This window comes from Fibrobacter sp. UWH6, assembly GCF_900142465.1.
Lineage (GTDB): Bacteria > Fibrobacterota > Fibrobacteria > Fibrobacterales > Fibrobacteraceae > Fibrobacter.
On sequence record NZ_FRAX01000013.1, the window covers coordinates 1 to 112947 of the forward strand.

Below are 112947 nucleotides of genomic sequence, written 5' to 3' on the forward strand. Positions count from 1 at the left end.
TTGCAATTTAGTTATCCTAGCTGGCTCCCATCTGGGGGCCTTTTTTGCATCCTTCAGATTCCGCTCGGATTATGCATTTGCAAATAGAATTCGGGGTTCCTCTTGCCTACATATTCCGGCTTAAATTCACCCACTTTCAAATCAATTGCCACCAAACATTTCAGTTGCCTATGGAAGAAAAGCATATCTACCCTGCTTGCTTTCCCGTTGAATTCCAGCTCATGCTGATTTCCAATAAAGGCAAAGCCCTTTCCAAGTTCCAAAAGGAACTGTCTAACCTTTTCAACAAGTTTTCGTTCCAGTTCCAACTCCATTACCGGCTCTGTAATTCCAAGGAAACCCAAGTTATAAGTGCTGCGAAATGCTTCGTTCGCAAATTCCGCCTGACCTTCGGGCAACGTGTCCTTGAAGTTGTTTTGAGGGCGGTTAAGAGCAGCACGTTCATACATTTGCATTTTCACGGCGTTTATCAGCAAATCACGCGTCCATCCCTTGGCAACGCACTCCGAGGCGTAAAAAAGGATTTGGTTGTCGTCATCTGTAGTCCGCATCAATTGCAAAATATGTCCCCATGGCAAAAGTGCAACAGCCTGTTGCACTTTTGAATTGCTTTTAGAAAAACGTTCGTAAAATTTTTTCATATTCCAAAGGTTTCTCGGGGCCACCCCCATATCCGGAAAATGTTCCTTTAAATCTACAGAAAGGCGGCGAACAACGGAATTTCCATGCTTACTATCGAGCTTGCGCTCATGTAGCATTTTCCCAATTTCCCAGTAAGCAGCATTTTCACCAACATTTAGTTGACGTGCAACATTTACACGAGCCTGTTTAATTACTGCAACAGCCTGTTGCAGAATTTCACCATATTCAGATTCTACCTGCAAAACAATCTTTTTTGTCATAATATTCTCCGTACGTTTAAACCACCATTTCCCCACGCCGGGAAAATGGTCGATAGCATTCTTTTTGATTATAAAGATGTTCCCTACATTGCGTAGAGATTGGAGGTTCTAGCCACATTGTTGGCGAGGGTCTTCCTCGGCGTTACCTGGCGCGATGCACATTTCGGCGATCTCACGCTCTTGAGCAGGCTGCGTCTCCTGCCAGCTATCCAACAACATCAACCAGATGGTTAATGAACCTTGCCGCGAATGCACGTACGGACTTTTGCAAGTCTATGTCGACTGTCGCAAGGAGTGATGAATCATGGAATAAATATAATTAAAGATTTTGACAGTAAAGTGTCAAAAACTTTCTTCGGGCGGCCCGGCGCAGAAAGCGCCGTCACGCTCTATTTTATGGGGCTATTACATAGCCCTCATAAAACGGAGCCTCCCCGCCTACCGCATACCAGTAATGCAAAAAAGGCGGATGAGTCTCCGCCCCAAGGGGCCACGATCGTTGCCGCGATGCGGGAAGAGAACGCAACAACATGGAAAATGAATTCTTTGAGAGAAAAAACACACCCCTTGCACAGGCAAAAAGTTTTGTGTATCTTTTAGGGTGAATGAGTAATCCCCATGCGTGGGGCAAGTAAAACTCTCTGCTTGACGTCGTCGCCTTAGTTCATGACCTGACGATCAACGTAGGGCACTTGATATTATGTCAAAAATGACATATATTTAATGAGTTCCAAACATAAACCTTTGGCATGGCTGATTGTTCAGCCAAAATCTCCACCATTGTCACAAAAGGCGAGAATTACAAGAAAACGAATAAAACTCCACAGGACGTGATAAATCTCTGCAAGAAGAGGCTTGCTGCATACGACGCAAAGTGAGGCTATATGAAAAGGCGAAAAAAGAAAGACTTGAAAAAAAAGGCTGGAAGGTCGGTGATATAGATGAAATTCTAGACCTAAACGAAGCTGAAATGGCCATTATCGAAATGAAAGTTGCACTTGCTAAGGCCCTGGTAGAAAAACGGAAGAAGAACGGTCTATCTCAAGAAGAAGTGGCAAGGATATCAGGAACAAGCCAATCGCGCTTGGCAAAAATGGAAAAAGCGAACGCCAGCGTCTCCCTAGAGCTGATGATACGTGTGCTGTTTTCAATGGGTTCCAGCAAGAAAGAACTCCTAAAAACCATGGCCGGATAGTATGTCGACAGTGTTGAAAAAAAGACCCACCGTGGTCCGCTCTTATCGCTAAGATCGCGTGGTGGGCTTGCAAACAGTTTTACGAGGCTTATTCCTTGGCTGATGAAATCCTAATGACGAGCAGCCAATTCAGCCTTTATTCCTCTTAAAGAAGATGATTTCGGCTCAATAAATTTTTTCGTATCAATATCAGGAATATTGCGGCCTTGTTTTTCCAGCGAGAAAGAGTCTAAACCCCGATCCTTCAACAACTCATTTAAATGAACATTCTTTCGTTGTGGCGCACCGTCATCTGGATTAATAAAAGTTTCGCCATCGGGATAAACAACGATTACATCCGAACCATTCTCCAAACAAAGTTTTGCTCCGTTCTCGTAGAATAGCTTTGTCAAGGCAAAACACCGATCAATATCATATTCAGCACTGATTATGAAACGAAAGGACCCCTCTAGTTTATTGGATTTAGGGCGTTCACAGATTTTACCATAATAATCCAACATCTTAACTAACACGTGCTTCCGATAAACTCGAAGTCTTCTTTCAAAACAGGCTGTTTTTACGGATTCAATACAATCATGCATTCCTGCTGCAGAATTGGCCTTTTTCTGCGTTTTTTCGAAACAGGCCTTGAACAGTCGCATGGTGGCCATGGCATCATCGCAGCTCTTATGCCATGTGAGATCAGAAACATCTACACCCATTTGAGATAGGGATCCTTCCAAGCTTGCAGAAATCCCCATATAAGTTTTTAAAAAACTACGAATATCAAAAGTTTCAAACCTTATTGAAGCAAGATCATATCGTTTACACGTGTTTAGCAGATAATCAATATCATGGGCTACAGCAAAGCCAACCACCAGGGCTTTGGGTGTCAAAAGGATTTTCTTAATAATTTCGTACTGCTTGGGGAAATTAGGCTGTCTTTTAAACTCATTCTTCGAATAACCCAACCTGCAGTCAGAATCTTCCCAAAAAAGTTTTTTATTGAATCCGGCCTCTGGATTAATCAAAATGTCCCTAGATTCCAACACATTGAACTTTAAGTCCGTAATGACATAACCAAAAGAACAAATGGCGCTATAATCGCGCGTGCGCTTGGCACATTCAATATCAAAGAAAACAAGTTTTTCAAGAGCCATGGGGAAAGAACCTAAACTGTACAAAAAATAGATATTGCGAATCGTTTGCAATTATTTCAAATAAAAAGCAACTCTTATATGAGAGTTACTTTTTATTATTCATTACAGAGGCGCTAGATCGTTGTCACTACTAAACCACGAGCAATGGAAACGAGTTTATCCAAAGATTGTTTAAGTTCTTCTTTGGTGAAAGGGATGTTATAATTATTTTCTGGATGATGTATGCAATTTCTAACATACGTCTGCAATGTCACAGGACAAGCAGGTTGAACATTACCCCTATAAATTCGAATCCAATTCTTATTTTTGATGCAACCTTTATTCTCTAACCACGCTTCAAAATTTTTCTCCTGTTCATATTTAGCATCCTCCGTCATTGCCTGCGCCTGCAGATATCCATAAAGTTCATTATGAAATTCCGTTGATATATCCCCAAAAGCGTTATAGTTCGCCTCATTCAAAGATGGTGTCGGAAGACAATTGGAAACAAAAGGAATAACATCTAAATTTCCCTCAACCTTCGCTATCATTCTTAAATTCGAAAAATCTAGGTTTTTGACAATTTCTGAACTATGCGTGGTAATTAGCACCTGAGTCCTTGATTCATTCGCAAGCTGTTTTAAAGCTTGTACAAGCATTACTTGATGCTCTTTGTGCTGAGACGTTTCTGGTTCTTCTATTGCATAGATAACATCAGTATAATGATTCTCAACTTTTCTTCGTTCCGCTTCAGCTCTGAAGAAATTAAGAAGAACTAACCTTTTAACCCCACTTCCTCGTTTATTAATAGAAATATCGTTATCTCCAGAAATAGACAATCCCTTATACACATCAGTCCATTTCAAACTATCTACAGATGGTATTTTAGGATGCAAGCTTTCAGAAATTTCTTCTGACATTTCTCTCAGTTTAGCCAACGTCAAATTTGCGACACTCTGTACTTTAGCACGGACTCTTTCGTCAATTTCAGCTAACGCATTTTGAATAGAAGGTTCTCTAAAAATTTCACGAATTGCAGCTTTTAATGGATCCTGAACTTCATCGTCACTGTCACTATTTTTTCTATCTGATTGGAACAAAGAGTATAAAGGCAAATAATCATGCAATCTGTCCCAGACACCCTTTATATCACCATCTTTAGACGAAACATCAATTGGAGTATATTGACATCTTAAATCATTTGCATAATAGGTCCAAATAGCGGCACGCATTTCCGCATTTATAGACTTATTGCATTCAATACCCAATTTTTCAATTATTTTCTTTAAACCCTCATTTTTTCGTTGTAATAAGTCACGGCATTCTGGATTACTTGGATGATTCGCATTTATAAAGACTTTGATTGAAGTCGCCTTTGAATCCCCATTCTTGAACACTTTCAATACATCTAAATTACCATCTTCGTCCAATAAATATTCTTCACTAAGTTTTGTTTCAAAGGTTCCGTCCAAAACAACTGTTTCCGGCAATTCAGTAAAGATCGCCCCTATTTTAACATCTGTATCGCCGTTTTGTAAATTTTCAACATTCACATCCGTTTTATCAATCTTTATCACGCCTTTGCCATCATTAAAAAATATGTCCAAGGCTTCCATAATTGTTGATTTACCAATGTCATTTTTACCAACAAGCGCTGTCAAATCTGAAACATCAATGGAGACCCTGTTTTTATAGCCTCGAAAATTTTCAATGTAGACAGTTTTCAACCTCATTTTAGTCTCCTTTTTTTACATATCCCAAACACCGGATCGTTCAATCCGTTTCAAAACAAATTCAGAAATTTTAATTGAATTTAAAATCCCCCAAAAATGTTTCCTAACTTGGGAGAAAAGATAACACTTTTTTATGTAATCCAACACAAATGGGGCGTAAACACTCGTAAAAAAGTGTAACTTTTAAGTGTATTTGATTATGTAGGTGAAAGGGTTGTAATGCGATTATCATACGATTTTAGCGGACTGTTTGATTGCTCTGCCGATAAGACACGTGATTTGCCGGAAGAATTCAAGGTAAAAGCCAAGAAATTCTTTTGGACTTTCGATAAGGTTTCCGTTTTTCCGGAATTGGAAATTCCTGTATTTTTCAATGACTTTTTTGAATACTTACAATCACCAGATGTCTTGCCGAGCCTAAAGCGTTACCAAAAGGTATTCGTCTTCCCATTTTATTATCAAAAATTCAAAGAGAAAGCTGCTGACGAAGTAAATCGCAGAAGCCTGTATATGGGTTTTGAAGGCTGCATTCCTGAGTTCAATACAGAACAAATGACGGATCGTCGCCGTAGAGAATATGTGCAGGAGTTTCGAAAAGGGGAATGGCCGGATATCAAAAATCCCCTAGACATTTTTGGCGACGCGGAGTCCGACAACATATTCAAAAGGATATTTCAGTTCATTTATGCAGCATCTGTTTTTATTCGGTATTGCGACGAATCTCGCATCGATTTTGACCTTCTTGGAAGCATCAGCTTTTCAAAGGATCCCGAGCAATCGTCCAATCGGTTCAAGAATGTACCATTTGCAGTGAATGAAGCAAACACTCCACTGATTATTGATTTTTTCTTCCCCATAATACAGGAAAAATCTTTTGACCATCTCGGAATAGATGCCCAGTTAAATTTATTATTTACTCGTAAGTTGGCAAGCAACTTTACGAAATGCGAGCGAAGCCATATTTTCCAAGAATGTATAGCAAAGGTGTTCTTGCCAGCCTGGAACCAGAAGAAGAAAATATTTCACGAGCGAAAGGGCTTTAAGACAAAACTATCTACGCTGTTTAAGGAACTATTATTTAGAGCACGTTTTTACGGAATAATTGCGACACCCTACATTGACTTGGTGGATGACGAGTCCTCTTATCCTGACGCAGTCATGGCAAAGCTGGAATTGTCCCATTTGAGCTACCGCAATAATTCCCTCCTCGATACAAATAAGTTCATCAAGAGATCTAGATCAACGTATTCCATGCGTTTAAAAGGAACTCCCCTAAAAAACGACCAGAATGATGAGGAAAAAAATATTTTGTCACTTGTAAAGATGCCCAAAATCTTACAATTTTTGAGCTACATCTCTGAGCAACGTTCCTTTATAGAAAATCAGATTTCATTAGAAAATGCAAATCGTGAGGAAGTGTATAATTTTTTGTATAACACCCTTACAGAAAATTTCCAAGACGTAAGGGAATTTCTGCAAACGAACAAGGCAAAGTTCACTAATATGAATTCGGAAAGATGGATGTTCCCTACGTTAATGGACAGACTCATGTATTTTAGATTCCTAACTTATGGTGATTTTGTAGAAGTATCAAAAATCAACCTGGATGTTCCGGAATTCATCAATTGGGCGCTAAAAAAGTAACGACCACAAAATCTTTGCTATTTTGTTAACGACCACAAAATTGGTTCTGATTTGAAACCCATCTTCCCTAGAAGATGGGGTTTTCTTAATCTACATTACTCCTTGCGCAAAGCTTTGGCAATTAAAACATACAACATGCTTTATAGGAGTAAAACATGCCTAACAAAACTCAAGCAAATCTCGACCATCATGCAAACCAGATGAATCCTAATAACCAAGCTTATCAGGACCGCATGAACAATCATTCCAATCAGTTGAATCCCAATAATTGGCGTTACCAGCCGCCTAAGGGAGGAAAGTAATATGAATCTCGAAAACGGACCTTCTACAACAGGCAAAAAATCAGGTGGCGGTCGCGGAAACAACCCGCCTGGTGGAGGTAAATAAAAAATCTCGCAGCATCCCTCAATGATGGGGCGGAGCCTTTCATAGGCTTCGTCCTATTTTACACAACCGTTTTACTTTATATCATTCACCACTTTCGGTGAATATTCATGGGTAATGTCATTACCCGGATATGCATTTATGGCATCTTGGTAATAGGATTTATTTCTTCCGGCAATAGTTCTTACATCTTCAATTTCAATCACATAATAAGACTGTGCAGAAAAATTGCTCTTTTCAATGCCGCATCCAGCAAGCTTTTCAGCAAGAGCACTTGCATTGCAAATCTGCAGTTTCCCAACTACGTTGCCAACAATAACGCCTTCGCCATCCGTGTAGCCGGCAAAGGTTTTGCAATTGATCAAATGCGGATGTACCGGATACACAAATCCGTTTCTTGTATGGTAGAAATAGAATATCATTTTAGAATAGCCGCGATGCAAAAACTCCACATAATCAGGTTTCAAGTAACCGACCATGGTTAATTGCTGTGCGGAGTAACCTGCCCTAACTTCAGCAACCTGCAACAAACTAGGAATTATGGCATCATAGCTATAGTCTTTTGACTTCTGAATTTCAGCCACACATAGTTCTAATTCAGTCTTACGATTTCTACCACCTACGTAAGATTTCCACAATTCATCTGGATTCACATAAGCCAAATGAATAGGCGGCAAACGATTCAAGCCCCATTCCATAAGGGGTTTCATATCCACCGTTCCAAAAGCCTTGATAAAGTCAGTTGTTTTCTTTGATGACTGCATCGGGAATAAAAATGCGTTAAACACATTTTGAATTCCATTCTTTATCAAATACTCAAGAAACGCCTTGTGATAAACAAACTGTTTTACAACATCTTGTACACCGGGATTATTTGAAAGAACTTTCTTTGTCCATTTAGGCAAATAGTATTTTCCATCAAGAATACAGAATGTATTATCCGAAGCCTTGCAAACAATATCGGGAATCAATGTTTCCTTGGAAATAGGATCTTCATTATCTTCAAATTTCCATTCAAGGCAATCGATATACTTTTTAAAGGACTCGTATTCGTTCTTAAACACTTCCCCGCATGCATATTCCCAGACGAGGTTCAGGGAATTCGTTCCCCAGAGGCTGAAGGAATCTTCCTGTTCGTCCGTTTTCTTTTCGGCCACATAAGTGTAGAGAGTCTTGAGAAGCATTTGCTTGCGAGTCACGAACTGCGAGGCAATTTCTCGTTCTAGACGATACTTGATGTAGTCTGTATCTCCAAAATCATTAAGAGCCGCTTCGGTCAACTGAACAAACGGAACATCATCAAACAATTCCGTCAAGCCAAGATCTTCTAGATACTTGGAACATTCCGTAACAATGCATTCATGGAGTCGCTTGAAATAGTCGAAATCATCCGTTTGGTTTGCAATCGTCTTCAGTTCCAAATAATACGGACGATTATTCTTGAGGTATGCAAAAGTTTCATTGATGGTTCTGTCCCAATCAATCTCGCCTTCGCCATTAGTCTCTATAACTTCCTGATAGTTGGTGTAAATTCCATTCTCGTAATAATCATGGAGAATATGGAGAACCAAGCCAAGCATATTGAAGGTGCTACGTTCCTCGCCATTATACAAATGGATGGACTGCACTTTATCATTATGCTTTTGGATTGCCTTAAGGACAGACCTTAATTCTTTTACTAACCCTGATTCATCCTTCGGATCGTCGGGAAAATTATCAATATACTTGGGGTAGCATTTCAGAACACAATTTTCTGTATAGACCACACCCACATAATTCATTACATAGGCGATATCGGAATTTTCAGAAATTTCTTCGGCAATGACTTCGCTTTCTTCAGTAAGTCGGTCCAGATCAAAATTTTTTCTATTAACAGCCTTAGCAACACCGGAACGCTTAAGAGCAAATATCACCTTCTTGCCAGAATCTATATCCAAGCCAAGAATATCCTTAAACTCCTCCAGGGAGTAGGGGTGCATTTCTCTGAAATAGGCTGATTTCGGTATCTTTGGCATATCAGTTTAATTCTAGGACTTTGCCTTCTTTTCAAAGATTTCCTTTTGCATTTCTATTTCGCGGGCAAGCACCTCTTTGGACGGCATGTAAGTCAAGTATTTGGCTGCGTACATTCTTTTGTTCGTGGCGAGCGTTGAAAATTTCGCTACGTCTGCATTCGTATCAGAGCAAAGGATTATGCCGATTGTAGGATTGTCCCCTTCGGTACGTTTGTAGGAGTCGTACAGTTTCAAGTACATATCCATTTGGCCCACATCCTCGTACGAAATTTTACGGGTCTTAAGATCCACAAGCACAAAGCACTTGAGCATATAGTTGTAGAAAACGAGATCGATATAATAGTCATCGTCTTCGGTGTGGATGTGTTGCTGACGATTTACAAGAGCGTAGCCCTTGCCCATTTCCATGAGAAATTTTTGCAGGTGGTTTAGAATGGCGTTTTCAAGAGTCGATTCCGTAAATGCGGCCTCCTGATTCAAGCCAAGAAACTCGACAATCATGGGGTTCTTGATAAACTGAGATTTTTCCTTTTGGTAATCCGCAGTAAGGGCTTTCATTTCTTTAATTACAGCGGCTTTCTTATTCTTAGGAGTCTGCACCAATCGATAATAATACTGCGAAGCGATATTGCGCTTCAAGGTGCGGTAATCCCATTGTTCCGACGCGGCTTCCTGCATGTACCACAGGCGGGCCTTTTCGTCGGCGACTCGCATTAAGTTCTCATAGTGCATCCAGGATAGCTGAGGAAGCATGGGGGATCCGTTATCCGACTCGTTAAAAAGGGCAACCAATGGTTGCCCTTTTGGGGCAAGTGTGTTCCTAAAATTCGCTGGTAAGGCGCGAAGAATCTGGAGACTTTTGAAATTAAGGTAAAATTTCCGAAAGCTTTTTATTGTCGCAACCGAAAATCCCTTCCCAAATTTTTCTGTCAACGACTCCGATGCCAACTGAATGACATGCTTGCCATACCCGGCGCGGGCATACATTCAAGCGCATCGCGGCGCTCATTTTCAATCTCATTCACTAAAGCCGAACTTTGGATGCTAACATTTTTTTTCAAAAATTGATGAATTTCAAAGATAAAACGACACGAAATTTTTTGAATCGACGAGTAAAAAAGAGAAACCGTGTCAGAACACTCGTGCAGAAAAGTGTAAATAAACTAATTTTTAAAAGGTTGAATCAGAATCACTAGTTCAATCTTTCAATCAGTATGTAATAGTACATTACTTATGGGAATGAAATTTACATTTAAAGATTGCCAAATTCCGAAAAATCAGGCAAAACAAGTGGTTTAATCCGAGACTGTTCCATAAAATCTTTTATAAAAAGACGTAATTTTTCATACGCAATAGGACTTCCCTCATCACGCAATAAAGATTCTTTTTTTTCTATTGTCAGCTCATCAGAAGAAAAATCAAAAACAGCATCAAGAATAACCTTTACAAAAACTTTATCATCTTTTGATTTTGCGTTAAACTCAACTTGAACACGTCCGTCTTTTACTTTATCATCTTTTGAGACAATGCTAGAAAAGGAAAGACTCAATTGCAATTCATTTTCGCCCTTGTCAATATTCTCTACATCTAAATGCAGACTATTGATTCGCCATTTTTTTAGCACAACGCCGCACATATGAGATCCTCCTTTTTATAGGATAGTTTTGTAGTCATCGTTGATTTCTCTTTACTTCGAATATTTTCCTTACGATAGTAAATAGAATACTCGACAATATCACTATCATTATTGAAACGAAAATTTTTTCTTTGAATTCTTTGGCATGTGGCGTTCAAAATAAATTGTGCATTCAAAATGTGTTTCACTTCAAAAGAATTGTTGAATTTTATTTGATGCAAAAATTTCTCCACCTCAGGATCAAGGGATCCATATATAGCCCCTTTCTTGGGCAAATTATCCTCTTCAAAACATTCAATTGACTCTGCAGTGCAAGCTTGATCAAATAAAATAACGTTTGCATTCCATTTTTTTGAAGCTTTTTTGAACAACGAATCCATAGATATTTCATTGTCCAACATTTGAATTAACGATTGTTTTTCAACTTTTGCAATGGAATATTGCAATTCATCAATGTCAGCACAATACGCCAAAAAGAACTCACCTATATCATTGTTACACACAAAAAGAACGGGTATTTCATAAAAGAACAATACCTGCTTTGGTGTCAGATGTTTTTCATCAATTATGAAGTTAGGGAAAATCATTTACAAACCTGAAATTTCTCTTTTATGTTTATACCATTATATAAAAAGCAATGAACGTGCCACGGATTTCCATTTTTATCACTTATTATTCCTTGTGAATCTTCTACAATTCCCTGTGCAATGTATTTACCCTTAGACGGTTTTGCAAAAAGACTTTCCAATTTCTCGCGGGAAACAGAAAAAGAACAACTGTATAATCCCATATCATCATTTTTAAAATTCTTTCGCCCGTTACTTGAACGAAAAAAATTTACTTGCGCGAGCAAGTCAGGTGGCATTTCAGCCTTTACAACATCCTCATTCCCCGCAGATTCTAATTTTTTAACCCAATGAAAAAGTTCTGCTTGAGACAGAAAGTCTGAATCATACAATTCAATGTTTCCGTCTTTAGGTTTACAACGAAGTCCCCTATATAACTGTTTTGGAGCAAACGCTTTTTGAGGATCAAAAGTGTCAAAACTAACAATTTTGTCTTGTAAGGCTTTCTTCAAGACGCTAGGAAATTTTTCAATCGCTTCATTGAGTTCTTGTTCATTCATTACGATAACAATATATCTAAATATTAAAACATAAACAATAGGCTTATCATCCGTATTATACCAAATTTTACCATATTTGCCTTACAAATCATGCTTTTGAAGGGAAAAATACTTTTCAGCATTTATGGATTGCCATAACTACAAGGGTTTTATTTATTGTACTCTTCCTCTCTTTTCAAGATTACGCAAGTCCTTTTCTGTCATCCATTCCTCTTTTACTCAAGATAGCTCTTTGCTATTGGTTTCTCTTCTAGACAAATCATTACGGCCGACCAAGTTCCTTTTCGCGTTTGCTTTCGTCCTGGAATTCACCTTCGTCGAAGATGTCTTTTGCATCGGTGAGGAACACTTCGCAATCGCCTTTGATTTCGTCGCGGATTTTGAAAAATTCCTTTTCGGTGGCGGAACTTTCCACAAAATCTTGTTCAAGCGCCAAAATCAGGTAATCGGCATCCGCCCTTTGGCGGAACATTTTGCCCTGCAGGGCGCGATAATACTTGTTTGCGAACCATTCAATTTTATTGGTGTATGGTGCGCACGATTGCGGCTCCCTGACCCAGAGAATCCAGAAATAAAAGCGCTTGTTCAACAGATCAATGAAATTCTTCCTGAACGTTTCGCGGGCGGTGCGCTTGAATTCTTCGCGCATGCCGGAGCTTTTGGCGGTGAATGCCTTGAGCACATACAAGAAGTTCACGTCGTAAACTTGCAGCAAAAGCGTGTCGCGGTCGAACAGGCGGTTCTCGAAATGACGGTTGCGGTGTTGCCACATGTCGGCATCGTCCTTGCGGATGGAATTTTCGACATCCGGAATATCGCACGGACTCCGGTCGGGGACTTCGCCGCGGACAAAGAAGTTCGGCGTCACGGAATAGCCTTCCGTGAGAGGGTCGCGGTAGCGGAACCCGTCATAATTCTCGGAATTCCCGCCCTTCGAGAAATCGAGCAAATCGTTGATGTTGTACTGGATGATATTCCTGGCGTAGGTGAACTGCTTGTACACCGATTCGCCCACAATATCGTTCTTGTCGCTGTAGTACTTGCTGTCGCCAATGAACCAAATCTTTTGCGCGTCGTCGGCAAAAATCAATTGACGGTCCTCGTAAAGATGGTCGACCTCCTTGCCGTCTTTTTGGCTCTTGAGATATTCCATATTTGCCGGGAGATCGTCGCCGACCAGTTTGTCGATCATCGCCTCGAAAACGTTGTTGTACTTGCTCGTGAGCAAATACTCGCTTTCGAAACTGCATGCGCTGAACTTGCCGCCCCATTCGAAGAACGCCTTCATGATGTTGTAGAGGCGCAGGAACTTGTCCGCAAAGTACTTGTGCTTGATGCGGCGCAGCTCCACCAAACCGCGGTGCCCGAGCAAACGCCGGAAATCGTTCACGCGCATGGGCGCATAGAATTCCGACCTCGGCATCCTGAAGCCGAAAACTTCGCCTATGTAGTTCATCGCCGAGAAATACAGCACAATCAGACGGTCGTCCAGATCGAAAACCTTCTTCTTGTTCACCAGCTCCATATAGACGGGAGTTTGCATCCCGGGCCCGCCAATCGCCAACCCCGCCCCCGAACCGGAATCCCCCTGCAGAATCGGCAGTTTGCGCATCGTGCGCCGCCAATCGATGCCCCCTCGCTTTATACGGGCGGCCCGGCACGACCGTGCCGTCGCGCTCTATTTCATGGGGCCGGATCCTTCGCTGCCTCGCCCCGCCCCTCATGAAACGGAGCCTTGCTCGAAGTAACCGCAGACAAAACCGCCCGCAAGTCTCCGCCCCAAGGCTTGCCGAAATACTGCCCGCCGAAAATGAAAACAACTACGATTACCTCTACCAGATAAAAAAGTTCGCGGAGCAGTGCGGACTGCTCTATTTTTTTCACTAAATGCGAAAATATTTCACTACTCTACCGACCAAAAGCATCCTATTATATTGACATCTTCTATTTTTTCATAGCATTTTTCATCTACAAATTTCTGGTGTTTGCAATCCCAATACTCTTTCCCACAAATTGAGCATGATGAAGACTTTGCATTAAACGCAATGACGGGGCAAATCCTATACCCTTGGACAATTTCAGAAGCGTCTTTAGACAATTCAATGAAAAGTTTGCCATCCTCATGGTTGATTTTGCATGAAGCGTATTGAATTGGTCTTCTATGCAATCTCATGTTGCCATTCAAACCTATTGGGCTGAGCTTATCGAAGGTATTTTCTGTTGCAATGTGCAGGTTGATATTCTTTTGCAATTCTTCGACAAAGTCCAGAAATTCTTCCTTTGTTTTTGGAAGCCTATTAATTTCCGCAATACAATCTATAACATCCTGGATTCCGCCTATAAAAGAAAGTTTTGCAATCCGTTTCAAAAAAGGCCAAGCCAACGTAAAAACAATATTCTTTTGGGAATAGTGTTCATTGTACAGTTTCAAAGTTGAACTCAAAGACTGGATAACTAAATGCACCTTCTTTTCAAAGTTTTCATTACTAGAAATTTTTATCGTCGGGATGTTTATATAGGAATCATTAATGTCCATTCGCATAACCGATTCTGGTATATGCAAATCCAATCCATTCTTTTTTGACTCCTTGACAAACTCAATAACATCGGAATCAACTACAGAATATTGATTTTCTCCATCGTTAAGGACATCAAACTCAGCAATAGAATCTGATTCAATGGTTCCGTCCACACAGGACAAAAAGGCTCTGACACCATACTCATTTTTATAAAGGCTGTTCGACAACCTTTCCCCATAAGCGACTTTTTTTACTTCATCATTTTTTTCAGGAAATTGCTTAACTCCGAAATACTCTGATATCAGTGGATTGCCCTGCATAAAGAGAACGCATAGCCTTTTCCAGTCTGAAACCGCAAGTTGCCCGTCTATTCTAAAAAGTTTAGTATATGGAATATTTTTATCCACTTTATCTAGGGACTGATCCAAACGTTTTACATATTCTTCCTCATTATACAATTTTATGGCTGCATCAAAATGCACAATTGCTTGCTTACCATGTTCGTATATTGAATGAATATAACGGAACCCATAATGTTCATCTGACACACCGACGGACGGCTGCGTTGTAATCTCTTCGCATTCAAACGTATGCGATTGATTATCGTAATACCACGAAAAATCTGTTGAATCTATCAAGCTATAGAGAGCTTCATCCTCGGATGATTTATGTCTGGCAACTCCTTTTTGTATTTTAGAGACATCACCATTAAATTTAGGCCCATACCAATATTCAAGTTCAATAGACCTTTTTACGCCATGTTTCCACCCTAACATGTTTTTATCAATCCGGATTTTTGCATTCCAATCAGGGTTATTGGATTGAATCAGCTCATTTAAAAAAAGGTTGCAGCAACTATTGTGTATCGAAAGTCTTTTGCGGAAAAATTGATGGGCGAGAACTGCGTAATCGCTGTTTTTTGAACAAAAGATACCATCACCGTTATAAGTAAAATCTGTCAATATATCAGAAATAGATATCAACCCATCCTTATCACATTTTTCAAATAGTTCAGGAAAGGCATTTACCGCAATATTTTCCTCTAAAGCGATACAACATTCCGCATACGTAATTTTAGGAGAATCGGCCCCAAGATTTTTTAAAGATTCAAGGAAAGGTTTTCTTGAATCTCGGGTCATTTCATCTACATATTCTTGAAGAGCAATTTTATGTTTTTGGCAAATCAACTTGGCTTCGTCATCATTTTCATAAGCATTGGACACGCCTATAAGCGAGCATATATTTTTCTCAAAATGCAATCCTAACAATTCGGCCCAACCTGCAGGGCGATGCATGTCATGCCCCAAGCACTGCGGCAAACCGGATGGACAGTCAATAAAAGAACTTGCCAACTCCCTTAAAGGAATTCTTTGCTTGTATTTATTGACGAGGTCTGTATTAAAGATACCGAGGAAGGATTTCATAAAAAAATTCCTATAGGACACCCATTTTTCTGTTTTACGTTTGTTGTTCTAGAGCAAAAAGAAATTTGATTATTTTTATAACAATACCTTTAAGCCTAGCTTTTAAAAAATATCTAGAAGAAATCGTGGGAAAACAAATATAATAAGTTATGAGGACTATATAAAATAGGTTTTATCCTCTATACTTTATCATTTCTGCGCCTTTCACATAAATCGGCGCACCTTTGATGTAGTCTTCTTTTGTACTTCGCTCTTCTATGAATTTGGCCACATCCAACTTTCCTAAGGAAACTTCTTCGTCAAAGACGTAGCAGAAATAACGGCCTTGCGGATTCGGATATTGAGCCAAGCGCATTCTAGCTTCATCCATAACAGCTGTGTGATGAACTCTAAATACTTGCGGTTCCTTTGCCACATCCTCAATGTCATACAAGACTACAAACGAAACTTTTCTTTCACGGGTTTGCGTAATCAACTGCGCACCTGCACGATTCTTGTCTAAGCGGACGTTGTACAGCAATGTTCCTTTGTCATTTTTTCCAAGAATCCAATCAAGATGCTCCTGATTCTTATAACAGCCGACAACAATGTTGGCATCCATGTAGTTTTCAAGCCAATGCTGCGTAAGGAATCGAGCAGCAGGAGCCACATGCAACTTGCGAGGAATCTTTTCCAAAACAGAACTTGGATCTACTCCAATAGAGCATTCCTTTACTTCAAAATTCTGCTTCAGCAAGTCAAGCAAGGCTTCATTTTCTTCACGGAATTTTTCATCACGGTCTAAGGCAACGGAGTAATAATCCTTATCCTTGAAAGGTGTAAATACCTTGCCCAAAACCATCTGGAAATTTTCGCGCAAATATTCATCTGCAACAACATCAGCATGAGCCGTCATTACATAGAACTGGAATTTGTCTTCCAGAACCTTCCGGATTTCCTTTCGGAACATTTCGCGAACTTTATTTTTCCATCCATCTTTTTGTGCAGGATTATTTCGACCGTAAAGTGCGATGATGAACAAGAAGTTGACATTGTAATGTGCAACAATTAAGGTATCGCGATCAAAAAGACGATTTTCAAACTGCTTGTTAACATAAGGTTCAACTTTAGCAGAGCTAATATCATCGACTTGTTTCAAATCATTCTGCTGCGCACTGATAAAGAAGTTCGGCACCACATTGTACCCTTCCGTAACATCATCGCGCAATTTCAAGAGTCCCTGAGCATCCCCCGAATTATTAAATAGGTCAAGATTCCACTGAATCAAATTCCGAGCATAGGTGAACTGCTTATAAACCGATTCCGCACCCAGAGGCGTTTTTTGCTTGTAGTACTTCGAGTCGCCAATGTAATAAACAGAGTCTTCTCGATCATCATTGGTCAAGTTCTTATAACGGAATAAATGGTCAACTCGTTTTCCGTCATCTTGATCCTTCAAACCACTTGGAATCTTGTCGCGAGGGTCGCCAATAAGTTCATCGATAATGGACTCAAAAACAATGTTAAAATTCGTAACCAGGAGATATTCCTGTTCCGTAGTTTCCACATTGATTTTTTTGCTCTGGTCAAAGAACGCATAGCAAAGTTCCCACAGGTACAGGGCCTTGTCGCTAAAATACTTGTACTTGATTTGACGCAAACGATTCAAACCAAATCCGTTCATGTATTGGCGGAACTTATTTCCTTTTATCAGTTCAAATCCCAATGTAATCTGCACGGGGAAACCATATTCCTCACGCATATAATTCAGGATCGAAAAGAAGATGATCAAAAGTTCTTCGTCAAAATTTATCTGGCGTTTTTTATTTACCACCTGAGTGTAAATGGGCGTACCATTTTGCACAATGGCGTCGTTTTTACTGATAGTCTTATTCCAGTTGATTTTATTGAAGCCAGAATGAATATTCTTTAAAATAAAGAAGAAGAACTGCTGATTGTCGCGATTAAACTTTTGGAGAGCAAGCAGAATATCCAGGAATGTATTGCTTTGGCGCAACCTCCCCTTGCTCATTTGCGAAACATACTGACGACGAACTATCGTATTTTCAACGGTATCGTTAAAAACAACAATCGCCCTATAAATCCAAACCGCCAGTTCATAAATGAAATCTCGCTCTTCTTGAGAAAGCAAATCGCCAGAACTTTCCAAATGGATTATATCTTCAGGCTTGCAATGTCCAAAGACCATCTCATTTGCATCGATGAGGACCTTTGGCAAAATAAACACGCAATCCTTTAAAGAAGGATTGTAGTAGTAGCCGACGTAATTTACGCTCACCTTATCCTTAACATCACGCAGCGTAGAAATTCCGTCAAGAATGTTCTTGACAGAATCCGCTGGGTACTGATATTCTTCGATAAGGATTCGCACTTACTCGTCTCTGATTATTTCCATTTCGAAATTCAAATCGCTTTGCAAGTTTTTAAACAACGAATTGCAGGCAACTACATTTACTCCAGTTTTTAAAATATAATAACCAGCATTTTGATAGACATACGCAGCGTCTCTAGGATCAATCTTACTCAGTAAAGGTTTATTATACCGATGTAATCCATGTTTTTTTACAACATCGATTACATTGTCAATTCCGCATTTTTGAGCAATGACATCTAGTGCAGCCGAGTACATGCCAAAATTGGTTTTATAGTCTTCTATTTTTAATTCTTGATCCCACAGCCTAATAAATTTCATTCGCTTTGTTGGACTCGGCGTATTTTCATCGTCAAAAGCGCCCTCGTCACCATCTATAGCGCTATCTTTTTTTTTGACACCCAAATTCTTCAGCAAAATATCAACAACGGTTTCGTTTACAGAACCATCCGTGTTGTAGAAACTCTGGAAAGACATCGCCTTTCCATCATTCTTAAACATGGCATCATCAAAACCGTAATCCTTGAACACATCGTTATAGATGTAGAATAGAACCTTGCTTACAAAACGGTCTGCAGAGATTACGGTGTTGTTCGCCTTGCAGAAATAGAAACCTAGTTTCTTATCTTCGCTGCTTGTTGTTGAGCCAATCTTTTCATTGACCTTTTCAAGGAAATCGCTCCAGCTATAAGCTGACCCGTTGACCTTAATGGACCAATTCTCTTTCTTGGTGTCAATGGGAATATACTTCCAATCCCAACGGCGCTTAAATGCAGAATCAATGGGGAACAGAGACTGGTCGCTGGTATTCATGGTTGCCCAGATATAAAGATTCTTTGGCAACAGCAAAACTTCGCCAGACTTTACCCGTTCTGCAATACTTTTACCATCCTCCGATTTTTCATATTCGCCTTGAATTAAACCATCGTCAATGTTCAAGTTTTTAAAAGTCTTTGACAAGAATTTTTTTAGATCGGAATCAGCGATAATCGGGTAATCCGAGAAACCAAAATCATTTCGATCCAAAAGCTGGAACAGGTCTCCGAAAATCTGGGCACAGTTACCACGATTGATTTCTTCTACAATCAAAAACTGCGGCTTATTTTCGGCAAGCAAAGTCCAAGCATTTACATAAGCCTTCAAGAAAGCCTGGTCCACAAACTCATAAACAATCTTGGATTCAATAACCGGATTGCCATTTTCAACTACAACATGGCCAGAAACATCACGCAAAGGCACGTCGATTGTAGTCGGCTTGTAAGCCCCAACAAAAGTAGAGTAGTCACTATCTGGATGGAATGTTGTACGAACAACGCTCTGGCCTGCAGTCTGTTTCTTTATTTCATGAGACTTACCAGTGCCAGGGGCACCGAAGAAGATTATTTGTTGTGTCGCGTTTAAATTTCTTTCGGACTCACAAGACATATGTTCAGTCATAAACATATTTTTCGCTCTTATAAACATAAGGTATGTAGAAAGAGCATTCGAATATTGTTTATTTCCAGCTGAGTCGTATCGGAGAAATAAATCCTGAGTTTGCAACTGAGAAATGAGAGATTCAACATCACTCACATTATCATAATCAAGAATTGATAGATCTGTTGAATTTTTCAATAAATTTAAACACTCATTTATTCGATTAAAATCAGCATAGTTATTAACACTTTTGGGACTTTTTGTACATTTTTCTATAAATTTTTTGTATAAATCAAGTTTCTCTTTTCTCAAATCCATAATTCAAAGAGCCCATTTTTTATCACTAAATATTGTTGACGATTCATTTGTTGCCATGTGAACCAAAGTCTATTTAAGACTTTTCGTAATATCATTAAAAATACCGCTATATTTTTGCAAATTTTTTCTAATACCGGTTATCTTTTCTCGATCAAACTCCACATAAGGATCTTTTTTTGTCTTTAAGATTTCCTTTCCGTTTTTTTCTTCACTAACACAATGAGCTAAATCATTTCGAACATTAACAACATCTTCTAAAAAATCCTCATAGAAGTTATTTTTTCGGGGAGAATATTCAAAATTAACTTCATCTATAATAAGCTTAATTGTTCTCGCTTTTTGCGAGGAATCCATGCGGGGAATAATACTGTCAAAGCTTTCGTTTCTCCAACTATGAACGCAATCCTTATTACATCCATCTTTTTTCAAACGTTTTTTCAAAGATTCTTCCGAATTTTTCACAATATGATCGTTAAAAGATAATCTTTTTTCTTCAGACTCAAATTCTATATAATACTTCGCTACTATATTCTCCATTTTCTCATCGAGTTCGCTAACTTCTGACATTACTAAGCCACGAAGGTTGCTCAAATCATTCAGTTTTTCAACAGTCAAATCAATAATAGATATCATACTTGTTTTGAGTTGTTCATATGATGTGTCAGAAATCAACTTTAAAAATGTAATTCTGTTCAAACCTGATTTTGGAAGATCTAGCCCCTTTTGTGCGGAATAAAATAAAATTTCTGTATTTACACTTTTGCTTCGAATGTTTTTTATAAAATCTTCACCATTTTTTTCATCAATATTATAATCTGAAAAAATCACATCAAATTTCTTTTCAGAAATCTTATTTATAGCATCATCAACGCTCTCGCAAAAATCTAAGCAAGGATCAAAGAAGATGCTTTTAACATACTCCCTGATGTCATTATCAATTCCTAGTTCTTCGTATTCTTCTTTACGGTCATCAACCCAGAGTATATTATACTTCAAACCCATTACTTTTTCTCCCTCTTAAATCCAAAAGTAAATTCGACGCCTTTTTTCAAATTTTCTACTTGAATTTCCACGCCCATTTTTTTACAAATTTCGTGAATATGAAACAAACCTAAGCCACCCCCACCTGTTGTAGAAAATCGGTATTCAAAAATTTTTGACATGATGTCTTCTGGGATACCCTTTCCGTCATCCGCAAATGTCAAATTTATAAGGTCTTCATTTTCTATCCATTTTATTGCAATATTTTTTGCTCCTGCCTTTCGTGAATTATCCAAAAGACTATCCAACACAACAATAAAATCAATTGGAGCAAACTGCATTTCATAAGAAAGTGCCGTCTGTTTCACGCAAATTTGCATATCATCGTTTGCCAATGCATAAACATTCTCCATATACTCATTTACAAATGCAACGATATCCTTCGTTATTTTTTTTGACATTAAATCAAACTTTGCCTTACTAACAAAGTTCGATAGCGTTGAAATTTTTGTATTCTCAAATATTATTCTTTGAACAAATTTTACCACGCTCTCCAGATTTTCAGCATTAACAGCATCCAGAGCCTTCAGCGCAAGGGCATGAATAAAACTCGATGTATGAGTAATATGGTGCTGCAAAGCACTCAATTGCTTCACATCCTTATTTACATCGGAGGATAAGAAAAGATTTTCTGTTGTGACACGATCATAGTGACCTTGAAGTTCTTGCTTTTCTGATTCAGCTTTTTGCTGTAGTGATTTTGCAACATTCGCTTCATATTTAGCTTCATCTCGTTCCGATGAAGCTTTTTGAGCCCGGATTTCAGCTTCTTCTGCTCTACGTACTGCAGCGTCTTTTTCTTTCTGCATTTCCGCAAGCTGTCTTTTTGCATCCTCTACGGAAGCCATCAACGAGCTATCATTTGTCTGCTCAGCTATTCGTTCCAAATCACTAATCACTTGCGGATTAGCATTATCAAATAAAGTTGGCTGCGAAAAAATATTCGCAAGATCTCTATTGTAATATAGGACCTGAATATTTTTATCGCTTATCAAAGTTTTAACTAATTGAACGAAATCAATCTTACTGCCCAAGCTAGAATTAATCACATAATCTGCAGAATCTTGATCCTTATCCTTGCCAAGGACCTCTCTATTCTTTTGAACTTCCAAAACATTCTTAAAATATTGCCTTTTTAAGAATCCTTCTCCCCAAAGAACGCCAACAACATATCGTTCTAAACGATGATGAACAATCTCAAAAAAACGATATAGTTGCAAAGTCGTTTCAGACTGAATCAGCCCTCCATCTCGACTAGAAACTTCCTTAAACTCATCAATTAGATCCGTTACGACATCAACTCTACCAAATAAATCACGTGTTCCTAGAAAACGGTTATACCCCTGCTGAGCACGATAATCCAACTTCCAACTATCATCACCCGGATTACCAAATGGCAAAATTCTAAAACCATTTCGGAACAAAAATACAGATCCATAATTGACGGGCTGAACGCCCATCTGAGTAGAAAACGCTTGTTTCGCAGCCTTATTTAAAAAATAGAGGTTTATTCTTACATTCTCTAATTTTCCAAAGCTGTTTTTTTCGCGAATTCGATATATTTCAGTGCCTCTGTCCACAATTGAAGTTTCAACAAAATCCTTATTCAAGGCCACATCAATTCGCGTAGTCTTCAAGTTGATAACTTGAGCGATACTATTTTTTATAACACCATTTACGATCTTTGAATCTAAAGATCCTTTTCTTTGTTCATCGAGATCACGTTTCTTTTCTGACTCGCATTTTATCTCAATATTAAAACTGATTTTTTCAGAAAAAGGGTTTATAAGTTTTTCGAGAGATCGCTTCAACTCTAATATAGTTTCTCGGCTCCATGCGTCTCTCAAATTTGTTATTTCAAGAATCGTGCCAGATTTTTGTTTTTTTGAAGAAAACAAGTCATCGTTTAAAACTTCATGATTTACATTAATACTGATGAATTCCTTTTTTTGGTCTTCTTCAAAATCAGACCAATTAACAGCAAGGTGCTCAACAGAATTTTGTACTTTCGTTTTTGTAAATAAATCTAACTTTGCGCCTAAGCGATCGCAAGAAAAACGGCCAACTCCTTTCGCGCCAGCATAATGGCGATTTATCCTATCTCGATACGATTTCTTTTTTTCTTCTTCAATATCTTCAGTGCCATCTTTTTTTGCAGAATAAGCAAGAAACAACCATTTGTTTTTTAAATCGTCAATAGACATTCCCTTACCATCATCGCTAATGGTAATTTTATCCGGTTCAAAGTCAATAACGACCTTCGAGGCGAAGGCATCGTAAGAATTTTTGACCAACTCAAATATGGCGATATTGTTGTTTCGTATTAAATCTTGACCAACAAGATTTTTTAGAGCAGAGCTAACTTTAAACTGAACCTTATCCATTTTGTAAAACCTCCATTACGGCTTTACCAACTTGTTCGGCGAACAACGGGGGTACGGCATTTCCGACCTGAGTATAACGAGGAACTTCTTTTTTTCTCAACTTGCCACCAGATGTATACTTCCCCTTAAATTCAAACCAATCGGGAAAACTTTGAATTCGTGCTTGTTCTCTTACTGTCAATATGCGGGGTTCTTTGTAATGAACCAATTCATCGGGAATAGATGTAATTGTTGGCGCTTGGGCGTTTGCGTCTAAAACAGTAACACCTCGTCTCTTTAAATTTTCAACGTAACCATCTGAAGGAATAATTCTTTTCCCCGCAGGAGCTTTCGCCAATAGATCTTCATGCAGCTTCACAATTGTTTTGGAATGGTTCACGAAACGATGACTATCAACAGCAGTTGATAAATCACTCAAGGATTTTCTCATCAATCTTTGATAACCGGACTCAGCCTTCCCGTATAAACCAGCCTTAAAATTTTTCGAATCTGGCGAGAGGCATTCTCCGTTCTTTTTTTCGAGATCGCTCAAAGCTTCCCTAATAGTCGTCTTCATACCTATGCCATGTTCCGTACAAAACGAAGCTCTGTTTTGTCTTAGTCTTTGAAAAACTAATTCTGGATCTTTATCTCGCATTGCAATTAAAATAAAACGCTTGCGTTTTTGAGGCACCCCAAATTCAGAAACATCTACTACATAAGAAGCTACTTTATATTCAAGTTCTTCCAACTTTTCTACGACATAGGTGGAATACTTTTTTATAGATCCTCGATTACCTTTAAAGTTCACAGTGAATCCATGAACGTTTTCTAAGATTAACGCTTTTGGCTTTACATACTCAATAAATTCCAAATATGACTTAACCAGCTTATTACGTTCATCTTTCGTATCTCGTTTCCCCGCTAACGAAAATCCCTGGCACGGTGGACCTCCTGCAACCAAGTCCACAGAACCTTGAAGAGCCTCTAAATCATCCTTATTCTTTTTTAGGACCTCTTTAATATCGTGCGAACAAACATCTAGCCATTCCGGCCAATTAAAATGATTTTGCGAATCAATCAAATTGTATTTCAATGTTGAAAAAGCATCTCGATTTTTCTCAATAGCAAACAACCCCTGCCAGCCAGCATTTTGCAAACCGACAGATAGGCCACCACATCCTGCAAAAATATCAATGTAACGCACTATTGAGCCATTCCCTTTTCAACGATACAAAAAAACAATTACAGCAAGCGTACAACTCACCAAGATGTAATATAGAATTATTCCGTTTTTTATTTCAAAAAAAACACTAAAACACACTTTTTTCCCCTCTCTATACCCCTCTGTCCTCCTTAACGCCTTTCAATACCCTTCTATACCTTTCCGTCCCGATTTGTCCCCAAAAAGTATCTTGCCACTCCTCAAGGATTTCACAATATTAAGTTGTATAAAATTCAAAAAGGAGGAAATATGTTTTTTGACCCAACTGTTCTTGCGCCAATCGCAACAATTCTCGCATCTATCGCGACTTTGGCCGTCCCGCTCTATATTGGTATATCGCAAAACAAACTGCAAAAGCGGATGCACAACAGAGACTGCATGCTGGTGCGTCAAGAAAAATTGCTGGAGATATACAATGTCTTTGCGTCGTGTCTAAACAAGTTGAACATCAATGCCGTGCTGCAAAAAATGAAAATGGGACAGCCAGAAAATCTCCCCGTCATCATGCTGGACCACGCGGACAAACTTTACAGATCGCTAGATGAAGCTCGCCTATTATTTGACGATGAAAAGTTACTCCAGGTTCTAGAAAACATAGCTCACAAATACAGTCGCTTGGTAAATGAATACATCGACTTAATTGCTGTGAGTCAATCTAAATATGCGGAGAACCTCCAGAAAGTCTGCGAAAAATTTCCAGGTTTTCAGCCCCTGCCGCTCAGTAACATTCTAAATAACAAAGAGGTTGCTGACTATTTCAACGAGCTAAATACAACGGAGCAATCCGCACGATGGGAAAAGGAGATAGAAGCCTTCCAAAAAGAAGATCTTTCCTTCGAAAATTTTGACATCTATTTCAAGAAGCATATCATTACTGCGGAGTTGTAAAATCCATTTCGACAAGATTCTGCAGGATTCCAAAACAGTTGTTAAATTTTGCAGAAAGTGATATATGTGTACGATTCTTTTGTCAATCAAACCCGAGTATTCCAATAGGATTCTTGCAGGAACCAAGAAGTTTGAGTTCCGTCGCCAGGTGGCAAAGCGCCATGTGGATCAAATTCTGATTTATTCCACATTTCCCGAAATGAAGGTTGTGGCCTCCGTCGCGGTGCTTGGGGTACTCAAGGAGACTCCATCCAAGCTTTGGCAAAAGACCAAGGAATTCTCTGGAATATCCCACGAAAAGTATTCAGCATATTTTTCGCAGAAGGAATTTGCTTACGCGTATCAGCTGGGCGAAGTAAAAAAATTCAAGAGAGCCAAGGATCTTTCTGAATACGGAATCACTGCAGCACCACAGTCGTTCGTATACATTGATACGTAGGGGCCGGGGAACTCCCATGCGTCATACCGCTTCTATGGTGAGGAAGCGCCGACATTTGCAAAAAAGGACCCGCGTGGGGTCCTTATGTTCTATTTCTGCATTTCAGCTAGCTTCGCCTTGAGTTCGGCAATCTCGCGTTCTTGCTTTTCGATGGTTTCGTCCTTTGCGGCGATAATCTTCTGGTTTCGCTCGCGCTCTTTTTCGCGTTCATCTTCCCTGGCGAGCTGGATTTCCTGTTCCCATGTCATGTAACGCTCCTGCGTCTGGTTGTCGGTCTGGTACCACTTTACCTTGGTGTCGATTTCCTCGGTCTCCGTGGAGTCAGCAGTGTTGGTTGCGAAATACTTCAGGTACGGCTTGAGGGGATGCTCGTCCGGAAGTTTCTTATACTCGTTAAAGATATAAAAATTCTTGAAGGTGCGGTCGTTCAAAGCGACATCTTTATTCTCCACCGCGAAATTCTGGAAACTGTAGATGGGCTGGTCCTTCCCAAAGATGTCATCTGGGCAGATGAAAAGCACGTACTGGTCTTTGAGACTCTTGTACATGGTGCCCCTGTGCAGCTCGTGAGTGTCGCGAATGGACTGGTAGTAGCGGGCGCGCTTGGGAAGTTCCTTTGTGTCCTTCACCTGCATCTCCAAATCAAAAGAACGGATGGTCTTGCCTTTCTCGTCGATCTGCTGGGTGAACACGTCGTAGCGGACGCTCTTGTTGAAGACGCCCACCTGTTCCGTCTTTTCCTGCTCGGGCTCCTTCAGGTCGTAGATCTTGATGCCGAGGGCGGCCTCGATGAAGGGCTTGGCGATTTCCTTGTGGCTCATGACCAGCGGGAACACGAAACTGTTGGTGATGGTGAATTTTGAGATGCCTCCGGCTCCAGTGCCAAAGTCCTCCGAAGTCTTGCTTTCGCTCATGAAAAGTTCCTGTACATCCGGCGACGCGGCCGGTTCGCGGGTAGGACTGTTTCTACCTGCTTATATACACGCAGCAAACTTCCCTTTTGCACAAGAAATCTTTGTAAAAATTACTTTTCCCATTCTAGCACTGGATATCCGTCATTCATTTTTGAATCATACACAAAGTCATCGCCAAGGAGTTCTGCAAATTCCTGGGACTTCATTTCTTCTTCAGTCTTGGGGGTGGCAACACCACCGCCATTGTTCAGGCCGAAGGGTTCCTGGTCGCCCTGCTTTAAGTAATAGTAGTCAGCCATGGTGGTATTGTAGTTGTAGCCAATCATCAGGCCCACCAGAGAATCGCCATCAACCTTGCCGGTAGAATATGCGGAGCTGATTACACCTTCAGAATTAGAACCGAATACACCGCCGACACGCAGCGTTCCAGAAATATCACCCGTATTATACAATGATGTTGTAGAGGACGAAATCAAGCTGCCCACAATTCCTGCAACGAACTCAATACCTTCTACTGAAGCTAGATTTGCTGCACGAATAATTTTTATTTGGTTACCCGACCCAATTATTCCCCCAACACTTTTTTCACCAACAATATTTCCACCATTCTTTGCAGACTCCAATGTTGTTATTACACTATTTCCAGATATGTTTGGACTTGCATAACCAGCCACTCCAAAAATGCCGCCAACATTATTAACGCCCACAACTTCAGCATAATTTTCTGCATACTTACAAGTCAACAAATAAGAACTCACATAAGTATATCCCGCACGACCCGAAATTCCGCCGACTATATTTCGGCCTTCAACACTACCATAATTGTACAGGGAATCGATATAAGCGCAATGCGAATTTCCCATTACCCCACCAACTTCATCCCGTCCCTTCACTTCACCATGATTCTTAGAATTTTTGACATACACAGTCTTAGACGGTGCACACTTTGCTAAACCAGCAATTCCACCTACATAGTCGGAAGTACTCGTAACAGAAGCATAGTTTTCAACCTTAGATACTGATCCAGAAACTGCACCAACGATTGCAGCTGTATAATTTCCACCCTGAACCCAAGAATTTTCAACAATAAAATTTTGAATTGTCCCACTGGAATTTCCAAACAATCCGTTGTGTGTACTGGTGGTGTTAATGAACATTCCACTCACGGAATGACCATCTCCATCGAAGTTTCCGGTAAAGGCGACATTGGAATTACCAATGGGGGTCCACTTGTGCAACTTGGTGGAATCAGCCACCAAGGCGCCATTTTCGTCAATGACGTCGCCTTCATTCAAGATGATGTCGGCCCCCAGCTTGAAATACTTGCCGTCGTAATCCTTATCCTTCGCGCCTACAATAAATGAGAGGTGGGCCAGCTGTTCAGCGGTAAGGATCATATAGGGGCTGAGTTTCGTGCCGGTGCCGCATGCGAATTTCTTGGCGGTGGTTCCATCCCAGGGATTACCTGTTTCGCCCACGCATTCATTGTCAATGCCGCCGGACTCGCTGCCGGATCCTTCACCCTTCACGGAACTACTGGAATTTTTCGTTTTGCTGCTAGAAGAAAACTCATCATCGTCGTCCTCCGTGGCGGGGACTGTACTAGAGGAACAAGCTCCCAGAAGGGAACAGCCAAAAATCGCAGACACAAAAAGCGGCAAACAACGCATAAAATTCTCCTTTCAATGAGAAAATAATCTTTTATTTGTGCCTACGGGAAGATGTAACCAAAAGGGAGTCGCAAAAGTGAGGGAAAACACTTTAAGAAGAGCGAAGCGAGTACAGCCGGGCACGGGTGACAACTTGACGCGCGACGATATTGCCGACGGCTACACGGATTACGTCATCTGGAACAGGCTCGCGCCGGAGTGTCTGGATATCGACGGGGACCTGCCCATGGGATGTATCGACAGCGGGATGATTTTGCTGAAGGAAGATTCTTTCGATGTCCTGGGAATGGTGATGCGCTACGCCTACGGGGAGAACGCCCCAGGCGCCATCCCGCTTCTATGGTGAGGATGCGTCGCCAATTGCAAAAAAGGACCCACAAGGGTCCTTTCGTTCTATTTCTGCATTTCAGCGAGCTTCGCCTTGAGTTCGGCAATCTCGCGTTCTTGCTTTTCGATGGTTTCGTCCTTTTCGGCCAGGGCATTGTCCTTTTCGGCGATTTTCGCATCTTTTGCCTTGCTTGCTGACTCCATCCTGCGAACCTTGCGTTCAAGGGCACGGTATGCGTCTCCGGCGCTCACAAAGCCAAGCCTTTGTCCGATACTCTGGAATGCCATTTTCAGATCCTCCAACGCCTTGCGGCTGACATACTCATCCAAATATAACTCAATCTTGCTGACAAGGCAAACGAAAGGACCCCCGCGGGGTCCTTGTGGTTATTTGCTCATTTCTGCCAGCTTTGCCTGAAGAGCGGCGATCAGCGCGTCCTTCTCAGCGAGGGCATTGTCCTTCTCGGCCAGGGCATTGTCCTTCTCGGCGAGGGCGTTGTCCTTCTCGACCAGTTTGGCATCCTTCGCCTTGCTTGCCGACTCCATCCTGCGAACCTTGCGTTCAAGAGCGCGTCGTTCGTCGCCTGCACTCACAAAGCCAAGCCTTTGTCCAATACTCTTGAAAGCCATCTTCAGTTCCTCCAATGCCTTGCGGCTGACATACTCATCCAAATATAACTCAATCTTACTTACAAGGCAAGCGCTTTCGCTGCTGGGTAACGTCCGCAACTTTTTCTCCATTTCAGGCAGCAACGACTCGTACTTTATCATGTCGAAGGCGTACTTCATGGTGATGGCACCAATGGCCGCCTCAGCGTTGCTGTGAGCCAGGCAAAGGTCGTCGTCAATTTCCGCCAGGTTCACAAAGGCGAACTCGAAATGCGGAATGCGGCCGTTGTACATGGCATGGATGTTTTTGTATTGCTCTTGTCAATCCGCTTCGCCCCGCTCGCCAACTTCGTCGAAGGCCTCGGGGATTTCCTCCAATGTGTCCAGGTCCACTTCTGCAAGGATATCGGCCAGGTTCCGGTTTGTCTTTGACGCAATCTCAAAAAGCGCCTTCGTGTTCACAGGTTTCGAGTAGACGTATTTCAGGAATCCGTCATGTTTCCGTTTGTTCATGTATTGTTCTTTTTATTCCGGCGACGCGGCCGGTTCGCAGGTAGAACGGTTCCTACCTACTTATATACACGCAGCAAACGTCTCTCTTGCACAAGAAATCTTTGTAAAAATTACTTTTCCCCTCTCGCGGGGAATTCCTGGATCCAATCGCAGCTTCGCCTCCATTTGCAAAAAAAAGACCCTTTCGGGTCCTAATGGCAAGAGCGTCCCGTTTTTAAGATCGTTGCTAAGATTCCGAAACAAGTTCGGAATGACGTTTCGCTACATTCGAAAAGACTTGACTTTCCTCTTGCATTTCTCGACAAATTAAGTTATCTTTGGCCTCGTTTTTTGGCATAGGGTTTTCGAGGTTCATCATGAGATTTCTTGCAGTTACGCTTGCAGGGGTGCTTTTTGCCTGTAGCGAAAATGTTTCTTCTTTCGAGGTCGGTTTTACAAGGGGCGAGCCCCTAGCCCAAACGGCAGCGGTCAGCTTTCCGGCAGACAAGTATACAGAGGCCTACTCCGGAATACTAACAAATTCTCTTACCCCCCCCCCCCCATTTGTGCACTAGTTGTTCCGAAGGTTCGGAATATTGGCTGAACGACTCGGCAATCTCCAAAGACGAATACCTGGCCAGAGTCCAGGATTACGAACAGCGCGACCTTTCCCGCAGCACCTATACCCAGCCGATCGTCGACAGGCCCCCAATGGAGTACCCCTACGATGGCTGGACCTATCGCTTTTCTTACGGTTCCACAATTCCATTTAGCGATTCCCGCTACACGTCCATCACTACCATAAATTCCCAGAACGGAATGGACCAGATTCCGGAATCATCCCTTAGGGGGAACGGGGTCAGTGTTTATTGGATGGGCGAAGCACTCCCCCTGCCTTCTGGTTCGCCCAACGTGGTCCAGCCGGACTACAGGAATTACAGGCGCTTGCCAGAAGATATTTTAAGCTCCACGCGTCAGGTTCAGCTGATCGGGGTCTTGGCGCCAAACGTCTGCATTACGGGAATCGACTTTATTTTCAATTACGTCAATGGCCATCAGCCGATCCTACCCAATAATCCGATGGTCAACGATATCCGTAGCGGTTGCGGCAGCTACTATCTCGGTGCCCACGTTTTCAACGATACCAGCAATCACAATATCGGCTATAATGCCGAAGCCGCCGTTCTCGACGACTACATATACAATACTAGAGTCATAATGCTTGCGTCTAACGGAGAACTATACGGAACACGGTTCCATCCTAATTCGGCGGGGAGCAGCCACAACGCCATTTCTGTGGCGGGCATCAGCACCCAGACTTTGTTGCTGGCAAGTATCGCCACCATGCCCCAGGTAGTAAATGCCGACAAGATCTTTTTGCCTTCGGAATCCCAGATTGTTGTCAAGAGGCATCTGACGGTGGCCAGCGAATATACCACCTACATGGTCGACGACCCTATTACGGGGAGCATGCGTTCGGCGGCGGCAACGGCCTATACGGCGGGCATGCTGGCCAACTTGCTTTCGGACCATCCCTTTTACCGCTGGCACCCCGAGGTCGTAAAGGCCCTGATGTTGACCACCAACGTTTCAAATGGAGGCACTCCCGATTACGTGGCCATGACCCACAACAATGTTTCGCGCTACTGGGTCGGGGGCAACGGCGACCATTTCGTAAAGGCAGATTCCGCCAACGTCGAAGAGATTTACGTACCCGATGCCGGGCCGGTTCGCGAAGGGGCCACCTGGCGCATGGCCATCGCCTGGCTCACCCGTGGCGATTATCCCCTTAGCCACGAATCGCTACAGCAAGAGATGAGCCTGAGCGTAAACGTGCTGAATGCCCGGGGCGAAATTCTGGAATCCTACACCGCCGACAAAGAAGGCCAGGGGCACCAGGTTCTAAACTTCAAGATTCCCGCCGGAGCCACCCGCGTCGAGTACGCCATCCGCCGAACCCAAAACAAAGGCGGCCGCACCCTGCTAGGCTTCAACCTGCATATAGAATAAAAAAAAGGAGGTTGCACCTTGGCGGGGCAACCTCCATCTCCTTTTAGGTTAGATGTTAGTTATATAGGCTTCCTGAACGGGGTCTTCCTTTTTTACCGAAGGTCCGATGGGTAATCTTGTCTAGGGCAGTCAGGAACTTGTCACACTGCATGTCGAAATTCAGTCCTGATTGCAAATCCGCATTCCCTGTCAGCACCAAAAAGAGTTTTGTACACTCCTGGCGTAATTCCGCCTTGGTGCCGTATCCGGCTCTGTCGTGGCGCTTCTGAGCAATTTCATAGGCGGCCATGAAACCTTCTACAAAGACCTCTACACGTTCTAGGCGCTGCTTGATGTCGCTAGATTCATAGACTTCGGCATTGTTAGGGTCCTCCCCCAAAGTCTTGACATCAAGGATTCTTCTCTTGACTACCACGGTCGCTTCTGCAGGCACCAAATCTTCGATTACGATCCCATCCTGGATTACGCTACACACCCGTTGCGCAAAGGCAGCCCATTCCTCGTTTGTATTGTTCTGCAGGGCCCCTACGTATCTTGCGAAGTTTCTGTATAGTCCGAGCTGATTGTCAAAAAGTTCGCCCAAGGTCAGGATAGCGGCAGCGCTCCGTTCGTTGTCAATCACAATTTCCAGGTTCGCGACCCTGGCCCTGTAATTGCGGAGCAGCCTTCCAAAAGCTTCCCGCTTAATACAGGAACTGGCTTCCAGGACTTCCTTGTGGAACTTCAAGAATTCATCATCACTCATCTTTTGGGGTCTAAAGAAACTCATGCTAGTCATTCTTTGTTTTTTCTCCTTTTCAAGAGGTTGTTACGCCACCTCGGTCATCACGTCAGACACAACTTCCGTTGTACTTTCAGCAGCCTGTTCTGCAGTCTGATTGGCATTCTGTTCGCCCTTCTGGGCATTGGTCTTGCCACGATACAGATAGCGGATTTCATTTACAGCAGCAGACACATAGCTAACGAATCCCGTACAAGAAACATCTGCCTTGACCGTAGCAATATATTCCGCCAAATGGAAGGTTCTGTAGAACTGGACCATACATTCTTCACGCAGATCCTTGTTTTTCAGGGGGACACGATTTGCGCGTTCAACACGGCAGTCATTTCTAAGGTCAGAATAATTTGTCTGGATTTCTGTAAGAGTATTCACCCACAGTTCCAATTCACTACCGGCATAAATGGCGGCGTATTCTTCCTTAGCGACCACATCTTTCACATGATCCAGAGACTTTTTGACCATGCTAGAAATGGCGTCGCGATTGACCGCAGCCGTATAACCGAAGCTCTTGACCAACTTCCAGATTTCGTTACCTAAAGCACGCTGGGTTTCGTTGGGGTGAACAGTCAGCACCTTCACATAGTTACGAAAACCACGGAACTGAACAGTACGTTCTACACCCGAAACAGATGCATCATGCTTCGCCATGATTTCAGAAACATTACGAGTGTAATCAACGAACTTCTGAACTGCGATTTCGTAGCTTGCCACCTGAGCAACCATTTCTTTAAGAGTGATACCCGAAGCAGAATTGATCACATTCCTATGGAAAGCGATGAAGTTATTGTCATTAAGTTTGCTTGCATTAATGATATTGTTATTAGACATATTAATTTATCCTTTTTAAGTTGTCTTGTTTATGTTATCAAAATAATCATTCATTTATTCTGACAACGGCCATAAGATACAAAAGTAGAACACCCAAAAACGGGCCCCTCAAAAAAAATTTTTCCTTCATTTTTTTCCATGAAAACATGGGTTGGGTGTATGAACGGGCCATTTTGGTGTATGAACGGCCCGATTTGGCGTATGAACGAGCACTTTTTTAAAAATCAACTTTTTATCAACAGGATGTCAACACAAGACGTAAAGTTGTCAAAATGGCGAAATTTGCTCAAAAACGCCATTTCCATATATTCCAACTTGGAATATATGCCTTCTCCAAAAACCCTCAAAATTGACCATTTTTGCATCCAAAATGCACTTGATCCGATAAATTGCCCTCGAAAATTTCTTTTAAACCGCTTTATATCCTGCGAATTCGCATCAAAATATCTTTTAATTTCCATCGGCACGATCGATAGCGCATCAAAATATCTTTTGATTGACTTTGTATCCGACAAAAGCGAATTAAAAGTTCTTTTAATCCGCTTTGCATCCGTCAAAAGGGCTTTAAAAGTTCCTTTAACCGGCATCTGCCCAATAAAAACCGCTTGAAAAGTTCTTTTGACCTGCCCTGCATCCGACAAAAGCGGGTTAAAAGTTCTTTCAACCGGCATCTGCATGATAAATACCGCTTGAAAAGTTCTTTTGATCTGCGTTGCATCCTGCGAATCCGCATCAAAATATCTTTTAATCCCCATCGGTACGATAAATAGCATTCCAAAAGTTCTTTTTAAGCGCCTTGCATCGGATCAATCGAATTTCAGCAGAAATCATCACCAGCTTAGCAACAGACACGATTTGACATGTAATTTTTCTACATTGCCATAGCTTTTGATGAAAAATTGTGCGAGGGTTTTCTCAGAAAGAAATTATCGGATTCCTTGTTTTTTTCCTATTCCCCTCAAAATCCATATTCACCAGAAACATAAAAATCAACTTTCAGAAAAGAGGTTTTTTATGGAAAAGTTCATCGTTTCTTGGTTTGTAACCTAGCGAGGCAAAGAAGTGCTTCTTTAAAAGCTGATTTTGTGAAGTATCTCATATAATCTCTATATCTACACTAAAAAAAAGCATTTTCCACCCTATGTAATTCTTTACATTTTGTGTTTTTGATTTCTGCACTTTTTATAAAAAACATGAAGTTTTCTATTGCCAAATCATAGGGTTTGAGCTACTTTATGAAGGTAATTTAATAAGTCTAATTCGAGTCGAGACGCCAGTCAAAACTGCAGCCGGCCGCATCCTACAAGGAGGCCGCCATGGCCCAAAAAAGTTTTAGTGTTCTAGATCTCAGAATTTCAAGTCTCCGCTCCGCCTACGAAAAGGGCGAAACATCGCCGCGAGAAGTTGTCCAAAAATTGCGCGACGCCATGGAGGCGGCCCCCAAGGAAATCTGGATTGCAAAGACCAGCAGGGAACAGCTGGAAAAATATCTAACCGCATTGGAAAGTGTCGCCGGCAGCGGCAACGGTTTCAAGATTCCTGCAGATAAGCCTTTGTTCGGTATTCCCTTTGCCATCAAGGATAACATCGACTGCGAAGGCATGGAAAGTACTTCGGCCTGCCCCGCCTACGCCTATATGCCCAAGAAGTCCGCGTTCGTGGCGGAACGTTTGATCGAGGCGGGAGCTATTCCCATGGGCAAGACCAACATGGATCAGTTTGCCACGGGGCTTGTGGGCGTGCGTTCCCCTTACGGATGCATTCCCAACAGGTATGCGCCGGAATATGTTTCGGGCGGAAGCAGCAGCGGTTCTGCCGCCGCATTGGCCTACGGTCTTTGCAGTTTTTCGCTGGGTACAGATACGGCAGGCTCTGGACGAGTTCCCGCCGCATTCAACAAGCTTGTGGGAGTAAAGCCTACCCGCGGCTTGCTTAGCACCAGCGGCGTGATTCCCGCTTGCCGCAGTCTGGATTGCGTCAGCATTTTTGCATTGGATAACAGCGACGCCCGCTATGTATTGAACATCGCCGGGGCCGAAGATAGCGAAGACGCCTACTCACGAGTGGCCCCCTGGAACGAGGCTGCCGTGAATGCAAAGGGGGCTGCCGTGAACGCAAGGGGGGCTGCGCCGAGGCTCCCCGAAAATTGGACTTTCGGTGTTCCCGAAGAAAGCGAGCTGAACTTCTTTGGGAATGAGGGTTACAAGGCGGCCTTCTACCGCGCCGTCGAGGCATTCGAAAAGGCTGGCGGTACCAAGGTGACGATTCATTTTACCCCCTTCCTGGAAGCAGCCCGCCTGCTTTATGAAGGCCCCTGGGTTTTCGAACGCTACGATGCCGTGGGCAAGTTCATCGAGGAACATCCCGATGAAATCTTCCCCGTTACCAAGCAGATCATTAGCCCCAAGGTAACGCCCCACCCCTCCGAAGTTTTCGCCGGGTTCCACGCCTTGCAAGCCAAGAAGAAAATCGCCGACCGTGAATTCGCCAAGGTAGATGTTCTGCTTACGCCTACGGCCGGCACCATCTACAAGACAGCCGAAGTGAACGCCGACCCCATCAAGCTGAACAGTAACTTGGGTTATTATACCAACTACATGAACTTGCTGGATTATTCTGCATTGGCTATCCCCGCAGGCGTGGCCGACAGCACCGACCCCAACGCACCCAAGCTCCCCTTTGGCGTAACCATCGTAGGCCACGCTTTTGATGATTTCAAGTTGCTGGATGTCGCCGAAAAGGTAACGCCCTTCCTTAGCGAAAAGATTCCTCTGGCGGTGTGCGGAGCCCACCTGAAGGGTGAACCTTTGCATTATCAATTGGAAACCGCAGACTTTTTAGGTGCTGCAGAGACTGCTGCCGAATACAAGATGTACGCCTTCAAGGATGGCACCATCCAGAAGCCTGCCATGATCGCCGGCAACAGCAGCTTCTATGTGGAGCTTTACGCCCTTACTCCCGAAGAATTCGGCAAGTTCGTCGCCGCCATCCCAGCCCCTCTCGGCATCGGAAAGATCAAGCTTTCTGACGGCCGCATGGTCCCCGGATTTATCGGCGACGGAAGCATCTCGGTAATGGCCTTCGAAGGAACCGCCACCGACATCTCCGAATACGGCGACTGGCGCAAGTACGTTCATAAATAAGAACTTTATTCATCTCTACAAAAAAAACTGCACCGTTACGGCGCAGTTTTTTTTTGCAATAATATGCCAAACAGAATTATTTGTCCGCGAGCATTTCCAACATTTTTTTAGCTTCCTCTATTTTATCTTCAGAAACCCCAAGAGAACGCATAACTTGAATGACATCTGCATGACCTTTTTCTAACCCTTGTTCAATGCCTTGCTCAATGCCTTTTTTCAAGCCTTCATTGATGGCATCGTCAATGCAGCAATCGATATCATATTGAGTCATCATAGAAAAAGCCTGCCTTTCAAGAATCTCTTTTGGAGTCCTGCGGATGCGCAGCCGTTCATAAGCGTCGCGGATGGCGGATGAGAATGCTTAGAATATAAAAACATATAGTTTAACAGGCAATACCCCAAACATTGAACTTGGCACCCACTTCATAAATAAGAACTTTAAACCTCTCTATAAAAAAACTGCACCGTTACGGCGCAGTTTTTTGTTATTATATTGAGAGTATGGTGAATATTCCTGAAACATTGCTGCAGCAGATAATTCAATTTGCAAAGGTATGCAAGTTGAATCGTGTTGTGTTGTTTGGATCTCGAGCCCGAGGCTCTCATAGAGATCGTAGCGATGTGGATTTGGCCGTTTTCGGAAAGAATGTCGCTGAATTTCAGTTTATGCTCGAAGATGAAGCAGATTCCCTTTTATCATTCGACGTTGTTGACATGGGAACCGTTGTCTCTCAGAAACTGAAGCAGAATATAGAGCGAGAAGGAGTTTGCCTTTATGCAGAAGTTTGAAAATAGAAAACAACGAAGAGAATAAGCTTTAGTTTATAACAAAAACCCGTCTCGGCTTTCACCGGGGCGGGCTTCTTGTTATGTGGAGTTCAAAGGGAGTCCCCGACGGAGTCGGGGATTTTTGTTAGTTAGCTTTTACAGCGAAGAGGCATTGGCCGGAGCGGATTTCGCCGCCTTGCTTGCCAAAGACCTGAGTGATGACGCCGTCTTCGTCGGCAACCACCGGGATTTCGGTCTTCATACTTTCGAGGATGGCAAGGGTGTCGCCGGCCTTGAACTTGGCACCCACTTCAGAAACCACCAGTTTCCAGAGGGAGCCTGCCACAGGGCTGTACACGCCTTCTTCGCCATCGGCCAAGGTGACTTCTGCCGCGGGGGCGGCATCGGCACTGTGACTTTCGAAAGTAAACTGACCATTTGCAATCCAACGCTGTTTTTCTTCTTCAAAGGCGTTCTTGCGCTTGGTTTCAAAAGCTTCGATAGAAGTAGCGTTATCGGCCAGGAACTTTTCGTATTCGGTGATGTCGAAGGAACTTTCCACAATCTTCACGTGGAACTTTCCGGCGATAAAGTCCTTACGCATCTGCAGGAGTTCATCGGCGCCCACTTCATAATACTTGACCACGTCAAAGAAGCGGAGCAGATAAGGCAAGGTGAAGTCGCTGGTTTTCTTGAAGCGGTTCCACATCTGCACGGTGCGACCGACGAACTGGTAGCCACCAGGGCCTTCCATGCCGTAGACGCACATGTATGCGCCACCGATACCTACCGCGTTTTCCGGAGTCCAGGTACGGGCCGGATTGTACTTAGTGGTGACCAGGCGATGGCGAGGATCCAGTGGAGTTGCCACAGGGGCGCCCAGGTAAACGTCGCCAAGGCCCATGACCAAGTAGTCTGCGTTCAGCACAATGTCCTTCACATCGGATATGGCATCCAGACCGTTGACGCGGCGGATAAATTCGATATTGTTGGGGCAGCACCAAGGAGCACCCGGACGAACGGTAGTGACGTACTTTTCAATAGCCACGCGAGTTTGTGGATCGTCCCAAGAAAGTGGCAAGTAAACCGTACGGGTGGGAACCTTGGTGACCTTATTCTTCTTCAAGTGTTCTGCAAGGTCTGCCAACTTCTTGAGCATTTCTCCCTGACGGATCTTTGCAATATCGTAATGGATCTGGATAGAGCGAATACCCGGAGTAACGTCAATCACTACATCGGCCAGCTGTTCCTTGACAGCGAGCATCCAGGCGTGTGCGGTAAAGCGGAGGCGAAGGTCGATAATGGCGGGGCCAAATTCCACCAGCACATAGTTGTCGCCATCGGCACGAACAACGATGTGTTCCATTTCGCTTTCCTTGTGGAATTCCGCAATAATGGGCGTTACCACGGGAGCGGCAACGAGAGCAGGAATTGCAGCGGATGCAATAGCCACGTTAGCGAGATTTGCTTCACGAGCCAGGCGAATTTCTTCGGCCTTTTCTGCAGTCAGCGGGATAAACTTTACATGGTCACCGCTACGGAGCTGACCCATCTTCCAGAGTTCAGAAGATACGATGGTGACGGGGCAAGCAAAGCCACCGAGACTGGGACCATCCACACCCAGGATAATGGGCATGTCACCGGTAAAGTCTACGGTACCTACAGCGTAGGCGTTGTCGTGCAGGTTAGACGGATGAAGGCCAGCTTCACCACCATCGGGGCGAGCCCACTTCGGCTGAGGTCCAACGAGACGGATACCGGTTCTAGAGGAGTTGTAATGGACTTCCCAGTTGGCGGCAAAGAATTCGTCGATGTCTTCCTGAGTCAAATAGTCGGGTGCGCCATGGGGACCATACATCACGCCGATTTCCCACTGGGTGGTAATCTGCGGGAGAGCTGCTTCTGCGGGAACCACAGGTTCCGTTGCAATGGCGTTACCGATGTGGAGGATATCGCCTGCGGCAAGGGCACGACCGCCGTGGCCGCCGAAACCGCCCAAGGTAAAGGTAGACTTGCTTCCCAGATAATCGGGAACATCGATACCACCGCGAATGGCCAAGTAGGCACGCTGACCCATCTTGGTTATGCCGAACTTCAGAACGTCGCCATCATGAACTTCCACAGGAGTGTTCTTGGGGCATGCGGCACCATTCAGCTTTGCAGGAAAATCACCGCCCACCCATGCGATTACGGTATCGGTATGGAAAGCGAGAGAGCATCCGGAAAGAGTCATTTCGATGCCGGCAGCGTCTTCGGCGTTACCCACAATCTTGTTGGCCAGGCGGAAGCTGTAGTTATCCATAGGACCGCTAGGAGGAATACCTACATCCCACAGTTTCAAACGACCCGGATAATCCTGGACCGTAGTCTGGAGGCCCGGAGCCAGAACTTCGAAAATCTTGTTTTCGTACTTGTAATCGTTCAGAATCCAGGTGGAAACCTTACCGCTAATAAAGTCGTCCATTTCAAGGACATCCTGAAGGAGCTTGATGTTGGTTTCAAAACCACAAAGCTTGACCTGTTTCAAAACTTCACGAGCCTTGGCGATGTTATCGTCACGGTCAACGCCCGCAACAATTACCTTTGCCAGCAGAGGATCGTAGAAGGCGCTGACCTCGGTACCGCGGGAAACCCAAGTATCTACGCGGATGCCTTCCGGGAAGGAAACTTCCGTAAGGAGGCCGCTGGAAGGGCGATAGTTCTTGCCCGGATCTTCGGCGTAAACGCGGAATTCCATGGCATGGCCCTTGGGAGTAAACTTTGCGCCAATTTCGAAGGGGCGAATTCCTGCAGCCTGCTCAATCATCCAGCGAACAAGATCCACGCCAAATACGGTTTCGGTGACGCCATGTTCCACCTGCAAGCGAGTGTTTACTTCCAGGAAGTAGAATTTGTCATCCTTGGCGTCGTAAATAAATTCTACGGTACCTGCGGAACGGTACTGCACACCTTGTACCAGGCGGAGGGCGGAAGCATGCAAAGCTTCGCGGGTCTTTTCAGGAAGGCAGGGCGCCGGAGTTTCTTCTACAACCTTCTGGTTACGACGCTGTACAGAACAGTCGCGTTCACCGAGAATGACGGCATTACCTTCGCCATCACCGAACACCTGGACTTCTACGTGGCGACCACGTTCCACATACTTTTCGACGAAGAGTCCCGCATTCTTGAAGTTGTTTTCGCTAAGGCGCTTGATGCGGTCGTAGCTTTCACGAAGTTCTTCTTCGCTGCGGCAGATGGACATGCCAATGCCGCCACCGCCTGCAGTACTTTTCAACATTACAGGATAGCCGATCTTGGCTGCACCGGCTGCGGCTTCGTCAACGCTGTTCAAAAGACCTGTGCCCGGAACCAGAGGCACTCCAAATTCTTCAGCAAGTTCCTTACTGCGGTGCTTTAGACCGAATTCAATCAGCTGCTTGGGAGTGGGGCCAATAAAGGCGATGCCATTTTCTTCCAAGGTCTTTGCAAATTCAGCATTTTCACTTAAGAAGCCATAACCCGGATGCACCGCTTCGGCACCGGTCTGCTTGATGGCGGCAAGAATTGCATCCACATTCAGGTAGCTATCCTTAGCGGCGGCAGGTCCCACGCGAACGGCTTCATCAGCCATCAAGACGTGAGCGGCAGTTTCGTCGGGATCGGAATAAACCGCAACAGACTTGACGCCCATTTCCTTAAGAGAACGAATCACACGGCAAGCAATTTCGCCACGGTTCGCAATCAATACTTTCTTAAACATTTTTAGTTCCTTTTTATCCACACAACAATTTTTTGGTTTGAGGACGGCCTACGGCCTTTTAGGTATCAGGCCGCGCTTTCGCGCTCTCAGGTCATATTATTCAACCTCTAGGTGGCAAAGCCACCGACCTCATACCTCAAGCGAAGCGTTCCTCACGCCTTACTTCCCTGCCATGATGTTTAGTAGCCGGGAAAGAGCGCCATTGGGATTTTCCAGTTCCGTAAGGATTGAAAAATGGTCATGGCCATCTAGCAGGGAATAGCTTCCCGGTATACGTTCCGCAGCTCGAAGAGCCGCAAATTCAAGACTCTGACGGCGCAGTTCCGGAAGTTCCTTGCTTCCAGAAACAACGATTACAGGTTTTCTCACAAGGGGGGCGCGAGCAGGACTCAGGCGAAGAATCTCTTCGGCAGTCAACTGCAATTTTTTATTCAGGTAGCTCTTGGAAATAGGCTCCAAATCATATATGCCGCTAATGGCCAAGGCTCCCTGCACACCCGTTTCGTCGAGAACAGAAGTGCAAAGGTGACCGCCGGCAGACCAGCCAGACACATAAATACGATCAGCATCAAAGCCCAGTTCGTCGGCACGGCTGCGTAGAACCTTTATGGCCAAACGGATTTCGTAGACGATTCCCGTCAAGGGCATTTCGGGAGCCAAAGTGTAGCCTATGTTCGCTACGTTAAATCCGTTGGCCAAAGGGCCCTGTGCAAGAAAGCGGAAAGTTTCCTTGCAACGCATCTGCCAATAGCCACCATGAATAAAGACAAACAGGGGGGCCTTTCGATTACCACAGCTAAAAAAGTCGAACTTGTTCCGAGGGTGAACATCGTAGGTCATGTCTAGGGAAGAAGCGAATCTTCTGGCCAAGGCATCGCTACGCAGGTCGAACCCCTTCAGCTGAATGGCGCTATCGGCAACGGCATTGGTATTGTCGTAACCGGCGTCCAACTCGGCCTGGGTAAATCCACGGTAAACAAGTTCACTCATTTTACACCCTACTTGTCAAACACCACCATGCGAATGGGAGTGGGGTTGTAATCGTTACAGGGGTTGTTCAGCTGGGAGCAATCCGAAAGCAAGAACAGGATATCCATATCCACGCGCATTTCGATGTACTTGCCCGGGCCAGAAATGCCGTCGGCAAATTCAAGGCGGCCAGCATCATCCAGAATCACCTTGGTAAAGAAATTCAGGTTGCAAGTCTGATCGCGCTTACTCATGCCAAAGTTTTCCAGCGTACGCACGAAGGTGTCGCGGCAACTATGCATATAGCGGGTCTTGTCCGTATAGCGAACGCAGTTGCCTTCTGCAGAGCATCCACTGCCAAGAGTATCGTGCTCGCCGCAGGTATCCGCAATCACCGTCAGCATGGGGTTGTTGCGGTTGCTGCGAATCACCGTACCCAATTCAATCATGGTGTTGGCCTGGGCGGTAATGGTGTTGTTGGCATTATAGCGTTCAGTCTTGTCGTGCTGATTATAAATCTGCACGTCGCCAGACTGGTTTCCGCAAACGTCGATCATGCGAAGAATCTGTCCCTTCTTCAGAGGCAGCATGTAGCCGTCGCCCGCATTCACCGTTACATCGAAGACGGCGTCTTCAATCTTTCGAGAACTTTCAAGAAGTTTGGAATTCATAATTCATTCTCCAAAAAATTGCAAGAACTAGTCCCAAATCAGCATGCGGACGGGGGTCGGATCGTAAGCATTGCAGGGGTTGTTGAGCTGCGGGCAGTTGCTAACGACTGCAAGCACATCCATTTCGGCACGCATTTCCACATACTTGCCCGGGCTAGAAATACCGTCGGCAAAGTTCAGGTTGCCCTGTTCATCGAAGGGCACGTACATGAAGAAGTTCAGGTTGTTGACCTGATCGCGCTTATCCAGATTTTCGGTTTCCAGAAGGACCTTCAAAAAGGATTCGCGGCAGGCGTGCATATAACGCTTGTCCAAAGCGTAACGGCAAGTATTGCTTTCGCAGGAGCAGGCGGAACCCAAAGTGTCATGGTCACCACAAGTGTCGGCAACAACAGTGAGCATGGGATTGTCATCGTTGGAGTAAAGCTTGGTGCCAACGCCTACGAGACAGTTGGCCTGACGCTGCACGGTCTGCTGAACGCTATAACGTTCAGAAGGATCGTTTGCGTTAATGAACAGAGTATCTACAGCCTGGTTCCCCTTCAGGTCCAGAATGCGGAAGGTCTGACCTTTTTTAATCAGATGGAGCCAGCCAGCACCAGCCTGCACATCTTCAGAATAAACGGCATCTTCTTCTTTCAGCGAACTTTCAACATATTTTGTATACATCTTATAAACCCTTTTTTTTTTTTTACTTTCCGCTCATACCTCAGAGCGAAGCGACCTCATAGCTCAAAGCACCGCAGGTGCGCCCTACAAGTTGTAGTTTGCAGTGTTGATGTAGCCGCGGCCATTTTCCGGGCACCAGGTAAAGCAAGGATCGTCTGCGGGAGCTTCATCGCAAGTGAGGAGTTCAACCTTCACGGGCTTGCGCAGATATTCCTTGGTGGGATTCAGGGGATGCATACCGGTATCGATTACAACGAGAGTGTCCATTTCGGCGCGGAGTTCTACGTAGTCGCCGGCCTTGGAGTTATTTTCGACGAAAGTCATCTTGCCGTCGGAAGTAACCACAACCTTGCTGAAGAAGTTTACCAGTTCGGTAAAGTCGCGCTTGGTCATGCCATGCTTGCCGATTTCAACCAGCAGGGAATCGTAACCGTTGCGGAAGAAGTCGTTGTGGGCAGCCTGATAGGACTTTTCGCCAAAACGTTCCTTGATGAGGCTTGCGTGGGTGCAGCCGCACAGAGGATCGTGCCAGCCAACGGTATCTTCGACAACACTGAGGAGGATGCGGCCCATGTCGCTATAGAGGCAGCAGTTCTTGGCGATGCGGCAGATGTGTTGAATTTTAAGGGTATCGCCCAGGTTAAAGCGTTCAGTGAAGTTCTTGGCGTTGTAGCACATGATGCTAGCGTTTGCGCCACCTTCAATATCGGTAAGGCGGATCTTCTGGCCCTTCTTTACGATGCGGGAATAGTTCCAGCCGCCAGCAATTACTTGTTCACACAGTACTTTAGATTCAGACATTTTTGGACTCCTGTAAAAATGGTTTTAGGTCGCACTCATTACTTCTTGGCGATCATGTTTACAATCTTGAATTCTTCTTCGGGTTCTTCTACCAGCTTGGGCGGGTGAATCAGACCTTCGATATGCTTGCGCTTTTCGATGAATTCCGGCAGCAAGAAGCTATCCTTGTTGCGGGGGCGCGGCACAGAATGGACATCCACCATTTCCTTGACCTTGCCGGGGTTGGCCTGCAGCGTAAGGATTCGATCCGAAAGGAATACCGCTTCGTCAAGGTCGTGGGTCACGAAGATGATGGTGATATCGATGTTCTTCCAGACTTCCAGCAGGTACTTCTGCATCTGGGAACGAGTCTGGGCATCCAAAGCGCCGAAGGGTTCATCCATCAAGAGTACGCGGGGCTGCGGGGCCAGGGCGCGTGCAATAGCCACACGCTGCTGCATACCGCCCGAAAGTTGCTTGGGGAAGTACTCACCATACTTTTCCAAGCCCACAATCTGCAGCCACTGTTCCGCAATTTCTTCAGCCTCACTTCCGTGGCCAATGGATTCCAGTCCGAACATCACGTTCTTCTTCACGGACATCCAGGGGAACAAAGTGTATTTCTGGAACACCATGCCGCGTTCTGCGCTGGTACCCTTCACCTTCTTTCCATCCAGGTAGAATTCGCCGGAGGTTGCGGTTTCGAGGCCTGCGGCAATGCGGATCAAGGTAGACTTACCGCAACCAGAGGGGCCGATAATCGAAAGGAACTCGCGACGGCGAACGCCAAAGGAAACATCATCCAATACGCGATGGGTGCCGGAACCGTTAGTCTCCTCGAAGTCCTTTACAATGTGGCGGGCTTCCAGGATAATATCTTCGGCGGGTGAAATAATCTTAGAGTCTGCCATTGTAACGATCCCTCATAGTTTTTTCTTCTGCAGTCAGGCGGAAGCTAAACACATCATCCTTAGAACCAACGACCTGCTTGAACTTGGCGGCCACACCGACGCGGCCATCTTCCCAGGCAAAGATCTTCTTGCCCAGCCAGGCGAGAATCAAGTCGCAGCCGAGACCGATAATTCCAAGAATCACGATGGCAGCATAAACATTATCGAAGTTACGGTACTTGGCCTGCTGATTAATGAACCAGGTAATGCCGGAACTTGTGCCCACCACTTCGGCCACAATCAGGTAAGTCCAGGCCCAGCCCAAAAGGATTCGCATATCCTTGTACATCTTGGGAGCGATTTCAGGGAGGATCACCTTGAAAAGGATGCGCTTGGGAGAGGCCCCCAGAGTGCGGGCGGCTTCAATCAGGGCACCGTCGGCACGGCGGGTGGTGGCATTAATCATGGGCACCTGCTGGAAGAAAGTACCGATGATAATGATGGCGATTTTCGGAGCATCGTTAATGCCAAGAACAGCAACCGCCAGGGCACCAAAAACAGGGGCCGGGAAATAGCGGAAGAATTCGATAAACGGTCCAGTCAGCTTTTCAAAAAATGGAATAGCACCGGACAGCATACCCATGGGAACACCCACAAGGCTAGAAAGCAGGAAGGCCAGGAACACGATCTTTACAGAGTGAAGGATGCTCTGGTAGAACCATACATCGCCATCGCGCTTGGGTTCCGTAGTGAATGCGGTAACCAGGGCCTTGGCCACTTCGTGGGGTGCGGGCAAGTAAGCGGGATTGGCGCGCACACCGGTCATGGGCTTTGCGCCAGATTCCAGAAGGTTCTTGTTTTCTTCTGCAAAGTTGGCGCGATCGATTTCGTCTCCCGGCATACAGAACATGCTGTCGCCAGCATCTACCACGCGCATCAGCGGATGATAGACAAAAGGCACATAGCTGATCACGCTCCAGGTCGCCAGGGGAATTACGAAGGAAAGAATAGCCAGGACCATAGTCCACTTCTTTCCAACAGTCTTTTGAATTCCAATAGGATTAGTCATTTTATCCACACAACAATTAAGGTTTTAGGGCGCACTCTTTGAGTGCTTTGAGGTTTTAAGGTCGGCCATCGGCCTTTTAGTTTTTTCCTCTAGGCGGCAACGCCACCGACCTCATACCTCAAGCGAAGCGTACCTGATTACTTCTTCAAGGCGTCTTCGGTGAACTTGGGCATGATGAAGCGGTTTACGTCCACGTTCTTGTCGTACACCTTGTTCTCTACAAAGAACTTGTCGACGATCTTGCTGGAACCAAAGACGGAGTTATAACCTTCGCCCTTCTTGAAGTACTTCACCGATTCGCTCAGGCGCAGGAACTTGGTACCGTTCATGAACTTTGCATACTGGGATTCAGAAATGCCTACGCGAGCGGCAAGAATCTTGACGGCCTCATCCTTGTTTGCGGGGTCATTCAGATAAGCCACCACATCATCCCAGGCTGCAACAACCTTGGCCCATTCAGCCTTGTTCTTCATGAGGGATTCCTGAGACACCACCAGCAAGTCGTAAATGATGCCCGGTTCGTTGGCGCTGGTGTAAAGTTCCTTGGAACCCTTCACCTTTTCAAGGGCGTTCACGGAATGGGGAACCCAGGCCACCACGGCGGAAACTTCGCCGGATTCAAGAGTCTGTACCGCCTGATGGGTCGGCATATTCACCAGAGTCACATCAGAAGGCTTCAGGCCATTCTTGGTAAGAGCGTTAATCAGCAAGGCATGAGAAAGACAGCCAATTTCTACACCCACCTTCTTGCCCTTCAGATCCTTGATGGAGTTGATTCCCGGAGCGCCGATAATCTTGTCGTTACCGTTGCTGTAGTCGTTAATCAAGATGGTCACGTTGCGGGCGCCGGTAGCGTTCAGCACCATGGCATCACCGTTGGCGACACCTACGGCATCCACCTTCTTGGCGGCAAAGGCATCCATAGACGGGCCGTAATCAAACCATTCCAGCTTTACATCCACATCGTGCTTCTTGAAGAAGCCCTTCTTTTCGGCAATTTCCCAGGCAGTCCAACCCGGCCAATCGCTATAGGCGATCTTCAGTACCGGCTTTTGTGCGTAAACGGTTGCGGCAAGGGCCATCACACCAGCAATTAAAAACTTGGAAATATTCATAAACACCTCGTGGGTAAATTGTTTTACGCCCCTTTTTACGCAAAGGCCGTGCCAACTTTTCAGAAACCCACGATTTTTACAAATTTTACCGGTTTTACATAACCGTAGCAGCACGGTAGCATTTTGGTAGGTACATCATTTGTAAAACGACTTTATAAAGTCGGCAGTTTATTTTCAACTTCTGTAAAAACAACAAATTTTTATAAACGGCATATTTTTTGCTGCATTCATTGTTAGTTTTACTCACGGAAAAAGAGAATGAACATGGCAAAAGAAATTCGCTCCGCAGCAGAGATCAAGAAGCAGAACGTGGCTAGCATCAAGCGAGTCATTCTAGAGATGGGTTCCGTCACAAAACCCGAGGTGGCCGAAAAGACAGGCCTCAGCGTAGTCACCTGCGGAAGCATCCTCAACGAGATGACCGCAGAAGGCTCCATCGTAGAAGAACGGCTCCGCTCGTCTAGCGGCGGCCGCCGGGCCATGAGCTATCGCATCAGCGAAGGCGTGGGCAACACCCTCTGCCTTTATGCCTTTACCGAAAGCACTGGATCATTCATTCGCTACCAGGTCCGCGACCTGATCGGCAACGTAAAAGACGCCGGCTTCACTCAGGAGCCCGTCATCAACGTCACCACCCTCAGCGAAGCCATCAAGAGAATTTGCAAGCCCGAACAGAATGTCAAAATCGTAGTCCTTGGAATCCAGGGCTGCATCAACAACAACATCCTGGAATATTCAGACCTTACAGAACTCAGCGGACTTAACGTGGCCGCCGAACTGGAAAACGCCACCGGCTTCCCCGTCCGCGTCGAAAACGACATGAACACCATCGCCGTGGGCTACCGCAAGAACTGCGAAAAGAAGCTGGATTCAAAATCCGGCAGGAACGTGGCCATCCTGTTCTTCCCCAAGGGGCAAACTCCTGCAGGAGGATTCATCGTAGACGGAAACATTCTGCGAGGAGCCTCCAACCTGGCAGGGGAACTCTCCTTCTTCCCCTACAACTTCAAAAAGGAAGACCAGCGAGTCGTCTTCAGTTCCATCGAAAAGGCCCAGCCCACCATCAACCGCATGATCCTGGCCACCACCGTGTTCCTGGACCCGGCCGTAGTCGTCATTACCGGCGGTCTCTCTAGAGAAGTGGATTGCGACGCCATGACCAAGTATCTGCAAGACAACCTGAAGCGCCCCCAGATTCCAAGAATTGAGGCCCGCCCCGTCATCGAGAGAGACTACTTTACCGGCCTCCACAGCATCGCCGTGGACTACATAATCGACGGTTAAATTTTACAGGTTACAAATAAAAGTCCGGACGGATTCCCAGTTCGAGTTCATCTACCAGCAATTCCGCGGCAGGTTCATTTCGGCCCACAACCAGGGCACTGTCAAAGCCAGCCACGCGGGCCCCAAGAACATCCGTTCCCAGGGTATCGCCAATCATGACCACCCGGGGCTTGCGCCCATTAAAAAGGGACTCGGGCAAAGAAGCGCTAACCTTTTTCCAGATCGCCGGGAAGGGCTTTCCCAAATAGTAAGTGGTACAGCCCTTGCCGCCATTACCGCAGTTACCGCCATTGCCGCCGTTAGATTCGTCTACGGATTCGCGACGAAGGCGTTCACAAAGGGCCCCAGAGACAGGCTCACGGGAACCGTCAATTTTCGGAGCCCAGGCATCGGAATTCAGCACCAGCAAAATAGCACCGGGACGTCTTAGAATTTCTACAGCGCGGGCATAAGTTTCATCGGTATCCTTCGCCGAAGAAATGGCCACCACGGGCTCTTCGGGGAATTCGTCGGGCGCAACCGCCGTCATGCCACATTCCGCCAAGACGTTCTTACCGGTTTCCCGCCCGATGTAGTAAACCTCACGCAATTTCAGAGGGCCGCAGGCCTGATTTGCATTGGCGGCGGTTCCGGCCCGCAATTCCTTCACCAGGTCCTTCAGCAAACTTCCCGACGAAATCGTCTCCGCTTCAGAAAAGTCAAACCCACGCTTTGCGGCATCCGCCGCCAGCACGCGGTCTACATCGCTGGCCGCATTGGTAATCAGGCGCACCTGCTTGCCCGCAGAACGCAAGGCCGCAAACCAGTCCCGGGCTCCCGGGTAAACAAAGGCTCCGCGGTTATACAAGGTCCCATAGCCATCAAAGCAGAATGCGTCATACTTCTCCAGCAGTTCGCCAAAGGATACCGCCTGCGGTTCAGCCGCACCGAGGCCCTGAGCGCCAAGGCCATCGCGTTTTTGGGGCAGACAGCCATCCCGATTCAATATTTCCAGATAGCGCTTGTAAATCTCAGTCTCAAAAAATTCCATTTAAAGCTCAAAAAAATGCGCCGGTTCTTTCAAAGCCGACGCAGTTCAACAACGAGTTTTCCGCAGCAGTTTGCCGAAGCAATTTGCCCCCAGCAGTTTGCCGCCTAAAAAATTAAGCGTCGCTTCTCAGAATGCCGTAGTCGCGGCCTTCTACGGGAATCACCAGCTGCAGGCGGGAAAGCACGTCGATATGCTTGTCGAATTCCGCCTTGAAATCTTCGCCCAGAACTTCTTCGTCGTCGTGGGCCAAGTTGTAGGCGATGTAGCTGCCATCGGGGAAAATGGAAATGCAGCAATCCCAGGTAATGTCGCCTTCCTGTTCCTCTTCGTCGTCATCGCGGTCCTTGCTTTCAAGCATCAGCATGGGCTGGGGAGCGGGAATGGCGTCGGCATGGCCGTTCTCGAAAATGAAGTAGTTGCGGCTGATCAGCTCATGTTCCAGGGCCATGGTGCTGGGGGTACGTTCGAACTCGTTGCGCAGACGGTGGATATTGCCCAGGTCATCTTCGTAAGGGTCCTGGAAATCTTGGGGCAGCACCACCTGATAGTAGTCAAATTCCTTGCCCTTGGCGGCATAGGTATCGGACCATTCCTTGGGAGGTTCGGGGCGGGTCGTCAAGAAATCTTCAAAAGCATCCAGGATGTCGGACAAGCGGGAACTCCACTGTTCGCCCTTCTGCTTCTGCACCAGTTCCATGAAATTCTTAAGGCGTTCTTCGCCATTCACTTCTTTCAGTTCTTCGTTTTCTTCAGCCATACAATCGTTCTCTTGTTCTAAATAAATTCTAGTTCCTTCGCTCCGCTCAGGATGACGCGGAAGGGGTTCAGGATGACACGGAAGGGAGGTCAGGATGACATCGCTTTCAAGATGTTCCAAGTTTTTACCACTCTTCCACGGTCTTTGTGGTGAGGCTCATGGCGATGTCTTTTTCGTAATAGGCGGGTTCGCTGATAAAGATGGGGTACACCGGGCTTTCACCATGGTACAGTATATCCTTACCGTCAAACGTTCTGAACAGCTTATCCCCATCCTTCAATTCACAATAGTCGTGTCCCATGAGATTGGGGTGGATCATGGCCTGGATCGCTCCGCCGCCCTGGGGCTTGGGGTAGCCGATATCCTTGAACTGGGTGTACACATCCACCTTGATGGGCGGGCGTTTCTGCAGTTCGCCGCGGTTCCATTCTTCGGCCAGTTCCAGGTAGCGCTGGACCAGCTTTTCGGAGCGCTCAAAAATGGCGGCGTCCAGAGTCCCGTGCTGCTGGGGGCCAATCTCTATGCAGATGTCCGCCTTGGCCACCGTACCGAAGTAGGGCGAGGCGCTGCGTTCCTCGGGCTGGTAATAAATCCAGGCGTCAGAAAATTCCTGAGTCAAAACCGCAGAGGCTCTCATGCAGAAGGGATCCCTGTCAGAAAGGATCAGGCACATGCCCATGTTGGATCCGGTGTTGTGGACATCCAGAATCAGGTCGGTTTTGGTATCGGGGCCCTTGGGTCCGTAAATTTCGTTCAGCTCCTTAGACCGGCGGAACTCATACTGCTGGGGAGTCCCATTCATATCCAGGCAGGTCTGGGAGAAGGCGCGGTTCAGGTCGTGGTCCCGATAGCGGCGGTTCAACCTTATGGCTTCGGGATTGGCAAGTACCAGTTCGACCTTTGCACTTTTACATAAATTGTTATAACATTCAGGATTATCCATCCACTTCTGAACCAGACGCACACCAGTACGCTCGTTACCGTGGGTGCCCCCCGAAACAACAATCGTATTTATCAAGCTCATATTTCAAATATAAATATTCTCTACCTAGTCCGTTTTGAGGTTTATGATTGTAAAAAGTATCGTTAGACCTAATTTAGGTTCAACACGGGCCTACCACATTTATTATATTCATCGGCGTATTTTATTGAATTAATACACACGGGGTTATAAGCCCCATAGGAAGACACATGAAAAAGATCAAGTTCCAGGATACCTCCTTCCGTGATGGTTTCCAGTCTATTTTCGGTGCCCGCGTGTTCGCAAAGGACTTCATGCCGGCTGTTGAAGCTGCATGCCACGCAGGTATCACCCACTTTGAAGCAGGTGGCGGCGCCCGTTTCCAGGCCCTCTACCAGAACTGCGGCGAAGACGCATTCGACATGATGGACGAATTCCGCCGCGTCGTTGGCCCCAAGGCTCGTCTGCAGACCCTGGCCCGCGGTATTAACGTTGTGGCTCTGGCACCCCAGCCCCGCGACATGATCAAGCTCCATGCCGACATGTTCAAGAAGCACGGCATGACCCGTATCCGTAACTTCGACGCTCTCAACGACGTGAACAACCTGATCTACTCCGGTAAGTGCATTACCGAAGCCGGTCTGGAACACGAAGTCGTGGTTACCATGATGGAACTTCCTCCGGGATGCGAAGGCGCACACGATGCCGCTTTCTACGAACGCATCCTCAAGAACATCCTGGACGCAGGCGTTCCGTTTGCTTCCGTTTGCTTCAAGGACGCTTCCGGTACCGCCAACCCCACCAAGGTTTACGAAACCTTCAAGCGCGCTCGTAAGCTCCTGGGCGACGATGTCGAACTCCGCATCCACAGCCATGATACCTGCGGTACTGGTGTTGCTCAGTACAAGGCAGCTATCGAAGGTGGCGCAGACGGCGTTGACCTGGCTCGCAAGCCCCTTTCCGGTGGTACTTCCCAGCCCGACCTGTTCTCCATGTTCCACGCTCTCAAGGGCACCGACTACAAGCTGGCTCTCGGCGAAGACGGTATCGTTGACGATCACATCAAGGAACTCATGGACGCAAACAACGTCGCCGTTGAATGCCTCAAGGACTACAACTTCCCGCCCGAAGCTCGTCAGATCTCTCCGGACGTGATCTTCTCCCCCATGCCGGGTGGCGCACTTACCGCCAACACCCTCATGATGCGCGAAACCAAGACCTTCCACCTGTACGACAAGGTGATCAAGAACATGAGCGAATGCGTGGCTCGCGGCGGCTTTGCTTCTTCCGTGACCCCGGTTTCTCAGTTCTACTTCCAGCAGGCCTACATGAACACCATCAACGAAAACGCTGGTCGTGATCGTTGGTTCAAGATGACTGAAGGCTACGGCAAGATGCTCCTTGGCTACCAGGGTAAGACTCCTTGCGAACCGGATCCGGAACTCGTGAAGATCGCAGCAGACCAGTTCAAGATGGAACCGTTCTCTGTGGCTCATCCGGGCGTTCAGTGCGCAGAAGAAATCCTTGAACCGGGTATTCCGGCTGCAAAGAAGCAGCTTGAAGAAAACGGTCTTCCTGTTACCGACGAAAACATCTTCATCGTCGGCTGTCTCCAGACCAAGGCTGGCAATAAGGGTATCGAATTCCTCAAGGGTAACCGCCACATTGGCGTTCCCAAGAAGGACCCGAACGCAGCACCGGCTGTGGACACCAAGAACATGAAGGCTGGTCAGGCTTCTACTTACCGTATCGCCCTCGGCAACCAGAGCTGGGACGTTCAGGTAAGCACCCTTAAGTAATAGCCGCAGACTGCTGCTCGCCAAGCCGACGCAAGTCGGCTACGGCAGTTCTAACAAGAAGCCCCGCGATTCAACTCGCGGGGTTTCTTGTTTTTTATTCTTGTTTTTGTTCTTGTTAATTATTCTAGAACGTGAAGGTTTTACCCGCATACAGGGTAAGGCCCAGCAGGTCTTCGTAGGCGGCGCCACCAAAGAATCCAGTGGGGTGGCTGTAGGTCAGCTTAACGCTACCAAGCCAGTCTTCCGGGTCGCCCTTGAAATAGGTATCCACTTCGGCCACCACGTTGCCGTACTGCCCCTGCTTGCCCAGGTGGGCGCCAAGCCAGACCGCAGAGACAACTCCAAAGCCCACATTCCGATCGACGTCATCCATGATCTTTTTCTCACTGAGCTTATCGCGGAGATCGTCGTAGTCAGAGCTACCCTGGTAGAACTGCATTCCGGCACCAAGCCCCATGATCATCAAGGAACCGGGGTTAAAGTCAGCACCTACAAGAACTCGTTCCTGAACATTCCAGAAGCTGTAGTCCTTCTGGCCTTCCTTAGTAGAGAGCCACTGCCTGTACTTTTCGTTTTCGCCGTGATTCTTGCAATCACTCTCTGTGCAGGACATGGAAAGGGAACCGCCAAAGGCCCCTGCCGCGGCATTCACAAACAGCGGAGACAAAGAACCGCCAAAGCGATAAGTCAGGCCCAGGTCGCCACCACCAGACATCACCTTATCCAAGTTGCGGTCTTCTGAATTACGGTTCCAGAAACCGCTAGCAGACAAAGTCACCTTCTGGGAGTCGTCATTTCCATCGACTCGATGATCCAGGGGGACTGGCATCAGGGAAGCCCCCATAGAGCGAGCCTTGGGAAGAAGGCAGCCGGTCAAGTTCAACGACAGTGCAGCCATGGTAACCATGGCGATGGTACTCTTATTCATTTTTATCTCCTTTTTACATCCCTACGCAATCAAAATCTTGCCTGTAAAAAAGCATATAAATTTTACATAATTTTATATGCAACACACAAGTTATTCTAACAAAATATCCTGGATAACGCAAGATTCCGAAGTTTTCATACCTAAAATGGACAATCGGCTTGCAGACAATCCAAAATTAGGCGTAACGCGGGTATCCACAATCAAATCCAGGGGAATCAGGGCCGCACTTGTACCCGCCGGGGCAAAGTCCCTAAGGCGACGAGCGCCCCCTCGATAGGAATCGAAATACACGGCCGTTTCACTACAAGTACCCTGCTTAAAGGACACCCGCAAGTTTGAAAATCCCCTCAAGGACTTTGCACTATCAAAGATGATATGGACTCCCCTTTCCGCAGCATCGAAATCAATCTGCAAAGCCTTTTGACCTTGAGCCGTCGGCATATAGCGCACCCGGGTAGAAGACAGCCACGGTGTCACCTTGTAAGACGAGTTGGGGTAAATTATGTTGGACTTGATCTGATCCGGTTCAGGCATTTCTACACCGGTCACCACAAGCCTTGGATTCGACAACGCCACACGGCCTCCATCGGAATTCAGCACAAGGCGAATCCACCTGTAGGTGCTGGGGGCATTCCTGCTAAAGGGCATTTTCCAGCGCAAGGTATGTTTCTTGCCATCGACAGGGACCTTCACTTCGGTCAGCTGAAGCTGGTTGGAATTGTTCTTGCCCTTATGCAGAAGGAGTTCTGCACGCATCCAGTCATTCTTTGCGTTCTCCACCTTTACATCAACTTCAAAGGAACTCCCTTCCGGAATGTTTTCGCCGTAGTCAAACCAGGCCACACGATGCCAGCCTGCAGCCAAGTCAAACTTGACGGTACCGCTCTTTTCGGTGGCAGAAGTCTTGTAGTCATACCTGGCATAAGGGAATTTCTTCGTCTGGGTAAGGCCGGCATTCTTCACGATTGCAGGGATATTGGCATTATCCATGCAGCTGGCCTTCGGAGTAAAATGTTCCGCCAGATAGGCATTACGATATTCCTTGCGGGCCGTATCATAATCCGCCTTGGCCAATTCACACAGAACCCTCCAAATGTCCGTCTGAATACCCCGGAGAACCGTCGTATCCAACTCGCCCTTACTTACAGGAAGTTCAATATGATGGGGTCCCTTTGAATCCTTATAGCGGGGATGTGTCGGATCGACGCCGTAAAAGGCTGTCGCGGTGCTATGGCTACCCGGCTTTTCAAAATTCAATCCGCTAGACGACTGGCTAAAGGCACACCCCTGGTTCATGGCCATCTTGCCATTACACTTTAAATCCATGGCACTAGCCGTAGGAATGAAAGTACTCTGGGTCTGATATAGGGTATCAGCATCCCACCCTGTGCTCAAGGAGAAATGAGCCCCGAGGATTTTCATCTTCATACCGCTGGGCATGGCATTCAGCATTCCCTTTCTCAGGTTATTATACATCACCTTAGAAAAAGGGTAAGTACTCCCCTGTACGAAATCATATTTGGAATAGCGGACTTCATCTCTTTTGAAATCTTCGCTAATCTTACGATAAATTCGATTGTAGGAAAGACTCAAAGAATCGCTCCCCGGCGCATACAGGTAACTTTCGGCACGGCCCATTACGGTACCCGCCTTCTTAGCCCTGCGATTCAACTTGAAGTAAGTCTTGGAATGGGAAATTTCCTTACCCTTCAGCAGCCCCTGGGCCACAAGAACAGAAGGGAAGCCCTTGTATTCCGCAGCCTTGCGGTAATCCCCGAAAAGGAATCTGTTCGAAGAGAAATCCTCCTTTACCACCGTAGGCGTAAAAAAGAGGTGCTGACTTCGCTTCTCTAGCCTGGCCAACAGCAAGTCCTGGGCACCATCCCCCTGAATTAAATCCCTGAAGGCTTCAGCTTCACTGCTTCCGCCCCTTTCGGCCCAGAAGTCAATCGTGTAAAGCAGGCTTTTAGGAATTACGGCCCCTTGATGGGGCGAATCCAGCGAGGCAAACAGGCGCACAGGAGCATCAGACGAAGAGCGGGCAGAATCATACTTGTAGGCACCATAGCGGCCGATAATTCCCCCTTGGCTAATGCCCATAACTACAAAGCCGTCGACAGAACGGTTGGCAAAGCCGAACAACTTATTCCTGTTCATGAATTTCATGAGGTCCGTAAAATGTTCGGCATTTTTCTGCAGGGACTGCAGAACCGTTTCCGAGAACTGCACCAGCACAGGGGTATATCCCAGATCAGAAAGTAGGCTAGAAAGCCCCATCTGACTGGCATCATCCTGAAAACTGGAGAGGGTCCTTTGGTTACCGGGGTCCAGATTGATTCCGTCGATAATCAGGAAGGGGCGAACCAGATTAAAGCCCAGCTTCTGCCCCGAATTCTGTTCGGCATTGATCACACGGATGCGAACATCGTGCCTAGAGGAACTACTGCAGCTTTTTCCGTCGGCATCCACAGGCGCCATGCCATAGGAATCCTTTACGCAAGTACGGCTGCCGTCTTTATAGAAGAACAGGTCCTTTACCGAGGCAAAAGAAGAGGCCGCGGCAAACAGAAGTGTCGCCATCAACAAGAAGAAACGCATTATTTCACCTCCACTGCAATATTCTGAGTAACCGTCATATCACCATCTGCAAGGCGGACACTCACGCTGTTTTTACCGGCAGAATCGAATTCTACGCGGACCTTTGATTTCAGGGGAACATTCACCCATCTTTTGCCATCGTGGATTTCTAGAGTCGGAATAGAACTGCGGTTAGTGGCAATAAAATAGGGGTCATAGTAAATTTCAAGTACAGACCCAGAAACCTCTGACGAAGGCACCCCTGCCAGCAGCGCCCTGCCCGACTCAAAATCAGAAACTTCGCAGGAAGTATCGGCACAGACGCGGTAGGCATAGTCCACATTACCGACGAGGACAGGCATGACGCGATTATCATACCCCGCCGTAAATTCCGCCGCCTCGTAGAACAGCGCCTTCGGATTCGCCATGGCGCTATCCCGCAAACGGTTCCGTTCAATCAGATACATACTGTTAAACCAACCTCGGCGAGATTCCTCGGGAGTAAGCTCCGCAGATTCCATAAAGTTCTGGATTTGCAGATGTTCCTGTTCAGCCAATACAAAGTCGGCGTTGGTGGAGTCGGCGATCTTTACGCGGGATACAGAATCGTAGGCGGCAGAAGTTTCTGTAGCCGCAACGCTCCTGAACCGGGTTTCGCGACGGGGACTTGCAGGAACCACATCGCTAAAGGAATAGTCCACCACCAATTCCCGGGATTCCTCGTCGGAGTCGCCATCGACCATACCATCAACACCCACGGCACAGCTAAAGGCGATGTTATCCAGAACGAGAGTCTCATAGCTGTTGGCGGGAACGTCATAAAGTCCAACGCCAAGCCTCTGGACAAGTCCACCGGCAGAACCCACAATCGAGGCGACGGGAATTTCCAGGTGGTTCGGCACACCGGCAGACACATTCACATAATGTACCGCGCTAACGCCGAAATCACCCTCCAGCCAGACGCCCACCTTCCCCGCCCGGGAAGCCGACAGGTCCAAAGACAGGTTGCCTCCAGGAACGTTTACCGGCATGCGATCCAGGACCATGGTTCCGCTCCAGTCGCCCGCAGAAGCCTTCGCTCCAGAAATGCGGATATACGGCGGGACCAAAGTTCCCATGTTTCCCCAGTTAGCCTTCCACTCCGGAGATTCCGGAAATGTATTTCCGGCCTCCATCACACCAGATTCGCCACCCTTGTACAAGATGACCTCGTTACAAACCTGCGCAAAGCTCGAAAGAGACAATACGGTCCCAATCAAGGCTGCGCACCTTGATACCCTATTTTTCATGATTTCTCCAAAAGAGAAGTTTTTATCTAGTAGATATAAAGGGTCCGTAAATGAGGCCCAAAAAAAGTCACTCGGAGTGAACTTGTGTGCAAAGTTAAACAAACAAGATGGAATTGTAAAGAGGATGAGATTGTATTCACAGAAAAAGCAACCGGCTCTCCCAAAAAAAATTTATCTTTCTCTGCAGGAGTTTAACATGAAGAGTGCATTCGGGTTAATTTTATTCAGCGGCATCGTTTCTGCACTTTGGGCTCGCCCTGCAGCCCCTAACGTCTACAACACTGTAGACAACGGAGATTCCAAGCTCACCCTTGTCAACCATGGTGACGAGCATTATCATTATGCCACCACCCAGGATGGCTACCTGGTGCTCCCCGACCAATCCGGGACTTACGTTTACGCCGACACCAACGGCAAACCGTCTAACGTTATCGCCCACGACAAGGATTTGAGGCTGCCCTCCGAAAATGAATTTCTGGAACAGTTAGACGAATCCCAGAAGCAGAATATCCTAAAAAAGCATGAGGCCATTTACGGGGGCCGATTTCCCGACGAAAGTGAACAGCCCGGCGCATTGATACTAAGGAGCTCTTCTAGCCCCCAGCCCCTAAACCGCCCTACCCCGCAAAAGTGGGTCTCGGGGGAACGTTACATCCCAACCCTCCTGGTCGGAACCACAGACATTCCCCACGCCGACTCCGCCGCCGTCTATGACCTGCTCAACAAGGAAGGCTACAACAAGAACGGCAACATCGGCAGCCTCCGCGATTACTACCTCCATTCATCCAACGGTAACCTGGACATTCATTTTGACATCTACCCCCTACCGCTAAACGTGGCACAGACCAGTTTCGGCAGCGGCAGTAATTTCAGCGAAGGGAATTACACCAAGGCAGGTATTGACGCTTTGGTCAAGCACCCGAACTTCAAGGCCAACGCAAACAAGTACTGCGCCGAAGGCACCACCGTCGACGGGTTCCTCTTCCTGTTCCCCGGCGAAGAACAAAACGCCCTTAAGCAAAGCGACTACTTCTGGGGGCACAAATACCAGATGATCTACAACGGCGCCGCCAGCCAGTGGAGCAAGGGTTATACCGCCGGCGGATATACATTCGACGCCTACCTGTTCATCGCCCAGTACCGCGACAATTCCAACAATTCGAAATTGAACGCCATGGGAATTTTCGCCCACGAGTTTAGCCATGTGCTGGGTCTCCCCGACATGTACTCCGGCTCCGGAACGAACTTTGTATCGGGCCCCACTCCCTACGATGTCATGACCCAGGGCATGTACAACGGCAACTGGGAAACGCCGCCCTCGTTCTCCGCCTTCGAACGCGAAGCCATGGGTTGGATGACCATCAAGGAAATGTCTCCCAATTCCTCGTACGTCATGAGGGACATTTCAAAGATGGAAGCCTTTTCTGTCAGCAACCCAAACCAGAACGACGAATATTACATTGTTGAATACCGCCCCGCCGTAAAGTACGACGCCTACATCCAAAACAACGGCGTATATGTGTGGTACATCGATTACGATGCATACGCTTTCGAAAACGCAGCGGTCAACAGCAACAAGAGCCACCAGCGTGTGGCCATGAACAAGGTCGTTCAAAAGGGCGGTTACTATGCCGACTTCACCTTCGTCAACAAGAGCGGCAGGGCAGGCATTCCGGGCGTATACAACTTCGTTCTAGAAGGAGACACCCTGGCCTGCTTTACCACCAACTCCGCCATGCCTCTTTCCAAGTGCCCCACGCCGGAGCCCCTTTCCAGCAGCAGCGGGATTTCTTCTAGCAGTGAGAATCCTTCTGACAGTGAAGTTTCTTCTAGCAGTCAGCAGGCCGAGCCTACTACATCTACAACAGGATTCGCTCCCACCGTCGCCTCTAGGCTTAAGCTCCACGTAGAAGGTTCTACCCTGCACATCAATACAGCAAGCGCCTCCCCGAAGGAAGTTGCCATTTTCGATATGCTGGGGAACAAGATTCTTGCGGAACGTTTCGCAGGAAGGGATTATAGTTTGAACCTTGGAAATCTGGATCACAAGGTCTATATGGTCAGGGTTACCGAAAACGGAAAGTCCCTCACACAAAAGACATTCGCCTTTTAAGCTAGCTTTCCGATTTTCCGCCCACCTGGAACAACGCAAATTCCATCTGGAACACCTTATCACTGCCCTCATCCTCTTCGGCGATGAGGGCAATTTCTTTACGGAAGGCATTGATACGTTCTACGATGCGGTCGTAGCCTTCCTTGCTGATGCCCAGGGTCAGGCCAGAAATGTGGCGCTTGCCCGGCGGGTCACGGTCGATGGATTCCGCCCCCATCTTGAGGCAATTCTGATGGTAACCGCGAAGGGCCAGCTTTGACGTACGATCCCCTGTGGTAATGGCGCTTTCTGTAAGCACATACTTGCCGTTCTCATCCTTCTTTATGAGTTGGCATTCTTCCAGCAGCTTTACGGATTGCTTCGCCTCGTCGGCGGTAATTTTTGGATTCACCTGTTTTGCCAGGGCGGCATAATCCCCGTCGAATCCGAACATGCCGATCAGGCTACGGATAAACAGATGACGGGGGTGGGAATAGATCATATACTGGGCATGCCCCAGCATGTGCTGCTTTTCGGCAAAGCGGACCACCTTCATGGCGGCCTGCATCTTTTCGAAAGCCGCATTGCGGTCGTCAGTGGTTTCGGCCTGGTTGAATTCCACCAGGGCCACGAAAAATTCCGTCTCGTGCTTGCCCAACCGCAGCCCAGACGCCACCTTGGGAATGCTTTGCTGGCTCAGGTTCTTTTCGCCGTTCATGACGCGGCTAATAAAGTCCTTGGCCTTGAAACCGATCCTGTCAGAAAATACACGCAGGGAGAAGGCCGGGTTTGCAGCCTTCTTCTGACTGTAATAGTCCCTCAAAAATTCCCGGTAATCCAGGTATTCGAAGACTTTTTTCTGTTTTTGCGGTTCAACCATGCCCAAAATGTAAGAAAAAGGGGGCAAATGGGGGTATCGGCCAGCGCATTGCCGTTGTCCAGAAACAACGCTAAATGAGGTTCAGTCATAAAACAAGTAGGAATATTCCCGCTTTTTGGGTAGATTTATCAATGGTTCAGAGCCGACGAGGTTGGGATGCCCGTTGTCTAGGAACCAGGGATATTTGGGATTTCATAAAAAGAAAGGTTTAACTTTATGAAAAAAGGTGTTTTGGGTAAAATTATCGCAGGCATGGTTATGGCTGGTACGTGTGGTGTATCGCTGGCCGCCACGCCTGCAAATGAAGTGGTGACGCTTCCTGCAGACAAAAACTATGGAGGTGGAGACAAGGTGGGCTCTCAGCTCATCGCCGCCACCTACAACGCAGGAAAGGGTCCGGGAGTGTGGATTGTGGCAGATGGCGGCTACCGCCTTTACCACAATGGCGCCCTGCTGGCCGAAGACAATCAGGCCGGTCGCGTCCGCTTCATTCCTATGACTTTGCTCCCCGGCGAGAACGCATTCTCCGTGGTGGGTGTCAACGGCGCGGGAGCCCCCGGCGTATTGGTCCAGATTGACGATCTTGACCGTTCCTATTACAGCGGCAGCGACTGGAAATCCAAGCCGTCTGTAGGAAACGCCTCCTGGAAGGAAAAGGGCCGCGACTTGAGCATGTGGGGCGGAGCTACAGCCCTGAGCTATTCCAACACAAAGATGCCTAGCGGCGGCGACCTGAAGGGCTTTGCCGCAAATACCCAGTCCAAGTGGATCTGGACCAGCAGCGAAAGCGATTCCGTCGCAGTCCTCCTGTTTACCCTGAATGTAAGGGCGGAAGGTTTCGGTGCCTCTACAACAGGCGGCGACGCAGGCAAAATCGTTATCGCAAAGGATTCCGCAGAAGTCCGCAAGTACCTGCAGTCTTCTGACGCCTTGACTATTCTCGTTCCCGAAGGAACCTACGATTTCCGCCAGTTCCGCAATGCGGTAACCGAAGCCAAGGCCAAGGGACGCACCTGGTGCAAGACTACCTGCTCCGAAAAGAATGCGGTCACCGGAAAGACCAATACTTTCTACCGCATCACCTTCAAGGCCAATAGCTGCAGCGACCTGACCGAAGCCGGCGTGCAGATTGTCCAGGAAAGCGAAAATCTGATGGCATGGTCCAACTGGATTACCACCAAGGCCAACAAGAGCCTGGTGGGCATGGGCCGCGGCGCCAATCTGCGTGGAGCCTCTATTGCAGTCCGCAGTAACGAAGGCAGCGGCAACCACATTTATCGCAACCTGGCCATCTACGACGTGAACCCCCACCTGATCGAAGGTGGCGACGGTCTCGAAACGGTAGGAACCTCTTCGAAGCATGTGGACAAGTTCTGGGCCGACCATATTAGCTACAAGTGGATTAGCGACGGTTTCGACATGGAATTCGTAGACAACGCTACCATCAGCTACCTGGATTTTGACGGCGCCAACGATTTCAACTGCTGGGGAACCGACCCTTACATGGCACTGGTAGAAGACGCCCAGCTGACTTACGCCAACTCCTATTGGCATAATACCTACGGCCGCGTTCCCAAGGTAACGGGCGAAAACGACGGTTCCAAGGTTCACCTTTACAACCAGCTGGTAGACGGCAACCGCTTCTTCATTGCAGGCGCCAGCGGCCACAGTGCCACAGCCAAGGCCTATGTCCACTACGAAAATAGCTACATCAAGAACGGCAAGGGCTACCTGGCAGAATGGGGCGACAACGGCTATGTCTACTTTAGCGGCATCACCTATAGCAACACCACCCAGCAGCACCGCTACAATGGTACTGTAACCATGGGTGCCCCTCAGGCAGAAACTTTCAACCCCAGCTACAGCTGGGAAAAGCGAGACGTAAACAGCCTTCCCACCGACCTGCCCTCTCTCTCAGGCGTGGGAGGCCGCTACGGATCCATGCCCGCCTACGACCAGGCCTTTGGCGTAAGCAACAAGGCAGCCACCGTCGCCATGACGGCACCCGCCGCCAACAAGGCCTTTGATGCAGGCTCCAGCGTAACACTTTCCGCCTCCGCAAGCGATGCCGACGGTTCCGTAAAGAGCGTAAGCTTCTACATCGGAACAGAGCTGGTGGGAACCGCAACTTCTGCCCCCTATAGCGTCACCGTAAACGACCTGGCTGCAGGAACCTACTCCGCCGTGGCCGTAGCTACCGACAATTCCGGATTGACCCAGATGTCTGAATTCGTGACTTTCGAAGTGGCTGCAGAAGAAATCGAAGACCCGGCCAGCAGTTCCTCTGAAGAAATCGCGTCTAGCGGTTCCGAAGAAGAAATTGAATCCAGCAATTCTTCCGAAGAAATTGAATCCAGCGATTCCGAAGAATCTGCCATCCGAACCATCGCAGATGCGGCTACCGAGGCCGAAGCCAGCTACTACCGCGTTTTCGATATGCAGGGCCGCCCCCTCTACACCGGCAACACCAAGCCGAACAAGATGGTCGCCACCCGCGCCATCGTCGTAGAGTACAGCAAGTCCGGTACCGCCATCAGACGCTACATCCAGACGAAATAAGAAATTCCTCCTCCAATACCAACCAACAAAAAAAACTGGCCCCCACCCGGGAGCCAGTTTTTCTATTAAAAGTTAGACGTTCTATTCTCCGACTACAAACCTTATATAAAGTTCAAGGAAGGTTTCGCCCCAAAGGTACACGATAGGGGCCGCCAGGGCCAGAAACGGACCAAAGGGAATCTGGCCAGAAACATCTTCGGAATCATCCACCACGGCCTTTTCTGCAATCTTGCGCTGGATACGGGCGTAGGGGATCATCACCAGCAGGCCCACCACGGCGGCAACCACCAGGATCATGGCCGCAGACTGCCAACCCATGAGGGCTCCGTAGCCGGCCAAAAGCTTCACGTCGCCAAAGCCCATGGCTTCTTTCTTGAAGACCTTGCTTGCCACAAGTCCAAGCAAATAGAGGCCGCCACCGGCGGCAACCGCGCCGACCAGGCTCTGCAGCGGGGTAATGCCCCCGGGAATAAGCGAAATCAGGAGGCCAGCCACAATGCCGCCAACGCTCATGGAATCGGGAATTAATTTATACTTAAAATCCACCGCACAGACGGGGTAAGCTCCCAGCAGGAGCCAGAACATGGCCAGGGCATCGGCCCACACGCTGGGCTGCATCACGGGCGATACAAAAAGTTCCGGCACAACGGCACCGTAATTGACCGCCACGGCAGCGAACAGGGCCAGTGCCCCCAGCAAACCGCAGAGGGCTTCGCCAATGGGATATATAATATTGAGGGGCTTATGGCAGCAGGCGGTCTTGCCACGCAGAATGAACCAGCCGATTACAGGCAGGTTCAGGTAGATGGGGATCTGCTTCTTGCACAGCGGGCAGTGGGAGGGCGGGTTTATCAGCGAAATCCCGCGGGGCATGCGGTACACGATAACGTTATAGAAGCTACCGACACAGGCGCCAAAAACAAAAAAAACAGCCAACCAATACCAAAGGGGTATTAATTCCATAAATCTTACTCCATCGGTGCAAATTCCACACCCAAATGCTTTCAAAAAAGATACATTTTATAAAAGTTTACAATACAAGGTTTAACCCCAAAAGGTGCAACATAGGTAAGTCATGCGTAAGTCACGATATTTAACATTGCTCTTTGGTATTTTAGCCATAGCAGGCCTTTCGGACTGCTCTAGGGAACCCTCCGTCAAGGAAGACGTGAGCCTCCAGAATAACCATTCCCGAATTTTCGCCCAGCGCGAGTCCTTCGAAGACGCCAAGGCATTCGCCGACTCCATGGCCAACACTAACTTCAACACCTCGGACTCCCTGGCAGACACATTGACGGTTACCGTAAACGATACGGTCTACCTGATGGGCATCCTGCCCCGTAACGTCGACAAGATCTACCGATTCCAGTGGAACCTGACCAAGGCCGACGGCAAGGACACCGTTATCCTGGGCAACAACGCAACGCCCATGGCCTGGGCCTACTCCAAGCCCGGCGTGTACTACCCGCTGTTCATCGCCTTCGACGGTAACAACTCCACCGACACCGCCGGTACCGACACCAAGCGCACCTATATCAACGTCATCGACACCAAGCCTGTCCTGAACGTTCCCAAGGATACCTTGTGGACCAGCAACAAGGGCAACATCGTCTTCCCCATTACCGTTAGCGATTCCTTCGGCACCATCAAGAAGATCATGGTGGACCTGGACGCCAGCGGCAAGGAAGACCCCAAGGAATGGAAGTACGAGACCCGCAAGAATAACGACTCCCTGTACCTGACCATCAAGAACGATCCCAAGAAGATCGACTCCAAGGGCAACCAGAAGATTTACGTTATCGCCATCGACGACGATAACAACGAGACCAAGGATAGCGTAAACCTCCACTTCAACAGGATCCCCAAGCTGGAAATCCTGTACCCCAAGGATGGTGAACGCCACGACATTACCAAGCCCTTCTACTTCTATTACGAAGGTACCGACGAAGACAATCCCAAGGACCTGAAGTACTTCATCTACGCCCAGAACGGCAAGAACGGACTTCCCCCTGTTAAGGCTTTCGACTCCGAAGACCTGATTGCCGAAAACTACATGTCCACCAAGTGCGACTTCTGGGACCAGGAAAAGGAACGCAACTCCATTACGCTCATCAACAATCCTGCCAAGGAACTGAAAGGACGTATCTACTGGGATATGTACGTCACCGACGGCTACGACATCGTCCACATCGAAAGCATTTCTACAGGCGAAGGCACCAGCCGCCCCTGGAACTTCTATATCGGCGACATTTCCTCTAACCAGGGTTCCATCTCCGGTCAGGTACACTACCAGGGCAGAACCTCCCACGAAGGAATCAACCTGGAACTGAACAACGGCATCAACACCTTTGTCGGCGTTACCGACACCAAGGGTAACTACACAGTCAACGTCGATCCGGGCAACTACACCATTTTGGCAAAGTCCGGCATCGGCGAATACACCAGCGACTCCCTGACCAAGATCTATGTGGAATCCGGCGCCATGGTCACCGTAGATTCCATGTCCCTCAAGGATACGGTCGCCCCGATCATCCTGGTAAAGAACTACGACACCCTGACCGTCCGCAACTTAAGGCAGACCGTCTATGTTCGCGACCTGGGATCTCGAGTCAAGAGCGTTTCTGCAACCCACAACAAGCAGGAACAGACCCTTACCTGCAACAACACAGACCAGGGCGCAATCTACAACTGCGAATTCAACTTGGCCAACATGGAAGACGGCCTCCACAGCTTTGAATTCACCGCTATCGACAATGCCGGCAACAAGCGAGTCATCAAGCCCAGCTTCGTGGTCGACGCAACGACCTTGACCCTGGATGTGGATGGCGCACAGAAGCAGCTCATTAGCGAAGGCAAGGAACTGACCTTCAACGCAAAGATTACCGGAGCCTACCCCGCCCCCAAGTCCGTCAGCTGGACCTACATCATCGGTAAGGACACCGTCACCAAGACTTCTGCAGTCAACGACGACGGTGAGGCCAAGTTCGTTCTGAAATACAGCGATATTACCAAGGCCGAAGAAGGCGTCGACTACATCATGACCGTCCGCTACACAGAGAACAACGTAAATCTCAGCGCCCAGGTCAAGTTCGGCGTCCGTGGCGAAAACCCGGCCATCATCTTTACCGAGCCTGGCTTTACCACCTCGGTGACCATGCACGACACCATAGACTTCAAGGTGACCGCCTTCCCCGGCAACGGAAGTTCCGACCTGACCGTTTCCTGGAACTGCGGCGACAGCAAGAATCTCGATACCAAGTACCCCTGCCCCACAGCGTCTACCTTCACCGACGGACAGGAAAGTTACAACACCCAGGGCACCCTGGCCTTTAACAAGACCGGCTCCTACAACGTGGTCGTAACCGTCAAGGATGTCAAGAACAGAAGCGTCTCCGACACCGTCAAGGTGATCGTCATCGCAGATCCTCCTTCTGTCAAGGCCACCTACAGCGGCAGCGACAAGCTCAAGATCAACTCCTCTGTAAATGTGACCGTAGACGCAAGCGACAAGTACGGCTACGTCAAGCAGATTGAATGGGGTTGCAGTAACGGAACAATCATCTTCGACAACAAGAAGGAATTCGACAACACTCCCAAGAGCGTCAGCGATGTCAAGATTACCTTGAACATGCCGGGCTCCGAAACAGACAAGTTCCGTTGCAAGTTCAAGGTTACCGATGATGATGATGAAGTCGGATACGACTCTCTGACCTTCAAGGTCCTGCTGGATCCGCCCACCGTCAAGCTCAGCACACGTCAGGCCACGGTCAAGATCAATTCCGTGCAGACGATCAACGCCATCGCAAACGACGAACTGGGTTACATCGCCGAATACTCCTACGCCTGTAGCGACAACCTCAAGACCGTGACATCCAACGACTGGGAAATCATGTCCAGCAACAAGGCCGAAGTGAAGATGCCCAACCGCGAAGGAAAGTACTACTGCGTCGTCCAGGTCAAGGATGACGACGGCCTTACCGCCCGCGATACGGCAACCTACACCGTGCTTCTGGACCCGCCCACCGTGAAGGCCGTTCTAGCTAGCGGCTACGACATGGTGACCATCAACGACAAGCTCCCCCTGAACGCCATCGCCCGCGACGAACTGGGCACCATCGTAAAGATCGAATGGGGTTGCGGCGTCCTTTCCAAGGATAACGACATCGGCCTGAACATCGTCGCCGGCAGCAACGGCAGCGCCGAAGCCACCATGCCTTCCACCAAGCAAGACAAGTACTCCTGCATCGTGCAGGTCACCGACGATGACGGAAACACCGCACGCGATACCATTCATACCAAGGTCATTACCGCACCGCCCACCATTACCGTCAAGAGCAAGGAAATCATCGTTCGCGAAGGCTTCAACATGGCCCTTAGCGCCGTGGCAACCGACGATAACGAAGGCGTCGCATCTGACCCGGGCGAAATTTCCAAGCGTGAATGGAGTTGCGGAACTCCCAGCGAAATCGACCGCAACTGGAAGACTGTTAGCGCCTACGACACCGTATGGAAGGCTCCCGCACCTCAGGTTTCCTACTACTGCGTCGCAAGGGCAACCGACAACGACGGCAACACCGCCACCGACACAGTCAAGATCCAGTTTACCACAGAACAGCCCCTGATCCAGGTCCAGGATGAAAAGATCTACATCAACGTAGGTGACGCATTCACCCTCTCTGCCACCGTGAACGACGTCTGGCAGGGCATCGACTGGTTCTCATGGGAATGTAAGGTCATCGAAACCGGCAAGAGTCTAGAAAAGGGCGGAAAGGCCACCCTGTACGACTACAACGCCAACGGCAAGAAGATGACCATCTCCAAGGATTCCAGCTACTCCGAACAGGGCAAGGACATGTACTGTATCGTTAAGGCCCAGGAAACCAGTACCCAGGCAACCTTCAGCGATACCACCGTGGTTCACATCCTGAAGCAGCATCCCATGGGTGTCATTACCGCTCCCGATACCGCATACCTGTGGAGTGGCGACGCCAACGTGGATGACGACGCCATGTACTTCTTCGATCCTTCCTGGGGCGGACAGAATTCCAAGCAGGGTGAACTGGGCGACAAGGACAATTACGTCTTCTACTGGCGCTTTAGCGGTTCCGACAACGGCTACTACCTGGGTAACCCCGACGGCACCCTGGACACCAACATTTCCCAGTTCAACTCCGCCTTCAAGCGCAGAACCGCCGTGGGCTCCATGACTATCTATCTGGACTTCCGCGACAGTTCCACGACCACACCGTCCCTTTCCTTCTACAGCCGTCACCGCGCTGAAGAAGCCAAGCACACCATCTACTTCGAAAAGGCATGGCAGACCCAGGGCAAGGATACCGTCCTCAACAACAACGCCTCCCTGATTGTCGCCCCCGCCTTCGTTATCGTAGACGATGTACCTATCGAAGTATACCCGACCAGTGGAAAATCCGTCAAGGCCTCCGTCCTCAGCGGTAACAGCTGGACCAGCGGCGGCACCATCACCCTGACCGACTCCATCGTCGATATCAAGGTGACTACCGACGGTACCAGCCTGTATGTGGGCCTCCTGGATGAAAAGGGAACCTTCTTCATCTACTCCAGCGACAAGACGGCAAAGAACTTCACTTCTCTGGGAAATATCGCCAGCACCACCAGCCCCCAGTTGCTGTACAACGCCTCCAAGCAACAGCCGGTCGTTCTGTACATCAACTCCAGCAAGCTGAACAAGCTGGCCTACTACAGCAGCAGCAAGTGGAGCACAAAGGATATCGCCAGAAAGACCCAGAACAACCAGAATGTCACGTTCCGCGAAATCAACGGCGTATTCGTGAACGGCAGCCTGGTCGTTACCGCAGTCGACAACACTTCGGACTACACCCTCTACAGTGCCATCTACGATGCGTCCTACAACGAAAAGCAGGGAACCTCTTCCGTTGCCAAGAACGTCAGCAAGATGTCGCTGTCTGCCAGCGGTTCCACCTTCTACATGGCATTCGCCAACAGAGACTACAACAACTACGGTCCCTACGTGTACAAGGGAACCCTGAACACCAATAGCATCAGCTGGAACAAGTCCGACGTCTTCGGCAAGCCGATTTTCGAAGGCTTCATCGCCTACCATCTGAGCGTAGTTACCCGAAACAACGACGTCTACCTGGCCATGGACGACCATAAGGCCGACTACTCCCAGGTCCACGTATTCAAGCTGAAGACCGTCAACGGCAAGCAGGTATGGCACTTCTACGGCGAAAACCAGCTTCCGTACTTCAATGCGGTCTTCCAGAAGAAAAACAATTACTACCTTCGTGGTTCAAGCCCGCTGCTGGCATTTGACGGTGCAGGAAAGCTGTTCCTGTCGATGCTGGCCCGCGAAAATGGATCTAGCAAACCTAACAAATACAACGGCCCGCTCGTCATGAAGTATGTGGCCGAAAATTGGGAGTAAATAATGAATATTGAAGTTGCAGCAATTTGTGACGCCGCTACTGCCAGCGACATGGGTGGCCGTCTGAACATTCTTGGCGCATTTGACCGCGTTTTTGCCCAGCAGTTCCCCATGCAGATTCCCCAGTGCGCTGTAGCCTTCCGTATCCGCTACCAGCGTGCAGAAGCCGGCGAACATGAGCTGTCCCTGGTCTTCGAAGACGTATGCGGCAACCCGGTGGTTAACCCCATGCAGTCCAAGATTCCTCTGGCACCGGTAGCACAGGGTTTCGACACCGCCGCCGTGAACATGGTCCTGAACCTGCAGCGCCTTCCCATTAAGCGCGCCGACAAGTACATCGTACGCCTCTCCGTCGACAACGAAGAACTGGTCAGCCTGCCCCTCTATGCACTGACCGCTCCCCTGCCGCCGGGCGCACCCGCTGCACAGGGCGAACAGAACCTCAACTAATCAAGGTTAGACTTGCGGGAAACCGCAACACAAAGGGCCGCCGGGAAACCGGCGCCTTTTTTATTTTCTGAAAAACATTGCCCGTCCAGGTCAACAAAATGAACCTGACGCTCACCGCCTTCGGGCCCTGCCCACACCGAATCCTCCAGTACAGAGCGACCGATGGCGCCTTCGAAGAATGATCCTCCTACGCACTTGTAGAGGGCCTCTTTCCGAGACCACAGGCGGTAAAACTCAACCGTCTGCGCTTCTATCCCGCGATTTTCAAGTTCACGGAGTGCGGTAATCTCCTGGGCATTATAAAAACGTTCTGCCAGGCGCAAATGCTTGGGGGAATGGCGTTCCAGGTCCACCCCCACCAGCAAATCCTTGCCGGTCGCAGGGTCTCCATAGGCCACGACGCAATAGCCCTTGGAATGGGTCCAGTTCACGTCAAAGTCCAGCTTCGGGAACCGGGGCCTAGGATCTTCCTCGGACTCCTGCAGATCAGAGGCGGCGATGGACTCCCCCGACGCCTCCCTTAGAATTCTGAAGATTACCTCCCGATGGGGACCGTCCATGACAAAGCCCGCCAGGTGAACTACACCCAGGGGCGTTTCTACGTCAAGCCGATCCAACTCCGGAAATTCAGTCATCAATGCCAAAGATAATTTCTAGTTTAGGGCCATGAAGTTCCCAACCCGCATTTTTACAGCCATAATTACAGGCGCCACTTTCGCCACCACCTTGATGGGGTGCAGCGACATCAACAGCAGTTGGGAAGTCAAGGGCGGCGGCTATTTCAAGTACACTGTCAACGGAGAGGGCCCCTACACCATCGACCTGGATAAAAACGATGTGGAGCCCCCTTACTACGTCAACAACCAGCACCATTATTTCTACTTCCAGACGCAGCTCTCCGCAAGCAGCCGAAAGGACCAGTTTGCCCTGCTGGTAAACAACCCCTCTACAGGCAAGGACCTGACCCCTGTGGCACGGGCAAGCATCAACGGAAGAATGCAGAATGTCACCTGGATGAAAGCGGAAGGTTCGTCCCAGTCCCCCATAATTCCCGACAGCAGCTCAATCCATTTCGACGAGATCATCGGAGATTCCCTGTGGACTGCCGACCTGAACCTGTATTTCAAGGATTGCCGTTCCGGCTCCTGCAAGGACGCCCTGCCACCACTCCACGTGAAGGGCCGCCTGCGTTACTGGGTCCCCGAAGACGAGCGATAAATTCCGGCACAAAGAAACAAACTCAATTTTTTTGCCCAAATCCCCTTGACAAATTACAGAAGCTTTCTATATTTGGGCTACCCTAACGGAAGGTAGAACCAAATGGTCGATTAGCTCAGTTGGTTAGAGCGCTACCTTGACATGGTAGAGGTCACAGATTCGAGTTCTGTATCGACCACTGAAAGAGTTTCGCAATGTGCGGAACTCTTTTTTTGTGTTTTTGGGCTAAAAACGGCAATTCATCTTCAAGAGCAGACCTAAATGTGCGGAGTGGTCACAAAAATGGTCACAGTTCTTGAATCAAAATAGATAAAAAAAACGAGACATTCTCCCATCATTCATTTTTTTTCGTAGATTCGAAATACCCCCCAGCGATTTCTCTCGTTAATCTCATTAGCAGATGCATTCATATTTCTGCAAAGTTCGTACCCACGATTCGATTTTAACAATTCAGGGCGTCACCGGTTCAAGTACATTCCCCACGGAACATCGCTAATGGGCACCGCTACTAGCGAATCCCGTAACCGAAAGTCAATGTAGGGGTTTCGGTTACATCATAAGTTGAGAAAAGGAAATCAACTTATGAGCGCAATCTATCAAACAATCACCGACAGCATCATCAAGCAGCTGGAAGCCGGCGTTGCTCCGTGGAAGCAGCCTTGGTTCAGCAAAGCTACCATCGTAAGCTATGCCACCGGTCGCCCGTATAGCCTCCTGAACACATTGCTGCTGGGCCGTAATGGAGAATATGCTACGTGGAATCAGATTATCGCCGCAGGCGGTAAGGTGATGAAAGGCGCAAAGGGCCACCGCGTTTATTTTTGGAAGCCCGTAGAAAAGATTGAAACGGATGCCGAGGGTAATGAGGTCAAAACTCTACGCCCCATGCTTCGCGCCTACACCGTCTTCAATATAATGGATTGCGTTGGTATTCTCCCCAAGTGGCAAGTTAAACGGCCCGACACTCCTGAAATCGAACTCGCAGACAATGCAGAAAAGGTTATCACCTCCTACATTAACCGCACCGGCGTTGCTCTTAGACGGGATGCCATCAACGAGGCTTATTATTCGCCGAAACGCGACCTTGTTGCTGTACCCTCCAAGAATGATTTTTCCGATGTTGCGCGCATGTACGGAGTCATCTTCCATGAACTCGTACATAGTACCGGAGCGGAAAATCGCTTGAAACGTTTTGGCAATGATGCCAGCGAACACATGTTCGGTAGCGATAGCTATAGCCGCGAAGAACTCGTTGCCGAATTAGGCAGCGCTATGGCCCTCGGCTTGCTTGGCATCGGAAACAGCGGTTCCCTTAGCCAGAGTAGTGCCTATGTCGCATCTTGGTTGAAGGCGTTAAAGAGCGATAGCGCGCTTATCATTAAGGCCAGCTCATTGGCAGAAGCCGCGGTTAAATACATCTTCGGAGAATAAGCAAATGGCCGTCGATCGACGGCCATTTGCTTCGTTTGCGAACTAACAAAAAAGGAGGGGTTACCCCTCCTTCTTTTCTATACCTCCCCAAAACCGGTGCAAGTTCCGGTAGAAGGTCATGTTGGTCGTATTCAGGCGCCTTGCAGCTTCGGTGGCGGTGATATCGCCCTTTTGCCATAGTTCTACAACGCCATCCCAGCCTGCTGGCTTAGTGGCGTTAGGGCGCCCAAACTTAACACCCTTCGCCTTGGCAGTTGCAATACCGGCAGCAGCACGCGCCTTGATGTTCAATCTCTCCTTCTCTGCTGTATAGGATAAGATTTGGAGTACAAGGTCTGCAATGAAGCGCCCATCTAGGCTGCCAGCGCTTTGAGTGGTATCTAAAAGCGGCATATCCAATATGCGGACATTGCATTTAAGAGTTTGGGTAATGAGCAGCCAATTCTCTCGGATTTCGGTATAGTTGCGGCCCATGCGGTCAAGGGAGACCATAATCAATGTATCGCCTTCGCGCATCATTGGCGCATTCATATCGCTACCGACAAGAGAGCGCCAACCGCGGCGGTCAAAATCCTTGCCAGACGCCTTATCCGTAATCAGGTTTCGGGGGTCTTCCAGCAACGGCATCAGGGCCGAAAGCTGGCGGTCTAAGTTTTGGTCGGTAGTACTAACGCGTGCGTAAGCCCATGTAGTTGCCATAATGTCTCCCATGAAACAAAAAGGTCTAGTAATTTATGCTACATAACAGAAATGGCGACCGAGGGTTTTATGTTACACTTTGTAGCGGGATTCGGGAGTAACAGAAAACTATGCATTGTTGTTATAAAAAACCGCGGGGATTTTCATCCCCACGGTCATCAGGCATTCTTTGTCAAGAACCGGTCACGCGTTTACGTAAGCAAATTCGATGGTCGCGTTTCTCCCTTTGGGTCAGGAAAGGCTTCAACATCATTTCACTTCGTACCTGCGTCCGTGTTCTATCCATAAGTTTATATAAGTCTTTGATTTTTTTTCCTGAGGCACCATCTTCAATTTCCTCGAGCATCACGACGGCATCGACCAGGGCGCGATATAGGGCCGGATGGTCGTGCTCATAAATTTTGAGGTAGTCCAAAAAATCACGGGTGTTTTGTTCCATTAAGAATCTCCGGGGGTGCTTTCTAATAATCAGTTTATATACACGCACTTAATGGCGCCTTAGCCCTTCTTAATGCAGCTCAACGCGTCCTAATTACGCACTAGATAAATACCAGGATTGACCTGCCGTGATTATGCCCTAATGTAAATGATGCGCCCCTCATTAAACAAACTATAGTTGCTAAGCTTGCTGGCTAGGCGTAACCACCCCGTGTATATTCTCAATGTATTTGCGCAATGCAACTATCTTATCATTGAAAACTTCCAGCTGTTCGTCAAAAGGAGATTCATTAACCACGGTATCTGTGGTGATGTCCCCATTCTCGCACACGTAGGTAATTATGTCGAGGACAAATTCTTCTTGGTCTGCATTCAGCACGCTACCAGAAAGGAACTTGTTGAATCGTTCTAGGGCCAATTTGCGGTCCACCTTAATCAGGGAACGGATTAGGATGGCAACATTCTCACCGCATGGCATACCATCGATGAACGCATCGTAGTCCTCCTTGGAGCCCAATTCCTTCCACATTACGCGTTCAAGTTCAACGATATCATCATTGGAGAGCTGTTCCAGATTGTAAATCTTCTGGAGTACCGGATTGAAATCCTTGGTAGCCAAGTAATCCATGACCTTCTGCTTATAGGTGACACGGGTTTGGATGCCGGAGCTCATGCCCTCATTGGAGATAATATCTGCTATATCTACTGTGAATGTCTTGCCTCCGTCACCGACAAGGAACTTAACAAGGTCACGAAGGTCTGCCCGAACCTTTTCCAACCACCGCAACGACATATTCTCCCACGCGGTAGGATTCAGTACATCCTTGATGGTATCCATCTTGGCAACCACCTGCGGAATAGTAGCCTTATTCAACAGGCGTTCTGCAATACCCTGGACGTTGATGATGGGCTTACTGGCATTAAATTCGCTGTTGACATAGCCCAGTTCAATGGCTAGAATCAGCACATCAAATTTCTTGGCATTTTCATCCTGGGTGTTGCGAGGCAGCAATGGAGCGATATCAAGTTTGAGTGTTTCAACATTGCCTGCGGTAAGACATACCCAAGCATCATCACTTTTGAAATGGCTTACGGCTTCCCAGCGATTACGAACTGAAATGTGACTATCGGAGAGCGAAGCCACTTGTCCCTTCATTATAGCCTTAAGTTCGTCATGTAGATTCCGACAGAATTCATCTTCCTGGTAGGTTTGGTGTTGCAGATGGAAGGCAATCTCCGCACGTAACCCGAACAAGTGTTCCGTCAATGATGCGTTCTGTTTCACAGCTTTCCCATCCGGATTCTTCTCGAAGAATTCGAAGTTGCGGCACCAATCAAAAATGTAGAAACATTCCTTGTCCTTACCGGCGCCGAAGATATTGCTGGAAAGTCGCGTACCACGTCCAATCATCTGCATGAATTTTATTTTGGACTTGACCATCTTGAAGAAGACCAGATTCAACACATCTGGAATGTCGATGCCGGTATCCAACATGTCAACAGAGACGGCAATCTGCGGGTCATTATCGCGGACCTCCATCTTCTCAATCAAATCCTGACTATAGGTCACGTAATTATCAATTAAGACACAGAACTCGGGGCCATATTCCGGATACAGGTGATGGAACCGCTGAACGATTAGCTCGGCGTGCTTGTGGTTATAGGCAAATATAATGGACTTGCCTATACGTTCGCCGCTTTGCACCTTCAAGCCATTCTCCATGAGGTCTTGAAGAACCTTGTCTATCGTTCCTTCATTATAGATGTACTTGAAAATTTCATTGCTCTGGATATCTCGGCCACGTACGTTTACATTCGGGTCTAATTCCTGGAGAGTTTCCTCGTATGCCCACACACGTTCAAGCTGGTCCTTCTCCTGCTCGGAGAGAGAACTGTACTTGATTCCTTCGCTCAATATCAGCGAGCCTCGCTTAAACCCGCGGTAATCCACCAGGAACTTGTCGGCAACAGCATCAGCCAATTCATAGGCATAATTCGGCTGACCTTCTTCCATCCCAAACAGGTCATAGGTACTCTTGTCCACTTCATCACGGGGCGTTGCGGTAAGACCTAACAGGAGAGCATCGAAGTAGTTGAATATGGCGCCGTATTTACCGAAGATGCTACGATGAGCTTCATCGATTATAATCAAATCAAATCGACCTACGGAGAACGGCTTATCCTCGGAGTCGATGTAGTTTATCATTGTCTGGTACGTGCTGAACACAATACGGGCATTCGGGTCTATTCCGGCCTTATTACTCTGGTCACTCAGTACTGTTATCGATGTGTTCGGCAGCAGCTTCGCGAAGTTCTTCTTGGCCTGGGATACAAGGGAAGTTCTATCAGCTAGGAATAGCACGTTCTTAACCCAGTCATTACGCATCAGCACATCCACCATAGAAATGGAGACGCGGGTCTTGCCGGTGCCGGTAGCCATTACTAGGAGGCCTCGGCGATGTTTCTCGTTGTACCATTCGCAGACTTTCTTGATAGCCATCTTTTGGTAGTGGCGGTCTGTGATGTTAGGCTTCACGGAGAAATCGGAGATATCCTTACGGCCTCGTTTCTGTATTAGCCGAACCAGGTCTTCTTCCGTATGGAAGCTGTACAAGCGGCGAGGAGGATATCCAAGGCCATCAATAATGTTGGTCTCGAAACCATTGGTGTAGTATATGACGGGACGAACGCCGTATTGCTTCTCCAGGCAATCTGCGTATAATTCAGCCTGGTGTTTCCCCTTGATGGGAGATACAGAGGCCTTCTTGGCCTCCACTACGGCCAGCGGCAACCCATTGGCGCCGAACAGAACGTAGTCGGCATACCCAATCTTATGTTCATTGGGCATGCCATCCACTTCCACTTCAATACAGGCCTTAGAAGGTTTTACCGTTCCCTCGGTATCCAGGATATCCCAGCCAGCTTCACGGAGCATCAATTCAATGTATATGCGCCTTGTTTCCGCTTCCGATAAGGTACTGGGCATCTCCTTGACTGGAGTATCATCATCCAACGCAGCCTTATCCGCTTTATTGGCAAGAGCACTAGCGCTGTCGATCGACAGCGCTGTGGCTGCCAAGGTGGGCATAAACTTGCTATCCGGAATGATAGTCCTGTCAAAAGGCGCCACGGTTTCAACCACTTTCAGCTTAATCAGTACCGAGGCAACCACATTATACAGGTTTAGGAGGCAGAAAAAGGATTCCTTCTTGCCTACATGGTCATCATGGGCGCCGGCATTGCCTATCCTGCGGATATAATGGGCAGCCCTCATGACTTTCCCATCATTGACAAAGTTACTGAACGGCTCACCATCAATGAGGTCAATAAGAGCTGTTTTAGGCGGGAGCTCAACCTTCTTCATCGCATAGATGGACTTGACCACATATTCAAGGGCCCTGCGTGCATTGATGGCACAGATATCAGGATGCTGGACCTGATTGCCCTCGGCGCCGGAACAGAGACCATACAGATGGTCTAAACCACAATCCTTCAAGTAGTCAAAGTTCATCATAACATTACCCGAAATACTTGTCCATGGTATAGTCTAGGAGCTTCTGCGTCTCGGCTATAGACTGAGTTATAGCGGCCTTCTGCTTCTCGATGGAAGCTATCTTGTCGGCGAAGGATTGCTGGAGGGCGAGCGGAGGGACGGGAATACAGAGCTTACGAATATCCCCTAAAGCAATAAATTTCTGCGTTCCCCCCTTGTTCTTCGTTTTCATGTAAGTATCAAAAGCAGCACTAGACATAATTGCGCGAACAAATAGGTTAACGACCTCAGTATCAACCTTAAACTTTATTAGTGCAACGTTCTTAATCGCAAATTCACGAGTCTTGCGAACAATAACAGGTTTACCAATGGTTCCTATCATAGGCATGATAATATCACCATCATCTACATAAGAACGCTTCGAAATGTTATCGAAATCTTCCTGGCAAATGTAATTCACATTATCGAATGAAATATCACCATCGACGACATTTTTGGAGGTTACAAGGGGATAACCCTGTTCTACATAATCCGGAGAATCGTGTGTTCCATCTCGGACATCACACACTTTGCCAAGTTCCTTGACATCCCAGCCTTTGGGGTTTTCGATAGGGTCGCCGAACATATCGTAGAAGATGGATTGGGCCAGCTTATCGTATTCCTGGAGCTGAGCCTTCAGCTTCTCGATGACGCCGGTCAGCAAGTCCAATTCGGCAACGATGCGTTCCTGCTCATCCTTCGGCGGTACCGGAACTTCAATATGTTCAACGGTTCGCTTGGATATTTCCTTGAATGTCGCACCAACACCTAGCGAGTTAAGATAGGCTGTTTTCCCCTTCAACCACCAGTATAGATACTCGTTATACAAGTCTTCGGAGCATATAATGTTCTTGAAGCCTTGGTTACAATACATAGGTGTACGAGTAATACAAACCTTACCTATCGGAGCTCGAGAGGAGAGCAATACAGTTCCCACGGGAAGTAGAGTCAAGTTCGTGCACTTTACCGCCATATCGGTAATAGTACGTTCCGTCTCGTTAATATACTTGTCACCCTTTAACTCAGCCGGCGTAACCCAATAGTTTTTCCCGTCCCAAAATTCAGCGACATTGGTTTTCGGGGTACTCCCACCAACAATGGTTCCGACTTCAGCTAGTGTCTTACAAGTCCACTTCTGCTTCATACAGCACCGCCCTACAGGAACTTCTCGCGAAACTCGTCCATGGCGGCGTTAATTTCGCCCTGGAGAGCCTGGATACGAGCAAACACAACCTTGGGGTTCTCGTACTCCACCTTGACTTTTTCCACTTCCTTGTACTTGTTGATGGACAGGTCGTAGTCATTGGCTACAATCTCATCCACCGGCACAAAGAAGGACTGGTCCTTGCGAGTGCGGTCCGTTTCGGCATCCAGGTTCTTCCATCGGGCAATGATATCCGGGATGTCGTTCTCAACGCATTCTGTGCGCTTCTGGTCCAGAGTGTAGCCATCGGCCTTCATGTCATAGAACCACACCTTATCGGTGCCGCCAGCATTAGTCTTGGTGAAGATGAGAATTGCCGTGGAAACGCCGCTGTAGGGCTGGAATACGCCGCTGGGCATGCTAATGACAGCCTGAAGGCGCTGATTCTCGATTATTTCTTTACGGATAGCCTTATGGCCGGTACTATTGCCGAACAGCACACCATCCGGCACAATGGAAGCGCAACGGCCGCCCATACGCAACATACGCACGAACAGGGCCAGGAACAGTAATTCAGTTTTCTTGGTCTTGGTGATGGCGAGCAGGTTCTTGTTGATGGCCTGGTAGTCGAGCGACCCTGCAAACGGAGGGTTGGCAAGGCACAGGGAATACCGGTTCTCGTCGGTATTGTCGGTGCTAAGACTGTCGCGATACGCAATGTCCGGATTGTCGGCACCGTGCAGCATCAGGTTCATGGCGCCTATGCGGAGCATGGTCTGGTCCGTGTCAAAGCCATGGAACATTTCGTTGCGGTAATGGTCGGACTTATCCTTTTTCAGAAAATCCTTCTTATGGTGTTCCTGCACGAACTTCGCTGCTTCAACGATAAAGCCCGCAGAACCCATGGCCGGGTCGCATACCGTATCGTCCAGGTTCGGCTCCATCATGTCAACCATCATGCGGATAATGTGGCGCGGAGTACGGAACTGACCATTGTTGCCACTAGCGGCCATCTTGCCCAAGACATACTCGTACACGTCACCCATGGTGTCACGGTTGTTCATGTCGAGACCATCAATACCCTGAACAATCTTATCGAGGGTACGGGCATTCGGGATAAGGAAAGTGGCGCTGTCCATGAAGCGGCTGTAAGCGCTCTCCTTGCCTTCATTCAAGGTCTTTATGTAGACAAACACATCCTTGCTGATGGTGGCGAACATGGCCTCAGCTTCCTTGTTCTTGAATTCACTCCAACGGAGGTTCTTGTAGGGAACATCCTTGTCCGTATCGGGATTATGCCAATTACCAGCCTTGAAGACAGGGGCCTTCACCTTGGCGCCCATGGCGTTAGCGGCAGCCTCCTTCTTCATCTGTGCATCATCCAGCATCTTCATGAAGAAGAGATAGGTCATTTGCTCGAGGATGGTAATGCTGTTGGTTATTCCACCAGTCCAGAAGGTATCCCAGATTGCGTCAATACGGTTCTTGATTTCGCCCGTTATCATATAAAAAATCCTGATGTAATTAACATCAGGAAATATACAATAACATCATGTCATTTTTTGTTACACTTTTTCAACTAGCTAATCATATAGTTCAATGTCAGCCGGATTTAGCCCCAATGCCTTCAGCAACCGGCGCTGATAGGTCAGCTGTGCAATATATTCGTTGGTCTTATCAAGCAACGCCTGATATTCATTCGCATCATCCCCGCCCTCGGATATCTTGTCAATTAGTGCGTACCGAGCCTTTTCCAGGGTAAATCCATGGTAGGGGTCGAAGCCTAAGGTGTATGCTACGGAATCAAGATGTTTGAGAATTACGGGCTTCAAACCGGCCACAACATTAGCGGGTTGAATGTCAGCGAAATCAACAGAGAATAAATCGGAATTCATAGAAGTCTACAAGGTTATATGCTAATAGTTTATAAGTAATTAGACCCGTATAGTAGCTAACGAGCTACCATAATATGATTCGAAGGTGCCACTCCGGCAACACCATCTACATTAGCGATTTCAATCTAATTTCAGCATTTCTCATGCGTTTTCAATCCATACGGCAATTATAATCCCCGCATTTTTCACCCGCAAAAAGAATGCGGGAACAGCATGACAAGAACCATCGAAAAAGCTAATTTTATGGTAACTTAAGCTGGTTATTATGAATGGAGACCACTTATAATTATGAAGAAGTAACTTCCAATAACTCCCAAGAACTAGACCTGCTTGCCATTCCCAATACAGACCTTTGGCTAAGCAATATACAACATGCATTCCAAGGCATTTGTTCAGCCCCTATACCGGTATTTAGCGGCAGCCTTAAGGGGGATAGCGCCTTAAATGTTGGAGCGGCGCCATTGAAGTGGGATGATGGCGCCCTACATGAAGTATATGTTCCAATGGGACTTGCAACGGAAATTCGCAATACAGTTAGATTTGCTGACGGTCGCCTTCCTCATGAAGAAGAGGTAGAAGCATGCATGGTAATAGTCCACATGATATTGGCAAGAGACGGAAGCAATCTTGATGGCGAAAGCAAGGATTTTAGTAAGACTATTCCCGCTAAAATTTTCAACAGATTGCTGGGTAAGCTATCACGCCGCACTACGGGCGCGCAATTAGCAACCGCGAAGCAACTTATAGACTCACTAGAAATCGCCGGCATCATCAAAGTCGACAGAAGTTATTGCCCTGGGGAATACAGCTATAGCTACTCTATAAACGAAGACTTGCTAAAGCGAGCTAGAGTTCATGTACCCTTGAAAGAAGCTGATGGTTACCGGATGTGGAGCCGACAGCAAATGTTCAATGAACTTTCTTCAGCATTACTCTGGTCTTATCCTCATTACACCCTTCCTGATTTAGCCCAAGTAAAAGCCATAGCCGTACAACTTGATGCCAATAAGGTTATGCGTAAGGGCAAGCGCTGTATCTACGCCCTTACCAATAAATCAAAGCGCGCAATGGAGTACTGGGTGGCCCGCCGTGCCAACGATCGACATAGTGTGCGAATTCTTGATGAAGATATAGAGCAATACCAGCGGTTGTTAAAATCCGGTTTGCCGGTGCCGCACGATAGCGCTTTATGCCCGCGCGTAACGGATGGCTTCAACCGAATGGCCTCATGGATAAGGGAACTGATACTGATTGACGGAGAAGTTACGTGCGAGCTTGATTTCAATGGACTACACCCACATATGCTGTACGGGTTGTTCAAGGAAGAATTGCCTATGAACGAGCGAGAATACTTTGAGAATGTGCTTAACGCCACCGGTGATATCCATGGCGGCGTTGCCGCAGAGCTCATCAGGCTTGGCATAGCTAAGGACCTGCGCAAGAAGGGTAAGATAACTAGCATGGACGTTGCCGATGTTCGTGGTTATGTAAAGAAGGAACACCTTGCCTATTTTAATCGTCGTAGCGTCTCAATGAATAACAAGGAAATCCATCAGGTATACAGACAAATGCCTGTATTTATGGCGCTGGTTAAGAAAACCAAGCTAGGCCGCGATGGGCATAAAGGCACATCTAAGCTTTTGTTCGCCTTAGAAGTAGGTTTAATGACCGAAATCATCCGGAAGTTCTACGCAGCCGGCATTCACTTTATTTACGTGTACGATGCTCTTGTTGTACCCCAAAGTAAGGTTGGTGAAGCGGCCAGCATCATGAATGCGGTTGCCGGTGATTTGGGGTTGCTCACCCGCGTGAAGCAGTCTCAATCATTACCGTCAGCCTTCGCAGCCTAAATCAGCATCCTGATGGATGATAACGAAGCCTCTCCAATAAGGAGAGGCATTCATTTTCACAAAATAGCCATACAGAAGGAGGCGCCAACCATTCAATCAATTTTTGTACATCAAATCAAAGGTATCTTATTAACCGCATCCCGTTTCTGCGACATCACGCACTTAGCATATATAAGTGTAGTCTCAATTTTACGATGCCCCAACAAGTTCTGCACCAAGTATAAATCAGCCCCATTCTGTGCAAGCAAGCATGCAAAGGTATGCCGTGCGATGTGCATGCTAATCTGGCGCCACCGGCCAACACCAGCATCCCTTGCCCATCTGCGTATAATACGGTTAAGGTGAGACACGGATTTTGGTAAAGACGGGAACACCAACGGCTCACTTGAAGTCTTCGCTGGAAGAAATTTCAGCGCATTTTTTGACAAGGGTATTCTTATCGTTTCCTTAGTTTTCTTCATAAGCACTTCAAGGATGTTATTCGTTATATTAGAATGCAACAAGCCGTATATATCCGATTCTCGCAGACCGGTGAAACAAGCAAATAGAAACGCCTGCTTAACATCTTCCCTATATAGCGGTGTTTGAATAAGAAGCCTTAACTCATCCAATGACAAAAAAATTCGGTTCGGTTTGCGGACAGAGGGAATCAAACCTCGCGTATCAACCCGGTTAAGAACAACACCATCTATAAATGCCCGATGTAATACCGACTTAACAAAGTTGCATCGTGTGTTAATCGTGTTCACATGATTTTTACGGGCCCGGAGGAAATTCACGAACCCAGCGAACCAACGCCGGTCAATGTCCTTCATCCTAATGTTAGGCGAATACGCATCAACCAGCTTTATTGCAGCATTGTGGGCTCTTTGCGTGTTTATTTCAAACACACCACCCATTTGCTTAACATAGGTGCTAAATGTGATTCTACCCCTATCTACGCAGCCTAATTCCAACTCCTTAATCAGTTCTAACCTATGCTTTTGCGCTTCTTGCATTGCCAACCTATTTTCATCGGTGGCGCCTTGCCGCAAATGCAAATTCAAGTATCGCTTTCTTCGCTTACCTTCAAACTCATAACAGAGAAACAACGAATAACAGCCCTTGGTCTTTAGCTTTCGCTTGTTGATGCTTACTAGCTCTTTCATGCTTATCCTTGCCACTCGGAAGTGGTCACAAAAATGGTCACAGAATTTGAGCTGTGTTGCATTTCTAATGGCTCTCACACCATATCAGCATTTAGCACATCTTTCGACAATTTGCCGTTTTTCGTTCAAAATCGACACTTTTCAGCTCAGTTGGTTAGAGCGCTACCTTGACATGGTAGAGGTCACAGATTCGAGTTCTGTATCGACCACTGAAAGAAACCTCGCTGAAAAGCGAGGTTTTTTTCGTATATATAAAATACGTCAAACAAAGTCCGTCATCCCTTTTTGAAGGACTGGCGTAGAATTCAGAAAGTCAAGTTCCCAGACCGCATAAAAAAAACGAGACGCCCTGTTTCCAGAGCGCCTCTATTCCGCTAAACTTGCGAATGTTTGCGGGACCAGGCCCGCGATATAGCAGCGGGAAGAACCCGCCACCTTAATTACTTAGCTTCGGCAGCAGCCGGGGCTTCAGCGGCGGGAGCAGCTTCAGCCTTAACTTCTTCAACCTTAGCAGCTTCTGCAGCAGGAGCGGCAGCAGCGGAGTCAACCACTTCAACCTTGGCGGCAGAGTCAGCCGGCAGGGCGACAGTGCTATCGGCAGCAACTGCAGCGGCGGTGTCAGCAACAGCGGCAGGAGCCGGAGCTTCAGTAGCCACAGGTGCAGCAACCGGAGCAGCTTCGGTGGGCTTCACAACGGGAGCGCCAAAGAACTGAGCCTTAGCCAGGATAATCATCATACCCCAGGAGAGTACGAGACCAACGAGACCCATCACAACGCCAGTGATTGCCATACCCTTGGTATCGGTGTAGCCGGTAGCGTGGGCAAGAGCGTTAGGCGGAGTGGAGATCGGCATGGACATACCGAGAGAAGAAGCGAAGGCAACAGAAACCAGGAGAGCGGTAACGCCACCGAGACCGGTGAGGTTGTCCTGGCAAGCAATGCCAACTGCGCAAAGAATAGGAACGAGAAGAGTTGCAGTAGAGGTATGGCTCATGAAGTTAGCCATGAACAGGCAGATGATACCGCAACCGACCATGAGAGCAACCGGAGACCAGCTTGCAAACGGAATGGTCTTGATCAAGTGAGCGGCAAGACCGGTAGCGTTGAGGCCAACACCCAGTGCGAAACCACCAGCAACCAGCCACAGAACGTCCCAGCTCATTTCGTTCAGGTCCTTCTTGGTGATAACACCAGTCAGGGCGAACACTGCCATAGGAATCATAGCGATAGCGTTGTCGTTAATGCCATGGACACCCTTACCGGTAACCCACAGGAGAACGCAGAGAACGAAAGTAATGTAGACGATGATGGCCTTGGGGCTGGTGTCGAACTTGCCAGCGCCTTCGATGTTCAGGATCATTTCCTTCATCTTGATGGGGTAAATCTTCATCAAGAGAACCCATGCGATAACCATCAGAATAATAACGTAGGGAACGCCGAAAGCCATCCACTGACCGAAGGAAACCGGGTTTGCAGCCAGGTCGCCGCGGGCGATAGCGTCGTTCAGGGCGCCAAGAGCGATAGCGTTAGGAGGAGTACCGATCGGGGTACCCATACCACCGATGTTTGCACCGAGAGGAATGGCGAGAGCGAAAGCAGCCTTACCGCGGTCGTTTTCATCAAACAGCTTCAGAACCGGAGCCAAGATAGCCAGCATCATAGCGGCGGTAGCGGTGTTGCTCATGAACATAGAGAACACGGCGGTGATGAGCATGAGGCCCAGGAGCACGAACTTCGGGTTCTTTCCGAAAGGCTTCAGGAGCACGCGAGCCAGGTTCAAGTCCAGCTTGTACTTGGTAGCGGCAGCTGCCAGGAAGAAACCTCCCAGGAACAGCATGATGATGGGGTTAGCGAAGGTAGCCATCACAGACTTGTGGCTAATCATGGTAACGCCATCAACACGGAACATGGACAGGGAGGAATCAGACATGGTGATGATCATGAGGACGATCACCAGCATGGAGGTGGACCAGATCGGGAACGGTTGGAGAATCCAGAAGAGAGCAGCCATGACGAATACGCCAATGACGCGAATTTCCAGCGGGTTCAGGATGCCCATGGGGCTTGCTGCATCGAATCCCAGGGATTCGTACGGCAAGTAGAGAGCAACAATTGCGAGGATTGTTGCGATAACGAATTTGATGAATTTAGCCTTTGTCATAGTGCGCCCAAATTTAGAATAAAAGGATACCTATGGCAATGTCTTTAATTCATAATTGAGAATCGGAATATCAATAGCTTTTATCAATAAATCTTTAAAATCAATCAAATTCCATCAATTAACAACTTTCCTTTACGAATTAATCATTATTTATTATAAAAGACGTCCGGTTTCCCGGGCGTCTTCTTCGCCATAAATCGGCAAAACGGTCGAATTTGGCCTATTTTACCATAATCTTCCGGGAAGCCTTCTCCCCTGCCACCTGGACATGGAGCAGGTACAAGCCGGTTCTGGGAGCCTCGAGGGCCACGCGGTTCGTTCCGGCAGCGGCACGGCCCTTGTAAGAAGCCTTCACCTTGCCGTGCAGATCCAGCACATTTACGACCATACGGGCGCCAGCCAGGGATTCTTCCACGGTAAAGCCCACATCCAAAGAACCTGCAGCCTGGACAAAGCGAAGCCCACCCACAGCCGAAGCCACCACGGCGTCCGCCCTGGTCACATGGACCGTGGCATTGGAACCGGAGGTCTTCAGGGCGACCTTCAGGGCGGCACCTTCCTTCATCTCCGTTGTTTCACCGTTTGCGGTTACAAATACGCGGTAACCCATATCATTCAGGGCGGCCACGCCCACCAGGGTCAGTTCACCCATTCGGTCAGAACTTGCACTCAGGCTCAAATCCCACTTATAGCTCTGGGATTCAGACTTAAAGGACTTGGCCAGGGCGCGCTTGCCTTCGACGATAGACAGCGAAACACGGTCACCCATGGCGGCAGGCGGTTCAGAACCCACAAAGGGTTCCGGGCTCACACCCATGATGTTCCAGGAATCTTCGCGACCATTCTTATCGGAAAGAACGGCCTGGATGTACCAATTGGAGTTATTTTCGGCCTTGGCCAGGGATTTTTTGAGGACCGCAGGCGAATTACCGCTAACCTTGGAATCGGAGATGTATACCGGTTCCGCCTTTAGACGCCATTCCACAGGTCCAGACACTTCAGCCCATACCGCTTCGTAGGGCATCAACGTATCGGCAGCCACATAGTCGCCCGACTTTACATCGTAACGCACGAAGTTTACGCGGGACTTTTCGTTGACCGACTTGCGTTCATTTTCGTGCCCCGCATAAAGGCTGACGTAACAACCATAGGGATTTGCCACCAGGTTCCAACCGCTGTAGGAACTGTCCAGGTTCCACTTCACGTCCTTATAAAGAGGTTCCCTCTTGGAATTCAGCAGCAAGTCCTGACCGGTCAGAGTGTTATACCAGAAACCACGGCGGTCGTCAAATTCTTCGCCACGGCCCAGTTCCTTGTACTGCCAGTACAAACCGGGAGTACCCATGTCGTCCCACCAGTAGAAAATCTGGTCGTCATCACGGGAAAGCTTAGACGTATCCACCAGCGCCATAGAAATCATCTGCCAGGTATCCTCGCCGGTAGCCACAATCCGATCTTCCACCACGTAGGGATATTCCCTGGAATCCACAAACTTGCCGCCTTCGGACAGGCGCACGCTAAACTTGTAGCTTCCCGGTCGAAGAGGGAACTTGCGGAAGCTCAAAGTGTCAGAAGTTTTCTCCACGGACTTTGTCAAAAGCGTATCCACCACGCCCATGGCATCGATCAGGAAGGCATAAGCCTTCACGCCACGAGCCACATCGAAATCGCTCGTCTTGAACTTCATCGCAACCGCATTGCCGGAACCCATCAAGGTATCGTACACAATTTCAACAGGCGTCTTGTTGGCCTTGCCGAAGTAAGCCTTCAGTTCGCCATCCATGCGGGCCAGAGGCAAAGCGACACCTTCCGCAAAATAATAGGTGATGCTATCGGAACTATGCAGCACCAGGGAATCCAGCTCATAGCCCGCATCCGGCGTTCCATTCGCCACAAGACGGAATCCATCCATCCGCTTCGGAAGCAAAGTGGAACCGTCTGCAGCAAAGCGATACTCACTGGCAACGGAATCATTTTCCAGGGACACATTCTGCAGCACCAGCACACCATGTTCAGAGGAGACCTTCAGGTGGTTGTAGTCGCCACATTCCTGTGCGTCGGCCCACACGGCATAAAGCTTATTCTTGCCGGATTCGGCAGAACGTTCCGCCAGATGCAAGTCAAAGGCCGTATACACCCAGTCCTGTTCCGAAAGCTCCGTCTTTTCGGACCAGCCAACAACGCAGGCGTCAGAAGTATAGACGTAAGCCGGCAGCTTATAGGTCGCTGTATCATTCTGATTGGCGAATGTGTAACGGGCACTGTCCACCCAGTCATAGCCATAATAAATCTGCTTTTTATCAAGGGCTGTTGTCTTTTCATCGAACAGTACGTCAAAGACCAGTTCTACATCCACCGGCTCTTCCTCTTCAGGCTTCTTGTTAATCTCAAATACGACCTTCGCTAAATTACCCCAGCCAAGATAATAGTTTCCCTCCTCTTCGTTCGAGAAGTGATAACACTCGCGGAATTCAAGAAATTCCTCTAACGAGTTATAACTCATCCCGTCCTCTTCACTGCCAGATTCTCCGAGGGAGTTATATTCAGTCTCGCATTCCATTGCGTAAACTTTTACGCTGTTTTTGACAAATTCGTATTTCTCGTCCGGCACAACCTTGAACCAGACTTGAACTCCCATAGTATCGGAAGCGAACAGCTTGCCATTCTCGTCAAAGGCATGGAACAAGGTATCCTTTCCAAAAAACTGGTAAGCCCAGACCGATGCATGGCCCTCTTCAAAAACAGCAATTTCCTTTGCATCACTGGCGTCCTTGTCCTTCCACACGGCATAGAGGGTCGTGGGCGCATTGGGGTTCATGCTTCCATAATCCTGCAATTCCTGCAAGTCAACATAAATACGGTCGGTTGCACTCCTACGACTCGCGCGGATCAAGGACCATCCCAAAAAAGCCTTTGTCTTGTGGAATACCATCCTACTATGGGACTGGCCGTAATAAACCGTATCCGGCTGGGGGATCACCGCACTTTCAAAGAACAGGTCCTCCATTTCTTCGGGAGTCAACTCGAAATCATAAGCGTAATAGCGGGGCGAGCTCCGTTCAAAAGAAATAGTCCAGTTTGCACTTTCCATCAAATTGACGTTGGCCGTTTCGTTAAACACGAAGGTTCCAGAAACTCCATCGATTACCTTCTCCACGGAAATCTGACGTAAGGAGTAGCCATCCTTAGGCTTGGGCACAACCGTAACAGGGATAGAATATCCCCATAGAACAGGAAGATCCAATTCCGGAACGCCGCTGACATTGGTTTTCAATTCAAGCTTAACCAGGTCTACTTCATCGCCATTGGGGTAAGTCTGTACAACTTCTACAGAGCCCCCTTCATCCGCATAAAAAACATTTTCCCACTTGTCCATCACCATGTTGCACTGATCTACCTTAGACAACTTCATGGAATAGGAATCTTCGGCATTCATGATTGCGGCAAGTTCGGCAGTCATCCCCAGGGCAACGCCACCCTTATACTGTTCAGCCAATTCCTCGGAGGCCGGAACCCAGCCATATCGGCAACCATTCATATCGTAAACAATGGGGAAATCCCCACTCCCGATACTATAGCCAACGGCCCCGCTGGGCCAGCCATAACCATATTCGTCCTTCACGTAGAATAGGCCCTGACCATCGATGGGATGTTCAAAAGACAAGGAATAGGTCAAAGCGGAATACGAAGCCTTCAGCTTGTACTTACAACCTCTTGTCGGCTTAATTTTGAGAATCCGTGTTTCACGCTCATAAGAAAAGCTATCATCACAAACGGATCCATTTACAGCACTAGCCTCATCACGAACCATCTCAATATCGCTAAGTTCATAACCCGCATCAGGCAAATCCAGGACATGGAACGTAAACGAAGCATATTCCGAATTCCCTTCTGTAGTGCCGACTGAAATCAACTTCCAGGGAATCTCAAAAGTCGTGGAGTTGGGAGCAATTGAGATCGAATCCATCTCCAATTTCGGAGACAACTGCGAATAATAATACTGCTGCAACCGAATGCTTCCATGCAAGCTAGCCCCCTCGTTCTCAGGAACAATCTCTACAGGCACAGTAGCCGGATTAATGCAATTGATACCAGTCCATCGGGCGTACAATTGGATATTGCCATCATCTGTCCCGGAAGCAGCCACCAAAGCCGAAGTTATCCCACCGTATGAACTAGCAAGGCTGTTCTCAGGCTCCAAAGTCCAACCATCAAAGCAGTAACCATCCGTCCTAAAAATTTGATCTATACTGGGGAACACGTCCCCACCTTGATCATCAACGGGACCCTCAAAAGACTGCATAAAACCGTCTGACAGGAAAACATTACCCGGCCGACTTTTCTGATTCAGGTCGAAGTAAACCGTATAGACTTCTTCATCCTGCGCCATAGCAAGACTTGCTAAACTCACCACGGACAAGGCCATGGCACACAAAAATTTCGAGAATCTCACCATAAGAGTCCCTTTTATTCAGTACATACTTCCGATAGGAAATATAGTTACTTGTAAGAGTATTGTAAGAAAGCCACCGGGGCAAAGCCCCTGTGGCTAAACTCATACGGTTAAACAAGAATTATTAGGACCGCGAAAGGTTACTTCACCATCACCTTGGCGTTCATGGTCTGGCTTCCAACCTTCACCTGCATGAAGTAAAGGCCGGACTTGGGAGCCTGCAGATCAAGTACGTTCTGGCCGGCGCGGGCGGCAAAGTTGCCGCGGGCCACGCTCTTGCCGTTTACACTCACCAGAGCGTAGTGGCCATTGGCCCCAGCCAATGCGTCGGCCGCATTGAAGCCAACCTGCAGCGAACCTGCGTTCTGCAACACCTTGAATCCGTTCAGGGCGGCAGAGGCAACAGCCATGTCACTGCGAGCAGCCACACGGACCTGCACCTGCTTGGCATCCTGCTTCAGGGCGACATTCAGGGACTTTCCGTCGGTCACTTCCTTGGTTTCACCGTCAACAGTCACATACATGACGTAACCCAATTCCTTAAGGGCGTCAACACCTTCAAAGGTTAGCTTGCCTTCGCGGGCGGTATTTGCACTCAGGTCCAGGATCCATTCGTATTCCGATGCCACAGCCTTGATACTCTTGGCCAGAACAGAACCCTTGGCACTTTCGCGGATCGAGAGATTCACGCGGTCGCCCATGCCAGAAGGAGGCTCATCCAAGGTTTCGGCACTGCTGCCGGCACCCAGAATGTTCCAGGAGTCCACCTTGCCGTTATCGTCGGAAAGGGCAACAACCACACTCCAGTTATCCGCAGAAGCCTTACGGGCGGAACCCTTGCGCATAGAGGCAACCTTTCCAGCAACAGACAGGTCATTCTTCTCGGCATAATTGTAATCAGGGTCAGCCTTCACGCTGAACACCGTGGAGTGATCCACCTGAGCCCATACCGCTTCATAGGGGCCAACCACTTCGGCAACGCTGTAGGCACCCAGTTCGGAATCCCAGTGCCAGAAGATAACCTCGGCGTCACCTTCCGTTTTTCCCTTAGAAAGGTCTACGTACCAGCCATAGGGATTTGCCACCAGATTCCAACCGCTATACTTGTTATCCAGTTTCCACTGGATTTCGGCATCTGCAGAAACTTCCACTTCACGAAGGGGAATGGCAACTTCCCTTGCAGAGCCAACCCAGTAACCGCGGGTTTCATCAATGGGGCCACCGCGATAGGAACGATACTGCCAGTATTCTCCGACAGGATTCAGTTCATCCCACCAGTAGAAATTCATTTCAGAAGCGCTCAAGGTGCTTTCATCCATTGCCACTACAGAAACCATCTGCCAGCTCTTGGCCTGCATGACCACTTCCTTCTTTACCTCGTAGGACTCCTGGTAAATCACCTTGCCACCCACTTCAACAGTTACGTAGGACTTGCCCTTGGGAGCGGGCACCATTTCCCAGTAGCCGTCAGTGACCGTAGCCGTAGCAATAACCATTCCCAGTTCGTCAAGCACAGTCACCGTGGCAGGTTCGTCGGAACCCTCGGTCTTGAAAGACAGGCGGATAGCGTTGCCAGACTGTTCAAACTTCGGAGAGACAATCTGCACTTCTACCTGATTAGAGCTGCTGGAGGCAGGTTCTTCAGAGGCGGAAGAACTGGGCTTTCCAATGTAGGTAGAGTCGTAAACGGCCTTTATATTCATGTCGCGGATAACCTTGCCCAGAGCTTCGCTCCAGCCCTTAAAGGAGTACACATAATCTTCGGTAGCCTTGCGATCCAGAGCCATGCTGTTGGCCAAGTGGATGGTGTCGCCATGGGGAACCATCATTTCGTAAACGATGCTATCCTTGTAATCCCTGAAGACTACCTTGTATTTAATAGTGTCATAGATTGCGTTGATCTTGAGATCACCGACAATTTCGGTGTAGCTGGAATCCCAACCCACAAAAGTCAGACCTTCAATAACAGGAGCTTCGGGAGCCACCGCTGCCTGGCCATATTCTACCTGAGATTCATAAACCGTTCCATTGATTACAAAGGACACGGTGTACTTTACCAGGGAAGAATCGTATTCGGCCACATACACAACATTGTCGGTCACCTTTTCTACAGCAGGAGTCCAACCCTTGAAGGTGTAATCATACTGTTCCGTAGACTGACGGCGCGGTACTGCAGGGGCAGTCACTTCTGCACCATAAGTCAGCGACAGGAACTTGAGGGTATCGCCATCGTAATCTTCGAACACAACAGCATAGTTGAGCTGTTCATATTTAGCCTTGATTACAAGATCTGCCTTTACCTGCTTGTATTCATCACTGCTCCAGCCAATGAATTTATAACCTAGACGGGACGGATCGGCAGGAGTTTCAACGGAACCTTCATAAGTTATTTCCTTGGTCAGCAGTTCTGTTCCATCAAAATCCTGGAATACAACTTTATACATAACGGCTTCAGATTTAAAGACAGCCTTCAACACCACGTCTTCATCGGGCATGGTTGCAGGAATCACATCAGAGCCATCTTCCATTACCCACTTGACAAAGGTATAGGAATACTTTTCGTCGGCAGCCTTCTCGATGTCAGACATCAATGTGATTGCGCTTCCGTAAGCAACTTCAATATTTTCAAGCACACCATCTTCATCATCCATATAGACCAGCTGATGAACATTAGCCGTAAACTTTGCATAGACAGTGATGTCACTCTTGACATCCTTGTAGTCATCGCTATCCCAACCAGTAAAGGTATGGCCAATCTTCTTGACACCGCTGGGAACAACGGCAGATTTACCATACTCAACAAGCTGCGTCGAGATAGTGTCGTCCAAGGCCTTAAGGAAGGTGACGGTATAGGAGTTGATTTCATAGATAGCTCTAACAGTCAGATCACCCGTAACTTCAGAAAAATCCTTATCCCACTTCACAAAGGTGTAGCCTGCGACTTCGGGAACGTCGGGAGCATTGGCAGCCGAACCAGGATCTGCATTCACCACAACCAACTGTTTGTCGTCAAAGCCCAGGAAGGTCACCTTAAACGAGACCTTTCCTTCGGGAATTGTCGGAGAATAACTACCATGAGCAAGGAAGGGCAAAGTTCCCAAATAGTAATCTTTGTCAAAAGACCAGATATAGTCCTTGCTGTTTTCGAAGGCACTGTTCAGGAGACCCGCAAAGGATTCCTTTTTCACATCAGCACTTTTCTGTACACCATTGTAGCTGGCATTGAGATTGGCCTCGTCACCGTTACGGATTAGGAACTTGATATTGGTGTCTTCGGTCCAGTCTCCAGCAACACCCTTTCCACCAAAGGGACCAACATCCAGATCGTCTTCACCGTAGTGGTAGCAGGACTTGATGCTATATGCTTTCGTTTGCTGATCGGCCACAAGGTAAGCCAACCTTTTAACACCCTTGTCATTCTTGGAATTACCTTCCATTGTAGCATTTACCAGAATGTTACCAACGCTAAAAGCACCTACAATGGACACGGTATCCTTTTCATTCACATTCACAGACTGGCCAACCATGCCACCCATAAGAAGGGTGTCACCCGAGAAAGTACCCTCTGCAGTAATATTTGCAACTACGGCCACAGAGGACACATCGTGGAGTTCGCGACAGATACCGCAGACACCACCAATTTTAGCCACCTGATTGTCATTATAGGTTCGAGTTACCGGATCGGCATGAACCGCATTCAACTTAATCAGGTTTTCGGAACGAACAAAGATGCTATTAAAATCAACAGCCTTTCCGCCATTAAGGTTCGGATACGTACCGACAACACCACCCACAACAACAGTATTCAAACTGTCAGCCACTTCGATGGCACCGTCATAGTAAATTTCGGTAAGAGGCAGAGCCTTGGCCGTGGCAGAATTCATAAAGCCAACCACGCCGCCCACAACAACCGAGTCAAATACGGTAAAGCCGTTGGACATCAAGTCACCATAGGCGGTCTTTGTACGAACATCGATATTCACAGAAGACGTATCCTTGGACAACCCATCGCCATTGGTAGCAAAACAGGCGTCACCGGCAATGCCACCCACAAAGGCCTGAACATGAAGGCCATCAACATCCTTGGCGGATCCGGCAATACGAATATTTCCTTGAGAACGGGATTCCTTGATAGAAACGTAAATCGTATCGGAATCACCGCCGAGACAGCGGTTACTTGCACCAAGGATACCACCGGCTGCATAGCGGTAAATACCTTCAACCTTGAGAGAATCCTTCAGAGAAAGTTCCGCCTGGCTATTCTTGATAAGCAGTCTAGACATACCAAGAAGAGAATCACGACCCACAAGGCCACCGGCAAAGATATTCTTCTGGAGAACGCTATTAACAGATACGCCTCCCACGGAACCATCAGAAATTTCACCATTGAAAGAGGACTTGATGATGTTAATGGAACCTTCCTGCTGGGAACCGTTTTCATAAAGCACGCCGGCAAAACCAACGAGGCCACCCATGGCGCTGCCGCCAGAAATCCTGGCAACTTCTTCGCCAGCCTGGGAACCGGAGGTCACATTGAGAACAGAGTCGAAGGAGGCGGCCATCATACCCACAACGCCACCCAGGGCAGAATTATTATCTGCAGGGATGTTCTGCACAACAGCATTAACACGAGTATCCTTGAAAGAAGGGTCTGCCTGAGAACGGACAGACACACCGGCGATACCGCCAAGGAATACTCCATATCCATAGTTCGTGCTCTTGACCGTGGAGTTATAGGCATTCCCCATAACCTTGGAACCGGCAAAACCGCTAGTGATCTTGGTGTTGTTGACAATGCTGATACCATCTTCCACAACAGAATTCTTGACAGTGGAATTGTTCAGTACACCAACGAGGGCACCTGCAAAAGGTGCATCAATCTGGACATTGGAAAGCTTGACTTTGTCAATAGAAGACAGGCTGATTCGACCAACAAGGGCTCCCACCGGATAATAATCTTCGCCCTTTTCACTTTCGCCATCAATGATAATGCGGACGTTTTCAATGGTAAAGTTAGAGATGTTTGCATTGTCGATTGATTCAAAAAGACCGACCGGTCCGCTCATTTTGGAACTATGGTAGCACAAATTGGTGATTTTCTTGCCATCACCATAAAATTCATTGCTAACACGGAACGGCAACGGCTTATGATTGACGGCACAGGAACCATCGGCAGAAATTTCTCCCAGGTCGATATTGGATTCCAATCTGAGGGTGTGCTTGCTTTTTGCACCGATCCAGTGCTTTTCCAGCAGGTAGTAAAGGCTATCGGGTGTTGCCTTTACAGACTGCACACAAGTCTTACCAGCAGGCCCTGCGGGGCCCCCGCACCTAGCAGCTTCCTGCTTTAGGTAGAACACAGAATCCTGCGTAACGCAACCAAAACCGCAAACAACCGAAGAAACCTGCAAATTCAAGGAAAAAAAGCTGTTTCCAGCAGCAAAAACCATGCTGGCGGCAAGCAGCATGGCACACAGGATAAAATTGAATCTCATCTTCATAATTCCACCTCTGTAATCCTTACTTTACAAAGATACCCATTATTTCGTAAAAAAGGGGATTTTCACTTAATATGGGTCTTCCATTGTGACATACCGCAACAGCTGTTCACACATCACACATGCGCACCATTCCGTCCGTCTTTACGCAAGCCGTAAACCGTCGAAAATCAACGAATTAGCGTACTCGTCATACATTTGTGAAAAAAAATCACCCAAAAAAAACGTATTCTCTTTACATTATTACATTCAGCATATTATATTTATTACGAAAACACTTCAAAACCCTATCAAGGAGACAAAAAAGATGATCAAGAAGATTGCACTCGCAGGCGCTCTGGCTGCAACAGCATCCTTTGCAACCTGGGACAAGTTCCCCGTTCTCGAAGCAGGCAAGGGCCAGGCTAAAGTCGGCTTCAAGTATCAGATGCCCGAAGACAAGTGGTCTGCAGCAGACCTCTACGTTGGCGCACGCTACACCGTGATCCAGAACTTGGAATTGGGCGTAGTTCTTGACTACCGTCTGTTCACCCACTATGATGGCGAAGACGCAAAGTCCGATGGTCTCGACAACCTGCCGATCATGGTCCGCTACCAGTTCATGCCCACCATGAACGCCTTCTTGGACGTAACCCTCCCCATCGGTGCTGACGAAGTTGTCGGTGAAGATGGCGAAATCGGTTTCCACGCAGGTGTCCAGTTCTCTCAGAACTTCGGCATGATCGACCTGGGTACCGAAGCTGGCCTCGCTCTCGAAACTGCCGGCGACGACAAGACCACTCCTCCTTGGAAGCTGAACATCGGTGCAGAAGCTGGCTTCGCTCTGGGCGGCCCTGTCTCTCCGTACGTAGGCTTGGACCTGGTCATGGAACTGGGCAAGTACACCTATGATGGCGACAATGTTGGCGAAGGCCACACTGGCGACCTGGGTATCTTCCCCTATGTTGGCGTAGGCTACTCCATCAACCAGATGATTTCTCTTGACGCATCCGTCGGCCTGGGCCTCGGCAACGAACATCTCGTTGGCGACGATATGGACCTGACCATCGACGTGAACGCCAAGTTCAACTTCTAATTCCCTGCTAGCGCTCGCTAGACTGGAATTACAAAGGGTTCTGCCGCAAGGCAGGCCCTTTTTTTGGTGGCGGTCACAAAAACTTACGATAATATTATTTAACATATAAAAACGTCTAACCTTTTCTACATTTTGGACTGGTTTGAAAAACTAAGGAGATGTTTATGTTCAAGAAAATTATCGCAGCAGCAGCTATCGCAGCCTCTGCAGCATTCGCAACTTGGGACTATTTCCCGGTTCAGGAAGCAGGCAAGGGAACCCTCCATGGCGGCCTCTACTACGACTGGCACCATGAATGGTCTCAGGCAGGCCTCAACCTGGGCGCACGTTACACCGTCATCCAGAACTTGGAACTTTCTCTGCAGGGCTGGGGCTACCAGTTCTGGAGCGAAGTGGATTGCCAGGGCTGCACCAACGGTGGCGACGGTCTCCGCGACCTGACCATCGGCGGCCGTTATCAGATTACCCCCATGGTTAGCGGTTTCATCGACCTGCGTCTCCCCATCGGTAACGATGACGACGGCGTCAACGGCCATCCGCCTTCCAATAGCGAAGTTTCCATTTACCTGGGCGGCCAGTTCTCTATGCCGATCCAGGGCGTTCAGGGCCTCTCCTTCGGTACCGAAGCCGGCCTTGACTGGGGTTTCGAACACGACAACTACGAACGCGGTCTCGAAATCCACATTGCTGGCGAAATGGACTTCGCCGTTCCCAACCAGATCTTTATCCCCTATCTGGGCCTGAAGTTCAAGCTGCAGCTCACCGAAGATACCTGGGAAGACGACAAGGGTAACGAATGGGGCGCTGACGACAGCGGCGACTCCCAGTTCAACCTGTGGCTGGGCTGTAAGTTCGCCCTCAACCCGCAGATCCTCCTGGATGCACGTCTCATCTTCCGTTCTGGCGACATGGACGGCGATGCAACCGGTCTCTATGCAGGCGTAGACTTCAACTTCTAAGTTGAAAATCTCACAAGCTTTAAGGAACATCCCATTGCGGGATGTTCTTTTTTATTGTTTAACTTATATTTACATTCAGCATGATACGCAAATTGGTTATGGTGTTGTTTAGCCTGGCGGCCGGGATTGCCTTCGCAAGCCCTCAACTGGTGATGTCCCAACAGGACCCTGCCGTACTCAAGGCATACATTTCCCAACTGAGGGAAATGCGAAACAGCGGCAAGTTCTCCGCAGCCGAAAGGGAGCAGCTAGATGAACTGTGGCGCACCGCCGCCGATATCGAGGTGATGAATGACCGATGCGGCACGATTTCCATTACCGAAGAAATCGATGAATCCTGCGGAAACTTCTACCAGTATGAACTTCCCAAGTTCGAAACCCAGTATTTCAAGCTCACCGGCGAAATCCGCCTGAGCCCCAACAGACTTTCAAACGCTATCGAACAAAGGCGCCAGGCCATCAACCAGTGTTATGAAGCCCTGCAGGTCGACGCCTTCTACCCCACCCGCTATTTCACTCTCGAAGGCAGCTACACTCCGGAACCCCTTTCCAAGGGCGTCGAAGTCAGCTACAACTTTAGCCTAGAAGAAAACCGAGGCGCCATCAACGACCTGAACGACCGGATCCGCCAATGGTACAACGCCTGCGGGAAGATCATCCACCACAGCGACAACAGCGGCGCCCTGGCCCCCATCTTCGTGGAACTGGTCCGACAGAGCCGCGCTAACGCAAGCAAGGCGAACGGCGGCCTGTATTTTGAACTGGAACAAGGATACGGCAAAAGACTGCTAGTAAAAACAAAGGACGGCATCGAGGGCGTCTACTACCTGAACGGCCGAGAACTGTTCAACTATAAAATCCAGTCAAGCCGGGTCGTCTTTTCGATTAACCTGGACGGCAGACGGTCAAGCGCTGACCTTGTTCAGGGAGACCATTGGCGAGACCGCGTCATATTTGACGACAGCGACCTGAGGGACGGACTCATGGGCAGGTTCGTGTGGGGTAAACCCCGCAATCCCTGGCTCGACACCAAGCAGCCTTCCACAAACTCTCCTGCCGCAGAATACAAATCCTACGATGACGGTTGGGAAAATCATAACAGCACTTCATCTGTACAGACCAGCAGTACACCAAGTTCCTTCGGAATCTACCTCCAGGCTCTAGGCGGCATCAACCTCACCTTCGGGGAAGCAAGCGAAGCCGAACCGTTCAAGGATTTCGAAACCGAAAATGATTCCGTCACAGCCATCACCGGATACGCAGTTGGCTTGCTTGTCTTTGAATTCACAAGGCAATTCGCCATCGGCCTAGGCGGAGGAATCTCCTGGAACAACGTGACCTACGAACATTGCAACGGGCATTTTGACACCAGCTGCGATGAAGAAAACATCCACCAGGCAGCAGCCCCAATGGCCACCGCAGAAATCAATATCGGCGAAGGATTGAACGGAGGCGTCCGCTTCAGCTACATCTTTGACAAGGACATGCCCACCACCTATCTGGCGGGGTTCGCGGAACTGGGAAACGTTCTAGGAATAGAACTGGGATGGGCCCACGCCGACGGTCTATGGGACAATATCTACATGGGGCTGAGCCTGAGACTCCCGCCCCGACACTTGAGCGACTTACTAAAGGAAACAGGTTCCAAAAAGAAGTAACCGCAAAAAAAATGCAGACTTAAAAATGCCCGTCGCCTGACGGGCATTTCGTTTATACCATGGCGGTCATCCGCAATTACTTTACATCATATTCAGGAATGGGCAGGGCTTCGCCAGCCTTCATGGCCTTATCGAGAGCTGCAGACTTTACCGGATCCACCCACCAGTAAACGGGGATGGCGTCTTCGCGATTGAAATTGTCCAGAACCTTTTCGGGCATGCCATAACGGTTCCAGTACAGTATGCGGTGGTGATCGCACTGCCACATCAGAACGTAAGGCACAATCTCGGAAAGACGGTTATCCAGTGCCTTCAGGATTTCGTTGCGCTTCGCCAAATCAAATTCAGTCTTCTGCAATTCAATCAGGCTGTCCACCACGGCATCCTGCAAACCGCTCAAGTTGTTAGTGCCCTTGTCCATAGCCGTCTTGGAGGACCAGCTGGCCTCGGGATCACGAAGTCGGCCTGCGCCCCAGTTCACCCAGTAAAGGTCAAAGTCCGCATCGTCAAGACGCTTACGCAAGGTGCTCTGGCTCATCTGTTCGATGGTGGCCACCACGCCGATCTTCTTCAGGTCTTCCTGGAAGAGCGTCAGATGACGCAGGTCTTCGCTGCTGGTAATGAAGTTAATTGCAAAAGGCTTGCCATCCTTTTCCAGAACACCCTGACCATTCACCTTGTAACCCGCATCCGCAAAGAGGGCGCGGGCACTGTCCGGATTGAACTTGTACATAGTGGCCTTGGGGTTGGTATTGTTGGGCCACAAGTCAGGATAGTAGCTGTTCTGCAGGAAGTACTGACCGTACATGTACTTTTCGTTCATGGCTTCGCGGTTCAGCATAAAGTTCAGGGCACGACGGACGCGAACATCCTGGTACTCGGGCTTGCGCATATTGATGGCCATGCCCTGGAAACCGATAGGTTCCTTATTGAAGATGCGCTGCTTTACGGCCCAGCCCTTCTGCACGGCATCGAAGTCAGTCTGCTTCATCCAGATGCTGCTGGTGTAGATAGCGTAGGCGTTGAAGTCCTGCTTCTTGAATGCTTCCAAGGCCTTGGTCTGGTCGTTCATGAAGCGGTAACGGATCTTCTGGAAGTTGTACTTGCCACGGTTCCAGTTCTTCTTGAAGCCCCACCAGTCGGCACGGCGGGCCAGTTCCACATAGCGGTCTTCACGGAAGGTCTTGATGATGTAGGGGCCAGATACCACCGGGAAATCGTAACGGATCTGGTTGAAGTCCTTGCCCTGCCAGGCATGCTTGGGGAATGCCAGCATACCGGCCGCTTCCCAGAAGTTGCCCCAGTGAATTTCCTTGGCGGTCATCTTGATGGTCAAGCTGTCCACAACTTCGGGACGGTCAAAGCGAGAAAGTCCCACCTTGAAAATGGGAGTCAGGTTCTTCTCGTCCATGATCACGTCGTAGTAGTACTGCACATCTTCGGCGGTAATGGACTTGCCGTCGCTCCACTTGGCGCGAGGGTCCACGTGGAAAGTAAAAGTCTTGCCGTCTTCGCCCACGCTCCAGCTGTCTGCCAGAATTCCAACTTCCTTGTCTTCGGTACTATGGAGGGAAACCAGCGGTTCGAACATCATGCCCATCAACTCTGCAGAGAAGCTGTTGTAGTCTTCCCACATGTTGAAGGACTTGGGCATGGCGGAACCCCACAAGGTAATGGCACCGCAGGGGCGAGCCTCCTTGGAAGCCACCGGGTCAAACTCGCCAGTAGCTTCGGGATCCATAGGCAGAATCGGGCAATCCGCTTCAGAAACGGCAGCCTTTGATGCAGAGCCCTTACCCGAATTGGAACCAGACTCATTGCAGGCGATCAAAACTGCGGACACCGCCAGAGGCATCATTAAACCAAAAGCAACTTTCTTAAAATTCATCTTTCGTCTCAACTAAGGCAAGCCAACGTGGCGTGCGGATTGTTTCTTGGGTTTGGAATTTGCGTCGGCGGACTTGTCTGCATCATCAGCGGAGTTGGCGGCGTCTTCAGCCAAGAGCATTTCAAGGCTGACGCGGGCCGCTTCCTGTTCGGCCTTCTTCTTATTGGGGCCAGAACCACGACCGTAGGTTTTATCGTTGATGTGGACTTCGGTGGTGAACACCTTCTGATGTTCCGGGCCGTCTTCGCCAATCAAGACGTAAACCGGCGACGTACGACGCTTCCCCTGCAGGTATTCCAGCAAGGCGCTCTTGTGGTTTACGAAATCGTCGGCCACAATGATTTCCTTGATGCGAGGGAAATGGAACTTGTTGAGAATGGCACGGACTTCTTCCAGACCGCCATCCAGGTATACAGCACCAAGTACGGCTTCGTAGGCGTCAGCCACAATAGTTTCCTTGCCGCGGCCACCCATCTTCATCTCGGACTTTCCAATCTTGATATATTCGCTCAAGCCCCATTCCTTGCTGGACTGGGCGCAGGCGTGACCCGACACGATGGCACTCTTGCGCTTGGAAAGATCACCTTCCGGGTCGTTGGGATAGTTGCGGTACAGATACTCGGTGGTAAGCATGTTGAGCACGGAATCGCCCAGAAATTCCAGACGTTCGTTGTTGCTCTCGTAGGGCATATCCTTTCCTGTCAGGAAGGAACGATGCACCAGGGCATGAGCCAGCAGTTCCGGATCTCTGAATCTGTACCCAAGCTTTGCCTCAAGCCCGTCCTCGGACTTCTGGCGAAACCAGAGCTTTAATACTTTGTGCAATAAATTTTCGTTTTCCAAATTTATCTCCTATGGGGAAACGCGGGTTGGATCCGCATACTGAATATAATACGTAAAGATAAAAAGACCGCCCAACCGCACAAAAATAAAACGGCCCCGGGAAGTTCCAGGGACCGCTTTAAATTCGATTGCTTAATTCCAACAAATCAAGAAATTACTTCTTGGATTCGATGAAGGCGACAACGTCGGAAACCTTCTGGAACTTTTCTGCATCGCTGTCGAGGATTTCGACTTCGAATTCGTCTTCGAGAGCCATAACCAGTTCGACGCGGTCGAGGGAGTCAGCACCGAGGTCGTTACCGAATTCGGATTCCGGCTTCACATCTTCAGCCTTAACTTCGAGTTTGGCAACGATAACGTCGACAACCTTCTTAAAAATTTCTTCGTTCATTTTAGTCTCCATTTTTGGATTAAGTGTTTGAGTTTAATTTAGTAAAAAATCGTTAAGCGTTCAAGCCCCCGTCAACGCCCAATACCTGTCCGGTAATGTAGGAAGCGTCGTCGGATGCCAAAAATGCCACTGCCTTGGCCACATCTTCGGGGTTGCCAATGCGCTGCAGGGGGATAGAAGCGGCGTACTTTTCCTTGGTAGCGTCGTCCATCTTGGCAGTCATGTCGGTGCCGATAAAGCCAGGAGCCACAGCATTCACGGTAATGCCGCGGGAAGCGAATTCCATGGCGTTGGACTTGGTCATGCCGATGATACCGGCCTTGGCTGCGGCATAGTTGGCCTGGCCAGCCTGGCCACGGATAGCGTTAATGCTAGTGATGTTCACGATACGGCCAGTGCGCTTGCCCATCATGGTGCGGGCCACGGCACGGGTGCAGAGGAACACGGAACGGAGGTTGGTCTGGATGACGGCGTCGAAGTCTTCGTCCTTCATGCGCATCAGCAGGCCGTCGCGGGTGATACCGGCGTTGTTCACCAGGATATCCACGGTACCCATATCAGCAATGATCTGCTTGAACACGTTCTGTACAGTTTCGGAGTCGCCAACGTTGCAGGCATAGCTCTTGACCTGCACACCCAGTTCGGCGCTCAACTTGGCAGCCAAGTCTTCCTTCACGGAGGTAGAAAGGATTGCGACGTCTGCGCCTTCCTGAGCCAGCTTGGTAGCGATAGCCAGACCAATACCGCGGGAAGCACCAGTAACAATAGCCTTCTTGCCAGTAAGTTTACCCATTTGATAGTTCCTCATAAATTAAAAGTTTAGCAGTCAGGTGCGAGGTCGGTCGCCTTCGGCTCCCTTTGAGGTATGAGGTTAAAGCCTAACAACCTCAAAGCGAACGTAGTGAGCGACCTCATGCCTCAAGGCACGAAGTGCCGACCTATTAGCCCTTCAGGGCTGCAAAAGCTTCGATGGTTTCGACGGGGGTGACCTTCACGTCGCGGCTGATCTTGCGCATGAGACCCATGAGAACCTTGCCGGAACCCACTTCAACACCCTGGGTTACACCGAGGGAGATAGCCTTGTTCATGCAGTCGTTCCAGCGGACCGGGGACACCAGCTGGCGGACCAGGAGGTCTGCAATTTCCTTGCCGGAAGTCACAGGTTCTGCAATGACGTTAGCGATGACCGGCTTAGCCACATCGTTGAAGGTAGTCTTTGCAATAGCTTCGGCGAGACCCGGCTGAGCGAACTGCATCAGCGGAGAGTGGAAAGCACCGGACACGGCCAGGGGGATAGCCTTGATGCCAGCAGCAGCGCAGTTTTCAACCAGCTTGTTCACGCCTTCGACGGCACCGGACACCACGATCTGGCCCGGGCAGTTGATGTTTGCCGGAACCACGACACCTGCATCCTTCACGGATTCGCAGAGTTCGATAATCTTTGCTTCGTCCTGACCCATGATGGCAGCCATGGCACCGGGGTTCTTGGAACCGGCAGAGGCCATCAGTTCGCCACGGGTGCGGACCAGGCGGAGACCATCGGCGAAGCTGAAACCGCCAGCGGCATAGATTGCAGAGTATTCACCCAGGGAGTGACCTGCAACGTAGTCAAATTCAAAACCTTCGGACTTGAGAAGTTCCATCACCATTGCAGAAACGGTGAAGAGAGCGGGCTGGGTATTGTCGGTGCTCTTGAGAACGTCTTCCGGACCTTCAGCCATGAGCTTGGACAGGGAGAAGCCGAGAATTTCGTCAGCTTCCTGCATGATCTTCTTGGCAGGTTCAAAAGTAGAAGCCAGAGTCTGGCCCATACCAACATACTGGGCACCCTGGCCCGGGAAAAGAAGAATGGTCTTAGACATGTTTTTCCTTGAGTGTAAAACAACGACTTGTAATATACGTCACAAAATTACAAAAATCATACCGCAAACAGGAGGGGCCAGTCCAAATTCAATGATATAAAAAGGTGTCTAAAGACTTACGTCACTAAAAAGGCAATCTCTTTGAGCATCAAAGGATTAAGCGCATTAGAACAAGGTCAAGGATTTTATATTTTACGCAAAACATCATCGGGACGGGCCTAGTCCTGGAGCCTTTTTGTTGAATGTTTACATCTTTTTTCTGGGAATAAATTAGGAGAACATATGAATATATTCAAGAATCTTGCCGTGATGTCCATCGCCGCGATCATGCTTATTGCCTGCGGAGGCGATAACGGCTCCAGCGCCAAGGACGATGAAATTATCCCGAGGAAAAAGCGGAAAAGAGATCAAGCGCGTCGTGGGCAAGTAATTCCAGCTCTGCATTTCAAATCGTTTCGATAAATAAGTCCAATAGTTTCTCCGTCCGTTGTGTAATGGTGGAGTAACACCAATCTCCTAAACAATTCTCCCCAAAAAAGATTCTAGGGAACCCTCATGGTGAGGGCTCCCATTCCCAAGTTTAAATGATAATGATACGCAAAAGTCGTATCGAGGGTAAAATTGAATTTGTAAAAAAAAGACAGGATTTCAGTCCTGTCTTTTTTCGTTCGTCACTGGATCCTTCGCTTCACTTCGTTCCGCTCAGGATGACAATCCGCGGATTATGCCTGAGCGGGAGCTTCTTCGTCCTTGATTTCAGACAAACGAGCGTTCACAGCCTTAGCCACGCCGAGGCGGGCGTACTTGGCAGCCACTTCAACAGCCTTTTCGATAGCCAGAGCGTCGGAACGGCCGTGAGCGATAATGCCGGTGCCGTTGAGACCCAGGAGCAAGGCGCCACCGGTCATGCGGTAGTCCCACATTTCGTCGAACTTGCGACCAGCTTCGGAATCGATGTTGCCGAACATCTTGTGATGCATTTCGTAGAAGCCTTCGATCATCTTGAGGATTACGTTGCCTGTAAAGCCAGAGGTAACAGCCACGTCGGCCTTGCCCATGATCAGGTCTTCGCCTTCGATGTTGCCGATGAAGTTCACGGGAGCGTTCTTGAGAAGCTGATAGGCTTCCTGACAAACTGCGGGACCCTTGTGTTCTTCTTCGCCCATGTTCACGAGACCGACCTTCGGCTTTTCGCGACCGAAGTAGGTTTCGGCAAATGCAGAACCTGCAATAGCGAAGTCTACGAGTACAGAAGCGCGTTCATCTACGTTAGCGCCAGCATCCACGAGGACGATGGGCTTTTCGGCGGTGGGGATCACGCAGCCGATAGGCGGACGGCCAAACTTTTCGGTGGTCTTGCCAAGAAGCATAAGGCAGCTGGCCATCATGGCGCCAGAGTTACCGGCACTGACGGAAGCATCGACCATACCCTTCTTCTGGAGGGCGACGCAAGTCACCAGACCGGAATGAGGCTTCTTCTTGAGGACCTGTACAGGATGTTCATCCATGGCCACCGGATCCGGTGCGTCAACCACAGAAATGCCGTGACCGGTGTAGCCACGCTTTTCAAGACCAGCCTTGACCTCGGCCTCAGGTCCGCACAAAACAATATGCAGATCGGCATCCTTGTTGGCAGCGTTAATGGCGCCTTCAATCACAACGTCGGGAGCGAAATCGCCACCCAGGGCATCCAGTGCAACTTTAACCACAATAACTCCTTATACATCAAAAAAAGTAAGCCCCGGCGCATGCCGGAACTTACCTTAATATAATCAATTAAATTAGGCTTCGGCCTTCATGTCGACAACTTCGACACCGTTATAGAAACCGCAAACCGGGCACACGCGGTGCGGACGCTTCACGGAACCGCAATGATCGCAGGTAGCCATAGCGGGCACGTCCATCTTCCAGTGGGTGCGGCGCTTGTCACGACGAGCGGTAGAGGTTTTTCTTTTAGGTACTGCCATTTTTAACTCCTGTTAGTCTAGTTACCCTTAGACATTTTGTCTTTGAGGGCCTTGAGTTTGTCCCAGCGAGGATCCATAGGCTTTTCACCATCGGATTCTTCGCCAGCTTGATTGTTTGTTACAAAGATAAAATCTTCGTCGGGATTTTTCACGGGTGCTTGCGGTTCTTGCAGTATAATTAGCTCACGAACGCACTCGGAAACATCGACGAAGTACTGCCCCTGGGGAATCTTGTAGGCAAAAACGTCTACATCTTCCTCGTCCAATTCTTGCTTGGCCACCTGAAGACGTTCAACTTCGACCACGATTTCAGTGGAGAAGGGTCGATCGAACGGTTCAAGAGTACGGGAGCAGGTCAGCGTCTGAACGCCAGAGATAGAGCCAGTCACAAGCCACTTGTTGTCGCCTTCGGGGCTAACCAGCACCTGAGCTACCAGATCGCCCTTTAGGTGCAGTTCGTCGAAGAGTTCAGGGGCATCGGCATGGGACCAGACCACCTGGCGGTCTTCGGGTTCAGTCAAGGTTTGTGCAATTTCTATTCTCACAGTGAGCGCAAATTTAGTAAATCACGGTATTTAAGTCAACATAGGGTATCATCGCAATAACGCTGGATATCCAGCAGAACCTTGCGGAATTCTTCCATCAAGGCCGGATGGGACTCAAAAATCACCTTGAAATTCTCTTCCTTAGCGGCATCTTCCAGCTTCTTCGCCATAAGGGAGACCTTGTCGGCCCCCACGTTCACCAGGCAAGACTTCAAGGCATGAACCTTGACCCGGTAGTTGGCCCAGTCAGACTTTTCGTAATACTCCTGGAGGTAGTAGTCAAAATGTTCGTCGGGCAAGGACTGCAACACTTCCTTGTACAGTCCCCTGTCATTAACGCAAAGGGCCAGCCCCTTCTCGAAATCGATCAACACCGATTCCGTTTTCACCTCAGGTTTCGCAACATCCGCCTCGTCTGACTTCATGTGGACCATCTCTGCCGGAAGGTGCCGCAGGAGCACCTTTTCTAGCAGGGAGCCGCGGACAGGCTTCGCCAGGAAGTCATCGAAGCCGCGAGCTAGGTACATCTCCTGGGCTCCCGACATGGCATTGGCCGTCAGCGCCACCACCTTGGCTTCAGCGGACTTGTTATTGGACTTCGCCTTCAACCGTTCCAAAGTTTCCACGCCATCCATCTGGGGCATCATATGGTCCATCAAGATAACCTGGTAGCAGTTTTCTTCTACTTTATTCAAACACTCCTGACCGCTCTCCACGCAGTCAATCTGCATCCTGGAATTTTTCAGCAGTCCCCTAACCACCATCAGGTTCATGCGGTTATCATCAACCACAAGAATCTTCGCCTCAGGCGCCTCGAAGCATTCCTGGAATACGCCTACAGACTTTTGCCCATCTGCATTTTCAAGGTCTGCGTTTCCTATGGCTGTCCCATCCACCACATCCTGGGACAGCACAAAATAGAACTCGGAGCCCTTGCCGTATTCGCTCTTGATCTGGAGAGAACTTCCCATCAGTTCAAGCAACTTCTCGGTAATGGAAAGTCCAAGGCCGGTCCCTTCGATGCCACGGTTACGGGTTTCTTCCAGTCGCTTGAAGGATTCCAGCAAGCGCGGTTTGTCTTCTTCGCGAACACCGACGCCCGTGTCCTTGACCGACACATAAAGTTTGCATTTCGAGTCTGCGGTCTCGCCCCAGACCTTCAATGTCACGGAACCCTTAGGCGTATACTTCACCGCATTGGTCAGCAAGTTCATGATAATCTGGCGCAGGCGGAAATCATCGCCCACCAACACCGACGGCAAATCAGGAGAAATCTCGGTCTTTAATTCCAGACCACGTTCTTCCACCTTCGTCGCAATCATGGTCTTCAAGTCGGCCAGGACGTTAGACAGTCTGTATTCCACCGGGACGATGTTCATCTTGCCGCTTTCAATTTTAGAGAAATCAAGGACGTCGTTCACCAGAGACAACAGCATGTTTCCTGCCAGCTTGATATTCCGGGCGTACTCCGCAATTTCTTCGGGCGTACCGCCGCGCAGGATCATCTCGTCCATGCCAAGCACCGCATTGATCGGCGTACGGATTTCATGGCTCATGCTGGCCAGGAAGTCGCTCTTGGCGTTGTTGGCCTTTTCGGCTTCGCGCTTCAGCAGTTCCTGGGTCTTGTAGGCTTCCTGGAGGGCGGCCTGTTCATCGTAATAGATGTTCTTCTGGTAGAGTACCGTAACCACCACCGTTATGCCCACCACAAAGGTGGAGGCCACCGTACTGATGTAGGTGTCGGCCATGTTCGTAAAAAGGTAGACGAAATCGGGGCGGTAATAGCCAATGCCATAGCTGGCTCCATCTAGAACAAAGGCGATTGCCATGGCGATGTACATGCGGCGCCCCTTCAGGGCAAAGGCGATATAGAAGAATTCGTAAACGAACCAGCTGTTCACGCCGCTACTCACACCTCCAGCCGAAAGCCAGACAATAGGCATGGCCACCAGAATACAGGCAATCAGGATCCAGAACCCAAGATCTTCGTGCCCCGTCTTACGTGCCACCACCGAAATAACCATCATGGCAAGGACAACCGAAGCCACCGCCATGATTCCCGCAAAACTGACTGACGCAGCAAGGCAAATCAGCAAACCGCAAGTGGTACCGATAATACCAGTCACCACGAACATGGTGTTGGTTCGCAGTTCCAGCGGAACACTGTGGTCATAGACATAACGTTCCGTCGAGAAGATAAACGCAGACCAGTAAAAAGCGGCAGCCGCCAAGCTGAGCGCAAAGACCGTATAATCAAGACGGGACGAGCCCAAGAATCCGGGGAACAGTTCCGACACGGCGCTGAACATGACCACCGTTGAAAAGCCCAGCAATGCAAAACGATACTTGCGGTGATAATCCCTATCGGAGCGGACCCACTTGTAAACCAGCAAACAAACTACCACAGCGGCCATCACGTAGGTAAACGTCAGATGCAACCCAAAGAGAACACTTGGAACCAGGTCAAACCGGTTGAATCCCTCTGGACGAGCCGCAAAGCTCAACATGATTTCCTTAAAAGGATTGATAATCCAGCAGACCGCATCAAGGCTAACCAGTATCAGGAGCAACTTATTTACATAGGGCACAAAAGGCCGGTCAGCCAGTTCCACAAGATGGAACGTAAATGCCACCACGCAAACCAACATGGACATCACACATATGTAATGCAAACTGGTAAAACAGGAGTAGGAAAAATACTCCACACTCATAACGCTTGCCAAATAAGTCAAGACAACCAAAGAACAGAAAGTACAGGTAACACCCAGCAGTCTACCTGCCGGTCCGCCTTTCTTAAACGATAGCACGGCCCCCAGTATGTCGAGCCCCATAAAGCCAAGGGCCGTTACCAGAAAGCCAATCTGGAACATCGTCATAAATACCTCAAATACTCCTTACAGAGGTAGATATAATATTTTTACACCGCGTTGTAAGTTTTTCTTAAGAAAAAAGCGTCATAAAACAAGAAGCCCGCGACAACCATCGCGAGCTTTTTTCGTAAAGCCTCTAGCCACGTAGTGGCGACCTCATACCTCAAAGGCCAAAGGCCGCCCTCAAAGCGAAGCGACCTGATTACAGGTCAACCACTTCAGTCCAGCCGAACGGGTCTTCAGCTTCACCGAACTGGATAGCGGTGTACTTGGTGAAGAGTTCGGTGCAGACTGGGCCCGGATTCTTGCCATCGCCGTAGGTGAATTCCTTGCCAGCAACGGGGTCCACGATCTTCTTGATCGGGGTAATCACAGCTGCGGTACCGCATTCAGCTGCTTCGCTGAAGTCAGCCAGTTCTTCGAAAGCCACCGGACGCTTTTCAACAGTGTAGCCCAGGTATTCGGCCAGCTGCTGCAAGCTCTTGTTGGTGATAGACGGCAAGATGGATTCGGACTTCGGGGTAATGTAGGACTTGCCCTTGATACCGAAGAAGTTTGCCGGACCACATTCGTCGATGTACTTCTTTTCCTTGGCATCCAGATAGATGGTGCTGGAGTAGCCCAGCTTCTTGGCTTCGGCAAGAGACTGGAGGGAAGCAGCGTAGTTACCGCCAACCTTCACAGTACCGGTACCCTGAGGAGCGGCGCGGTCGTAGTTACGGCTGATCATCATGTCAACAGGCTTGAAGCCATCCTTGAAGTAGGGGCCAACCGGGCAGACGAACATCATGAACAGGTATTCGTCGGAGGGCTTCACGCCAACTTCTGCGCCAGTACCGATGAGGAGCGGGCGGATGTAAAGGGTTGCGCCATGGCCATAGGGCGGAACGAAGCGAGCATTCAGCTTGGTCACCAGGTGAGCCATTTCGCGGAAAAGTTCGATAGGCGGAACAGCCATGAGGACGCGGTTTGCAGTGCTCTGCATGCGCTTTGCATTTTCATCCACGCGGAACAGACGGACCTTGCCATCCTTGCCGGTGTAAGCCTTCAGGCCTTCGAAACCTTCCTGACCGTAGTGGAGGCAGGTAGCGGCCATGTGGATGCTGATGTTCTTGTCGGAGGAAACTTCAATCTTGCCCCACTGGCCATTGCGGTAGTAGCAACGAACGTTGTAATCGGTGTCGGAGTAACCGAAGGGGAGAGTCTTCCAATCGACATTATTCAAATCAATCTGCATATTTGCGACCTTTTATAAGGCGTCACAAGGCGCCAGAGTTAAAAATTTCTGTTTGAAATTTATAAAAGTTCACGTAATCGGCAACAAAAAATCATAAAAACCCTGTGATTTTTATGGCAAAACATTCAAGGGATACAAGTCGAAGGCTTTCAAATTCAACCCAAAGCCAAGGGCTTCATCGATTTAGCCTGTTTATGCTGATTTTACCCATAAATTGCCGAAAAGAATCGCATTTATAGGTAAAAATTCACGCTAAAGAAGAAAATTCTTGTAAAACACTCTTGGAAAGCCCCTGAATAAGGCCGTTTTTGGCCAAAAATACAGTTCATTTGCCCGAAAACGCCTCGTTTCATCACGCACAAACTAAAATCCTACCTATAAACACCAAAATTTTGGGAAATTTATAGGTAATTTCTTAAAAACCTAGGACCTTTCAGCATGTATTTTTTCAAAATCCTCACGGATCTGTTTAACTTCAGCGATCAGCTGTTCCTTGCTCGGCATGTAAAGTTTGAACTCACTTGCTAGAATGGTCTCGTTATCTTCGGGCAAGGTCATCTTCAAGGAGAATTCTTCTTTGCCTTGCGATAAAGGCAAAACCGTTTCCAAGTTCCAACAAGAAACGCTGCAGGTGATTGATGATGGCTGTTTCAAGATCCCTCTCGTAATATTCAGGGTTTCGTTCCAAGCCCAGGAATTCCAAGACCATGGGATCCTTGATAACTTCCTGAGGTGTTTCTGGAATACGCTGCTTGCGAGCCACAGCCAGGACTTTTTCCTTGTCAGAACTCATCAAGAGACGTTCATAAAGCTGAGAATGAATCTGGCGTTCTAGTTCACGGCTGGTCCAGGCGTTATTGATCGTTTCCAGTTCATAATATTCACGTTTTTCAGGATCATCAATCTTAATCAAATCTCGATATTGCGTCCAGTTCAATTGCGAACGCACTGCGTTCGCAATTGGATACAGGGTATAAAAACGCCTGCACATTTCCAACTGACGCACAGAAAATCCGCTGCCATACTCCGGTTCCAGCTCCTTGGAAAGGTTTTTCAAGAGAAACGAACCATAATCAGCCCGTTTCTTGCCTTTCTGTTCCTCTACTTGAATGCGCCGCCCGATGTTCCAATACATTTGAACGCGGCAAAAATCTACGCTACGGACAGCATTCCTACGAGACTGCTCAATGATTCCGCGAATATCAAGAACAAAGCTCTTGTTAATAGTTTCAACACTTTTCTTTGTCATAAAGGCCTCCTGCAATTAGGCATAGTTCAACACAGTTGTGCCATCGAATTTTCGACTTTTTCATCAAATGTCGCCATAGCTTTATCCAGGCGGGAACGCCCCCGCAATGGCGCAGGGCGTTTTCGCCCTACATACTATAACACGTTTTGAACGAGGAAATGTTGCATGATTTTATATAAAATAATTGTAAAAATGGGAATCCTCTAGCTCTTTCAAAAAAAAAGAAACCAATACTATTGATTCTTATTTTTTCAATTTCTCTTTTACAAGCGAAAACATGGAGTTCATACTATTTAATAACGACTCGATTTCATTCGATTCCATTTACCGGAAAGATTTGCGATCGTCCAGCATCAATTTCTTGTCAATATCAAGATGACGGCAGTCTTCGTTTTGCTCCATTTCCTAAGATGCCTTCAGATTGCAACTACTCAGCTAAAATAAATTCAATAAAAAAAGGGAATACTAAAAAGTTGCAGAAAAAAGAGTCCTATTTCGTCAATGGCACCCATCCCATTAAGAGCTCATCAAATGTCGTTATAGAGAACAAACAACCAATACTTCAACTAAAAGGAGTACGTTAAATAAAACTGCTAAATTAAAATTGAGGCATCATCAACATGTGTGGAAGCATTTAGGCAGCCTTGCTAGATGATTCTCTCGATTCCGATTCCCATTCGTAGGCTATCTGTACATCTACA

83 protein-coding genes, 2 tRNA genes and 2 pseudogenes are annotated in these 112947 nt (G+C 48.0%); 25 read left to right on the plus strand and 62 right to left on the minus strand.

The genetic code is table 11. The annotated features are described in order from the left end of the window. Nucleotides 1-53: 53 nt before the first annotated feature. Nucleotides 54-902 carry a PDDEXK nuclease domain-containing protein gene (locus tag BUB73_RS11255; protein WP_073285909.1) on the minus strand — a complete coding sequence of 283 codons (849 nt, stop codon included), beginning with the start codon at nucleotides 900-902 and terminating at the stop codon, nucleotides 54-56. A 297-nt stretch (nucleotides 903-1199) separates the two neighbouring features. Here BUB73_RS11255 and BUB73_RS11260 point away from each other — a divergent pair, with 297 nt between their 5' ends. Together BUB73_RS11260 and BUB73_RS11265 are read left to right on the plus strand one after the other, a co-directional pair. Continuing rightward, complete coding sequence (locus BUB73_RS11260; RefSeq protein WP_073285911.1) at nucleotides 1200-1502, plus strand: hypothetical protein; 303 nt, start codon at nucleotides 1200-1202, stop codon at nucleotides 1500-1502. 274 nt (nucleotides 1503-1776) lie between these two features. Continuing rightward, complete coding sequence (locus tag BUB73_RS11265) at nucleotides 1777-2097, plus strand: helix-turn-helix domain-containing protein (protein ID WP_073285914.1); 321 nt, start codon at nucleotides 1777-1779, stop codon at nucleotides 2095-2097. Nucleotides 2098-2207: 110 nt separating this feature from the next. Here the strand turns inward: BUB73_RS11265 and BUB73_RS11270 are convergent, their stop codons facing one another. Both BUB73_RS11270 and BUB73_RS11275 read right to left on the minus strand, forming a co-directional pair. After that, the gene (locus tag BUB73_RS11270) at nucleotides 2208-3236 is read right to left on the minus strand and encodes an exonuclease domain-containing protein (protein ID WP_073285917.1); all 1029 of its coding nucleotides are present in this window, start codon (nucleotides 3234-3236) and stop codon (nucleotides 2208-2210) included. Between the two features lie 113 nt (nucleotides 3237-3349). Next, nucleotides 3350-4948: an ATP-binding protein gene (locus tag BUB73_RS11275; protein ID WP_073285921.1), complete on the minus strand. Its 1599-nt coding sequence runs from the start codon at nucleotides 4946-4948 to the stop codon at nucleotides 3350-3352. A 219-nt stretch (nucleotides 4949-5167) separates the two neighbouring features. Here BUB73_RS11275 and BUB73_RS11280 point away from each other — a divergent pair, with 219 nt between their 5' ends. Continuing rightward, the gene (locus tag BUB73_RS11280) at nucleotides 5168-6592 is read left to right on the plus strand and encodes a hypothetical protein (protein ID WP_073285924.1); all 1425 of its coding nucleotides are present in this window, start codon (nucleotides 5168-5170) and stop codon (nucleotides 6590-6592) included. Nucleotides 6593-6747: 155 nt separating this feature from the next. Next, a complete protein-coding gene (locus tag BUB73_RS17345) occupies nucleotides 6748-6894 on the plus strand; it encodes a hypothetical protein (protein ID WP_170932357.1) in 147 nt (48 codons plus the stop codon). A gap of 156 nt (nucleotides 6895-7050) precedes the next feature. Here BUB73_RS17345 and BUB73_RS11285 read toward each other — a convergent pair whose 3' ends face one another. The 12 genes from BUB73_RS11285 to BUB73_RS11345 all read right to left on the minus strand — a co-directional run bounded on the left by BUB73_RS11285 (nucleotide 7051) and on the right by BUB73_RS11345 (nucleotide 24412). Further along, complete coding sequence (locus tag BUB73_RS11285) at nucleotides 7051-8991, minus strand: LlaJI family restriction endonuclease (RefSeq protein ID WP_083539757.1); 1941 nt, start codon at nucleotides 8989-8991, stop codon at nucleotides 7051-7053. A 12-nt stretch (nucleotides 8992-9003) separates the two neighbouring features. Then, entirely contained in the window at nucleotides 9004-9978 is a 975-nt protein-coding gene (locus tag BUB73_RS11290) for a PDDEXK nuclease domain-containing protein (RefSeq protein WP_073285930.1), read from the minus strand. Nucleotides 9979-10243: 265 nt separating this feature from the next. Then, entirely contained in the window at nucleotides 10244-10627 is a 384-nt protein-coding gene (locus tag BUB73_RS11295) for a hypothetical protein (protein WP_073285932.1), read from the minus strand. Further along, a complete protein-coding gene (locus BUB73_RS11300; protein ID WP_073285935.1) occupies nucleotides 10609-11214 on the minus strand; it encodes a hypothetical protein in 606 nt (201 codons plus the stop codon). The genes BUB73_RS11295 and BUB73_RS11300 overlap by 19 nt, the downstream gene beginning before the upstream one ends. Next, a complete protein-coding gene (locus BUB73_RS11305) occupies nucleotides 11211-11753 on the minus strand; it encodes a hypothetical protein (protein WP_073285938.1) in 543 nt (180 codons plus the stop codon). The genes BUB73_RS11300 and BUB73_RS11305 overlap by 4 nt, the downstream gene beginning before the upstream one ends. Before the next feature lie 262 nt (nucleotides 11754-12015). Beyond that, complete coding sequence (locus tag BUB73_RS11310) at nucleotides 12016-13365, minus strand: hypothetical protein (RefSeq protein WP_073285941.1); 1350 nt, start codon at nucleotides 13363-13365, stop codon at nucleotides 12016-12018. Between the two features lie 291 nt (nucleotides 13366-13656). Continuing rightward, nucleotides 13657-15696 (minus strand): hypothetical protein, encoded by a 2040-nt coding sequence (locus tag BUB73_RS11320; RefSeq protein ID WP_073285947.1) that lies wholly within the window; start codon nucleotides 15694-15696, stop codon nucleotides 13657-13659. 172 nt (nucleotides 15697-15868) lie between these two features. Further along, nucleotides 15869-18067: an LlaJI family restriction endonuclease gene (locus BUB73_RS11325; protein ID WP_073285950.1), complete on the minus strand. Its 2199-nt coding sequence runs from the start codon at nucleotides 18065-18067 to the stop codon at nucleotides 15869-15871. Further along, entirely contained in the window at nucleotides 18068-19801 is a 1734-nt protein-coding gene (locus tag BUB73_RS11330) for an AAA family ATPase (RefSeq protein ID WP_073285953.1), read from the minus strand. Nucleotides 19802-19870: 69 nt separating this feature from the next. Next, nucleotides 19871-20803: a response regulator gene (locus BUB73_RS11335; RefSeq protein WP_073285955.1), complete on the minus strand. Its 933-nt coding sequence runs from the start codon at nucleotides 20801-20803 to the stop codon at nucleotides 19871-19873. Then, nucleotides 20803-23226, minus strand: a complete 2424-nt coding sequence (locus tag BUB73_RS11340) for an ATP-binding protein (protein WP_073285958.1) — start codon at nucleotides 23224-23226, stop codon at nucleotides 20803-20805. The genes BUB73_RS11335 and BUB73_RS11340 overlap by 1 nt, the downstream gene beginning before the upstream one ends. Further along, a complete protein-coding gene (locus BUB73_RS11345) occupies nucleotides 23219-24412 on the minus strand; it encodes a DNA cytosine methyltransferase (RefSeq protein WP_073285961.1) in 1194 nt (397 codons plus the stop codon). Before BUB73_RS11345 ends, BUB73_RS11340 begins: the two co-directional genes overlap by 8 nt. A gap of 267 nt (nucleotides 24413-24679) precedes the next feature. Between BUB73_RS11345 and BUB73_RS11350 the strand changes: the two genes are divergently transcribed. Continuing rightward, complete coding sequence (locus tag BUB73_RS11350; RefSeq protein ID WP_073285964.1) at nucleotides 24680-25318, plus strand: hypothetical protein; 639 nt, start codon at nucleotides 24680-24682, stop codon at nucleotides 25316-25318. A 79-nt stretch (nucleotides 25319-25397) separates the two neighbouring features. Then, complete coding sequence (locus tag BUB73_RS11355) at nucleotides 25398-25757, plus strand: ASCH domain-containing protein (RefSeq protein WP_217650914.1); 360 nt, start codon at nucleotides 25398-25400, stop codon at nucleotides 25755-25757. A gap of 89 nt (nucleotides 25758-25846) precedes the next feature. Here the strand turns inward: BUB73_RS11355 and BUB73_RS11360 are convergent, their stop codons facing one another. Further along, nucleotides 25847-26671, minus strand: a complete 825-nt coding sequence (locus BUB73_RS11360; protein WP_073285970.1) for a hypothetical protein — start codon at nucleotides 26669-26671, stop codon at nucleotides 25847-25849. A 110-nt stretch (nucleotides 26672-26781) separates the two neighbouring features. Next, nucleotides 26782-28341, minus strand: a complete 1560-nt coding sequence (locus tag BUB73_RS11365; protein ID WP_073285973.1) for a hypothetical protein — start codon at nucleotides 28339-28341, stop codon at nucleotides 26782-26784. A 133-nt stretch (nucleotides 28342-28474) separates the two neighbouring features. Here BUB73_RS11365 and BUB73_RS17350 point away from each other — a divergent pair, with 133 nt between their 5' ends. Continuing rightward, on the plus strand, nucleotides 28475-28687 hold the full coding sequence (locus tag BUB73_RS17350) for a hypothetical protein (RefSeq protein WP_175552212.1): 213 nt from the start codon (nucleotides 28475-28477) through the stop codon (nucleotides 28685-28687). A gap of 47 nt (nucleotides 28688-28734) precedes the next feature. On the opposite strand, the gene BUB73_RS11375 is transcribed toward BUB73_RS17350, so the two are convergent. From BUB73_RS11375 to BUB73_RS11385, 3 genes are all read right to left on the minus strand, one after another. Continuing rightward, a complete protein-coding gene (locus BUB73_RS11375) occupies nucleotides 28735-28956 on the minus strand; it encodes a hypothetical protein (RefSeq protein WP_139259199.1) in 222 nt (73 codons plus the stop codon). A 99-nt stretch (nucleotides 28957-29055) separates the two neighbouring features. Beyond that, nucleotides 29056-29571, minus strand: coding sequence for a hypothetical protein (locus BUB73_RS11380; protein WP_073285981.1), 516 nt, complete (start codon nucleotides 29569-29571; stop codon nucleotides 29056-29058). 27 nt (nucleotides 29572-29598) lie between these two features. Further along, the gene (locus tag BUB73_RS11385) at nucleotides 29599-29790 is read right to left on the minus strand and encodes a hypothetical protein (RefSeq protein WP_073285984.1); all 192 of its coding nucleotides are present in this window, start codon (nucleotides 29788-29790) and stop codon (nucleotides 29599-29601) included. A 543-nt stretch (nucleotides 29791-30333) separates the two neighbouring features. On the opposite strand from BUB73_RS11385, the gene BUB73_RS11395 reads away from it, so the two are divergent. Beyond that, nucleotides 30334-31779 carry a hypothetical protein gene (locus BUB73_RS11395; protein WP_073285990.1) on the plus strand — a complete coding sequence of 482 codons (1446 nt, stop codon included), beginning with the start codon at nucleotides 30334-30336 and terminating at the stop codon, nucleotides 31777-31779. 55 nt (nucleotides 31780-31834) lie between these two features. Here BUB73_RS11395 and BUB73_RS11400 read toward each other — a convergent pair whose 3' ends face one another. The 3 genes from BUB73_RS11400 to BUB73_RS11410 all read right to left on the minus strand — a co-directional run bounded on the left by BUB73_RS11400 (nucleotide 31835) and on the right by BUB73_RS11410 (nucleotide 34161). Next, nucleotides 31835-32548, minus strand: a complete 714-nt coding sequence (locus BUB73_RS11400) for a hypothetical protein (RefSeq protein ID WP_139259200.1) — start codon at nucleotides 32546-32548, stop codon at nucleotides 31835-31837. Nucleotides 32549-32587: 39 nt separating this feature from the next. Beyond that, a complete protein-coding gene (locus tag BUB73_RS11405; protein ID WP_073236835.1) occupies nucleotides 32588-33388 on the minus strand; it encodes a DUF6261 family protein in 801 nt (266 codons plus the stop codon). Nucleotides 33389-33612: 224 nt separating this feature from the next. Beyond that, on the minus strand, nucleotides 33613-34161 hold the full coding sequence (locus tag BUB73_RS11410) for a hypothetical protein (protein WP_073285992.1): 549 nt from the start codon (nucleotides 34159-34161) through the stop codon (nucleotides 33613-33615). A gap of 543 nt (nucleotides 34162-34704) precedes the next feature. Here BUB73_RS11410 and atzF point away from each other — a divergent pair. Beyond that, on the plus strand, nucleotides 34705-36531 hold the full coding sequence (gene atzF, locus BUB73_RS11415; protein WP_073285995.1) for an allophanate hydrolase: 1827 nt from the start codon (nucleotides 34705-34707) through the stop codon (nucleotides 36529-36531). Nucleotides 36532-36607: 76 nt separating this feature from the next. Here atzF and BUB73_RS11420 read toward each other — a convergent pair whose 3' ends face one another. Then, nucleotides 36608-36805, minus strand: a complete 198-nt coding sequence (locus tag BUB73_RS11420) for a hypothetical protein (protein WP_073285998.1) — start codon at nucleotides 36803-36805, stop codon at nucleotides 36608-36610. A gap of 227 nt (nucleotides 36806-37032) precedes the next feature. Here BUB73_RS11420 and BUB73_RS11425 point away from each other — a divergent pair, with 227 nt between their 5' ends. After that, nucleotides 37033-37320 carry a nucleotidyltransferase family protein gene (locus BUB73_RS11425; RefSeq protein WP_073236847.1) on the plus strand — a complete coding sequence of 96 codons (288 nt, stop codon included), beginning with the start codon at nucleotides 37033-37035 and terminating at the stop codon, nucleotides 37318-37320. A 124-nt stretch (nucleotides 37321-37444) separates the two neighbouring features. Here the strand turns inward: BUB73_RS11425 and uca are convergent, their stop codons facing one another. The 8 genes and pseudogenes from uca to BUB73_RS11465 all read right to left on the minus strand — a co-directional run bounded on the left by uca (nucleotide 37445) and on the right by BUB73_RS11465 (nucleotide 47201). Continuing rightward, nucleotides 37445-41038 (minus strand): urea carboxylase, encoded by a 3594-nt coding sequence (gene uca / locus BUB73_RS11430; protein ID WP_073286000.1) that lies wholly within the window; start codon nucleotides 41036-41038, stop codon nucleotides 37445-37447. A 159-nt stretch (nucleotides 41039-41197) separates the two neighbouring features. Then, complete coding sequence (locus BUB73_RS11435) at nucleotides 41198-42028, minus strand: alpha/beta hydrolase (RefSeq protein ID WP_073236853.1); 831 nt, start codon at nucleotides 42026-42028, stop codon at nucleotides 41198-41200. Nucleotides 42029-42036: 8 nt separating this feature from the next. Then, a complete protein-coding gene (locus BUB73_RS11440) occupies nucleotides 42037-42678 on the minus strand; it encodes a DUF1989 domain-containing protein (RefSeq protein WP_073160338.1) in 642 nt (213 codons plus the stop codon). A gap of 27 nt (nucleotides 42679-42705) precedes the next feature. Further along, a complete protein-coding gene (locus tag BUB73_RS11445; protein ID WP_073160336.1) occupies nucleotides 42706-43347 on the minus strand; it encodes an urea amidolyase associated protein UAAP2 in 642 nt (213 codons plus the stop codon). 84 nt (nucleotides 43348-43431) lie between these two features. After that, nucleotides 43432-44148 carry an urea amidolyase associated protein UAAP1 gene (locus tag BUB73_RS11450; protein ID WP_073236858.1) on the minus strand — a complete coding sequence of 239 codons (717 nt, stop codon included), beginning with the start codon at nucleotides 44146-44148 and terminating at the stop codon, nucleotides 43432-43434. Between the two features lie 38 nt (nucleotides 44149-44186). Then, the gene (locus tag BUB73_RS11455) at nucleotides 44187-45038 is read right to left on the minus strand and encodes an ABC transporter ATP-binding protein (protein WP_073286003.1); all 852 of its coding nucleotides are present in this window, start codon (nucleotides 45036-45038) and stop codon (nucleotides 44187-44189) included. 103 nt (nucleotides 45039-45141) lie between these two features. Continuing rightward, nucleotides 45142-46086: pseudogene (locus BUB73_RS11460) on the minus strand (ABC transporter permease subunit); the annotation flags it as partial. A gap of 137 nt (nucleotides 46087-46223) precedes the next feature. Further along, entirely contained in the window at nucleotides 46224-47201 is a 978-nt protein-coding gene (locus BUB73_RS11465; RefSeq protein ID WP_073160328.1) for an ABC transporter substrate-binding protein, read from the minus strand. Nucleotides 47202-47465: 264 nt separating this feature from the next. Between BUB73_RS11465 and BUB73_RS11470 the strand changes: the two genes are divergently transcribed. Continuing rightward, a complete protein-coding gene (locus BUB73_RS11470) occupies nucleotides 47466-48485 on the plus strand; it encodes an ROK family protein (protein ID WP_158535522.1) in 1020 nt (339 codons plus the stop codon). A 10-nt stretch (nucleotides 48486-48495) separates the two neighbouring features. Here the strand turns inward: BUB73_RS11470 and BUB73_RS11475 are convergent, their stop codons facing one another. The 3 genes from BUB73_RS11475 to BUB73_RS11485 form a co-directional block, all read right to left on the minus strand. After that, nucleotides 48496-49515, minus strand: a complete 1020-nt coding sequence (locus BUB73_RS11475) for an HAD-IIA family hydrolase (RefSeq protein ID WP_073286006.1) — start codon at nucleotides 49513-49515, stop codon at nucleotides 48496-48498. A 112-nt stretch (nucleotides 49516-49627) separates the two neighbouring features. Then, on the minus strand, nucleotides 49628-50272 hold the full coding sequence (locus BUB73_RS11480; RefSeq protein WP_073160322.1) for a hypothetical protein: 645 nt from the start codon (nucleotides 50270-50272) through the stop codon (nucleotides 49628-49630). A 124-nt stretch (nucleotides 50273-50396) separates the two neighbouring features. Beyond that, nucleotides 50397-51296, minus strand: a complete 900-nt coding sequence (locus BUB73_RS11485) for an aspartoacylase (RefSeq protein WP_073286009.1) — start codon at nucleotides 51294-51296, stop codon at nucleotides 50397-50399. Nucleotides 51297-51463: 167 nt separating this feature from the next. Here BUB73_RS11485 and BUB73_RS11490 point away from each other — a divergent pair, with 167 nt between their 5' ends. Continuing rightward, nucleotides 51464-53032: a biotin attachment protein gene (locus BUB73_RS11490; protein ID WP_073286012.1), complete on the plus strand. Its 1569-nt coding sequence runs from the start codon at nucleotides 51464-51466 to the stop codon at nucleotides 53030-53032. A 124-nt stretch (nucleotides 53033-53156) separates the two neighbouring features. Here BUB73_RS11490 and BUB73_RS11495 read toward each other — a convergent pair whose 3' ends face one another. The 3 genes from BUB73_RS11495 to BUB73_RS11505 all read right to left on the minus strand — a co-directional run bounded on the left by BUB73_RS11495 (nucleotide 53157) and on the right by BUB73_RS11505 (nucleotide 57826). After that, complete coding sequence (locus tag BUB73_RS11495) at nucleotides 53157-53960, minus strand: hypothetical protein (protein ID WP_073286015.1); 804 nt, start codon at nucleotides 53958-53960, stop codon at nucleotides 53157-53159. Nucleotides 53961-54050: 90 nt separating this feature from the next. Then, nucleotides 54051-56558 (minus strand): alpha/beta hydrolase family protein, encoded by a 2508-nt coding sequence (locus BUB73_RS11500; protein ID WP_073286018.1) that lies wholly within the window; start codon nucleotides 56556-56558, stop codon nucleotides 54051-54053. Continuing rightward, nucleotides 56558-57826 carry a hypothetical protein gene (locus BUB73_RS11505; RefSeq protein WP_158535521.1) on the minus strand — a complete coding sequence of 423 codons (1269 nt, stop codon included), beginning with the start codon at nucleotides 57824-57826 and terminating at the stop codon, nucleotides 56558-56560. Before BUB73_RS11505 ends, BUB73_RS11500 begins: the two co-directional genes overlap by 1 nt. Nucleotides 57827-58022: 196 nt before the next feature. Here BUB73_RS11505 and BUB73_RS11510 point away from each other — a divergent pair, with 196 nt between their 5' ends. After that, nucleotides 58023-59939, plus strand: a complete 1917-nt coding sequence (locus BUB73_RS11510) for a snapalysin family zinc-dependent metalloprotease (RefSeq protein ID WP_073286024.1) — start codon at nucleotides 58023-58025, stop codon at nucleotides 59937-59939. A gap of 1 nt (nucleotide 59940) precedes the next feature. Here BUB73_RS11510 and BUB73_RS11515 read toward each other — a convergent pair whose 3' ends face one another. Beyond that, a complete protein-coding gene (locus BUB73_RS11515) occupies nucleotides 59941-60798 on the minus strand; it encodes a TIGR02147 family protein (protein ID WP_073160371.1) in 858 nt (285 codons plus the stop codon). 216 nt (nucleotides 60799-61014) lie between these two features. Here BUB73_RS11515 and BUB73_RS11520 point away from each other — a divergent pair, with 216 nt between their 5' ends. Then, nucleotides 61015-63357, plus strand: coding sequence for an Ig-like domain-containing protein (locus BUB73_RS11520; protein WP_158535520.1), 2343 nt, complete (start codon nucleotides 61015-61017; stop codon nucleotides 63355-63357). Between the two features lie 81 nt (nucleotides 63358-63438). Here the strand turns inward: BUB73_RS11520 and BUB73_RS11525 are convergent, their stop codons facing one another. Next, the gene (locus BUB73_RS11525; RefSeq protein ID WP_073286027.1) at nucleotides 63439-64320 is read right to left on the minus strand and encodes a prepilin peptidase; all 882 of its coding nucleotides are present in this window, start codon (nucleotides 64318-64320) and stop codon (nucleotides 63439-63441) included. 112 nt (nucleotides 64321-64432) lie between these two features. Here BUB73_RS11525 and BUB73_RS11530 point away from each other — a divergent pair, with 112 nt between their 5' ends. After that, the gene (locus BUB73_RS11530; protein WP_139259202.1) at nucleotides 64433-69784 is read left to right on the plus strand and encodes a hypothetical protein; all 5352 of its coding nucleotides are present in this window, start codon (nucleotides 64433-64435) and stop codon (nucleotides 69782-69784) included. Nucleotides 69785-69787: 3 nt separating this feature from the next. After that, nucleotides 69788-70234 carry a DUF6941 family protein gene (locus BUB73_RS11535; protein WP_073160306.1) on the plus strand — a complete coding sequence of 149 codons (447 nt, stop codon included), beginning with the start codon at nucleotides 69788-69790 and terminating at the stop codon, nucleotides 70232-70234. On the opposite strand, the gene BUB73_RS11540 is transcribed toward BUB73_RS11535, so the two are convergent. Then, nucleotides 70231-70869: a 4'-phosphopantetheinyl transferase family protein gene (locus tag BUB73_RS11540; RefSeq protein WP_073286033.1), complete on the minus strand. Its 639-nt coding sequence runs from the start codon at nucleotides 70867-70869 to the stop codon at nucleotides 70231-70233. The two genes, BUB73_RS11535 and BUB73_RS11540, sit on opposite strands and share 4 nt — an antisense overlap. Before the next feature lie 31 nt (nucleotides 70870-70900). On the opposite strand from BUB73_RS11540, the gene BUB73_RS11545 reads away from it, so the two are divergent. From BUB73_RS11545 to BUB73_RS11555, 3 genes are all read left to right on the plus strand, one after another. Beyond that, nucleotides 70901-71452: a hypothetical protein gene (locus BUB73_RS11545; protein ID WP_073160302.1), complete on the plus strand. Its 552-nt coding sequence runs from the start codon at nucleotides 70901-70903 to the stop codon at nucleotides 71450-71452. A 104-nt stretch (nucleotides 71453-71556) separates the two neighbouring features. Then, nucleotides 71557-71630 (plus strand) — tRNA-Val (locus BUB73_RS11550). Nucleotides 71631-72034: 404 nt separating this feature from the next. Further along, entirely contained in the window at nucleotides 72035-72883 is an 849-nt protein-coding gene (locus BUB73_RS11555) for an ArdC family protein (protein WP_073286036.1), read from the plus strand. Nucleotides 72884-72943: 60 nt separating this feature from the next. Here the strand turns inward: BUB73_RS11555 and BUB73_RS11560 are convergent, their stop codons facing one another. The 6 genes from BUB73_RS11560 to BUB73_RS11585 form a co-directional block, all read right to left on the minus strand. Then, on the minus strand, nucleotides 72944-73582 hold the full coding sequence (locus BUB73_RS11560; protein ID WP_073286039.1) for a recombinase family protein: 639 nt from the start codon (nucleotides 73580-73582) through the stop codon (nucleotides 72944-72946). 172 nt (nucleotides 73583-73754) lie between these two features. Next, on the minus strand, nucleotides 73755-74021 hold the full coding sequence (locus BUB73_RS11565; RefSeq protein ID WP_073236893.1) for a hypothetical protein: 267 nt from the start codon (nucleotides 74019-74021) through the stop codon (nucleotides 73755-73757). 180 nt (nucleotides 74022-74201) lie between these two features. After that, complete coding sequence (locus BUB73_RS11570; RefSeq protein ID WP_073286042.1) at nucleotides 74202-77534, minus strand: DEAD/DEAH box helicase family protein; 3333 nt, start codon at nucleotides 77532-77534, stop codon at nucleotides 74202-74204. A 4-nt stretch (nucleotides 77535-77538) separates the two neighbouring features. Then, nucleotides 77539-78696 (minus strand): restriction endonuclease subunit S, encoded by a 1158-nt coding sequence (locus BUB73_RS11575; protein WP_073286045.1) that lies wholly within the window; start codon nucleotides 78694-78696, stop codon nucleotides 77539-77541. 11 nt (nucleotides 78697-78707) lie between these two features. Then, nucleotides 78708-80201, minus strand: a complete 1494-nt coding sequence (locus BUB73_RS11580) for a class I SAM-dependent DNA methyltransferase (protein WP_073286048.1) — start codon at nucleotides 80199-80201, stop codon at nucleotides 78708-78710. Nucleotides 80202-80279: 78 nt separating this feature from the next. Continuing rightward, a complete protein-coding gene (locus tag BUB73_RS11585) occupies nucleotides 80280-80591 on the minus strand; it encodes a hypothetical protein (RefSeq protein WP_073286051.1) in 312 nt (103 codons plus the stop codon). 269 nt (nucleotides 80592-80860) lie between these two features. Here BUB73_RS11585 and BUB73_RS11590 point away from each other — a divergent pair, with 269 nt between their 5' ends. Then, nucleotides 80861-82441: a hypothetical protein gene (locus BUB73_RS11590; protein ID WP_073286054.1), complete on the plus strand. Its 1581-nt coding sequence runs from the start codon at nucleotides 80861-80863 to the stop codon at nucleotides 82439-82441. A gap of 110 nt (nucleotides 82442-82551) precedes the next feature. Here BUB73_RS11590 and BUB73_RS11595 read toward each other — a convergent pair whose 3' ends face one another. Then, a complete protein-coding gene (locus tag BUB73_RS11595) occupies nucleotides 82552-83589 on the minus strand; it encodes a tyrosine-type recombinase/integrase (RefSeq protein ID WP_073286057.1) in 1038 nt (345 codons plus the stop codon). A gap of 143 nt (nucleotides 83590-83732) precedes the next feature. Here BUB73_RS11595 and BUB73_RS11600 point away from each other — a divergent pair. Continuing rightward, nucleotides 83733-83798 (plus strand) — tRNA-Val (locus tag BUB73_RS11600). A 513-nt stretch (nucleotides 83799-84311) separates the two neighbouring features. Here BUB73_RS11600 and BUB73_RS11605 read toward each other — a convergent pair. From BUB73_RS11605 to BUB73_RS11615, 3 genes and pseudogenes are all read right to left on the minus strand, one after another. Continuing rightward, a pseudogene (locus BUB73_RS11605) lies at nucleotides 84312-85751 on the minus strand (SLC13 family permease); the annotation flags it as partial. Between the two features lie 220 nt (nucleotides 85752-85971). Next, the gene (locus BUB73_RS16685; protein ID WP_175552213.1) at nucleotides 85972-90207 is read right to left on the minus strand and encodes a T9SS type A sorting domain-containing protein; all 4236 of its coding nucleotides are present in this window, start codon (nucleotides 90205-90207) and stop codon (nucleotides 85972-85974) included. A gap of 137 nt (nucleotides 90208-90344) precedes the next feature. Further along, a complete protein-coding gene (locus BUB73_RS11615) occupies nucleotides 90345-95705 on the minus strand; it encodes an InlB B-repeat-containing protein (RefSeq protein ID WP_073286060.1) in 5361 nt (1786 codons plus the stop codon). 304 nt (nucleotides 95706-96009) lie between these two features. On the opposite strand from BUB73_RS11615, the gene BUB73_RS11620 reads away from it, so the two are divergent. The 3 genes from BUB73_RS11620 (at nucleotide 96010) to BUB73_RS11630 (ending at nucleotide 99394) form a co-directional block, all read left to right on the plus strand. Then, nucleotides 96010-96777: a hypothetical protein gene (locus BUB73_RS11620; protein WP_073286062.1), complete on the plus strand. Its 768-nt coding sequence runs from the start codon at nucleotides 96010-96012 to the stop codon at nucleotides 96775-96777. A 164-nt stretch (nucleotides 96778-96941) separates the two neighbouring features. Next, complete coding sequence (locus tag BUB73_RS11625; protein WP_073160296.1) at nucleotides 96942-97736, plus strand: hypothetical protein; 795 nt, start codon at nucleotides 96942-96944, stop codon at nucleotides 97734-97736. An 80-nt stretch (nucleotides 97737-97816) separates the two neighbouring features. Next, a complete protein-coding gene (locus BUB73_RS11630) occupies nucleotides 97817-99394 on the plus strand; it encodes a hypothetical protein (protein ID WP_139258405.1) in 1578 nt (525 codons plus the stop codon). A 76-nt stretch (nucleotides 99395-99470) separates the two neighbouring features. On the opposite strand, the gene BUB73_RS11635 is transcribed toward BUB73_RS11630, so the two are convergent. The 5 genes from BUB73_RS11635 to fabD form a co-directional block, all read right to left on the minus strand. Continuing rightward, entirely contained in the window at nucleotides 99471-101282 is a 1812-nt protein-coding gene (locus BUB73_RS11635; RefSeq protein WP_073286065.1) for an extracellular solute-binding protein, read from the minus strand. A gap of 12 nt (nucleotides 101283-101294) precedes the next feature. Continuing rightward, nucleotides 101295-102125, minus strand: coding sequence for a ribonuclease III (rnc, locus tag BUB73_RS11640; RefSeq protein ID WP_073160290.1), 831 nt, complete (start codon nucleotides 102123-102125; stop codon nucleotides 101295-101297). Between the two features lie 154 nt (nucleotides 102126-102279). Continuing rightward, nucleotides 102280-102516, minus strand: coding sequence for an acyl carrier protein (gene acpP / locus BUB73_RS11645; protein WP_073160288.1), 237 nt, complete (start codon nucleotides 102514-102516; stop codon nucleotides 102280-102282). A 52-nt stretch (nucleotides 102517-102568) separates the two neighbouring features. Continuing rightward, a complete protein-coding gene (gene fabG / locus BUB73_RS11650; RefSeq protein WP_073286068.1) occupies nucleotides 102569-103309 on the minus strand; it encodes a 3-oxoacyl-[acyl-carrier-protein] reductase in 741 nt (246 codons plus the stop codon). A gap of 148 nt (nucleotides 103310-103457) precedes the next feature. Further along, a complete protein-coding gene (gene fabD, locus BUB73_RS11655) occupies nucleotides 103458-104378 on the minus strand; it encodes an ACP S-malonyltransferase (protein WP_073160283.1) in 921 nt (306 codons plus the stop codon). A 282-nt stretch (nucleotides 104379-104660) separates the two neighbouring features. Here fabD and BUB73_RS11660 point away from each other — a divergent pair, with 282 nt between their 5' ends. Next, nucleotides 104661-104840: a hypothetical protein gene (locus BUB73_RS11660; RefSeq protein ID WP_073286071.1), complete on the plus strand. Its 180-nt coding sequence runs from the start codon at nucleotides 104661-104663 to the stop codon at nucleotides 104838-104840. A 260-nt stretch (nucleotides 104841-105100) separates the two neighbouring features. Here the strand turns inward: BUB73_RS11660 and plsX are convergent, their stop codons facing one another. The 6 genes from plsX to BUB73_RS11690 form a co-directional block, all read right to left on the minus strand. Beyond that, nucleotides 105101-106087, minus strand: coding sequence for a phosphate acyltransferase PlsX (gene plsX, locus BUB73_RS11665; protein WP_073160280.1), 987 nt, complete (start codon nucleotides 106085-106087; stop codon nucleotides 105101-105103). 72 nt (nucleotides 106088-106159) lie between these two features. Then, on the minus strand, nucleotides 106160-106345 hold the full coding sequence (gene rpmF, locus BUB73_RS11670) for a 50S ribosomal protein L32 (protein WP_073160278.1): 186 nt from the start codon (nucleotides 106343-106345) through the stop codon (nucleotides 106160-106162). A gap of 17 nt (nucleotides 106346-106362) precedes the next feature. Then, nucleotides 106363-106890 (minus strand): YceD family protein, encoded by a 528-nt coding sequence (locus tag BUB73_RS11675; protein ID WP_073160276.1) that lies wholly within the window; start codon nucleotides 106888-106890, stop codon nucleotides 106363-106365. Between the two features lie 35 nt (nucleotides 106891-106925). Beyond that, nucleotides 106926-109766, minus strand: coding sequence for an ATP-binding protein (locus BUB73_RS11680; RefSeq protein WP_083539761.1), 2841 nt, complete (start codon nucleotides 109764-109766; stop codon nucleotides 106926-106928). A gap of 196 nt (nucleotides 109767-109962) precedes the next feature. Then, nucleotides 109963-110985, minus strand: a complete 1023-nt coding sequence (locus BUB73_RS11685) for a branched-chain amino acid aminotransferase (protein ID WP_073286081.1) — start codon at nucleotides 110983-110985, stop codon at nucleotides 109963-109965. Nucleotides 110986-111535: 550 nt separating this feature from the next. Beyond that, entirely contained in the window at nucleotides 111536-112246 is a 711-nt protein-coding gene (locus BUB73_RS11690) for a PDDEXK nuclease domain-containing protein (protein ID WP_212668369.1), read from the minus strand. Nucleotides 112247-112947 lie beyond the last annotated feature (701 nt).

Bases quoted from the DNA above. Each gene is read 5' to 3' on its own strand.
- fabD (WP_073160283.1), bottom strand. From the start codon at position 104,378: ATGTCTAAGACCATTCTTCTTTTCCCGGGCCAGGGTGCCCAGTATGTT.
- BUB73_RS11410 (WP_073285992.1), bottom strand. From the start codon at position 34,161: ATGCTATTTATCGTACCGATGGGGATTAAAAGATATTTTGATGCGGAT.
- BUB73_RS11625 (WP_073160296.1), top strand. From the start codon at position 96,942: ATGTTCAAGAAAATTATCGCAGCAGCAGCTATCGCAGCCTCTGCAGCA.
- BUB73_RS11425 (WP_073236847.1), top strand. From the start codon at position 37,033: ATGGTGAATATTCCTGAAACATTGCTGCAGCAGATAATTCAATTTGCA.
- BUB73_RS11475 (WP_073286006.1), bottom strand. From the start codon at position 49,515: ATGGAATTTTTTGAGACTGAGATTTACAAGCGCTATCTGGAAATATTG.
- fabG (WP_073286068.1), bottom strand. From the start codon at position 103,309: ATGGGTAAACTTACTGGCAAGAAGGCTATTGTTACTGGTGCTTCCCGC.
- atzF (WP_073285995.1), top strand. From the start codon at position 34,705: ATGGCCCAAAAAAGTTTTAGTGTTCTAGATCTCAGAATTTCAAGTCTC.
- BUB73_RS11570 (WP_073286042.1), bottom strand. From the start codon at position 77,534: ATGATGAACTTTGACTACTTGAAGGATTGTGGTTTAGACCATCTGTAT.
- BUB73_RS11340 (WP_073285958.1), bottom strand. From the start codon at position 23,226: ATGGATAAGGTTCAGTTTAAAGTTAGCTCTGCTCTAAAAAATCTTGTT.
- BUB73_RS11300 (WP_073285935.1), bottom strand. From the start codon at position 11,214: ATGATTTTCCCTAACTTCATAATTGATGAAAAACATCTGACACCAAAG.
- rpmF (WP_073160278.1), bottom strand. From the start codon at position 106,345: ATGGCAGTACCTAAAAGAAAAACCTCTACCGCTCGTCGTGACAAGCGC.
- BUB73_RS11255 (WP_073285909.1), bottom strand. From the start codon at position 902: ATGACAAAAAAGATTGTTTTGCAGGTAGAATCTGAATATGGTGAAATT.
- BUB73_RS11375 (WP_139259199.1), bottom strand. From the start codon at position 28,956: ATGGCATTCCAGAGTATCGGACAAAGGCTTGGCTTTGTGAGCGCCGGA.
- BUB73_RS11540 (WP_073286033.1), bottom strand. From the start codon at position 70,869: ATGACTGAATTTCCGGAGTTGGATCGGCTTGACGTAGAAACGCCCCTG.
- BUB73_RS11260 (WP_073285911.1), top strand. From the start codon at position 1,200: ATGAATCATGGAATAAATATAATTAAAGATTTTGACAGTAAAGTGTCA.
- BUB73_RS11335 (WP_073285955.1), bottom strand. From the start codon at position 20,803: ATGGGTTTGAAGTATAATATACTCTGGGTTGATGACCGTAAAGAAGAA.
- BUB73_RS11360 (WP_073285970.1), bottom strand. From the start codon at position 26,671: ATGAGCGAAAGCAAGACTTCGGAGGACTTTGGCACTGGAGCCGGAGGC.
- BUB73_RS11515 (WP_073160371.1), bottom strand. From the start codon at position 60,798: ATGGTTGAACCGCAAAAACAGAAAAAAGTCTTCGAATACCTGGATTAC.
- BUB73_RS11310 (WP_073285941.1), bottom strand. From the start codon at position 13,365: ATGCGCAAACTGCCGATTCTGCAGGGGGATTCCGGTTCGGGGGCGGGG.
- BUB73_RS11420 (WP_073285998.1), bottom strand. From the start codon at position 36,805: ATGATGACTCAATATGATATCGATTGCTGCATTGACGATGCCATCAAT.
- BUB73_RS11385 (WP_073285984.1), bottom strand. From the start codon at position 29,790: ATGAACAAACGGAAACATGACGGATTCCTGAAATACGTCTACTCGAAA.
- BUB73_RS11380 (WP_073285981.1), bottom strand. From the start codon at position 29,571: ATGTACAACGGCCGCATTCCGCATTTCGAGTTCGCCTTTGTGAACCTG.
- BUB73_RS11275 (WP_073285921.1), bottom strand. From the start codon at position 4,948: ATGAGGTTGAAAACTGTCTACATTGAAAATTTTCGAGGCTATAAAAAC.
- BUB73_RS11330 (WP_073285953.1), bottom strand. From the start codon at position 19,801: ATGGATTTGAGAAAAGAGAAACTTGATTTATACAAAAAATTTATAGAA.
- BUB73_RS11520 (WP_158535520.1), top strand. From the start codon at position 61,015: ATGAAAAAAGGTGTTTTGGGTAAAATTATCGCAGGCATGGTTATGGCT.
- BUB73_RS11365 (WP_073285973.1), bottom strand. From the start codon at position 28,341: ATGCGTTGTTTGCCGCTTTTTGTGTCTGCGATTTTTGGCTGTTCCCTT.
- BUB73_RS11510 (WP_073286024.1), top strand. From the start codon at position 58,023: ATGAAGAGTGCATTCGGGTTAATTTTATTCAGCGGCATCGTTTCTGCA.
- BUB73_RS11470 (WP_158535522.1), top strand. From the start codon at position 47,466: ATGGCAAAAGAAATTCGCTCCGCAGCAGAGATCAAGAAGCAGAACGTG.
- BUB73_RS11525 (WP_073286027.1), bottom strand. From the start codon at position 64,320: ATGGAATTAATACCCCTTTGGTATTGGTTGGCTGTTTTTTTTGTTTTT.
- BUB73_RS11280 (WP_073285924.1), top strand. From the start codon at position 5,168: ATGCGATTATCATACGATTTTAGCGGACTGTTTGATTGCTCTGCCGAT.
- BUB73_RS11450 (WP_073236858.1), bottom strand. From the start codon at position 44,148: ATGTCTGAATCTAAAGTACTGTGTGAACAAGTAATTGCTGGCGGCTGG.
- BUB73_RS11480 (WP_073160322.1), bottom strand. From the start codon at position 50,272: ATGGCTGAAGAAAACGAAGAACTGAAAGAAGTGAATGGCGAAGAACGC.
- BUB73_RS11485 (WP_073286009.1), bottom strand. From the start codon at position 51,296: ATGAGCTTGATAAATACGATTGTTGTTTCGGGGGGCACCCACGGTAAC.
- BUB73_RS11565 (WP_073236893.1), bottom strand. From the start codon at position 74,021: ATGGAACAAAACACCCGTGATTTTTTGGACTACCTCAAAATTTATGAG.
- BUB73_RS11590 (WP_073286054.1), top strand. From the start codon at position 80,861: ATGGAGACCACTTATAATTATGAAGAAGTAACTTCCAATAACTCCCAA.
- BUB73_RS11320 (WP_073285947.1), bottom strand. From the start codon at position 15,696: ATGAAATCCTTCCTCGGTATCTTTAATACAGACCTCGTCAATAAATAC.
- BUB73_RS11305 (WP_073285938.1), bottom strand. From the start codon at position 11,753: ATGAATGAACAAGAACTCAATGAAGCGATTGAAAAATTTCCTAGCGTC.
- BUB73_RS11535 (WP_073160306.1), top strand. From the start codon at position 69,788: ATGAATATTGAAGTTGCAGCAATTTGTGACGCCGCTACTGCCAGCGAC.
- uca (WP_073286000.1), bottom strand. From the start codon at position 41,038: ATGTTTAAGAAAGTATTGATTGCGAACCGTGGCGAAATTGCTTGCCGT.
- BUB73_RS11545 (WP_073160302.1), top strand. From the start codon at position 70,901: ATGAAGTTCCCAACCCGCATTTTTACAGCCATAATTACAGGCGCCACT.
- BUB73_RS11500 (WP_073286018.1), bottom strand. From the start codon at position 56,558: ATGCGTTTCTTCTTGTTGATGGCGACACTTCTGTTTGCCGCGGCCTCT.
- BUB73_RS11680 (WP_083539761.1), bottom strand. From the start codon at position 109,766: ATGACGATGTTCCAGATTGGCTTTCTGGTAACGGCCCTTGGCTTTATG.
- BUB73_RS11400 (WP_139259200.1), bottom strand. From the start codon at position 32,548: ATGAGTTTCTTTAGACCCCAAAAGATGAGTGATGATGAATTCTTGAAG.
- BUB73_RS11290 (WP_073285930.1), bottom strand. From the start codon at position 9,978: ATGTATGCCCGCGCCGGGTATGGCAAGCATGTCATTCAGTTGGCATCG.
- BUB73_RS11495 (WP_073286015.1), bottom strand. From the start codon at position 53,960: ATGAATAAGAGTACCATCGCCATGGTTACCATGGCTGCACTGTCGTTG.
- BUB73_RS11350 (WP_073285964.1), top strand. From the start codon at position 24,680: ATGTTTTTTGACCCAACTGTTCTTGCGCCAATCGCAACAATTCTCGCA.
- BUB73_RS11560 (WP_073286039.1), bottom strand. From the start codon at position 73,582: ATGGCAACTACATGGGCTTACGCACGCGTTAGTACTACCGACCAAAAC.
- BUB73_RS11620 (WP_073286062.1), top strand. From the start codon at position 96,010: ATGATCAAGAAGATTGCACTCGCAGGCGCTCTGGCTGCAACAGCATCC.
- BUB73_RS11440 (WP_073160338.1), bottom strand. From the start codon at position 42,678: ATGAATTCCAAACTTCTTGAAAGTTCTCGAAAGATTGAAGACGCCGTC.
- BUB73_RS11660 (WP_073286071.1), top strand. From the start codon at position 104,661: ATGAATATATTCAAGAATCTTGCCGTGATGTCCATCGCCGCGATCATG.
- BUB73_RS11635 (WP_073286065.1), bottom strand. From the start codon at position 101,282: ATGAATTTTAAGAAAGTTGCTTTTGGTTTAATGATGCCTCTGGCGGTG.
- BUB73_RS11615 (WP_073286060.1), bottom strand. From the start codon at position 95,705: ATGAAGATGAGATTCAATTTTATCCTGTGTGCCATGCTGCTTGCCGCC.
- BUB73_RS11455 (WP_073286003.1), bottom strand. From the start codon at position 45,038: ATGGCAGACTCTAAGATTATTTCACCCGCCGAAGATATTATCCTGGAA.
- BUB73_RS17345 (WP_170932357.1), top strand. From the start codon at position 6,748: ATGCCTAACAAAACTCAAGCAAATCTCGACCATCATGCAAACCAGATG.
- BUB73_RS11630 (WP_139258405.1), top strand. From the start codon at position 97,817: ATGATACGCAAATTGGTTATGGTGTTGTTTAGCCTGGCGGCCGGGATT.
- BUB73_RS11295 (WP_073285932.1), bottom strand. From the start codon at position 10,627: ATGTGCGGCGTTGTGCTAAAAAAATGGCGAATCAATAGTCTGCATTTA.
- BUB73_RS11490 (WP_073286012.1), top strand. From the start codon at position 51,464: ATGAAAAAGATCAAGTTCCAGGATACCTCCTTCCGTGATGGTTTCCAG.
- BUB73_RS11580 (WP_073286048.1), bottom strand. From the start codon at position 80,201: ATGATAACGGGCGAAATCAAGAACCGTATTGACGCAATCTGGGATACC.
- BUB73_RS11530 (WP_139259202.1), top strand. From the start codon at position 64,433: ATGCGTAAGTCACGATATTTAACATTGCTCTTTGGTATTTTAGCCATA.
- BUB73_RS11270 (WP_073285917.1), bottom strand. From the start codon at position 3,236: ATGGCTCTTGAAAAACTTGTTTTCTTTGATATTGAATGTGCCAAGCGC.
- BUB73_RS11435 (WP_073236853.1), bottom strand. From the start codon at position 42,028: ATGAGTGAACTTGTTTACCGTGGATTTACCCAGGCCGAGTTGGACGCC.
- BUB73_RS11690 (WP_212668369.1), bottom strand. From the start codon at position 112,246: ATGACAAAGAAAAGTGTTGAAACTATTAACAAGAGCTTTGTTCTTGAT.
- BUB73_RS11285 (WP_083539757.1), bottom strand. From the start codon at position 8,991: ATGCCAAAGATACCGAAATCAGCCTATTTCAGAGAAATGCACCCCTAC.
- BUB73_RS11505 (WP_158535521.1), bottom strand. From the start codon at position 57,826: ATGAAAAATAGGGTATCAAGGTGCGCAGCCTTGATTGGGACCGTATTG.
- acpP (WP_073160288.1), bottom strand. From the start codon at position 102,516: ATGAACGAAGAAATTTTTAAGAAGGTTGTCGACGTTATCGTTGCCAAA.
- BUB73_RS11405 (WP_073236835.1), bottom strand. From the start codon at position 33,388: ATGTCTAATAACAATATCATTAATGCAAGCAAACTTAATGACAATAAC.
- BUB73_RS11555 (WP_073286036.1), top strand. From the start codon at position 72,035: ATGAGCGCAATCTATCAAACAATCACCGACAGCATCATCAAGCAGCTG.
- BUB73_RS11595 (WP_073286057.1), bottom strand. From the start codon at position 83,589: ATGAAAGAGCTAGTAAGCATCAACAAGCGAAAGCTAAAGACCAAGGGC.
- BUB73_RS16685 (WP_175552213.1), bottom strand. From the start codon at position 90,207: ATGGTGAGATTCTCGAAATTTTTGTGTGCCATGGCCTTGTCCGTGGTG.
- BUB73_RS11445 (WP_073160336.1), bottom strand. From the start codon at position 43,347: ATGTATACAAAATATGTTGAAAGTTCGCTGAAAGAAGAAGATGCCGTT.
- BUB73_RS11575 (WP_073286045.1), bottom strand. From the start codon at position 78,696: ATGAAGCAGAAGTGGACTTGTAAGACACTAGCTGAAGTCGGAACCATT.
- BUB73_RS11585 (WP_073286051.1), bottom strand. From the start codon at position 80,591: ATGAATTCCGATTTATTCTCTGTTGATTTCGCTGACATTCAACCCGCT.
- BUB73_RS11465 (WP_073160328.1), bottom strand. From the start codon at position 47,201: ATGAATATTTCCAAGTTTTTAATTGCTGGTGTGATGGCCCTTGCCGCA.